Origin of the sequence: Kribbella lupini (assembly GCF_039529595.1) — a bacterium.
Classification (GTDB): Bacteria; Actinomycetota; Actinomycetes; order Propionibacteriales; family Kribbellaceae; genus Kribbella; species Kribbella lupini.
Window position 1 is genome coordinate 1,920,047 of record NZ_BAAANC010000001.1, and the last position, 114,637, is coordinate 2,034,683.

106 protein-coding genes (2 of these 106 cut by a window edge) are annotated in these 114,637 nt (G+C 70.2%); 57 read left to right on the forward strand and 49 right to left on the reverse strand.

Going from position 1 to position 114,637, the window contains the following annotated elements:
* The 6 genes from ABD235_RS08805 to ABD235_RS08830 all read right to left on the reverse strand — a co-directional run.
* Positions 1-264: the beginning of an alkaline phosphatase family protein gene (locus ABD235_RS08805; RefSeq protein ID WP_344171846.1), read on the reverse strand. The gene continues 858 nt to the left of window position 1, outside the view; 264 of the gene's 1,122 nt are visible here — the first part of the coding sequence; it begins with the start codon at positions 262-264; the stop codon falls past the left edge of the window.
* Between the two features lie 5 nt (positions 265-269).
* Positions 270-884: a DUF5998 family protein gene (locus ABD235_RS08810; protein ID WP_344171848.1), complete on the reverse strand. Its 615-nt coding sequence runs from the start codon at positions 882-884 to the stop codon at positions 270-272.
* Between the two features lie 37 nt (positions 885-921).
* Positions 922-2,829: an FtsX-like permease family protein gene (locus ABD235_RS08815; RefSeq protein WP_344171850.1), complete on the reverse strand. Its 1,908-nt coding sequence runs from the start codon at positions 2,827-2,829 to the stop codon at positions 922-924.
* Positions 2,826-3,536 (reverse strand): ABC transporter ATP-binding protein, encoded by a 711-nt coding sequence (locus tag ABD235_RS08820; protein ID WP_344171852.1) that lies wholly within the window; start codon positions 3,534-3,536, stop codon positions 2,826-2,828. The genes ABD235_RS08815 and ABD235_RS08820 overlap by 4 nt, the downstream gene beginning before the upstream one ends.
* A gap of 114 nt (positions 3,537-3,650) precedes the next feature.
* Positions 3,651-4,688, reverse strand: a complete 1,038-nt coding sequence (locus ABD235_RS08825; protein WP_344171854.1) for a P1 family peptidase — start codon at positions 4,686-4,688, stop codon at positions 3,651-3,653.
* 17 nt (positions 4,689-4,705) lie between these two features.
* Positions 4,706-5,245: a TetR/AcrR family transcriptional regulator gene (locus ABD235_RS08830; protein WP_344171856.1), complete on the reverse strand. Its 540-nt coding sequence runs from the start codon at positions 5,243-5,245 to the stop codon at positions 4,706-4,708.
* A 97-nt stretch (positions 5,246-5,342) separates the two neighbouring features.
* Here ABD235_RS08830 and ABD235_RS08835 point away from each other — a divergent pair, with 97 nt between their 5' ends.
* Positions 5,343-6,362, forward strand: a complete 1,020-nt coding sequence (locus tag ABD235_RS08835) for an aldo/keto reductase (RefSeq protein WP_344171858.1) — start codon at positions 5,343-5,345, stop codon at positions 6,360-6,362.
* 38 nt (positions 6,363-6,400) lie between these two features.
* Complete coding sequence (locus ABD235_RS08840) at positions 6,401-6,913, forward strand: DUF2087 domain-containing protein (protein ID WP_344171860.1); 513 nt, start codon at positions 6,401-6,403, stop codon at positions 6,911-6,913.
* Here ABD235_RS08840 and ABD235_RS08845 read toward each other — a convergent pair.
* On the reverse strand, positions 6,895-7,827 hold the full coding sequence (locus ABD235_RS08845) for a phosphotransferase enzyme family protein (RefSeq protein WP_344171862.1): 933 nt from the start codon (positions 7,825-7,827) through the stop codon (positions 6,895-6,897). The genes ABD235_RS08840 and ABD235_RS08845 overlap by 19 nt on opposite strands.
* Positions 7,824-10,574 carry a bifunctional acetate--CoA ligase family protein/GNAT family N-acetyltransferase gene (locus ABD235_RS08850; protein ID WP_344171864.1) on the reverse strand — a complete coding sequence of 917 codons (2,751 nt, stop codon included), beginning with the start codon at positions 10,572-10,574 and terminating at the stop codon, positions 7,824-7,826. Before ABD235_RS08850 ends, ABD235_RS08845 begins: the two co-directional genes overlap by 4 nt.
* Positions 10,575-10,653: 79 nt before the next feature.
* On the opposite strand from ABD235_RS08850, the gene ABD235_RS08855 reads away from it, so the two are divergent.
* Positions 10,654-11,799 carry an ArsB/NhaD family transporter gene (locus ABD235_RS08855; RefSeq protein WP_344171866.1) on the forward strand — a complete coding sequence of 382 codons (1,146 nt, stop codon included), beginning with the start codon at positions 10,654-10,656 and terminating at the stop codon, positions 11,797-11,799.
* Position 11,800: 1 nt separating this feature from the next.
* Here ABD235_RS08855 and ABD235_RS08860 read toward each other — a convergent pair whose 3' ends face one another.
* Positions 11,801-12,382 (reverse strand): CGNR zinc finger domain-containing protein, encoded by a 582-nt coding sequence (locus ABD235_RS08860; RefSeq protein WP_344171868.1) that lies wholly within the window; start codon positions 12,380-12,382, stop codon positions 11,801-11,803.
* Positions 12,383-12,468: 86 nt separating this feature from the next.
* Between ABD235_RS08860 and ABD235_RS08865 the strand changes: the two genes are divergently transcribed.
* The 4 genes from ABD235_RS08865 (at position 12,469) to ABD235_RS08880 (ending at position 16,162) form a co-directional block, all read left to right on the forward strand.
* On the forward strand, positions 12,469-13,233 hold the full coding sequence (locus ABD235_RS08865) for an MBL fold metallo-hydrolase (protein ID WP_344171870.1): 765 nt from the start codon (positions 12,469-12,471) through the stop codon (positions 13,231-13,233).
* Positions 13,234-13,305: 72 nt separating this feature from the next.
* Positions 13,306-15,015 (forward strand): AMP-binding protein, encoded by a 1,710-nt coding sequence (locus ABD235_RS08870; protein WP_344171872.1) that lies wholly within the window; start codon positions 13,306-13,308, stop codon positions 15,013-15,015.
* A 134-nt stretch (positions 15,016-15,149) separates the two neighbouring features.
* Positions 15,150-15,917 (forward strand): ABC transporter permease, encoded by a 768-nt coding sequence (locus ABD235_RS08875; RefSeq protein ID WP_344171874.1) that lies wholly within the window; start codon positions 15,150-15,152, stop codon positions 15,915-15,917.
* Positions 15,914-16,162 carry a DUF2630 family protein gene (locus ABD235_RS08880; RefSeq protein ID WP_344171876.1) on the forward strand — a complete coding sequence of 83 codons (249 nt, stop codon included), beginning with the start codon at positions 15,914-15,916 and terminating at the stop codon, positions 16,160-16,162. Before ABD235_RS08875 ends, ABD235_RS08880 begins: the two co-directional genes overlap by 4 nt.
* A gap of 116 nt (positions 16,163-16,278) precedes the next feature.
* Here the strand turns inward: ABD235_RS08880 and ABD235_RS08885 are convergent, their stop codons facing one another.
* Genes ABD235_RS08885 through ABD235_RS08900 form a run of 4 tightly spaced genes read right to left on the reverse strand, consistent with a single transcriptional unit; the run spans position 16,279 to position 19,085 of the window.
* Positions 16,279-16,701 (reverse strand): TIGR03667 family PPOX class F420-dependent oxidoreductase, encoded by a 423-nt coding sequence (locus tag ABD235_RS08885; protein ID WP_344171878.1) that lies wholly within the window; start codon positions 16,699-16,701, stop codon positions 16,279-16,281.
* Positions 16,702-16,724: 23 nt separating this feature from the next.
* A complete protein-coding gene (locus ABD235_RS08890; protein WP_344171880.1) occupies positions 16,725-17,141 on the reverse strand; it encodes a CoA-binding protein in 417 nt (138 codons plus the stop codon).
* A 28-nt stretch (positions 17,142-17,169) separates the two neighbouring features.
* Complete coding sequence (locus ABD235_RS08895; protein WP_344171882.1) at positions 17,170-17,829, reverse strand: response regulator; 660 nt, start codon at positions 17,827-17,829, stop codon at positions 17,170-17,172.
* Complete coding sequence (locus ABD235_RS08900) at positions 17,811-19,085, reverse strand: sensor histidine kinase (RefSeq protein ID WP_344171884.1); 1,275 nt, start codon at positions 19,083-19,085, stop codon at positions 17,811-17,813. Before ABD235_RS08900 ends, ABD235_RS08895 begins: the two co-directional genes overlap by 19 nt.
* Before the next feature lie 108 nt (positions 19,086-19,193).
* Between ABD235_RS08900 and ABD235_RS08905 the strand changes: the two genes are divergently transcribed.
* The 8 genes from ABD235_RS08905 (at position 19,194) to ABD235_RS08940 (ending at position 29,014) form a co-directional block, all read left to right on the forward strand.
* Entirely contained in the window at positions 19,194-19,985 is a 792-nt protein-coding gene (locus tag ABD235_RS08905; RefSeq protein ID WP_344171886.1) for an ABC transporter ATP-binding protein, read from the forward strand.
* A complete protein-coding gene (locus ABD235_RS08910) occupies positions 19,985-21,952 on the forward strand; it encodes an FtsX-like permease family protein (RefSeq protein ID WP_344171888.1) in 1,968 nt (655 codons plus the stop codon). Before ABD235_RS08905 ends, ABD235_RS08910 begins: the two co-directional genes overlap by 1 nt.
* A gap of 144 nt (positions 21,953-22,096) precedes the next feature.
* Positions 22,097-22,306 carry a hypothetical protein gene (locus ABD235_RS08915; RefSeq protein ID WP_344171890.1) on the forward strand — a complete coding sequence of 70 codons (210 nt, stop codon included), beginning with the start codon at positions 22,097-22,099 and terminating at the stop codon, positions 22,304-22,306.
* A gap of 243 nt (positions 22,307-22,549) precedes the next feature.
* Positions 22,550-25,000 carry a DNA gyrase/topoisomerase IV subunit A gene (locus ABD235_RS08920; protein WP_344171892.1) on the forward strand — a complete coding sequence of 817 codons (2,451 nt, stop codon included), beginning with the start codon at positions 22,550-22,552 and terminating at the stop codon, positions 24,998-25,000.
* 4 nt (positions 25,001-25,004) lie between these two features.
* Positions 25,005-25,709 carry an LppX_LprAFG lipoprotein gene (locus ABD235_RS08925; protein WP_344171894.1) on the forward strand — a complete coding sequence of 235 codons (705 nt, stop codon included), beginning with the start codon at positions 25,005-25,007 and terminating at the stop codon, positions 25,707-25,709.
* A 14-nt stretch (positions 25,710-25,723) separates the two neighbouring features.
* Positions 25,724-27,523, forward strand: a complete 1,800-nt coding sequence (locus tag ABD235_RS08930) for an MFS transporter (RefSeq protein WP_344171896.1) — start codon at positions 25,724-25,726, stop codon at positions 27,521-27,523.
* Positions 27,524-27,569: 46 nt separating this feature from the next.
* A complete protein-coding gene (locus ABD235_RS08935) occupies positions 27,570-28,505 on the forward strand; it encodes a ferredoxin family protein (protein ID WP_344171898.1) in 936 nt (311 codons plus the stop codon).
* The gene (locus ABD235_RS08940; RefSeq protein ID WP_344171900.1) at positions 28,502-29,014 is read left to right on the forward strand and encodes a beta-class carbonic anhydrase; all 513 of its coding nucleotides are present in this window, start codon (positions 28,502-28,504) and stop codon (positions 29,012-29,014) included. The genes ABD235_RS08935 and ABD235_RS08940 overlap by 4 nt, the downstream gene beginning before the upstream one ends.
* Here the strand turns inward: ABD235_RS08940 and ABD235_RS08945 are convergent.
* Complete coding sequence (locus ABD235_RS08945) at positions 29,011-29,772, reverse strand: carbonic anhydrase (RefSeq protein WP_344171902.1); 762 nt, start codon at positions 29,770-29,772, stop codon at positions 29,011-29,013. The two genes, ABD235_RS08940 and ABD235_RS08945, sit on opposite strands and share 4 nt — an antisense overlap.
* 132 nt (positions 29,773-29,904) lie before the next feature.
* Here ABD235_RS08945 and ABD235_RS08950 point away from each other — a divergent pair, with 132 nt between their 5' ends.
* Positions 29,905-31,224, forward strand: a complete 1,320-nt coding sequence (locus ABD235_RS08950; protein ID WP_344171904.1) for a pyroglutamyl-peptidase I — start codon at positions 29,905-29,907, stop codon at positions 31,222-31,224.
* Here ABD235_RS08950 and ABD235_RS08955 read toward each other — a convergent pair.
* Entirely contained in the window at positions 31,217-32,440 is a 1,224-nt protein-coding gene (locus tag ABD235_RS08955) for a GNAT family N-acetyltransferase (RefSeq protein WP_344171906.1), read from the reverse strand. The two genes, ABD235_RS08950 and ABD235_RS08955, sit on opposite strands and share 8 nt — an antisense overlap.
* 121 nt (positions 32,441-32,561) lie before the next feature.
* Positions 32,562-34,646: a DNA gyrase/topoisomerase IV subunit B gene (locus ABD235_RS08960; protein ID WP_344171908.1), complete on the reverse strand. Its 2,085-nt coding sequence runs from the start codon at positions 34,644-34,646 to the stop codon at positions 32,562-32,564.
* Positions 34,647-35,115: 469 nt separating this feature from the next.
* Between ABD235_RS08960 and ABD235_RS08965 the strand changes: the two genes are divergently transcribed.
* On the forward strand, positions 35,116-35,358 hold the full coding sequence (locus ABD235_RS08965) for a DUF7455 domain-containing protein (protein ID WP_344171910.1): 243 nt from the start codon (positions 35,116-35,118) through the stop codon (positions 35,356-35,358).
* Between the two features lie 118 nt (positions 35,359-35,476).
* On the opposite strand, the gene ABD235_RS08970 is transcribed toward ABD235_RS08965, so the two are convergent.
* Complete coding sequence (locus ABD235_RS08970; RefSeq protein ID WP_344171912.1) at positions 35,477-36,952, reverse strand: aminotransferase-like domain-containing protein; 1,476 nt, start codon at positions 36,950-36,952, stop codon at positions 35,477-35,479.
* 82 nt (positions 36,953-37,034) lie between these two features.
* Between ABD235_RS08970 and ABD235_RS08975 the strand changes: the two genes are divergently transcribed.
* On the forward strand, positions 37,035-37,670 hold the full coding sequence (locus ABD235_RS08975; RefSeq protein WP_344173695.1) for a LysE family translocator: 636 nt from the start codon (positions 37,035-37,037) through the stop codon (positions 37,668-37,670).
* Here ABD235_RS08975 and ABD235_RS08980 read toward each other — a convergent pair.
* The gene (locus ABD235_RS08980; RefSeq protein WP_344171914.1) at positions 37,667-39,658 is read right to left on the reverse strand and encodes an amylo-alpha-1,6-glucosidase; all 1,992 of its coding nucleotides are present in this window, start codon (positions 39,656-39,658) and stop codon (positions 37,667-37,669) included. The genes ABD235_RS08975 and ABD235_RS08980 overlap by 4 nt on opposite strands.
* Positions 39,659-39,700: 42 nt before the next feature.
* Here ABD235_RS08980 and ABD235_RS08985 point away from each other — a divergent pair, with 42 nt between their 5' ends.
* From ABD235_RS08985 to ABD235_RS09000, 4 genes are all read left to right on the forward strand, one after another.
* On the forward strand, positions 39,701-40,186 hold the full coding sequence (locus tag ABD235_RS08985) for a DUF456 domain-containing protein (RefSeq protein ID WP_344171916.1): 486 nt from the start codon (positions 39,701-39,703) through the stop codon (positions 40,184-40,186).
* Positions 40,187-40,297: 111 nt separating this feature from the next.
* Positions 40,298-40,846, forward strand: coding sequence for a hypothetical protein (locus ABD235_RS08990; protein WP_344171918.1), 549 nt, complete (start codon positions 40,298-40,300; stop codon positions 40,844-40,846).
* Positions 40,847-40,952: 106 nt separating this feature from the next.
* A complete protein-coding gene (locus ABD235_RS08995; RefSeq protein WP_344171920.1) occupies positions 40,953-41,654 on the forward strand; it encodes a response regulator transcription factor in 702 nt (233 codons plus the stop codon).
* Positions 41,654-43,264 carry a sensor histidine kinase gene (locus ABD235_RS09000; RefSeq protein ID WP_344171922.1) on the forward strand — a complete coding sequence of 537 codons (1,611 nt, stop codon included), beginning with the start codon at positions 41,654-41,656 and terminating at the stop codon, positions 43,262-43,264. Before ABD235_RS08995 ends, ABD235_RS09000 begins: the two co-directional genes overlap by 1 nt.
* Before the next feature lie 30 nt (positions 43,265-43,294).
* Here ABD235_RS09000 and ABD235_RS09005 read toward each other — a convergent pair whose 3' ends face one another.
* The 3 genes from ABD235_RS09005 to ABD235_RS09015 all read right to left on the reverse strand — a co-directional run bounded on the left by ABD235_RS09005 (position 43,295) and on the right by ABD235_RS09015 (position 47,670).
* On the reverse strand, positions 43,295-43,942 hold the full coding sequence (locus ABD235_RS09005; RefSeq protein WP_344171924.1) for an SAM-dependent methyltransferase: 648 nt from the start codon (positions 43,940-43,942) through the stop codon (positions 43,295-43,297).
* Between the two features lie 200 nt (positions 43,943-44,142).
* Positions 44,143-45,477, reverse strand: a complete 1,335-nt coding sequence (locus ABD235_RS09010; protein ID WP_344171926.1) for an MFS transporter — start codon at positions 45,475-45,477, stop codon at positions 44,143-44,145.
* Between the two features lie 105 nt (positions 45,478-45,582).
* The gene (locus ABD235_RS09015) at positions 45,583-47,670 is read right to left on the reverse strand and encodes a S9 family peptidase (protein WP_344171928.1); all 2,088 of its coding nucleotides are present in this window, start codon (positions 47,668-47,670) and stop codon (positions 45,583-45,585) included.
* 207 nt (positions 47,671-47,877) lie between these two features.
* Here ABD235_RS09015 and ABD235_RS09020 point away from each other — a divergent pair, with 207 nt between their 5' ends.
* Together ABD235_RS09020 and ABD235_RS09025 are read left to right on the forward strand one after the other, a co-directional pair.
* Entirely contained in the window at positions 47,878-48,609 is a 732-nt protein-coding gene (locus ABD235_RS09020; RefSeq protein ID WP_344171930.1) for a TetR/AcrR family transcriptional regulator, read from the forward strand.
* A gap of 22 nt (positions 48,610-48,631) precedes the next feature.
* Positions 48,632-49,120, forward strand: coding sequence for a hypothetical protein (locus tag ABD235_RS09025; RefSeq protein WP_344171932.1), 489 nt, complete (start codon positions 48,632-48,634; stop codon positions 49,118-49,120).
* A gap of 52 nt (positions 49,121-49,172) precedes the next feature.
* Here the strand turns inward: ABD235_RS09025 and ABD235_RS09030 are convergent, their stop codons facing one another.
* From ABD235_RS09030 to ABD235_RS09060, 7 genes are all read right to left on the reverse strand, one after another.
* Complete coding sequence (locus ABD235_RS09030) at positions 49,173-49,850, reverse strand: YidC/Oxa1 family membrane protein insertase (protein ID WP_344171934.1); 678 nt, start codon at positions 49,848-49,850, stop codon at positions 49,173-49,175.
* Between the two features lie 52 nt (positions 49,851-49,902).
* A complete protein-coding gene (locus ABD235_RS09035) occupies positions 49,903-50,157 on the reverse strand; it encodes a DUF6412 domain-containing protein (RefSeq protein WP_344171936.1) in 255 nt (84 codons plus the stop codon).
* On the reverse strand, positions 50,157-51,482 hold the full coding sequence (locus ABD235_RS09040) for an RNA polymerase sigma factor (RefSeq protein ID WP_344171938.1): 1,326 nt from the start codon (positions 51,480-51,482) through the stop codon (positions 50,157-50,159). The genes ABD235_RS09035 and ABD235_RS09040 overlap by 1 nt, the downstream gene beginning before the upstream one ends.
* Before the next feature lie 270 nt (positions 51,483-51,752).
* Positions 51,753-52,373, reverse strand: a complete 621-nt coding sequence (locus tag ABD235_RS09045) for an HhH-GPD-type base excision DNA repair protein (RefSeq protein WP_344171940.1) — start codon at positions 52,371-52,373, stop codon at positions 51,753-51,755.
* Between the two features lies 1 nt (position 52,374).
* Positions 52,375-52,803: a universal stress protein gene (locus tag ABD235_RS09050; protein WP_344171941.1), complete on the reverse strand. Its 429-nt coding sequence runs from the start codon at positions 52,801-52,803 to the stop codon at positions 52,375-52,377.
* Between the two features lie 340 nt (positions 52,804-53,143).
* Positions 53,144-54,622, reverse strand: coding sequence for a glutamate-cysteine ligase family protein (locus ABD235_RS09055; protein WP_344171943.1), 1,479 nt, complete (start codon positions 54,620-54,622; stop codon positions 53,144-53,146).
* A gap of 119 nt (positions 54,623-54,741) precedes the next feature.
* Positions 54,742-55,512 (reverse strand): MBL fold metallo-hydrolase, encoded by a 771-nt coding sequence (locus ABD235_RS09060; RefSeq protein ID WP_344171945.1) that lies wholly within the window; start codon positions 55,510-55,512, stop codon positions 54,742-54,744.
* Between the two features lie 56 nt (positions 55,513-55,568).
* Between ABD235_RS09060 and ABD235_RS09065 the strand changes: the two genes are divergently transcribed.
* A complete protein-coding gene (locus ABD235_RS09065; RefSeq protein WP_344171947.1) occupies positions 55,569-56,915 on the forward strand; it encodes a DNA polymerase IV in 1,347 nt (448 codons plus the stop codon).
* On the opposite strand, the gene ddaH is transcribed toward ABD235_RS09065, so the two are convergent.
* Complete coding sequence (ddaH, locus tag ABD235_RS09070; protein WP_344171949.1) at positions 56,895-57,662, reverse strand: dimethylargininase; 768 nt, start codon at positions 57,660-57,662, stop codon at positions 56,895-56,897. The genes ABD235_RS09065 and ddaH overlap by 21 nt on opposite strands.
* Positions 57,663-57,774: 112 nt before the next feature.
* Between ddaH and ABD235_RS09075 the strand changes: the two genes are divergently transcribed.
* Positions 57,775-58,305 (forward strand): hemerythrin domain-containing protein, encoded by a 531-nt coding sequence (locus ABD235_RS09075; RefSeq protein ID WP_344171951.1) that lies wholly within the window; start codon positions 57,775-57,777, stop codon positions 58,303-58,305.
* 159 nt (positions 58,306-58,464) lie between these two features.
* Entirely contained in the window at positions 58,465-59,709 is a 1,245-nt protein-coding gene (locus tag ABD235_RS09080) for an MFS transporter (protein ID WP_344171953.1), read from the forward strand.
* On the opposite strand, the gene ABD235_RS09085 is transcribed toward ABD235_RS09080, so the two are convergent.
* The 5 genes from ABD235_RS09085 to ABD235_RS09105 are packed head-to-tail and all read right to left on the reverse strand — an operon-like array spanning position 59,710 to position 63,740.
* On the reverse strand, positions 59,710-60,441 hold the full coding sequence (locus tag ABD235_RS09085; protein ID WP_344171955.1) for an MBL fold metallo-hydrolase: 732 nt from the start codon (positions 60,439-60,441) through the stop codon (positions 59,710-59,712).
* Entirely contained in the window at positions 60,438-60,830 is a 393-nt protein-coding gene (locus ABD235_RS09090) for a YccF domain-containing protein (protein WP_344171956.1), read from the reverse strand. Before ABD235_RS09090 ends, ABD235_RS09085 begins: the two co-directional genes overlap by 4 nt.
* The gene (locus ABD235_RS09095; RefSeq protein ID WP_344171959.1) at positions 60,827-61,690 is read right to left on the reverse strand and encodes an alpha/beta fold hydrolase; all 864 of its coding nucleotides are present in this window, start codon (positions 61,688-61,690) and stop codon (positions 60,827-60,829) included. Before ABD235_RS09095 ends, ABD235_RS09090 begins: the two co-directional genes overlap by 4 nt.
* A 2-nt stretch (positions 61,691-61,692) precedes the next feature.
* Entirely contained in the window at positions 61,693-62,853 is a 1,161-nt protein-coding gene (locus tag ABD235_RS09100) for a saccharopine dehydrogenase family protein (RefSeq protein ID WP_344171961.1), read from the reverse strand.
* Positions 62,850-63,740: an SDR family oxidoreductase gene (locus ABD235_RS09105; RefSeq protein ID WP_344171963.1), complete on the reverse strand. Its 891-nt coding sequence runs from the start codon at positions 63,738-63,740 to the stop codon at positions 62,850-62,852. Before ABD235_RS09105 ends, ABD235_RS09100 begins: the two co-directional genes overlap by 4 nt.
* Before the next feature lie 83 nt (positions 63,741-63,823).
* Here ABD235_RS09105 and ABD235_RS09110 point away from each other — a divergent pair, with 83 nt between their 5' ends.
* From ABD235_RS09110 to ABD235_RS09125, 4 genes are all read left to right on the forward strand, one after another.
* The gene (locus tag ABD235_RS09110; RefSeq protein WP_344171965.1) at positions 63,824-64,423 is read left to right on the forward strand and encodes a TetR/AcrR family transcriptional regulator; all 600 of its coding nucleotides are present in this window, start codon (positions 63,824-63,826) and stop codon (positions 64,421-64,423) included.
* A gap of 42 nt (positions 64,424-64,465) precedes the next feature.
* Positions 64,466-65,269 (forward strand): exodeoxyribonuclease III, encoded by an 804-nt coding sequence (xth, locus tag ABD235_RS09115; protein WP_344171967.1) that lies wholly within the window; start codon positions 64,466-64,468, stop codon positions 65,267-65,269.
* A 24-nt stretch (positions 65,270-65,293) separates the two neighbouring features.
* A complete protein-coding gene (locus ABD235_RS09120) occupies positions 65,294-67,369 on the forward strand; it encodes a S9 family peptidase (protein WP_344171969.1) in 2,076 nt (691 codons plus the stop codon).
* 282 nt (positions 67,370-67,651) lie between these two features.
* Entirely contained in the window at positions 67,652-68,611 is a 960-nt protein-coding gene (locus tag ABD235_RS09125) for a sigma-70 family RNA polymerase sigma factor (RefSeq protein WP_184795009.1), read from the forward strand.
* A 78-nt stretch (positions 68,612-68,689) separates the two neighbouring features.
* Here ABD235_RS09125 and ABD235_RS09130 read toward each other — a convergent pair whose 3' ends face one another.
* A complete protein-coding gene (locus tag ABD235_RS09130) occupies positions 68,690-69,391 on the reverse strand; it encodes an HAD family hydrolase (RefSeq protein WP_344171972.1) in 702 nt (233 codons plus the stop codon).
* A 43-nt stretch (positions 69,392-69,434) separates the two neighbouring features.
* Positions 69,435-70,571, reverse strand: coding sequence for a CPBP family intramembrane glutamic endopeptidase (locus ABD235_RS09135; RefSeq protein WP_344171974.1), 1,137 nt, complete (start codon positions 70,569-70,571; stop codon positions 69,435-69,437).
* 85 nt (positions 70,572-70,656) lie between these two features.
* Here ABD235_RS09135 and ABD235_RS09140 point away from each other — a divergent pair, with 85 nt between their 5' ends.
* The 7 genes from ABD235_RS09140 (at position 70,657) to ABD235_RS09170 (ending at position 78,933) form a co-directional block, all read left to right on the forward strand.
* On the forward strand, positions 70,657-71,979 hold the full coding sequence (locus tag ABD235_RS09140; protein WP_344171976.1) for an MFS transporter: 1,323 nt from the start codon (positions 70,657-70,659) through the stop codon (positions 71,977-71,979).
* Entirely contained in the window at positions 71,976-73,406 is a 1,431-nt protein-coding gene (locus tag ABD235_RS09145; protein ID WP_344171978.1) for a pyridoxal phosphate-dependent decarboxylase family protein, read from the forward strand. Before ABD235_RS09140 ends, ABD235_RS09145 begins: the two co-directional genes overlap by 4 nt.
* A gap of 88 nt (positions 73,407-73,494) precedes the next feature.
* Positions 73,495-74,463, forward strand: coding sequence for a Dyp-type peroxidase (locus ABD235_RS09150; protein WP_344171980.1), 969 nt, complete (start codon positions 73,495-73,497; stop codon positions 74,461-74,463).
* 177 nt (positions 74,464-74,640) lie between these two features.
* Positions 74,641-76,176 (forward strand): ATP-dependent DNA ligase, encoded by a 1,536-nt coding sequence (locus ABD235_RS09155; protein WP_344171982.1) that lies wholly within the window; start codon positions 74,641-74,643, stop codon positions 76,174-76,176.
* Positions 76,173-76,880, forward strand: coding sequence for a class I SAM-dependent methyltransferase (locus ABD235_RS09160; RefSeq protein ID WP_344171984.1), 708 nt, complete (start codon positions 76,173-76,175; stop codon positions 76,878-76,880). Before ABD235_RS09155 ends, ABD235_RS09160 begins: the two co-directional genes overlap by 4 nt.
* A 582-nt stretch (positions 76,881-77,462) precedes the next feature.
* Positions 77,463-77,963 carry a GNAT family N-acetyltransferase gene (locus ABD235_RS09165; RefSeq protein WP_344171986.1) on the forward strand — a complete coding sequence of 167 codons (501 nt, stop codon included), beginning with the start codon at positions 77,463-77,465 and terminating at the stop codon, positions 77,961-77,963.
* Positions 77,964-78,036: 73 nt separating this feature from the next.
* Positions 78,037-78,933, forward strand: a complete 897-nt coding sequence (locus tag ABD235_RS09170) for a helix-turn-helix domain-containing protein (protein WP_344171988.1) — start codon at positions 78,037-78,039, stop codon at positions 78,931-78,933.
* A gap of 328 nt (positions 78,934-79,261) precedes the next feature.
* Here the strand turns inward: ABD235_RS09170 and ABD235_RS09175 are convergent, their stop codons facing one another.
* On the reverse strand, positions 79,262-79,819 hold the full coding sequence (locus tag ABD235_RS09175) for a TetR/AcrR family transcriptional regulator (protein WP_344171990.1): 558 nt from the start codon (positions 79,817-79,819) through the stop codon (positions 79,262-79,264).
* Between the two features lie 88 nt (positions 79,820-79,907).
* Between ABD235_RS09175 and ABD235_RS09180 the strand changes: the two genes are divergently transcribed.
* Positions 79,908-80,810, forward strand: a complete 903-nt coding sequence (locus ABD235_RS09180) for an SDR family oxidoreductase (RefSeq protein WP_344171992.1) — start codon at positions 79,908-79,910, stop codon at positions 80,808-80,810.
* Here ABD235_RS09180 and ABD235_RS09185 read toward each other — a convergent pair.
* The 3 genes from ABD235_RS09185 to ABD235_RS09195 all read right to left on the reverse strand — a co-directional run bounded on the left by ABD235_RS09185 (position 80,807) and on the right by ABD235_RS09195 (position 83,300).
* Positions 80,807-81,805 (reverse strand): Gfo/Idh/MocA family protein, encoded by a 999-nt coding sequence (locus ABD235_RS09185; protein WP_344171994.1) that lies wholly within the window; start codon positions 81,803-81,805, stop codon positions 80,807-80,809. The genes ABD235_RS09180 and ABD235_RS09185 overlap by 4 nt on opposite strands.
* 3 nt (positions 81,806-81,808) lie before the next feature.
* Entirely contained in the window at positions 81,809-82,822 is a 1,014-nt protein-coding gene (locus ABD235_RS09190; protein WP_344171996.1) for a Gfo/Idh/MocA family protein, read from the reverse strand.
* A 148-nt stretch (positions 82,823-82,970) separates the two neighbouring features.
* On the reverse strand, positions 82,971-83,300 hold the full coding sequence (locus ABD235_RS09195; RefSeq protein ID WP_344171998.1) for a YciI family protein: 330 nt from the start codon (positions 83,298-83,300) through the stop codon (positions 82,971-82,973).
* A 218-nt stretch (positions 83,301-83,518) separates the two neighbouring features.
* Between ABD235_RS09195 and ABD235_RS09200 the strand changes: the two genes are divergently transcribed.
* Entirely contained in the window at positions 83,519-84,070 is a 552-nt protein-coding gene (locus ABD235_RS09200; protein ID WP_344172000.1) for a hypothetical protein, read from the forward strand.
* A 60-nt stretch (positions 84,071-84,130) separates the two neighbouring features.
* Here ABD235_RS09200 and ABD235_RS09205 read toward each other — a convergent pair whose 3' ends face one another.
* Positions 84,131-84,316, reverse strand: coding sequence for a hypothetical protein (locus ABD235_RS09205; protein ID WP_344172002.1), 186 nt, complete (start codon positions 84,314-84,316; stop codon positions 84,131-84,133).
* A gap of 442 nt (positions 84,317-84,758) precedes the next feature.
* Between ABD235_RS09205 and ABD235_RS09210 the strand changes: the two genes are divergently transcribed.
* The 9 genes from ABD235_RS09210 (at position 84,759) to ABD235_RS09250 (ending at position 97,950) form a co-directional block, all read left to right on the forward strand.
* Complete coding sequence (locus tag ABD235_RS09210; protein ID WP_344172004.1) at positions 84,759-87,146, forward strand: DEAD/DEAH box helicase; 2,388 nt, start codon at positions 84,759-84,761, stop codon at positions 87,144-87,146.
* 485 nt (positions 87,147-87,631) lie between these two features.
* Positions 87,632-88,933 carry a globin domain-containing protein gene (locus ABD235_RS09215; protein ID WP_344172006.1) on the forward strand — a complete coding sequence of 434 codons (1,302 nt, stop codon included), beginning with the start codon at positions 87,632-87,634 and terminating at the stop codon, positions 88,931-88,933.
* Positions 88,881-89,399, forward strand: coding sequence for a DivIVA domain-containing protein (locus ABD235_RS09220; protein ID WP_344172008.1), 519 nt, complete (start codon positions 88,881-88,883; stop codon positions 89,397-89,399). The genes ABD235_RS09215 and ABD235_RS09220 overlap by 53 nt, the downstream gene beginning before the upstream one ends.
* A gap of 36 nt (positions 89,400-89,435) precedes the next feature.
* Positions 89,436-90,902: a nitric oxide synthase oxygenase gene (locus tag ABD235_RS09225; protein ID WP_344172010.1), complete on the forward strand. Its 1,467-nt coding sequence runs from the start codon at positions 89,436-89,438 to the stop codon at positions 90,900-90,902.
* A gap of 198 nt (positions 90,903-91,100) precedes the next feature.
* Positions 91,101-92,303 carry an epoxide hydrolase family protein gene (locus ABD235_RS09230; protein WP_344172012.1) on the forward strand — a complete coding sequence of 401 codons (1,203 nt, stop codon included), beginning with the start codon at positions 91,101-91,103 and terminating at the stop codon, positions 92,301-92,303.
* Positions 92,304-92,382: 79 nt separating this feature from the next.
* Positions 92,383-93,678: an epoxide hydrolase family protein gene (locus ABD235_RS09235; RefSeq protein WP_344172014.1), complete on the forward strand. Its 1,296-nt coding sequence runs from the start codon at positions 92,383-92,385 to the stop codon at positions 93,676-93,678.
* 111 nt (positions 93,679-93,789) lie between these two features.
* Positions 93,790-96,522: an AAA family ATPase gene (locus ABD235_RS09240; protein WP_344172016.1), complete on the forward strand. Its 2,733-nt coding sequence runs from the start codon at positions 93,790-93,792 to the stop codon at positions 96,520-96,522.
* A gap of 89 nt (positions 96,523-96,611) precedes the next feature.
* On the forward strand, positions 96,612-97,007 hold the full coding sequence (locus ABD235_RS09245) for a RidA family protein (protein WP_344172018.1): 396 nt from the start codon (positions 96,612-96,614) through the stop codon (positions 97,005-97,007).
* Between the two features lie 91 nt (positions 97,008-97,098).
* On the forward strand, positions 97,099-97,950 hold the full coding sequence (locus tag ABD235_RS09250; protein ID WP_344172020.1) for an NAD-dependent epimerase/dehydratase family protein: 852 nt from the start codon (positions 97,099-97,101) through the stop codon (positions 97,948-97,950).
* A 32-nt stretch (positions 97,951-97,982) separates the two neighbouring features.
* Here the strand turns inward: ABD235_RS09250 and ABD235_RS09255 are convergent, their stop codons facing one another.
* Positions 97,983-99,311: an acyl-CoA dehydrogenase family protein gene (locus ABD235_RS09255; protein WP_344172022.1), complete on the reverse strand. Its 1,329-nt coding sequence runs from the start codon at positions 99,309-99,311 to the stop codon at positions 97,983-97,985.
* A gap of 181 nt (positions 99,312-99,492) precedes the next feature.
* Here ABD235_RS09255 and ABD235_RS09260 point away from each other — a divergent pair, with 181 nt between their 5' ends.
* From ABD235_RS09260 to ABD235_RS09275, 4 genes are read left to right on the forward strand one after another with little or no spacing between them, the layout of a single operon-like run.
* Positions 99,493-100,302 carry a TetR/AcrR family transcriptional regulator gene (locus tag ABD235_RS09260; RefSeq protein WP_344172024.1) on the forward strand — a complete coding sequence of 270 codons (810 nt, stop codon included), beginning with the start codon at positions 99,493-99,495 and terminating at the stop codon, positions 100,300-100,302.
* Entirely contained in the window at positions 100,299-101,576 is a 1,278-nt protein-coding gene (locus ABD235_RS09265; RefSeq protein ID WP_344172026.1) for an acetyl-CoA C-acetyltransferase, read from the forward strand. Before ABD235_RS09260 ends, ABD235_RS09265 begins: the two co-directional genes overlap by 4 nt.
* A gap of 12 nt (positions 101,577-101,588) precedes the next feature.
* Positions 101,589-102,935 (forward strand): 3-oxoacyl-ACP reductase, encoded by a 1,347-nt coding sequence (locus ABD235_RS09270; protein WP_344172028.1) that lies wholly within the window; start codon positions 101,589-101,591, stop codon positions 102,933-102,935.
* 1 nt (position 102,936) lies between these two features.
* A complete protein-coding gene (locus tag ABD235_RS09275; protein WP_344172030.1) occupies positions 102,937-103,794 on the forward strand; it encodes a MaoC/PaaZ C-terminal domain-containing protein in 858 nt (285 codons plus the stop codon).
* Between the two features lie 2 nt (positions 103,795-103,796).
* On the opposite strand, the gene ABD235_RS09280 is transcribed toward ABD235_RS09275, so the two are convergent.
* The 4 genes from ABD235_RS09280 to ABD235_RS09295 are packed head-to-tail and all read right to left on the reverse strand — an operon-like array spanning position 103,797 to position 107,758.
* Positions 103,797-104,567: an energy-coupling factor ABC transporter ATP-binding protein gene (locus tag ABD235_RS09280; RefSeq protein WP_344172032.1), complete on the reverse strand. Its 771-nt coding sequence runs from the start codon at positions 104,565-104,567 to the stop codon at positions 103,797-103,799.
* Positions 104,564-105,322: a cobalt ECF transporter T component CbiQ gene (gene cbiQ, locus ABD235_RS09285; protein WP_344172034.1), complete on the reverse strand. Its 759-nt coding sequence runs from the start codon at positions 105,320-105,322 to the stop codon at positions 104,564-104,566. Before cbiQ ends, ABD235_RS09280 begins: the two co-directional genes overlap by 4 nt.
* A complete protein-coding gene (locus ABD235_RS09290) occupies positions 105,319-106,356 on the reverse strand; it encodes an energy-coupling factor ABC transporter permease (RefSeq protein ID WP_344172036.1) in 1,038 nt (345 codons plus the stop codon). Before ABD235_RS09290 ends, cbiQ begins: the two co-directional genes overlap by 4 nt.
* 46 nt (positions 106,357-106,402) lie before the next feature.
* The gene (locus ABD235_RS09295; RefSeq protein ID WP_344172038.1) at positions 106,403-107,758 is read right to left on the reverse strand and encodes a dihydrolipoyl dehydrogenase family protein; all 1,356 of its coding nucleotides are present in this window, start codon (positions 107,756-107,758) and stop codon (positions 106,403-106,405) included.
* 178 nt (positions 107,759-107,936) lie between these two features.
* Here ABD235_RS09295 and ABD235_RS09300 point away from each other — a divergent pair, with 178 nt between their 5' ends.
* From ABD235_RS09300 to ABD235_RS09310, 3 genes are all read left to right on the forward strand, one after another.
* A complete protein-coding gene (locus tag ABD235_RS09300) occupies positions 107,937-108,740 on the forward strand; it encodes a metallophosphoesterase (RefSeq protein ID WP_344172040.1) in 804 nt (267 codons plus the stop codon).
* Positions 108,737-109,141 (forward strand): tRNA (N6-threonylcarbamoyladenosine(37)-N6)-methyltransferase TrmO, encoded by a 405-nt coding sequence (gene tsaA / locus ABD235_RS09305; RefSeq protein WP_344172042.1) that lies wholly within the window; start codon positions 108,737-108,739, stop codon positions 109,139-109,141. The genes ABD235_RS09300 and tsaA overlap by 4 nt, the downstream gene beginning before the upstream one ends.
* Positions 109,142-109,231: 90 nt before the next feature.
* Positions 109,232-109,507, forward strand: a complete 276-nt coding sequence (locus tag ABD235_RS09310; RefSeq protein WP_344172044.1) for a YggT family protein — start codon at positions 109,232-109,234, stop codon at positions 109,505-109,507.
* On the opposite strand, the gene ABD235_RS09315 is transcribed toward ABD235_RS09310, so the two are convergent.
* Positions 109,497-109,949 carry a group II truncated hemoglobin gene (locus ABD235_RS09315; RefSeq protein ID WP_344172046.1) on the reverse strand — a complete coding sequence of 151 codons (453 nt, stop codon included), beginning with the start codon at positions 109,947-109,949 and terminating at the stop codon, positions 109,497-109,499. The two genes, ABD235_RS09310 and ABD235_RS09315, sit on opposite strands and share 11 nt — an antisense overlap.
* 64 nt (positions 109,950-110,013) lie before the next feature.
* Entirely contained in the window at positions 110,014-111,411 is a 1,398-nt protein-coding gene (lpdA, locus tag ABD235_RS09320) for a dihydrolipoyl dehydrogenase (RefSeq protein WP_344172048.1), read from the reverse strand.
* A 168-nt stretch (positions 111,412-111,579) separates the two neighbouring features.
* Here lpdA and ABD235_RS09325 point away from each other — a divergent pair, with 168 nt between their 5' ends.
* Positions 111,580-113,706: a peptidoglycan DD-metalloendopeptidase family protein gene (locus tag ABD235_RS09325; RefSeq protein ID WP_344172050.1), complete on the forward strand. Its 2,127-nt coding sequence runs from the start codon at positions 111,580-111,582 to the stop codon at positions 113,704-113,706.
* A gap of 3 nt (positions 113,707-113,709) precedes the next feature.
* On the opposite strand, the gene ABD235_RS09330 is transcribed toward ABD235_RS09325, so the two are convergent.
* A protein-coding gene (locus ABD235_RS09330; protein ID WP_344172052.1) for an MFS transporter crosses the window boundary here: on the reverse strand, positions 113,710-114,637 show its 3' portion. The gene runs 494 nt beyond the window's last position; the window shows 928 of its 1,422 coding nt (coding positions 495-1,422); its start codon lies off the right edge, out of view; it ends in the stop codon at positions 113,710-113,712.

Below are 114,637 nucleotides of genomic sequence, written 5' to 3' on the forward strand. Positions count from 1 at the left end.
GGTCAGGCTCGCCGCGGTCGTCGACGGTACGCCGGCCGTCAGCGCGCGAGCGGTCAGCGAGCTCAGGTACGGCGCTTGCTCGGGATGGCGGCGTAGCAGGTTCCAGCCGAGGCCGTCGAGCAGCAGTACGGCGTACCGGCTTGCCTCGGGCAGGCCGAGCTGGTTCTGCTCGCCCGGCACCGAGAGCGCGCCCGCGACCGAGGGCAGGACGTCGGCGAGCGACCCGCCGCCGTACGCGGGCAGTGTCGGCGTCGGGCCGGGCACGGCAACTACCGCGTCGTCGCGAAGGACAGCGCCGCGGCGAAGTCGAGAACCTGCTGGATCCCGGCCGGGCCGTCAGCGGCCGCGCTGATCCGCAGCGAGATGTCGTCGGCGGCAACGGAACCGGTGTAGCCGTGGTCGGCCTCGCAGTTCGGGTCGGCGCAGACGGCCGGCTCGAGGTCGATCCGGTTCACCATGCCCCAGCCGATGGTCAGCACGACCTCGCCGCCGGCCGAGGCCGGGTCGGCCTTGCCCGAGGCGTAGGCCGACGGGTTCGGGACGACGCGGTTCACGACGACGGCGTTCACCCGGTTGAGCGGGATCGCCTCGGTCGAGGTGGACGCGTACGGCGCCCGGATCAGGTCGTCGGCGGCGTGCTCGTCGGTGTGCCCGACGATCAGCCGGGTCGGGGTGAGCGCCAGGATCGTGATGTGCCGGCGGACCTCGTCGCGGTCGAAGGTCGGTTCGTGCTGCAGGACGAAGGCGCGGATCGGTTCGTTCGCGACGGCGATCGCGAGCGAGTCCGTCACCACGTCGGGGTAGTAGCCGCACCGGTCGATCGCCTCGCGCAGAGCGGCAGAGGCGTCCGTGAGCTCCGGGACCGGCGCATTCAGGTCACGCATGCCCTCATCCTTGCATGCGCCGGTCCCAGGACTTCGGTTAACCCACGCTGGCCTTGCGCAGCACCGGTGCGCCGGCCGCTCCGGCGACCGCGACCAGGATCAGTCCGACCGCGACCTGACCGAACAGCAGCAGGACTCCCCAGTTGCCCTGGGTGATCACCTGCCCGCCGCTGAGCAGCAGACCACAGACCGCTCCGAAACCGACCACCGGCAGTCCCACTCCGATCACCGGTACGACGGCCGCCAGGCGGGAGGATCGCTCGATCACCTGCAGGGGCACGCCCGATCGGCGCAGTGCCTTGGCCGGGCCGGCCTGGTCCAGCGCCGTACCGACTGCTCCGGCCGCGGTCGAGGCGGCGCCGGTGACGAACACCAGCCCGAGCAGCAGGGCGACTCCGAGCCGCATGTCCAGGAAGAGCCCGGCCTGGTGCTGGTCCCTCTCGGCGTCGGTCAACGGCACCCTGCCGGGGACGAGGTCGTAGAGCACGGTCCGGACGCCTTCGCGGTCGTTGCTGGCGACGACGATCTCGACGGTCTGGTCGTCGGTCGTGACCTGGCCCTTGAGGCCCGCGCTCGCGAGCCTGTTCTTGGCGTCCTGAGCGACCTGGGCTGTGGTGGCCTGGGTCGTGTAGAACTCGAACGCGGTGTCCTTGCCGTCGCCGTTGATGCCGTACGGCATGAACAGCGCCAGGAAGCCGGTGACGAACCCGCTGAGCACGAGCGCGGCGACCGGGCGGAACGCGGCCTTCGGGTCGTCGACGAGCCGGCGGCCGGCGAGCAGCGCGACCGGGCCTTTCGCCGTACGGGCCAGGATCCGGCCGATGATCTGGACGGCGAACGGACCGACGACCCGGACCGCGAGCGCGCCGAAGCCGACGCCGATCACGAGCGGGAGCAGCGCGCCACCGGTGCCGATCACGCCGAGGATGATCGGGCCGACGACCAGCAGCGCGAGCCGGAACGGCGTGATGCCCTTGCGGGTCTGGCCGCGGACGACGCCGAGCGGCGTGATGCTGACGCGGCCGAGGCCGATCAGCGCGCTCAGCACCGAGAGCAGCGGCACGACGACCAGGACGAGCAGCACGAGCCACCAGCTGACGGTGAGGTCCTGGACGTACCAGCGACCGCCGCCGATCGGGATCCGCGCGATGAGCGGGCTGAGGAGCGTGTAGCCGATCAGGCCGGCGACGGCGCCGAAGAAGCCGAGGACGGCTTGCTCGACCGCGCTGAGCAGGAGGACCTGACTGCGCGTCGCGCCGGCGAGGCGCAGGGCGGCGAGGCGGTGTTCGCGCCGCTTGGCGGCGACACCGGCGGCCTGGCCGACGAGGCTGAGCACCGGGAACAGGACCAGAGCGATGCCGAAGGCAACGAGTGCGAGCAGGGTCGCGATCCGCTCGTCGGTCGACGTACCGTGCCAGGTCTCGAGGTAGTTCGGATGGTTGTTCGCTTGGAGGCCGGGCGCGTCGGGTGCGAGGCCGCGGATCGCGACGAGCTCGTCCGGGGACGACAGACCGGCGCTGGAGATCGTGCCGGTCGGTCGGGCCGTCTGGTAGCGCTTGGCGAGGTCGGGGCCCCACAGCTTGGCCAGCGCGGGCGAGACGAACACCTCGCCCGGCTTCGGCGCGTGCGGGAGGCCGGGCGGCGGCTGCAGCCCGGCGTTGCGCTGATCGTTGACGACGGCAACGTCGAGGCGCTGGAACGGCTTGCCGTCGACCATGTCGTCGACGTCCTTGGTCACGCCGACCGCCGTACCGGCGTCGCCCTCGTCGCTGACCCGCCAGCCGATCCGGTCGTTGCGCTCGGTCAGCCCGAGCGTGCCGGCGATCAGGAACGTGATCAGCAGTGCGACGACCGCGGTCGCGCCGAACGCGGCGAGGTTCGCGGCCCGGCCGCCTGGCCCGGGTCTGCGCACGAACCGCAGCCCGAGCGAGGTCATCGGATTCATCGGTCGCTCACCCGGCCGTCGACGATCCGTACGACGCGGTGGCACCGCGCGGCCACCGCGTCGTCGTGCGTCACCACGACCACCGCCGCGCCGCGATGCGTCGCCGCGCCCACGAGCAGGTCGATCACCTGCGCACCGGTCGCCGCGTCGAGCGCCCCCGTCGGCTCGTCCGCGAACACCGCCTGCGGCTCGCCGACCAACGCCCGCGCGATCGCCACCCGCTGCGCCTGGCCGCCCGACAACTCCCCCGGCCGTCTGGTGGCCTCGTTCGCCAGCCCCACCTGGGCCAGCATCCCGCGCGCTCGCGTCACCGCTTCTCTCCTGGACACCCCGTCCACCATCAACGGCAACGCGACGTTCTCGTCCGCGGGCAGCTCGGCCAGCAACTGGTCGTCCTGGAACACGAATCCGAGCCGCCGGCGCCGCAGTACGGTCCGCTGAGCGTCACTCAACTGATCCACCCGCTCGCCGCCCAGCCACACCTCCCCCTGGTCCGGCGTCAGGATCCCCGCCAGGACGTGCAGCAAGGTCGTCTTGCCGTTCCCGCTAGGGCCCATCACCGCCAGCGCCTCCCCCGGCCTGACCGCGACATCCACCCCCGCGAGTCCCACCACGTCTCCGTAGTACTTCACCAACCCCCGCCCAGCCAACGCCGGCTGCTGGTTCTGGTAGGGCACCTGCATCATCTGAGGACCGGTCTGAGTCATACCCCAAACCCTGTCGGGTTCGGACGTCGGTTTCGTCGGCCTGAAGACCTGTCCTCAGATCGCCTTTAGGTCGTCCAACCGACCACCGACGTAGTCCCCAGGTCGTACGCCGCCCTAGCCGTTCGTGAAGGCCGAGGGGTAGGTGTCTCGGTAGCTGGGGAGCCGGCCGCCCGGGGTGTCGGCCGTTTGGGCGGCCAGTACGCCGTGGACGACGGCTCGGGTGAGGCAGCGGGCGCCGGCGGCGAAGACTGTTTCGAGCTGGAGCAGGGCTGTGGGGTCGGTGACGCTCAGACGTGTGGCGTCTTTGGCGGCGGTGGAGACGCCGAAGATGGAGTCGCCGTCGACGAGGGTGTGGACGGGATCGATGGCTCGGGCGAGGCCGTCGTGGGCGATCATCGCGAGACGCTTGGCGGCTGCTTTGTCGAGGGGTGCGTCGGTGGCGATGACGGCGATCACCGTGTTCATGCCCGGAATGGGGCCGGCAGGCGGTGCGGGTGGGGGTTCGGTGGGGGTGTTCAGTACGCCGAGCTCTTCAGCCAACGCGAACGGTTCGCCGTACAGGCGGCCGGTGGGGCTGACGGCTGAGCCGGCGGCGTTGACGATGGCGAGGGCGGCGACCGTGGTGCCGTCGGCCAGGCGGACGCTGGCGGTGCCGGTGCCGCCCTTGAGACCTCCGACGCGGGCTCCGGCGCCGGCGCCGTGGTTGCCTTGGGCAACTGGACCGTCGGTCGCGGCGCTGATGGCGTCTCGCCCCCAGTCGGCGGTCGGGCGGGCGGTGAAGCCGCCGCCTCGGCCGAGGTCGAAGACGACGGCGGTGGGGACGATGGGGACCACGTCGCGCTCTCCCGCACCGACTCGGACGCCTTCGCCGCGTTCCTCCAGCCACGCCATCACGCCGGCGGCGGTGTCGAGGCCGTAGGCGCTGCCGCCGGACAGGACGATCGCGTTGACGCCGGGGTTGGAGTTCACCGGGTCGAGCAGGTCGGTCTCGCGGGTGCCGGGCGCGCCGCCACGCACGTCGACGCCGGCGACCGCCGTACCGGGGAAGTAGACGACCGTCGTACCGGTCAGGTACGGCGGGTCGGTGCGTTCGACCTGGCCGACCAGTACGCCGGGGACGTCGGTGAGCGCGTTGTGGGGACCTGGCTGCATGGGGTCTGTCTTAGCACTTACGGCTTCAGCAGGCCGTCGAGGGCTGTCTGGAGGATCGGGTCGACGTAGTCCGCGGGTGCGTGGATCGTGGCGATGGCGACGACCATGTCGAAGATCTGCTCGAGGGTGAGGTCGTTGCGGACCTCGCCCGACTTCAGGGCTGCCTCAAGCAGCGGCCGGCCGGCCGCCAGACCGGCTGTGCGACCTTCGTGCATCACGGACTCGTCGGTGCCGAGCTGGGTCAGCAGTTCGGTGGCGACGGCGCGCTTGGCGGTGATGAACGCGGCGAACTGCAGCAGCCAGGTCCGCAGGGCGGCGCCGGGCGTCTCCCCTGTCGCGCGCTCGGCGGCTTCGCACAGCGCGGTGACCTCGTCGGCGTACACAGCCTCCAGCAGTTCGCGGCGGCCGGGGAAGTTGCGGTAGAGCGTCGCCATCCCGACGTCCGCGCGGCGGGAGATCTCGGCCATCGACGTCTCACCCCCCTCGCTGAACGCCTGGCGCGCGGCGGCGAGGATCTTGTCGCGGTTGCGCTGGGCGTCGGCGCGCTTGGTCGGCACGGGTCCTCCTTGTAAGTGGATAGCCTGTCCGCTACTGTCTAAGTGGACAGCCTCTCCGGTCATGGTCCGGAGCCTACCTCAACGTCAAGGACCCCACATGGACTACCGCCCACTCGGCAAGACCGGCATCACCGTCAGCGAGCTCTGCCTCGGCGCGATGATGTTCGGCGGCGCCGGCAACCCCGACCACGACGCCTCGATCCGGATCATCCACCGCGCGCTCGACGCCGGGATCAACTTCGTCGACACCGCCGACATCTACTCGGCCGGCGAGTCGGAGGAGATCGTCGGCAAGGCGCTCGCCGGCCGCCGCGACAACGTCGTGCTCGCGACCAAGGTCGGGCTGCCGTTCGACGACGACCCGAACCATCGCGGCGCCTCCCGGCGCTGGATCGTCGAGTCGGTCGAGCGGTCGCTGCGGCGGCTCGGGACCGACTGGATCGACCTGTACCAGATCCACCGCCTCGACCCGACGACCGACATCGACGAGACCCTCGGCGCGCTCTCGGACCTGATGGCGCAGGGCAAGATCCGCGCGTTCGGCGCCTCGACCGTGCCGGCGTCGGAGATCGTCGAGGCGCAGTGGACCGCGGAGCGCCGCGGCCGGGAGCGTTTCCGCACCGAGCAGCCGCCGTACTCGGTGCTCGCCCGGGCGATCGAGTACGACGTACTGCCGACCTGCCTGCGGCACGGCATGGGTGTGCTCACGTACAGCCCGCTCGCGATGGGCTGGCTGTCGGGCCGCTACCGGATCGACGCGGAGGCGCCCGCGTCGGGGCGCGCCGGGCGTTTCCCCGCGCGGTTCGACCTGAGCCTGGAGGTCAACCAGCGCAAGCTCGCGGCCGCGGACGCCCTCGCCCAGCTCGCCGAGGAGGCCGGGATGACGCTGATCGAGCTCGCGATCGCCTTCGTGATCCGCCATCCGGCGGTCACCTCCGCGATCATCGGCCCGCGCACGATGGAGCACCTCGAGTCGCAACTGCCGGCCGCCGGCATCACGCTCTCCACCGAGGTCCTCGACCGCATCGACGAGATCGTCCCGCCGGGCGTCACGCTGAACTCCGAGGACAACATGTCGTTCACCCCGGCACTGAGCGCGGCGATGCGCCGCCGCTGAGCGGAAATCCGGTTGCCGCCGTCATTAGCGTGGATGGCATGAACGCCGATCAGCTGTGTGGATTGCTGGCCGAACCGTCCCGCCTGCGGGTGTACTCCGCGGTCGTGCTCGGGGCGGGAAGTCCTGAGCAGGTTGCGGAGCGGACCGGCCTCGGGGCCGGGGTGGTGGCCAAGGCCCTGCAACGGCTCGGCAAGAGCGAGCTGATCGTTGCAGAGGGCAACGGTCTGCGCGCCGACGAGGGCGCGTTCAAGGACGCCGTACGGACGAGCCGGCCGGAGCGGGAGCCGCTCTCGGCCGACCCGGACCGCGACAACGTGCTGCGCGCGTTCATCCGCGACGGCAAGCTGACGCACTTCCCGACCGTCCCGGCGAAGTTCCAGATCGTGCTGGAGTACCTGGCCGACTCGTTCGAACCGAACCGGCAGTACGCCGAACGCGAAGTCAACGAAATCCTGCACCGCTGGCACGCCGACTACGCGACGCTCCGCCGCCAACTGGTCGACTACCGCTACCTGAACCGAGCAGACAGCATCTACACCCGCGCGAACTGAACCGCACGTTCCAGCACGCCGACCCCCGGCACCGACCGGATCAGGCCGCCGAGCTGCCTAGCGGCGAACGCGCGGTGCTCGTCGGCGAGCTCCGGATCGAGCGCGGCGCTGGTCTGCCCGTGCAGGTAGTTCAACATGATCGCCAGCCCGGTCGCGAAACCGTCCGGGCCGGTCAGCTCGCCGGGCCCTCCGGCTCTCCGGTACGCCGAGACGATGCGTCGTACGGCGTACTCGTCGGTGAGGTGATTGATCAGCAGGAAGCCAAGCTCCTGCGCCGGCGGCAACGGCCCGACGTTGTCCCAGTCCACGAGATACGGGCCGCCGGCACCGATCAGCACGTTGGCCGGCGTCAGGTCGCGGTGGCACAGGACGAGATCGTCCGGGCTCGTCGAGTTCACCACCCCGGTGAGCTCGACGAGCCGCGGCACCGACTCGGTCAGCTCCGGGGCTCGCGCTGCCAGCGCCGGCCAGTCGACGTCGACGCGGTGGTACCAGGCGTTCGTCTCCATCGGTCCGTCGGTCCACGCGACGCGGTGGATCGCGGCCATCTGCTCGGCCAGCCAGACCATCGCGTCGAGGTCGTCGCGAGGCGGCACGACGCCGTCGACCCACTCGTACAGGCGCCAACCGTCGACGACGTACGAGCCGGAAGGCGTCGTCAGCGGTTCGGGGCTGCGAACGCCGCAGGCCGCCTGGAAGTCGACCTCCCGCCGGACCAGGTCCTCCTCGGGTTGCCGCCAGAAAGCCTCCTTGGCGGCGTACACGCCGGTACGTGTCTCGAGCCGCCAGACCGCGCCCATCGCACCGCGGGCCACCCGCGTGAAAGCAGTAACCTCGCCCAGCCCGAACGCGGGAGCCAGCCTCGCCGCGGTCGGGAGACCGGCGCTCCGCCCGGCCGATTCCGTGTCCGTCACGTCAGGCGGCGGGCCGGCATGTCCTGGCGGGGCTTTTCGTTGGGGGCGATCCGGATCGACGTGTCCAGGACCGTCGCGCCGGTCGCGGCGACCAGGACGGAGCGCAGGTCCAGGCGGACGACCTCCTCCAGCTCCAGCGTCAACCGCGAGACCCGGTGCAACAAGTTCTCGATGGCTGCGATGTCGACCGGGTCCGAGCCGCGATAGCCGTAGAGCAGCGGGGCCGCGCGGACCTCACGGACCATCTCGGCCGCGTCGGCCGTCGTCAGCGGCGGCATGCGGTACGAGCGGTCGCCGAGCAGGTCTGTCGCCACGCCCGACAAGCCGAAGGAGACGACCGGGCCGAAGGCAACGTCTTCCTGCGCGGAGATGACCACGGGCACACCAGGCGGCGCCATCTTCTGTACGACGAACTGCGCGCGCCCAGGGTCCGAGGCGACCCCGAAGGTCCGTGTCATCTCGGCCCACGCCTCGCGCATGTCGTCCTCGTCGTGGATGTGCCGCCAGATGTCGGCCAGGTCCGGGCGCATCCGCCACTGCTCGGCGGTCGCCTTGAGGATCACCTCGAACCCGAGCTCCGCGGCCCGCGCGACCGCCTCGTCGGCCGACAGCACCGGGAACGCCTGCAGCACGCTGATGTCGTAGAAGCTCAGCAGCCGCTGCCGGTCCGCGTCGTCCAGGTCCGCGCCGGACGGGTGCCGCTGCAGGAACTCCGCGACGAAGTCCTCCGCGCCGGCCGAGTCGACGTTCGGCAGCGACGGGATCTGGTCGTCCGCGCGCCGCCGCCACTCGGCGTACTGGGTGGCCTTCGCGAGCGCGCCCACGGCGTACTGCGGCGACAGGAACGACGGGATCGAGCCGCGCGCCGCTCCCCCGTGCTCGTCGGAAACCCGTAGCTGCTCAGGCACGCTGCGCGAGGCGAGGAACGTGGACAGCACCGGCTTGTCCGAGCCCGCGGCCGCGGCGGCGAGCACCTGCGCGACCTCGGCGACGTTCGACTGCACCGGCGGCGTGAAGATCACCACGACCGAGTGCACCTCGTCGTCAGCGATGACCGAAGTCAACGCCTCGCAGAAGTCGTCAGCCGTAGCATCCGCACTCAAGGTGTGCGGCTCCCCCGCCACCTCCAGCCCGCAGCCGGCCATCGTGTCCAACGCCAGCAACGTCAACGCATCCGAGTTGCTGACGATCGCAACCCGTCGCCCCTTCGGCAACGGCTGATGCGCGACCAGCTGAGCCACGTCGAACAGCTCACCCGTCGTGTCGACCCCGATCAGCCCACTCTGCCGGAACAGCGAGTCGACCGTTGCCGCCGGCAAATGGCTGCGCCGTACGGTGTGTCCCAGCGGAACACCCTGCGTCGCCCGCCCGGACTTCAGCGCGATCACCGGCTTGCGCCGCGCCAGCCGCCGCGCGACCCGGCTGAACTTGCGCGGATTGCCCAGCGACTCCAGGTACAGCAGCACCACCTCGGTCGACTCGTCCGAGTACCAGTACTGCATCAGATCGTTGCCCGAGACATCGGCCCGGTTCCCGGCCGACACGAAGCTCGACAGCCCCAGCCCGCGCCCGACCATGTCCGCCAGGATCGACACGCCCAGAGCGCCCGACTGGCAGAAGAACGCGACGCGCCCGCGGCTCGGCATCAGCGGCGACAGCGTCGCGTTCAGCGACACCCCCGGCGCCGTGTTGATCACACCCAGCGCGTTCGGCCCGATCACGCGCATCCCGTACGAGCGCGCCAGCCCGACCAGCCGCCGCTGCCGACGCCGGCCCTCCGCGCCTACTTCAGCGAACCCACTGGAGACCACCACGAGCCCCCGGACACCCTTCGCGGCACAGTCCAGCACCACGTCGACGACCGCCTCGGCCGGAACCGCGACCACCGCCAGGTCGACCGTGTCGTCGACGTCGCGGATCGTCGGGTACGCCGTGACGCCGTCGATCGCCTCGGCCTTGGTGTCGGTGTTCACGGCGTACAGCCGCCCGGGGAAGCCGCCGTCGCGCAGGTTGCGCAGCAGCGCGTTCCCGATCGTGCCCTCGCGTCGCGACGCGCCGATCACCGCGACGCTGCTGGGCGTCAGCAGCCGCGCGATCGACAGCGCCTCGGACCGCTGCTCCCGGGCCTGCATCACCCCGAACGACGTGTCGGTCGGCGCGATGTCGAACTCGACCATGATCACGCCGTCCTCGAACTCCCGGGCGACCGTGTAGCCGGCCTCGGTGAAGACGGTGATCATCTTGCGGTTGTCCGGCAGCACCTCGGCGACGAACCGGGTGATGCCGTTCTCCCGAGCCGCCTGCGCGAGGTGCTCCAGGAACAGTTGCCCGAGCCCACGACCCTGGTGCGCGTCCTCGATCAGGAAGGCGACCTCGGCGGTCCGTCGGCCGGTCCGCTCGTAGCGGCCGACCCCGATCATCGCGTCCGCGACGGTGACGATCAGCGCCAGCCGGTCGTGGTAGTCGACCTGGGTGAACCGCGCCACGTCCCGGTCCGACAGTTGCGGGTACGGCGCGAAGAACCGGTAGTACTTCGACTGCTCCGACACCCGCGCGTAGAACTCGACCAACAGGTCCGCGTCGTCCGGCGTGATCGGCCGCAGGTGCGCGGTGGCGCCGTCGCGCAGTACGACGTCCGCCTCGAGCTCGGCCGGGTACCCGTCGGGCCGCCCGGACAGCGGCCGTCCCGCCAGCGGCAGCCCGGCCAGGGTCTGCCCGGCGGTGTCAGGCTCCTCCGGCGGTGTCACCCGATCAGCCTACTCACCGGACCGGTGCGGGGACGACGCCATTCCGATCCACGGAAGGCCGCCACATAGGGTTCAGCCCATGTGGTGGCTGAGCGCGCTCGGCGGACTGAGCGTGCTGGTCTCAGGTCTGCTTGGGCTGGACGACGCGGTAGGGGTGCTGGAGCGCATCGCCTCCGTCCTGGTGTTTCTGGTCGCTGTGACGGTCATCGCGGGCCTGGCGGACTCCGCCAAGGTGTTCGAGGTCGCAGCCCGAGAGGCGGCTCACCTGGCGCGCGGCAAGACCTGGCGGCTGTGGCTGCTGGTCGTCGTACTCGCCACTGCGCTCACCGTCGTCCTGTCGCTCGACACGTGCGCGGTCCTGCTGACTCCGGTCGTGCTGGCGATGGCCCGGCAGCTGGAGATCCCACCGAAGCTGTTCGCCTTCACCACCGTCTGGCTGGCCGGTACGGCGTCCCTGCTGCTGCCGGTGTCCAATCTCACCAACCTGCTGGCCCTGCACCGCCTCGACCAGCTCGGTCTGGGACTGTCCGACTACCTCGGACTGAGCTGGCGGCCGGCTGTGGCCGCTGTGCTCATCACAGTGGCTGTGCTGGCGGCCCTGTTCCACCGCGACCTGCGCCGCGAGTACGCCGTACCGGCAACTCCCGCTGTCGACGACAAGGTCCTCTTCTGGAGCTCCGCCGGGGTCTGCCTCGCGCTGGGGCCGGCGTTCGTGTCCGGTGTCGACGTGGCGATCCCGGCGAGCATCGGTGCTGTGGTGCTGGCGGTGCTGTTCGCCGGACGACGCCGGGCCGCGCTCAAGTGGTCACTGGTCCCCTGGCGACTCGTCGTGACGGTCGTCGGGCTGTTTTTGGTCGTGGGCGCGCTCACGGCGCACGGACTCGAGCAGCTGCTGGGCGACATCGCCGGCACGGTTTCGAGCGGTGTCGGCTCCGACCTCAGGCTCACCGGTACGGCGGCCGCCGGGGCGAACCTGTTCGACAACCTCCCGGCCTACCTGGCGATGGAGCCGGTCGCCGCCGCGGAGGGACACCGGATGATGCTCCTGCTGATCGGTGTGAACTGCGGCTGCCTGCTGACCCTGTGGGGCTCGTTGGCGACGCTGCTGTGGCGCGACCGCTGCGTAGCGGCCGGCGTGCACATCTCCTGGTGGTCGTTCCTGTGGCGCGGCCTGGTGCTGACCCCGCTCGTCCTCGTCGGCACAGTCCTCGCCCTGCAGTTGTAGATCAGGCAGTACGCCGGGCGTACGCCCGCGCCGCGCGCACCCGGTCGCCACAGCGCGTCGAGCACCACTGACGGCGTCCGTGGCGCAGCAGGTAGCGGTTGCAGGGTGGCGAGTCGCAGGCCGCCAGCCGCTCGGCGTCCGGTCCGGCGAGCAGATCGGCGGCGTCGGCGGCGATGGTCGCGAGAGCGCGGTCGAGCAGCTCGTTCGGGGCGCACGCCGCCTCGCGGTACGGCCCGGACTTCTCGTCCCACAGCAGCAAGGGGGCCGTCGGCACCCTTCGCAGGGCGTCGTTCACGGCAGTCAGGGCCGAGGGCAGCACCGGGATGCCCTCGACGCGGGCCGCGAACAACGCTCGGACGTGCTCGCGCAGCGAGCGCAGCTGCGTCGCGCACATCTCTCGCAGGTTGGCGCCGTCGGGCGCGAGGTCGTGCGCGGTCAGCCAGCGGTTCGTCGCCTCCGGCGTGCCGAGCAGGTCCACGAAGTTGCCGTTCGCCAGCGCGTAGCCGCTGTTGGCGAAATCGAGCGCGAGGTACTGCTCGGCGCCAGGCGCGGGCGTCAGGACGGACTCGGCGGTCGGACTCATGACTCTCATGGTACGGCTTGCCATCATCCGTGAGAAAGTCGTACCGTTCTCACGGATAACCAATCACTGATCCGTGAGGAAGAATCATGAGCACCGAGCACTTCGAGGTCCGCGCCCTGGGCGGCCCGACCGCCGTCTTCGAGTACGGCGGACTGCGGTTCCTCACCGACCCGACGTTCGACGAGCCGCGCGACTACGACCGCGGCGGGCGGGTCCTGAGCAAGACCGCACCCTCCGCGGGGCGCCCGGCCGACCTCGGCCGCGTCGACGTCGTCCTGCTCTCCCACGACGAGCACCCCGACAACCTCGACCTCTCCGGCCGCGCGCTGCTCGCCGACGTACCGCTGACCCTCACCACCACTGGTGGCGCCGAGCGGCTGGGCCAGAACGCCAAAGGACTCGCCAACTGGGAGGCGATCCAGCTGAACGACGGCGCGATCACGGTCACCGGCGTCCCGGCGATCCACGGGCCCGGGACCCGCGAGGAGGTCGAGCCGTTCACCGGCCAGGTCGTCGGCTTCGTGCTGACCGGCGAAGGCCTGCCGACCGTCTACGTCAGCGGCGACAACGCCTCGCTGGTGGCCGTGCAGGAGATCGCCGACAAGTTCGCTCCGATCGACACAGCCATCCTGTTCGCCGGTGCTCCTCGCATCCCTGCCGTGTTCGACGGCGCGGCTCTGGTGCTCGACAGCACCCAGGCCGCCGAGGCGGCCCGCCTCCTCGACGCCACCCGGGTGGTGCCGGTCCACTACAACAGCTGGGCCCACTTCACCGAGGGCCGCGACGAACTCGTCGCCGCCTTCACCGCCGCCGGACTGGCCGACCGCCTGGACCTCGGCCTCCCGCGGTAACCGTCGTACCGGTGACGGGACTCACCGCGCGGGTGGATTGCCGTCGGCACCGGGGTCCGGAAGAGTGCGGGCATGAGCGAGGAACAGAGCACCTCGGACAACACCCGGGCCTTTCGTGACGCGCGCGACTTCCTGATCGCGCACCGGGAGGACTACGACACGGCGTACCGGGACTTCAGCTGGCCGGCCTTCGACCGGTTCAACTGGGCGCGGGACTGGTTCGACGCGCTCGCGGTCGAGCAGCCCGAGGTGGCCGCGCTGACCATCGTCGAGGAGGACGGCGAGGTCAACTCGCTGACGTACGCCGAGATGGCCGAGCGGTCGCGGCAGGTGGCCGGATGGCTCACCGAGCACGGGCTGCAGCCGGGTGACCGGGTGCTGATCGTGCTCGGCAACACCGTGCCGCTGTGGGAGGTCATGCTCGGCTGCGTCCGCGCCGGCGCGGTGATGATCCCGGCAACGACCCTGCTCACCGACGCCGACCTGGCCGACCGGATCACGCGCGGCGGCGTACGGGCTGTGGTCACGGCCAGCGCGGACGCGACCCGGTACGACGGTGTCGCCGACCACTGCCTGCGCGTCGCCATCGGCGAGCCCGTCGACGGCTGGCTCGACTACGAGGAGACCCGGCAGTACGACGGGCCGATGCCCGAGGTCGACACCGCGGCCGACGACTCGCTGCTGCTCTACTTCACCTCCGGCACGACCAGCGAGCCGAAGCTGGTCGAGCACACCCAGGTCAGCTACCCCGTCGGCCACCTGTCGACCATGTACTGGATCGGTCTGCAGCCCGGCGACGTGCACCTCAACGTGTCGTCGCCCGGCTGGGCCAAGCACTCCTGGAGCAACGTGTTCGCGCCGTGGAACGCGGGCGCGACCGTCTTCCTCTACAACTACGTGCGCTTCGACGCCGAGAAGATGCTGCAGGTCCTGCAGACGTACGGCGTGACGACGTTCTGCGCCCCGCCGACGGTCTGGCGGATGCTGATCCAGGCCGACCTGTCAGCGGTCGAGGTGGCGATCCGGGAGTGCATCTCGGCCGGCGAGCCGCTGAACCCGGAGGTGATCGAGCAGGTCCGCAACGCCTGGGGCATCACCATCCGCGACGGGTACGGCCAGACCGAAACGACCGCGCAGATCGGCAACCCGCCGGGGCAGCCGGTCAAGCTCGGCTCGATGGGCCGGCCGCTGCCCGGGTACTCGATCGCGCTGGTCGACCCGAGCACGGACGCGATCGGCGACGACGGCGAGATCTGCATCGAGCTCGCTCCCCCGCCGGTACCGCTGATGCGCGGCTACCGCGACGCCAAGGCGCTCACCGACGAGGTGATGCGCGGCGGGTTCTACCACACCGGCGACGTCGCGAGCCGCGACGAGGACGGGTACATCACGTACGTCGGGCGCTCGGACGACGTGTTCAAGGCCAGCGACTACCGGATCTCGCCGTTCGAGCTCGAGTCGGTCCTGATCGAGCACCCGGCCGTCGCCGAGGCCGCCGTCGTGCCATCGCCGGACCCGGTCCGGCTCGCGGTGCCGAAGGCGTACGTCGTACTGGCCGCCGGGCGGGAGCCGTCCCGCGAGCTGGCGGCGGAGATCCTGCAGTTCTGCCGCGAGCACCTGGCGCCGTACAAACGCATCCGCCGGATCGAGTTCGCCGAACTGCCGAAGACGATCTCCGGCAAGATCCGCCGCGTCGAGCTCCGCACGGACGAGGCGGAAAAGGTCGCCACCGGCAACCCCACCGAACACGCCTACGACGAGTCCGACTTCAAGGAAGGCTGAGCGGGGCGCCAACCTGAGCCAGGGACAGCTGCCGACCCTCTCCTACTCTTTCCGGCCGGTGCAACCTCAACCCACGCCAAGCTCACCGGCCGCATTGCCGCCGACCTCGCCGTAGAAAGTGGTGAAATAGCCGGATGTCCACCGACACCGGCCTGGGAGTTGCCGCCTTCGTCGTTCTGCCGTTGCTGGTGGCAATCGCAGTCACAGCCTCCCGGTTCGTGCAGCTGCGGCACGACAAGGGCATCGTCACCGCGGCGATCCGCGCCGTCCTCCAGCTCGCGCTGGTCGGCGCGGTGGTCGGGTTCGCGCTGCAGACGATCTGGGGTGCGCTCCTGTTCGTGGGCGTGATGCTGACCGTCGCGACGATCACGAGCACCCGAAGGATCCGTTCGACCGTACGCGTCCCCGGTCAGTTCGCGTTCTGCGCGTTCGCGATCGGCGGCAGCGCGTGCGTCGTACTGCTGCTGCTCATCCTCCCCGGCGTCGTCCCGCGCAACCCGGAGACGATCCTCCCGATGGGCGGCATCATCATCGGCGGCGCGATGAACGCGACCACGCTCGCCGGCCGCCGGCTGCTGCACGAGTACGGCGCGCGCTTCGGCGAGTACGAGGCCGGGCTGTCGATCGGCCTGATGCCGGCGGACGCGTTCAAGCTCGTCGCGGGGCCTACCGCGGGCGACGCGCTGCTGCCCGCGCTCGACCAGACCCGCACGGTCGGCCTCGTCACGCTGCCCGGCGCCTTCGTCGGCATGGTGCTCGGCGGGGCGTCTCCGACCGCCGCGGCGGCGCTCCAGCTCGTGGTCCTGCTCGGCCTGATCGCGGCCGAGGCGCTCGCCATCCTGGTCACCACGGAGCTCCTTGCCCGCGCCCCGCTGCCGGACGGGCGTACCGTTTCCTCATGACCGACGACAACAGCATCCTCCACCGCATCAACGGCCTGGTCGCCGAGGAGCACGACCTGCGCACCAAGCACGCCGCCGGCCAGGTCGACGACGCCGACGAGAAGGCCCGCCTGCGCGCCCTCGAGGTCGAGCTCGACCAGTGCTGGGACCTCCTGCGCCAACGCCGCGCCAAGCGCGAGTACGGCGACAACCCCGACGAGGCGCAAGCCCGCTCCGCCGACACCGTCGAGGGCTACCTCAACTAGAACACCAGCAGCGGGGGTAGGTCACCCACGCCCCGCCCCCGCTGCTCAGGCTTCCAACTGCCCTCCGGCCGGTGCAAGCTCAGCCACAGACGACGTGCTCGTCCGCATTGCAGGCCTCAGAAGCCCCGCAGTTTGTCCGGGGTGATCCGGATCAGCACCGAGTAGTCCGCGTGGAAATCCGCCGGCGTCATGCTCAAGCTCTCCAGCCCCTCGGCGTACTTGGCGTCGTACACCGTCTTCTCCTCCTCCGTCGGACCCGACGGATCGACGACAGCAGACCCCGAGAGCACACCCACGTCACCGCCGGTGAACGTAGCGTTGAAGTGGACGGACACCCGCGGCCGCGCCTCGATGTTGTGCAGTTTCGCCTTCGCGGGCTGCGAGAACACCAGCAGCTCCCGCCCGTTCCAGTGGAACCACACCGGGTTCGGCGCCGGTGTGCCGGACTTGCCGACGGTGGTCAGCCAGAGCACCTGCTCGTCGGCCAACTGCTTCGCGATCCGCGCGCCGAACGCCGTGGACGTGTCGATCGTGAACATGTGAACCCCTCAGAACGGAACGGTCAGTTCGGGCCCAGGCGTCCCCACTCGATCGCCGGGCAGCGGTTCATCACCATCGTCAGTCCCGCGGCCGTCGTCCGGGTGTAGGCGTCCGGGTCCTCCACATCCAGCTGGAACCAGACCGCCCGCGCGTTGATTCCCACCGCCTCGTCCGCGATCGCCCCCGCCAGCTCCGACCGCACGAACACGTCCACGCAGTCCACCGGGAAGGGAATGTCGGCCAGCGACGCGTACCCCTGCTCCCCGTGCACCGTCTCCGCCGACGGATGCACCGGCACGATCCGCTTCCCGTGCTGCTGCAGGAATCGCGCCACGCCGTACGCCGCCCGGCTGCTGTTGTTCGACAGTCCCACCACGGCCCACGTCTGGCAGTCGGCCAGGATCTTCCGGATATCGCTCTCGTCAGCCCAGTTCGCCATGCAGCAATCTTCCCTCGGCCGGCAAACCTCAAGCCTGCCGACGCAGATAAGTCAGTACGGCGGACACCCGCCGATCCAGCCCGTCCTCCAGCTGCAGCTTCGCGAAGATGTTCCCGACGTGCTTCCGCACCGCCGCCTCGCTGACCACCAGCTCCGCGGCGATCGACGCGTTGACCCGGCCCTCCGCCATCAGCGCGAGCACCTCCAGCTCGCGCGGCGTCAGCGCCGCCAGCGGCCCGTCGTCCCGCCGCCGCGCCAGCAGCTGACGCACGACCTCCGGATCGACCACCGTCCCGCCCTCAGCGACCCGGTCGAGCGACGCCAGGAACTCCGTCACGTGCCCGACCCGGTCCTTCAGCAGATACCCGATCCCGCCAGTCGTTGTCTCCAGCAACGACGACAGGTACGCGTCGGCGACGTACTGCGACAGCACCAGAATCCCGATCGACGGCAGCTCCGCCCGGATCGCCGCGGCCGCCCGCAGCCCCTCGTCGCTGTGCCCGGGCGGCATCCGCACGTCGGTGATCACGACATCCGGCGGAGACTTCCGTACGACGGCCAGCAGCGCGTCCCCGTCCCCCACGGCGTCGCGAACCTCGTGCCCGGCGCGGTCGAGAATGCTGGCCAGCCCCTCGCGCAGCAGCATCGAGTCCTCGGCGAGCACGATGCTCAGTCGTCGAGCCGGCACGGGCACTCCATCCGTAGTCGAGTAGGCCCACCCGGTGGGCTGGACAGGTCGAGTGTGCCGCCCAGCGCGTCCAGCCGGGTCACCAGTCCGGTCAGACCGGTCCCCTGCGCCGGGTCGGCGCCGCCCTGACCGTCATCGGTCACCGTCACGACCAGGCGGTCGCGGTTGACCCAGGCCTGCACGTGGCAGTTCGTCGCGTTCGCGTGCTTGGCGACGTTGCCCAGCGTCTCGCTGACGAAGAAGTACGCCGCCGCCTCGATCGGCGCCGGCAGCCGGTCCGGCAGCGACACCTGCACCGACACCGGCAGCGGCATCCGGTCAGCCACCTCCCGTACGGCGGCCTCAAGCCCCAGGTCGACGAGCACCCGCGGGTGGATGCCCCGCACGGCCTCCCGCAGGTCTGCCAGCGCAGCCTCGGCCTCGCCGTGCGCCTTGACGACCAGCCGCTTGCTCTCACCATCCGGCAGGTCCAGCTCCGCCAGGCCGAGCGTCATGGTGAGCCCGACGAGGCGCTGCTGCACACCGTCGTGCAGGTGCCGCTCGATCCGGGCCCGCTCGGTCTCGAACGCGTCGACCAGGTCCAGCCGGGACCTGCGCAGCTCGGCGACGTTGCGGCGCAGTTCGTCCTCCCGCGGCCCCAGCAGCGACTTGGCCAGCGATGCCTCGGCCGCAGCCAGTACGCCGATCAGGTACGACGAGACGACGTAGAAGCACGGCCCGAAGGTGAAGAGGAACAGGACCCCCTCACCGGTCGTGTCCAGGATCCACGGGCCCATGCCCATCTCGTCGTCGGTCGCGATCATCGGCGCCATCAGCGTGATCACCAGCGTCACCGCGCTCAGCCCGGCGAAGGCGGCGCTGAACAACCAGACGAAGGTGCCGAGCAGTACGCCGTACCCGAGCGACCGCAGCGACGCCTGCTCGCGCCGGCGGAACTTGAGCCGCTCGCGCCGGGTCATGTTGGGCGGCATCTTCGCGTGCGGGCTCGCGATCCCGCCGGGCAGCACCAGCCGCGCCCGCCACCGCTCGACGTTCCCGATGACGACGCCGTACAGGGGGAAGAGGGTGAGCAGCAGCACCCCGATCACGATCGGGCTCAGCACCGCACTCACCGCGACCGAGACCAGCAGCACCGCGATCGTCAGCAGACCGACCGGCACCGAGCTGAGCAGGTAGGCATAGCTCCGCCACGGCCACGACGACACGAGATACCTCGGCATCGTCAGCGCCGCCCAAGCCGACCCCGGTTGCTGCACACCGCAACCCTAGGTCCCCGCAAGGCCGCCGCACGGTAGCTCACGCGCTACCTCAGGAGTACCTCCCAAGCCAGCGCGCCGAGCCCTGCCGGACGGTTCGCTAGAACCATGACCAGCAGCCTGCGCCAGCACCCAGATCCCGCCACCGCTCAGCAGCCGCCTGGGCCCCGGGCGATCCCTCCCGCTCTGCTGCTCGACGGGATCACCAAGACGTACAAGTCCAAGGCCGGAGCCGTCGACGCCCTGCGCGGTGTCACCTACCACTTCCAGCGCGGCTCCTACACCGCCGTGATGGGCCCCTCCGGCTCCGGCAAGTCGACCCTGCTGCAGTGCGCGGCGGGCCTCGACAAGCCCACCACCGGCGCGGTGGTGCTCAACGGCATCCCGCTGAACGGGCTCAACGAGGTGGCGCTGACCAAGCTCCGCCGCGAGCAGATGGGCTTCGTGTTCCAGGCCTACAACCTGCTCCCCTCGCTCACGGTCCACGACAACGTCGCCCTCCCGCTCCGCCTCACCGGCAAGCGCCCCCGGCGTACCGACGTCGACGACGTCCTCCGTCAGGTGGGCCTGGCGGACAAGGCCAAGCGCCGCCCCGCCGAGCTCTCCGGCGGCCAGCAGCAGCGCGTCGCGATCGCCCGCGCGCTGATCACCCAGCCGGCCGTGTTCTTCGCCGACGAACCGACCGGCGCGCTCGACAGCAGCACCAGCCGCCAGGTCCTCGAACTGTTGCGCACAGCAACCGATCGCAGCGGCCAGACCGTCGTCATGGTCACCCACGACCCGGTCGCCGCCGCGTACGCCGACCGCGTGCTGTTCCTGTCCGACGGCGTCGTCGCGGGGTCGCTCGACCGCGGCACCCCGCAGCAGATCGCCGCCGCGATGAGCGACCTGGAGCGCTGATGTTCTTCCTCAGCCGGCAGACCGTCCGCCGGCACCGCTCCCTGTACGCCGGTTCGTTCGTCGCGCTCGCCGTCGGCGTCTTCCTGCTCGGCCTCGCCGCCACGGCCACCGCCGCCACCATCGCGTACGACGCGCCGCCCGGAACGACCATCGCCGTCCACCTGCCCGGCGGCGACGGCACCGCCCCGCAGACCGTGCACGTCAACCCGACGGGTGAGGACGTGTCCGGCCTGCAGGTCGTGCTCAGCATGGTCGGGACGATCAGCGGGTTCATCACGATCTTCGTCATCGCGAGCACGTTCGCGTTCGCGGTGGCGTCCCGCCGCCGCGAGATCGGACTGCTCCGCCTGGTCGGCGCGACGCCGAAGCAGATCCGCCGGATGATCCTCGGCGAGGCGCTGGTCGTCGCGGTCGCCGCCTCCGTCACCGGCGCCGTCCTGGCGCAACTGGCGACGCCATTGCTGCTCGCGAAGGCGTCGTACACCGAACTCGCGCCGGTCAAGCTCGAACCGGCCAGCCCGTGGGTCGCCCTGGCGATCGCGATGGGGATCGGGATCGTCGTCGCGATGCTCGGCGCCCGGTCGGCCGCGCGGCGCGCGGGGCGGATCGGCGCGGTCGACGCGTTGCGGGAGGCCGCGCTGGAGCCGCCGCGGATCGGTCCCGTGCGCGTGGTGTTCGGCGTACTGGTCCTGGCCGGTTCGATCGTGCTGCTGGCCCTGATTCGGCCGGGCACGGGTGAGGGAGTGATCCCGCTGGCGATGTTCACGCCGATGCTGCTCGTGGTCGCGCTCACGCTGCTCGCGCCGCTGGTCGTCCCGACGGTCGGCCGCCTGCTGGCGGTCCCGCTCGTCGCCTGGACGAACGTCTCCGGCCGGCTCGCCAAGAGCAACGTCGTCGCGGCACCCCGGCGTACGGCGTCCTTGGCGGCGCCGATCCTGGCCATCTCCGCGATCGCGGGCTCGATGGTGCTCACCCTGAGCTTCGCCGCGGACGCGTCCACCGCGAGCATCCGGGACACCCTGGTCGCGCCGATCGTCGTCACCAGTCCGGACAATCCCACGCAGCAGATCCTCGAGACCCCCGGCGTGGCTGCCGCCGACGCGGCGATCCCTCTCACCGTGATCCGCACGGACGCCGACTCCGCCGAAATGGAGAGCGTCGAGGGCATCGACACCACGATCGCGCCGCGGGCGCGCCGCCTGGAAGCGCTCTCCGGCGATCTCGCAGGCCTCGGCGGCGCCAACACCGTTGCCATCAGCAAGGAACTGGCCGGGTACGAGGGCTACAAGCTCGGCTCCGACATCCCGGTCACCTACCTCGACGGCACCTCCGGCCACCTGAAGGTCGTCGCGATCGTCCGTACGGCGGCCGAGGTCAACGCCTCGATGCTCGTGTCGCGGGAGTTCGCCCAAGCGCACACCCCGAAGGCCCAGCCGGATCGGTGGTTCGTCCTGCCCGAGCCGGGCGTCGACACCAACCAGCTGATCGTCACGCTCAACACCATCCCCGGAGCGCACGCCGTACCGGCTGCCACCTGGGAAGCCGAACAGAGCCAGGGGGTCCGCGACGGCAACCAGCTCGGCCTGGTGCTGCTGCTCGGCCCCGCCGCGCTCTACAGCGCGATCGCGATCGTCAACACGCTCCTGATGGGCAGCCTCCAGCGCGGCCGCGAGTTCGTCACCTCGCGCCTGCTCGGCGCGACGCCCGCGCAGATCCGCCGAATGGTCCTGTGGGAGTCCACGCTGGTCGGCGCGGTCGCCCTCACCCTGGGCACCGTCATCACGGTCACGGTCGGCGCTCTCATCCGCCACGCGATGAGCGAGGGCCTCACCGACGTCCCGACCACGGTCCCCTGGGGCACCCTGCTCGGCATCGGCGCGATCTGCCTCATCCTCACCGCCGGCTCGGCGCTGGCCCCGACCGCCTTCATCCTCCGCAACTCCCACCCCTCGGCCGCGACCGAGTAACACCCGGCGACCGCCGGCACAAACCCTTCGAACCTCACGACAACCACCCGCCACCGGCCCCCGGCGTACCGACGATCGAAGCACCGGTCCGAGCCGATGGATCCCCCACCCGCTCCGCAGACCGGCCGAACAGGAAGGACCACCATGCGCACCCGCATCATCGCCGGCGCCCTGCTGACCGCAGGACTGCTCGCCACCCCGGCCACCGCCCTGGCCGACTCCGTCCGGATCACCAGCGACGCCCCGGACTCGGTCCGCATCACCGACGACTCGGTTCGCATCACGGACGACTCCGTCCGGATCACCGCCGACTCGGTGCGGATCACGTCCACCCCGGACGACAAGATCTGGTGATCACCGGCAGCAACGGCTGATCGCTTGTTCACCACCGGCACCGGTGGTGAACAAGCCGTCACCACCGCGCCGCCCGGAGCAGATCGGGCCGGGCGGCGCGGCTTGTCCGTGGGGCGTCGTAGGGTTGGCGCGATTGGGCCGGGTCGCTGCCGTGGATCGCGGGGGTGACCGGGGACAATGGCGCTGCCGCCAGCCCGCCGCGGCGCGTAACAGCCGGCACCACCGAGGAGTACACAGACCCGCATGGCACGCCGTACCAGCACCACCGCCGAACCCGAGGACTTCGAGGAGCGCATCCTCGACGTCGACGTCTCCGACGAGATGCGCACCAGCTTCCTGGAGTACGCCTACTCGGTGATCTACTCCCGGGCGCTGCCGGACGCCCGGGACGGCCTCAAGCCGGTGCAGCGGCGGATCCTGTTCTCGATGGCGGAGAACAACATCCGCCCCGACCGCGGCCACGTGAAGAGCGCCCGCGTCGTCGGTGAAGTGATGGGTAAGTACCACCCGCACGGCGACGGCGCGATCTACGACGCGCTGGTCCGCACCGCGCAGCCCTGGTCGATGCGGGTCCCGCTGATCGACGGCCACGGAAACTTCGGCTCCCTCGACGACGGCCCCGCCGCCATGCGGTACACCGAGTGCCGGATGGCGCCGCCCTCGCTGGCGATGACCGACGGCCTGGACGAGAACGTCGTCGACTTCAAGCCGAACTACGACGGCCGCGAGGAAGAGCCGTCGGTGCTCCCGGCCGCCTTCCCGAACCTGCTGGTCAACGGCGCCACCGGGATCGCGGTCGGCATGGCGACGAACATGGCCCCGCACAACCTGATCGAGGTCGTGCAGGCGCTGCGGCACCTGATCAAGACGCCGACCGCCGACCTCGACGACCTGATGCGCTTCATCCCCGGCCCGGACCTGCCGACCGGCGGCAAGATCGTCGGCCTGGAAGGCATCAAGGACGCCTATGCGGCGGGCCGCGGCAGCTTCAAGATGCGAGCCACCGCCCGGATCGAGAACGTCACCCCGCGACGCAAGGGCATCGTGGTCACCGAGCTGCCGTACACGGTCGGCCCGGAGAAGGTGATCGAGAAGATCAAGACGCTGGTCCAGGCCAAGAAGCTGCAGGGCATCGCCGACGTCAAGGACCTGACCGACCGCAGCCACGGCACTCAGCTGGTGATCGAGGTCAAGAACGGGTTCGTCCCCGAGGCCGTGCTGGAGCAGCTCTACAAGCTGACCCCGCTCGAGGACTCCTTCTCGATCAACGCGGTCTGCCTGGTCGACGGCCAGCCGCGCACGCTGGGCCTGAAGGAGCTGCTCGAGGTCTACCTGGAGCACCGCTCCGACGTGACCCGGCGGCGCAGCGAGTTCCGCAAGAAGAAGGCGGAGGACCGCCTGCACATCGTCGACGGTCTGCTGGTCGCGATCCTCGACATCGACGAGGTCATCCAGATCATCCGGACCAGCGACGACGCGGCCGCCGCGCGGACCCGGCTGATGGACATCTACGACCTGTCCGAGGTGCAGACCAACTACATCCTGGACATGCCGCTGCGCCGGCTGACCAAGTTCTCCAAGCTCGAGCTGGACACCGAGAAGGCCGAGCTCGAGGCGACGATCGAGAAGCTGACCGCCATCCTCGAGAACGAGCCGCTGCTGAAGAAGATCGTCGGCGACGAGCTCGCCGACATCGCGAAGACCTACGGCACCCCGCGCCGTACGGTGCTGCTGGAGTCGTCCGGCGCGGCCAAGACCGCCGCCGTCCCGCTCGAGGTCACCGACGACCCGTGCTGGGTGCTGATGAGCTCGACCGGTCTGCTCGCGCGGACCAACGGGGTCGAGCCGTTCGGCGAGGGCGACGGCCGGGCCAAGCACGACGCGATCGTCTCCGCGATCAAGAGCACCGCCCGCGGCCAGTACGGTCTGGTCACCAGCGCCGGCCGGCTGATCCGGCTGGAGTCGCTCGACCTCCCGGCCGTCCCGACCACGGCCAGCGCTCCGAACCTGCAGGGTGGCGCGCCGATCCCCGAGTTCGTCGAGCTCGAGCCCGGCGAGCGCGCGCTCGCGCTGACCACGATGGACCCCGACTCCGTCGGCCTGGCCGTCGGTACGGCGACCGGCGTGGTCAAGCGGATCGTCCCCGACCACCTGAGCAACCGCGACTCGTGGGAGGTCATCCGGCTCGCCGACGGCGACGAGGTCGTCGGCGCGGTCGAGCTGACCACCGGCGAGGAGGAGCTCTGCTTCATCGCCAGCGACGCGCAACTGCTGCACTTCAGCGCCTCGGCGGTGCGTCCGCAAGGCCGTACGGCGGGAGGCATGGCGGGCATCCGCCTGTCGGCCGGCGCCAAGGTCGTGTACTTCGGCGCCGTCGACCCCAACCGCGAGTCGCACGTCGTCACGATCGCCGGCTCCTCGTCGGCGCTGCCCGGGACCGAGGTCGGCGCCGTCAAGGTGACGCCGTTCAGCGAGTACCCGGCCAAGGGCCGCGCGACCGGTGGTGTCCGTTGCCAGCGCCTGCTCAAGGGCGAGGACGGGCTGCTGTTCGGCTTCGTCGGTACGGCGCCGGTCAAGGCCAGCGCGACCAGCGGAGCGCCGGTGGACCTGCCGCCGATCGACCCGCGGCGCGACGGTTCCGGCGTACCGGTGGCGCAGCCGATCGCTGCCTGCGCCCCGGACCTGGCAGGCTGACCCCATGAAGAGACTGGTCGCGGTCGGTGCGGTCCTCGTGCTCGCGCTGACCGGCTGCAGTGACAAGAAGGACGGGGGCGGCGACGGCAAGACCGGCGACGACCCGGTGGCGCTGCTGACCGAGGTCAAGAAGACGATCGACGAAGCGGCCAGCGTGCACGTCGTACTGACCGGGCGGGACCTGCCCGACACGGCGCAGACGCTGGCCAACGGCGACGGGGTCGCGACGCACGCGCCGGCGTTCAAGGGCAAGCTGACCGTGCGCGCGGCCGGTTCGCCGATCGACGCCGAGGTGGTCGCGGTCGGCGGCAAGGTCTACGCCAAGCTGCCGTTCACCCCGAAGTTCATCGAGCTGCCGCCGTCGCAGCTGGCCGGGCTCGGCGCGCCCGACCCGGCGATCCTGCTCGACCCGAACAAGGGCGTCACCGCGGTGCTCCCGACGCTGAAGAACCCGGCCGTCAAGGGTGAGACCCGCGACGGTTCGAAGGTGCTCACCGAGATCACCGGCGCGGTTCAGGGCAAGACGCTGCAGGGCATCTTCCCGAAGGCACCGGCCGACCAGGACTTCCCGAGCAGCTTCAAGATCGACAAGGACACCAAGCAGTTGGTGTCCGCCACGATCACCGGCCCGTTCTACGACGGCGCTACCAGCAGCTACGACCTCACCCTCGACCGGTACGGCGAAACGGTGGAGATCACCAAGCCGTGACAGAGGTCGCGGCGGTGGGAAGTGCTCGAACCAGACTGACTCTTGCCTCCATAGCTGTCGCCTTCGCGGCAGCTGACACCTATGTGGTCGTCCTTGCCCTCCCGGACATGATGTCCGGGGTCGGTCTGTCCGCGGACCAGCTCCAGCGTGCCGCGCCGATCATCTCCGGCTTCCTCCTCGGCTACATCGCGGTCCTGCCGCTGATCGGCCGGATCACCGACGTCGTCGGCCGGACACCGGTCCTGGTCGGCGCGCTCCTGCTGTTCGCCGTCGGCTCGCTGATCACCGCCGCGGCGTACGACCTCTCGCTCGTCGTCACCGGGCGCTTCCTGCAAGGCATCGGCGGTGGCGGCCTCGTTCCCGCGACCCTCGCGCTCGTCGCCGACCTCTGGCCACCCGCCAAGCGCGGGCTCCCGCTCGGTGTGGTCGGCGCGGTCCAGGAGCTCGGCTCGGTCCTCGGCCCACTGCTCGGCGCCGCCGTGCTGGCCGTCGCCGACTGGCGCTACATCTTCTGGCTCAACCTCGTCGTCGCGGTCGTGCTCGCTGTCCTCCTCCGCGGTCGCCAACGCCCACCGATTTCTTCCGCGGTCGGTCTCCTCGCCTGCGTCGCACTCGGCCTGACTCTCACCGCACCCGAGCGACTGGCGACGGGCATCACGCTCGGGCTTCCGTTCATCCCGTTCACCGGTGACTCCCGGCTGCTCACCCCGATCGGCGTCATCACCGCGATCCTCCTGATCGCCTGGCTGGCGCTGCTCCTGCACAAGACGAACCTGCGCGCGCTGGCCCAGATCGACCTCGTCGGCGCCCTTCTGCTCGCCCTCGCCCTGGCCGGCGTCGTACTGGCCTTCGCCACAGCCGATCCCGAACGCGAGGTCCTCTCCCCCGCCGGCCCCTGGCTCCTCGTCGCGGCAGCCGTCTTCGCGATCGCTTTCGCCGCCTGGCAACGCCACCTAGGGACACCCGGGCCGGCAGATGTCGCCTTCAGCCCCGAAACTGGCCCCGCCTCAGCGAGCACCGAGTCCACGCCGGGTGCCCTCCCGACGAGTGGTGAGCCCGGCCGCGACGTCGCGTCCACCGCCGACCGGCTCACACCGCCGCGGCGGGTTGCGATCATTCCGGCCGGACTCCTCCAGCACCCAGCCGCCTGGGGTTCGCTCCTGGTCAGCTTTCTCGTCGGCGCCGCGCTGATCGCGGCCCTCGTCGACATCCCCGTCTTCGCCCGTACGACGCAAGGCGGCGGCCAGCTCGCCGCCGCCCTCGTCCTGCTGCGCTTCCTGATCGCGCTCCCGCTCGGCGCGGTCGCCGGCGGCTGGCTCACCCGGCGCTACGGCCTGGGCCTGATCACCGCCGCCGGACTCGCCCTGGCCGGGCTGATGTTCGTCCTGATGGCCTTCTGGGGGCGCGACGCGCTCGACACCGTGCCCGCGACGCTCGTGCTGCTCGGTTGCGGGTTCGGCTTCGGACTCGCGCTGTCGCCGGTCAACACGGCCATGCTCGGCGCGACCCCGCAGGACAGCCACGGCCTGGTCAGCGCGCTGGTCGTCGTCGCCCGGATGGTCGGCATGCTCGTCGGCGTCTCGGCCCTGACCGCGATCGGACTGCGCCGGTACTACGCGCTCGCCGAGGACATCCCCTCCCCGAACGAGCTGTGCCCGGGCAGCCCCGGCACCTGCCGCCCGTTCGTCGACGCGCTGCGCGAGGCGGCGATCGCCCAGGTGCACACCATCTTCGCCGGGGCCGCGGTCTGCGCGTTCGCGGCCGCCGTACTGGCTGTCGTGCTGCTCGGGCGGCGCCGCGTTGTCCACGGGTGACGACCGTCATGGGGAACCCGGCGCGGCTCGCGTAACGTTGGGGGCTGTGAGTGCACCCTTACCCGGCCGGCCCGAGCTGTGCTCGACGTTCTGCCGGGACCTGAACGAGCCGATGCCCGGCACGGCCGTTGTGGCCGCCGGGTGGGTCGTCGTCGAACAGCCCGGCCCGTGGGGTGCCAAGGTCGCCACGCAGAGTCACCTGGACCCCGAGTTCGGGGCGCGGATCGACAAGTCGTGCAAGAAGGCGAACTTGCGGTTCGGCACGATCCGCCGGCCGGGCAAGCACGCCGACGCCGTACCGCTCCCGCACCAGGTGTACGTCGCCAGCACGGCGCCTGGCCGGTGCTGGCTGCTCGGCGGTCGCGTCGACGATCCGTTGGCGCTTGATGCGCTCGATCTGGACGCTGTTGCCCGCGGCGATGCCGACGCCGTACGGGCGTCGCTGCCCGAACTGTCGCCGATAGCTGAGCCCGTGTTGCTGGTCTGCACGAACGGCAAGCGCGACGAGTGCTGCGCGGTGCTGGGCCGGCCGCTGGTGGCCGGGCTGGCCGCACGGGTACCGGGCCGGGTGTGGGAGTCGTCGCACCTGAGTGGACACCGATTTTCCCCGACGGCGGCCGTGCTGCCGGCGGGGACGTTGCACGGCCAACTGACCGTGGAGTCCGCGGTCGCCGTGCTCGACGCCGCGGACCGCGGTGAAACCGTTGTGGAAACGCTGCGCGGACGGTCCACCTGGACCAAGCGCGGCCAAGTCGCCGAGATCGCCGTCCGCAGCCTCACTGGCGAGGTTGTCCTGGACGCGCTCGGCGTCGTCGCGGAAGAGCTGGACACCGTCACCGTCGCCCACACCGACGGCCGGACCTGGCAGGTCCAGGTGACCAGCGAACCCGCCGACCCTCCCCGCCCGGAATCCTGTGGAAAGGAGCCTTTCGCCATGTCGATCCTGCGTGCCGGCACCGTAGTTCCGGGTGGTACCCGATGAGCGCCGAGGGGCCGGTCCCCGGCTTCGAGGACCTGCTCGCGGCCAACGCCGACTATGCCAAGAACTTCTCGTACGGCGGCTTCGACGGCATCGCACACGCCGGCGTCGGCGTCGTCACCTGCATGGACTCCCGCATCCCGCCGCTGGAACTGCTCGGCCTCAAGCCCGGCGACGCCAAGGTCCTGCGCAGCGCCGGCGGCCGCGTCACCGAACTGACGATGACCGGCCTCGTCCTCGGCGTCCACCTGCTCGGCGTCCGCCGCATCATGGTCATCCCGCACACCCGCTGCGCGATGGCGTCGATGACCGAGGACCAGATGCGCGAGAAGGTCGAGAAGGCCTCCGGCCTCCCCGCGGCCTACCTCACCCTCAACGTCATCCCCGACCAGCTCGAGGCGCTCCGCCACGACGTAGCCGCCGTCCGCGAGCACCCCCTGATCGGCGAAGACGTCCTGGTCGGCGGCTTCATGTACGACGTCGACACCGGCCTCCTGACCCAGATCGTCTAGATCACGACGACCTTGCCGGTGTCCAGTGCGTAGTAGGCGCCGACCAGCTTCACCTTGCCGGACTTCTCCAGTGGGCCGAGGACCGGGGACTTCCGCAGTTCGGTGAGGACGTGCTGGACGTTGGCCTGGACGGCGTTCTCCAACCTGTCCCCCGGCTTTCCGGCGACCTGCCGGACGGCCGGGGACAGCGTGTCGACCAGATAGCCGATCTCGCCCGCGTGGTTGCCGGTGCGATGGCTGTCCACTGCCTTGATCGTCGCGTCGATCGCGCCGCAGCGCTGATGCCCGAGCACCATCAGCAGCGGCGTCTTCAACTCCGCGACCCCGAACTCCAGGCTCCCGGTCACCGAGTGGTCCAGCGCCTCGCCAGCACTCCGTACGACGACCAGATCACCGAGCCCCCGGTCGAAGACCAGCTCGATCGGGACCCGCGAGTCCACACACCCGATCACCGTCGCGAACGGCTGCTGACCCTTGCTCACGGCAACTCTCCGGTCCAGCCCCTCGTCGATCGCTTCGGTGCGGTTGGCAACAAACCGCGCGTTCCCCTCCAACAACCGCCGCAGCGCCTGATCACCAGTGGTGACAGGCGGTTCGACCGCGGCCGGCTGAGTCGACGGGCCGGTCGCGCCAGCGGCCGACGGCGTACCAGTGTCCTGGCATGAGCTCAGCACGACCACCCCCAATCCGGCGCCAACAGTGGCTCCGAACGCGTTGGACAGGAAGCGGCGACGAGATGGCGGAGGCGGATTGCTCACAGGGGTTCTCCTCACGGGCGGCGGAGCTGGGCGACCCCGCCTTCCGAAAGTAACGCATTGCATACTGTCTGCAATACCCACGACAGCCCACGAAGTCCGGCCGGTGCCGCCAGAACCTGATAGGAACTCCTTATGAGACTCCGCCCAAGCTCTCTTTCCCGATCCCTGGTGGTCGGCGCCCTGGCGCTCAGCACCGTCCTGACCGCGACGCCCGCACCTCCCGCGATCGCGGTCGCCCGGCCCAGCCAGCCGCTCGACCAGCACGCCTCCTGCTTCGACGCCGCCGTCACCGGCACGGTCGAGGAGCAGCGCCTCGACAACGGCGTCGCCAACGGCCCGTCGGTCCCCGCGCAGATCCTGGCCCGCTCGGGCTTCGACAAGCAGGTGAAGCTCTTCAGCCACCTCCTCTGCGCCGCCCCCAACAAGCTGGCCGCCCGCCTCGTCGTCCGCGCCCAGGCCGAAGCACTCTGGCGTACGGCGACGCACCGCGCCCAGCACGCGCAGACCGCGCCGGCTCTCCCCGCCACCGACGACCGCGGCCTCTACTGGGCCCGCATCTCGATGGCCCTCGCGCTGCGCCAGTGGCAGCCGTCGTTCGGACTCAGTACGGCGGACCGCGCCGAGCTGATCCGCAGCCTGGAGTACGCGTCCCGCGGCATCACGAGCACCCGGTTCTCCCCCGGCGTGCGGAAGATCCTGGTGACCGGGTTCGACCCGTTCACGCTCGACGCGGACATCCGGATCGGCAACCCGTCCGGCGCGAACGCGCTCTCCCTGGACGGGCAGCGCTGGCGCGTCGGCAGTACGACGTACGAGATCCAGACCGTCGTGTTCCCGGTCCGCTACACCGACTTCGACCAGAACATGGTCGAAGACGCGCTCGCCCCGCACTACCGCCGCGGACCGCAGCACGCGGACCTGGTGATGACCGCGAGCCAGGGCCGGGTCGGCATCTTCGACCTCGAGGTCTTCAACGGCCGCCGCCGTTCGGTCAGCTCGATCGGCGACAACAACAATCTCTGGGGCGGCGGCACGATCAACGCGCCCGTCGTCTCACCGAGCATGCCTGCCGGCCCCGAGTGGCTGACCACCAGCCTCCCGACCGCCCGGATGGCGCAGGCCGACGTCACGCCGTTCCGCACCCGGGTCAACACCTCGGTCCTCGAGATCCCCGCCGGCCAGACCCTCCCGGTCCGCCAGCCCCTCGGCCCGACCCCCGGCTCGATCGCGTCCGAAGGCGCCGGCGGCGGCTACTTGTCGAACGAGGTCGCCTACCGCAACACCCTCCAGCGCGACCTCCTCGACCCCCTGATGCCGGCCGGCCACCTGCACGTCCCGGTCCTCCAGTTCGACCTCGCCAACACGACCGAGATCACCGACCCGACGTACGAAGCCAACCGCGACGCCATCGTCCGCGGCGCCCACGCCGTACTGCGCCGGGCCCTCAGCTGAGGATCACGTCGAAGGCGGCCATCACCGAGTCCAGGTGGTGGTCGGCCTTCGGGCCGTCGTGGTGGTGGCCGACCTGGATCGTGCGCATCCCGGCGTTGATGCCGCCGAGGATGTCGTACGCCGGGTGGTCGCCGACCATCCAGCCGCCTTCGAGGCGGGCGCCGGTCTGCTCGGCGGCGAGCGCGAAGATGCGACGGTCGGGCTTGCGTACGCCGGCGCTCTCCGAGATGCACGCGTAGTCGACCGCCGCGCCGATGCCGGTGTGGTCGAGCTTCAGCTGCTGCTGGACGACCGTACCGTTGGTGATGACAGCAACCCGCCAGCCGGCTGCGCGTAGCCGAGCAATCCCGTCGAGCACCTCCGGCTCGACCGACGTGAACAGCGGATGCTCCCGGTCGTACTCTTCGACCAACTCCCGCACAGAACGCTCGACCCCGAAGGCCTTCACCCCAGCGAAGAGCTCTTCACGCGGCTTGAACCCACCCTCGTCCTCCGCCAGCAACCAGCTCAGCGCGTCCGCGCCCAGCCCTTCCTTCTCCACCCACCATTCAGCCCACGCCCGAAACGCGCCGTTGCGGTCGATCAAGGTGTTGTCCAGATCGAACGCCACCAACCGGGGCTGCCGCTCCCGCGCCTCGCCGGTCGACGCGTCAGCGTGAGACTGCCGCTTCACCCAGTCCGCCCGGCGGACCTCGTACTCGACCTCGCCGTACTCAGCCCCCGGCTCCTCGTGCGACGACGAGAACGCCCTGGCAAAGGTCATCCCCAGCGACACCATCGTCGCCCGCGACCCGACGTTCACCGTCAGTGTCTGCGCGAAGATCCGCTCCAGCCCCACCTCGTCGAACCCGTACCGCAGCAGCTCCCGCGACCCCTCACTCGCATACCCGCGCCCCCACCGCCCCCGCAGCAGCCGGTACCCGAGCTCAGCCTCCCCCTCCACCTCCGGCTGATCCGGCCCGTACGGCGGCCGCAAGATCCACCACCCCACGAACCCGTCCTCGTCGAACCCCACCCAGAACCCCAACCCCGGATTCCTCCGAGCATCCTCGAGCCGCCTCCCGTGCGCCGCCACGACTTCCTCCCGAGGCCGCGCCCGCCCACCCAGGTACCGCATCACCTCAGGATCGGAATCCAGCAGCACCTCGAACTCCAGATGCTCATCCCCCAACGGCACCAGCTCCAGCCGCCCCGTCCGCAAACCCGGTTGCTCCATCCCCCGATCCTCGCACCCACCCCACACCAACCTCAGCCCAATTACCCGCCCACGCTCTTTCGCCCTGAACAGCAGCGACCCCCGCAGCCTTCTCAGGTTGCGGGGGTCGGCGTACTGCGGCTCAGGCGTCGATGCGGGTCTCGTCCAGCTCGTACGCGCCCTGCACGATGAACTCCTTGCGCGGCGCCACGTCGTTGCCCATCAGCAAATCGAAGACGTTCGCGGCGGCTTCGCCGTCGTCGACGGTGATGCGGCGGAGGGTGCGGTGGCGGGGGTCCATGGTGGTTTCGGCCAGCTGGTCGGCGTCCATCTCACCGAGACCCTTGTAGCGCTGCGGGGGCTCTTTCCAGCGGACGCCCTTCTTCATCAGTTCGGCCGACTTCCGCTGGTACTCGGCGTCGCTGTAGGTGTACAGGTACTTGTCCTGCCCCTTCTTCGGGTTGGTCAACTCGAAGCGGTGCAGCGGCGGTACGGCGGTGTAGACGCGGCCGGCGTCGACCAGCGGGCGCATGTAGCGGAAGAACAGCGTGGCGAGCAGGCAGCGGATGTGGGCGCCGTCGGAGTCGGCGTCGGCCATGAAGATGATCTTGCCGTAGCGCGCCTGCTCCAGGTCGAACGTGCGGCCGGAGCCGGCGCCGACGACCTGGATGATCGACGCGCACTCGGCGTTCTTCAGCATGTCGCCGACCGACGCCTTCTGCACGTTCAGGATCTTGCCCCGGATCGGCAGCAGCGCCTGGAACTCCGAGCTGCGGGCGAGCTTCGCCGTACCGAGCGCCGAGTCACCCTCGACGATGAACAGCTCGGAGCGGTCCACGTCGTTGCTGCGGCAGTCGGCCAGCTTCGCGGGCAGCGCCGACGACTCCAGCGCGGTCTTGCGGCGCTGCAGCTCGCGGTGCTGGCGGGCCGCCACGCGCGTGCGGGACGCGGCGACGACCTTCTCCAGTACGGCGCGCGCCTGGGCCTTCGCCGTGCCCTTGGTCGAGGTGAGGAACGTCTCCAGCTCGGTCTGGACCACCTTCGCGACGATCCGCGACGCGGCCGGCGTACCGAGCACCTCCTTGGTCTGGCCGTCGAACTGCGGCTCGGCCAGCCGGACCGTGACCACGGAGGTGAGTCCCTCGAGCACGTCGTCCTTGATGATCTCCTCGCCGCTCTTCAGCAGCCGCGTCCCGGTCAGGACGCCGGTGAACGCCTTCGACAGCGCCCGCTCGAAGCCGGCCACGTGCGTGCCGCCCTTGGGCGTGGAGACGATGTTCACGAACGAGCGGACCTCGGTCTCGTACCCGTCGCCCCAGCGGACCGCGATGTCGACGTCCAGGTCGCGCTCGACGTCGGTCGGGGTCATGTGCCCGGCGTCGTCGAGCATCGGCACGGTCTCGGTGAAGTGGCCGGTCCCGGTCAGCCGGACGACCTCGGTGACCGGCTGGTCGGTGGCCAGGAACTCGCAGAACTCCGAGATCCCGCCGTCGTGCTTGAACGACTCCTCGGTCGGCTCGTCACCGCGCTCGTCGCGGATCACCAGCTCCAGGCCGGGGACCAGGAACGACGTCTGCCGCGCCCGGGTGACCAGCTCGTCGTAGTTGAACGTCGCGTCCTTGGTGAAGACCTGACGGTCGGCCCAGTACCGGATCCGGGTCCCGGTGACACCCTTCTTCGCGCGGCCGGCCTTGCGCAGACCGACCGCCGGGGTGAAGGGCGCCGAAGCGCCGTCGCCGTCGAACTCGCCGGCCACCCCGCGCCGGAACGACGTGGTCCAGACCGTGCCACCACGGTCCACCTCGACGTCCAGGCGCGCGGACAGCGCGTTCACGACCGAGGCGCCGACGCCGTGCAGACCACCGGAGGCGTTGTACGAGCCGCCGCCGAACTTGCCGCCGGCGTGCAGCTTGGTGAAGACCACCTCGACGCCGCTCAGCTTGGTCTTCGGCTCGATGTCGACCGGGATGCCGCGGGCCTTGTCGCGCACCTCGACCGAACCGTCCTGGTGCAGGATCACGTCGATCCGGTCGCCGTGACCGGCCAGGGCCTCGTCGACGGCGTTGTCGATGATCTCCCACAGGCAGTGCATCAGGCCGCGGCTGTCGGTCGAGCCGATGTACATGCCCGGGCGCTTCCGGACCGCCTCCAGCCCCTCGAGCACGAGCAGGTTGCGGGCGTTGTACGTCGGGTCGAGCTCGGTACTGCGAGGCGTCGGGGCGGCCACAGGGCTCCTTCACTGGTTCACAAGCAGACATCCGTACGACGACTCGGCCGCCGTACGAGTGACAGCCTACGAGGCCCCACCCCCAAAACCCGGCAGGAGGTGGCCGTGGCCGATTTGGGTTGCCCGGCATCATGGCGGGGTACCGATCCAGCACAACGTGAGCAACAACAGCATCGACAGGGAATCCAGCCAGAACAGTTGTTTCGGAAGATATCGATCCGGACTCGATCACTGGGAAATTCCGACACTCCGGATGTGAACGCGCAGTGAGCATCCCGTGGCGCACAGTGAAAGAGGACACGCCCGACACCCGCCGGAAACAACAGATCGACCGAATCCGAAACGATTCCCCGTCAATATGCGTCATAAGGGAACAGGTGGTTCGTCTCACATTCGGACACGCTGCACCTACCGGGAAGCGATCCGCATGTCAGGATGTTGCTATCTGGTGAGTACGGAACTAGATGAGATGAGGCCTCAAGTGACTACAGCACTCGCCCCGAGTTCGACCCTGTCGGCTGCGGACCGTTGTGACCGCTGCGGCGCGCAGGCCTACGTCCGTGTCACCCTGACCAGCGGTGGGGAGCTTCTGTTCTGCGCCCACCACGGCCGGGAGCACTCGGAGAAGCTGCGCGACATCGCTATCACCATCCACGACGAGACCGGTCGGCTGGACGCCACCCCGGTCGCGGCCGTGGAAGAGGAGCGGTAACCCCAGGCCTCGTAGGCGCCAACGACGGCGCAGACCCCCAACGAACTTAGCGATGGCGGTCACCCGGACAGGGTGGCCGCCATCAGTCCTGTTCGGCGACGGTCGGCTGTTGCCTTGGTCACACCATCGGTACGCCGGGCTCCGGCCCGTGCCGGCGGAACTCCTGCCAAGCGCCCGCCAGCCGATTCACTGCGTCGATCAGCACTTCCGGCGCGTACGCGAACGGCAGCCGCAGATAGTTGTCGTGGTCACCGGTCGGATCCATCGCGTGCCCCGCAACGACCTCGACGCCGTGCCGCAGCGCGATCTGCGCGAACACCCGCGCGTCCGTGTCCGGCAAGCGCACCCACAACGCCGATCCCCCGGCCGGCTCCTCCCACTCCCACTCGGGCAGCCGATCGCGCAGCAGTTCGCCGATGTGCGCGCGGCGTCCGGTGGCCAGCCGCGCCCGTTCGGCCGTCACCTCAGCGAGTCGCGGCAACAATCGCGCCGTGAGGGCCTGGTCGATCACCGGACTGCCGAGATCGGCCAGCGCCTTGTGGCGCGCGAGCCGGTCGGCCAACGGCCGCGGCGCACGGATCCAGCCGATGCGTAATCCGCCCCAGACCGCTTTCGACACCGACCCGATCGTGAGCACTTCCGCATGACCTGGCGCGAACGCGGCCAGCGGCGGAGGAATTTCCGGTCCGGCCGGATCGCCGGCGGAATAGGCGTTGTCCTCGACCACCACCACGCCGTACCTCCCGGCGATTTCCGCGACCTGGCGACGGCGGGCCGGTGACATCAGCCGGCCGGTCGGATTGTGGAACGTCGGCATCACGAACAGCATCGCCGGCTGGTGCTTCTTGAGCGCGGCCGGCAGCAGGTCGGGGCGGATCCCGGCATCGTCCAGCGGTACGCCGACCACGCGGCCGCCCGCTGCGCCGAACAGGTCGAAACAGCCGGGCCAGCTCGGCTGCTCGATCACGACCGCGGCGCCGGTCCGCAGGTACATCTGCGTGACCAGCGCGATCGCCTGGTGCGCGCCGCTGGTGACGACGATCTCGTCCGGGCTGGTCGGCAGGCCGGACTGCTCGAAGTGCTCGGCGATCCGTTCCCGCAGCGGCTCGATGCCGCGGGGGTGGTAGCCGACGTCCTGCAGCAGCGTGGGCAGGTCGGTGCGGGCCAGGTCCTCTACCTCGGCGGCGAGGTCGGGGATGCCGGGATCGACGGCGTACGTCATCGAGATCACGTCACCCGGGCCGACCGTGATCCGGTGGAACAGCGACTCGCCGTACCCGAGCGGCATCCGTTTGTCGGCGGTCGACCGGCCACGGCTCGCGGACCGGGCGACCGTCGTACCGCTGCCGCGCCGGCTCTCGACGAGTCCGCGGGCGCGCAACTCGTCGTACGCCGCGACGACCGTGCTGCGGCTGACCGCGAGCGCCTCGGCGAGCCGGCGCTCGGCCGGCAGCTTGGCGCCGACCGGGAGCTCGGTCGAGCCCATCAGCGCGGCCAGCGCGTCAGCCAGGCGGCGGTACAGGCCGCCGGTGCGGCCGGTCAGCCGGCGCCCGATCAGGTCGGCCAGGACGGCGGGATCTCCGGAACGGTCCACTTCTCCTCGGATTGGCTCGGGTGGACTGGGCGTCGAGCCGACAGGCTAGTCGCGGAAGCAGTCCAGTTGAAGAGTGAGGACGATGATGGGGATCGGGCAGCTGCTCGGGTTCGCCGGCGCGACAGTGGTGCTGGTCGGGATGCCGGGGCCGAACAACATCTACATCTCGCTGCGCAGCCTGACCCAGGGCCGGCGGGCGGGCGTGGTGTCGGCGTTCGCGATCGAGACTGGGTCGGTGGTCTACATCCTGGTCACCGCGCTCGGGCTGGTCGCCGTACTGGACGCTTCGCCGGAGCTGTTCACGGTGATCTCGCTGGCGGGTGCGGCGTACTTGGCGTACCTCGGGGTGAAGACACTGCGGTCCTCGGGGAGCTCGTCCGGCCTCGGGTCGCTGCGGGCAGAACCGCTGGGGCGGGTCTTTCGCGCGGGCGTGCTGGTCAACCTGCTGAACCCGAAGGCGGCGTTGTTCTTCCTTGCCTTCCTCCCCCAGTTCACGACACGCGACGCCGGTCCCGGCCAGGTGCGGACGGAGATGCTGCTGCTCGGTCTGGCCGTCCTCGTGATCGGGCTGGCGCTCGACCTCGGTTACGCCGTCGGGGCGGACGCGATCGGCCGGCGCTTCCGCTCGCCCCGCAGCACCACGATCCAGCGCTACCTGGCGGGCGGAAGCTACCTCGCCGTCTCCGTCGTCGCGGCCCTGACCGCACTGAACCTCTAGCTCAAGGTGAGACTTCCATGTGTGTACTCGACAGTGAGAGTTCGCTCGCCAACTCGCACGCCGTGAAGGCGCAAGGACTGCCAAGGGAAGTCGCTTGCGGGTGTGATGTCGAGCGTGCCGGCCGGGACGTTGGGCTCGATACCCAGCGCCGCCACGATCACCGCAACCGCCGAAGCTGCAGCCCAGGCCTGCGGCCGGCAGGACAGCGGGTACGGCGTGGGGCTGCTTTCCTCGGCCGCCCCCGCTCCCCCGTACAACTCAGGTAGCCGATAGCCGAACGACTCGGCCGCCGTCAGCAGACCGCGCGTGTACGTCGTCGCGACAGCAGAGCGACCGGCGGCGTACAGGCCCTGGACGGCCATCGCGGTGTCGTGCGGCCAGACGCTGCCGGTGTGGTAGCCGAGCGGGTTGAAGCCGGTCATCTCGGTCGTCAACGTGCGGAGCCCGAAGCCGGAGTCCAGCTGCTGGTCGCCGAGCAGGGCGGCGACAGTTGCTTCCTCGTCAGCGTCGAGCAGGCCGGTGCCAAGCAGGTGGCCCATGTTGGACGCCGGACCGGCGACCGGGCGCTTGGCGCCGTCGAGCGCGATCGCCGGATAGCCGTCGACCCAGAACTTCTCCCGGAACCTGGTCTTCAGCTCGGCCGCCCAAGCCCGCCACTCGTCGGCACCACTCATGTCACCCGCGAAAGCCTCCAGCAGCTCGGCACCCGCAATCGCCGCGGCGTACGCGTACCCCTGGACCTCGCACAGCGCGATCGGCGCGCCGGCGATCGTGCCGTCAGGCCACTGGACCGAATCGCTGGAGTCCTTCCACCCCTGGTTGGCCAAGCCGTGCCCGGACTCGTCGATGTACTCGAAGAACCCGTCGCCGTCAGGATCGGCGTACTCGCGCATCCAGGCGAGCGCGCGCTGCAGGTTCGGCAGCAGCCCGCGCACCTCGTCGGCGGGCATGCCCCAGCGCCACGCCTTGTGCAGGGTGGTGATCCAGAGCTGGGTCGCGTCGTGCGTTCCGTAGTACGCCGCCGGCAGGACCAGGCCGGCGCCGTGGTCGGCGACCTCGGCCCGCAGTTCGTGCGGGATCTTGCCGGGCTGCTCGGCCGCGTCGGGGTCCACCTTGGTGCCCTGCCGCGCCGCCAGCGCGCGCAAGGTGCCCGCGGCAAGCTCCGGGTCGACCGGGATCAGCATGCTCGAGGAGATCAAGGAGTCGCGCCCGAAGAGTGTCAGGTACCAGGGCGGTCCGGCGCCGAGGTAGCGGTCGCTCTCGGCCCCGAGCTGGAGCGCGGCAAGGTCGTCCAGGGAGCGGCGGAGCCAGCGTTCCACCCGGGTGTCCGAGCAGGAGAGCGCGATCTCGTCGTACGCCGGACGCTGGGACGGCGGCTTGATCTCGAAGCCGGTCGCCGCCGGGAACTCGGCGCTGAGCCGGAGCGTGATCGTCGACTCGTCACCGGGCTTGAGTTGCAGCTGCCACTGCAACGCGTCACCGCTGAGAACGGGCTCGAGATCGGCGAGAGCGCTCACCCGCGTTCCGGCCTTCTCCCAGGACAACCCGCCGGCATCGACCACGGCGGTCAGCGCGGGAAGGTCAGCGGCAGCCTCGCTCCGTACCTCGGCGGTCCCGGCGAGATCGGTGCCGAGAGCAACCTTCAACGTGCAGTCGACGGTCTGGTGCGCGTTGTTGATCAGTGTCAGACGCTCCGTCAGACCATCACCACCGACCGTCCGCGTCCGCCGCAACCGCACCGTCGGATCGTGCCCGGCGTCGCCCAGCCCCTCGACGACAGCGCTGAAGACGGTCACCCCACCACCGGGCTCGTCGACGTGCACCGCGAGCGGTTCCTTCCCGTCGACGGTCACCACCATCCGGGACAGGACCCGGCGGTCGCGGGCGTAGACGCCTTCGGCGCCGGTGCCGGTGAGTTGGCCGGAACGCGGCGAGAGCACCACCCAGGGTGCGGCGAGTGTGGTGACGAGTTCGTGGAGTGCAGCCATGCGTCCACACTAAGCCGAGCGTTTTACGGCACAGTGGTGGGCGTGAACTCCGTTGCGACGTTCCTGGTCGGCGTGGCGATCTTCGTCGGCATCATCGGCATCGTGGTCCCGGTGCTGCCCGGGGCGCTGCTCAGCCTCGCCGCGATCCTGATCTGGGCGCTGGAGGAGCAGAGCCCAACAGGCTGGCTCGTGCTGGCCGCGGCCGTGGTCCTGATCGGTGCCAGCCAGGTGGTCAAGTACATCGTCCCGGAGCGCCGGCTCCGCGAGTCCGGCGTCCCACGACGGTCGATGTTCGTCGGCGTGCTGCTCGGGATCGTCGGGTTCTTCGTGATCCCGGTGGTCGGCATGTTCGTCGGGTTCCCGCTCGGCGTGTACCTGTCCGAGCGGCAGCGCCTCGGCACCCACCCGTCCGCGTGGACCTCGACCAAGCACGCGCTGCGCGCGACCGGTCTGTCGATCCTGATCGAGTTCGTCGGTACGGCGCTCGCCGCGGCCGTCTGGCTGGTCGCCGTCCTGTTCCTGGTCTGACTGCCAGGGTTTTGCCAGGCAGGCGGCAGGCTCGTCTCAGGTCGGCGTCGCAGGCTGGGACGACCAGTACCAGGTGAGGGCCTGGTACGTCGTACCGGGAGGCAGTTGCAGATGGCGTCGTTCGAGAAACTCTCCGACAAACCGTGGCGGATCGTCGGCACCGTCGCGGCGGTGGTCGTCACCACGGCCGCCGGTGGAGTCGCCTGGGCCACCACCAACGCCGACCCGTCCCCGTCTCCGTCGACCAACCCGTCGGCCTCGCCCTCGGCACCCGCCGACCCGGCCAAGCCGGGCGGTCCCGGCGGGTTGGGCCGGCACGGCGAGTTCGGGCTCGGGATGGGCGCGTTGCACGGCGAGTTCGTGGTGGAGAAGGACGGCGGCGGCTACCAGACCGTCGCCACCCAGCGCGGTGAGGTCACCGCGGTCAGCAAGGACAAGCTCACGGTCAAGAGCGCCGACGGCTACAGCCGCGAGTACACGCTGACCGAGGACACCTTGGTGAACGCGGCCCGCGACGGCATCGACGACGTGAAGACCGGCAACCAGGTCACCGTGTCGGCGGTCGTCGCGAACAACGTCGCCACCGCCACGACGGTCAACGACGGGACCACCCGTGACGCGGCCCGCGACAAGTGGGGCTTCAAGCGCGGTCCCCGCTGACCCGTCCCGCGGCTCCCCGGCGACACGCCGGGGAGCCAGGCGGACTCACAGCCGATTGCCAGGAAGCTTCCAGCCTCCGCACGGGTGCCGGGGGCAGACTGAACCCATGAGCCCGCATCTTCTGGTGGTCGACGACGAGCCCAACATCGTCGAGCTGCTGTCGGCGAGTCTGCGGTTCGCCGGGTACGACGTGACCACGGCGACCCACGGCGCCGAGGCGCTGAAGAAGGCCCGCGAGGTGGAGCCCGACCTCGTCGTACTCGACGTGATGATGCCCGGGCTCGACGGCTTCGAGGTGGTCCGGCGGCTGCGCGGCGAGGACCGGCACGTCCCGGTCCTCTTCCTCACCGCCCGGGACGCGGTCGAGGACAAGGTGCTCGGCCTGCACACCGGTGGCGACGACTACGTGACCAAGCCGTTCAGCCTCGACGAGCTGGTCGCGCGGGTGCGCGCTCTCCTGCGCAGGTCCGGGCACCGCGAGCAGGCCGCGACCGAGCCCGCGATCCTCAAGTACGCCGACCTCGAGCTCAACGAGGACAGCTACGAGGTGTTCAAGGCGGGCGAGGCGGTGCAGCTGTCGCTGACCGAGTTCAAGCTGCTGCGGTGCCTGCTGGAGAACGCCGAGCGGGTGATGTCGAAGGGCCAGATCCTCTCCGCCGTCTGGAACTACGACTTCGCCGGTGACGCCGGCGTGGTCGAGTCGTACATGTCGTACCTGCGCCGCAAGGTCGACACCGGCGACCAGAAGCTCCTGCACACCGTCCGCGGCGTAGGCTACGTCCTCCGTACGCCGAGAGTCCCGAACTGATGGTCGGCCTGACCGCCTGGCGTGGCCACCGGCGCCTGACCGAGCGCTACCCGCTGCGCGTCACGATCGTCCTGGTCCTGCTCACGCTGGTCACCGCGGCGCTGCTGGCGTCGGGGCTGGTCGCGACCACGATCATGCGCGGCTACCTGATCGACCGTGTCGACACGCAGCTGGCCGACGCCTCACGTCAGATCGTCAACCGGCCCGCGCCGCGGCCGTTCGAGGGACGTCTCGGGCCGCCCCGACTGCCGAGCGCGTTCGTCGTCCAGGAGTTTCTCCCCGACGGGACCGAGACCAAGGACGGCCCGATCCGCGAGCCGCTGCGCGAGGGCGAGGGACAGCCCGCCCTGCCGACGCTCACCCTGGCCCAGGTCGTTGCCAAGGGCAATCACGCGTTCAACACCGAGGCGAAGACCGGTGGTGAGACCTGGCGGGTGCTGGCCGTGCCGCTGAAGTCGGGCGACGGCTACCTGATGATCGGCCAGAGCCTCAGCGACATGGACCACACGATCGAGCAGCTCGTCGGCGTGCAGATCGCGGCCGGCGTCATCCTGCTCGTGCTGCTCGCGGGCGTCGGCACGTACGTCGTACGGCGAAGTTTGCGCGGGCTCGAGGACGTCGAGCACACCGCGGTCGCGATCGCCGGCGGCGACCTCAGCCGGCGCGTTCCGCAGCGCGATCCGAGGACCGAGGTCGGGCGGTTGTCGCTCGCGCTGAACCAGATGCTCGGGCAGATCGAGACCGCCTTCGCGCAGCGCACGGCCAGCGAGTTCGCGGCCCGGCGCTCGGAGGAGTCCGCACGTCGCTCGGCCGAGCTCGCCCGACAGTCGGAAGAGACCGCCCGTCGGTCCGAGGAGGCCGCGAAGCAGTCGGAGGAGATCGCGCGCCAGTCGGAGGAGGACGCCCGGCGCTCCGAGGAGCACGCGCGGCAGTCCGAGGACCGGATGCGGCGGTTCGTCGCGGACGCGAGTCACGAGCTGCGGACGCCACTGACGTCGATCCGCGGGTTCGCCGAGCTGACCCGGCAGCGCGGCGGCGCGATGGAGCCGGCCACGATGAAGCGGATCGAGGACGAGGCGAAGCGGATGGGTCTGCTCGTCGACGACCTGCTGCTGCTCGCCCGGCTCGACCAGCAGCGGCCGCTGCAGTACCAGGCCGTCGACCTGCTTACGCTCGCGGGCGACGCCGTGCACGACGTCGAAGCGGTGCAGCCGGAACGCGCGATCAGCCTGCGCATCCTCCCGAACTCCGGCGCCCCGGTGGTCCAGGGCGACGAAGCACGGCTGCGACAGGTCCTCGGCAACCTGGTGAGCAACGCGCTGCACCACACGCCGATCGAGGCGCCGGTCACGGTCTCGGTCGGAACGCGCGACGGGCGCGCCGTACTGGAGGTCGCCGACACCGGGCAGGGCCTGAGCGACGAGCAGAAGGCGCGAGTGTTCGAGCGCTTCTACCGCGCGGACTCGGCGCGGACAAGAGTCACCGGCGGCTCCGGCCTCGGGCTCTCCATCGTCGCCGCCCTCGTCGCCGCGCACCGAGGCGAGGTCACGGTGACCGACACGCCAGGTGGCGGCGCGACGTTCACCGTCACCCTTCCGCTGATCGACTAGGGCGCGGGTGCCCGTCCGCCAGGAACACTCTCAGCGGCGGCGGACCTTGACCGTGCTGTCGCGCCGGGTGATCGGTACGCCGTCGCGCATCACCTGCGCGCGGTCGTGCACCTCGCTGACCAGGATGTCCCACTCGCCGTCGGCCAGCGCCAGGCTCTCGACCACCTCGTCGGGCGTCGGGAAGTGGACGTCGGGGTGCGGGTTGTGCGCCTCGTGCTCGCCCTGCTTGTCATGGGAGGGGAATCCCATGTGCCCTTCGATCAGCAGCACTCCCCCACGCGCGACCGCGCCGGCGGCGCTGCGCAGGATCGCGTCGCGGTCCAGCTCGGTCTTGGAGTGCAGGAACTGCGCCGACACCAGGTCGAACTCGCCATCGGGGAAGGACTTGCCCAGCTCGTGGCGCTGCCACTCGATCCTGTCGGCGACACCGGCGTCCTTCGCGTGCTCGACCGCTCGGTCCAGCGCCACCGACGAGATGTCGACGGCCGTGACCGTCCAGCCCTGCTGCGCCAGCCAGATCGCGTCGGCGCCCTCGCCGCAGCCAAGGTCGAGCGCCCGGCCGGGCTTCAGGTCGGAGACTTCGGTGACCAGTACGGCGTTCGGCTTGCCGCTCCAGATCTGGTCGCGCTCGGCGTAGAAGGTGTTCCACCACTCGTCGGGGAGTTGTTCAGTCGTCATGGTCCCGATCGTCCACGGGCTTCGCCGCTTGGGCAAACAATCTTGCCGGATCGGCAAACGCTGCGCCCGCGGCCGGCTCGGGAACCGGGACCTTGAACACCAACTCGGGACCTCGGACACGCTATTTCCTGTCCGCGGTCCCGGGTGGGTGTTCAAGGTCCCGGGCCGCGCCGCCGGGATCGGGGGCCCGGCGGCGCGGCTCAGGCGTCCTGCGGGCGCCGCGTGGCGAGCGCCGGGAGCGGTTCGGCCTTGCCGACGACGAAGGCGTAGGTGAGCGCGCCAACCACGGCGACGCCGGCCGCGACCGCGAACGAGGGCCCGTACGAGCCGTCGTTCAGGTCGAGCAGCAGGCCGAACAGGAACGGGCTGATGATGCCCGCGATGTTCGAGGCGAAGTTCTGGATGCCGCCGATCGACGCGACGTGCCGCGAGCTCGGCGCGACGTCGCCGGGCAGCGACCAGATCCCGGTGGCCGCGATCGCCAGGCTCGCGTACGAGATCGCCAGGAACAGCAGCGCGACGTACACCGAGGACGCCGGCGCCGCGAACACGATCGCCGCGCCGCCCAGCAGCCCGCCGACCATCACCGTCTTGCGGACCCGGGTCACGTCGGCGCCGCGCCGGATCACGCGGTCCGCGACCAGGCCGGCGATCCAGGCGCCGACGATCGCGGTGATCCCGGGCAGCGTGCCGAGCGTGCCCAGTTCGGCCAGGTCGAGACCCCGGGCGTCCTTCAGGTACGACGGGAACCAGGTCAGGAAGAAGTAGATGACGAAGTTCAGGCAGAAGAAGCCGAGCATCATGCCGCGCACGGTCCGGTAGCGGAACAGGTCCCGCCAGCGCACCTCGGCGGCGTCCTGGTCGTCGTTCTCGTCCAGCCGCGCGCCGTGCGTCGCGATGTACTCGCGCTCCTCGGCGTTCGCGTGCTTGTGCTCCATCGGATCGCGGTAGTACCAGTACCAGGCGGCGGCCCAGAGCAGCCCGACCACACCCAGTACGACGAACGAGAAGTGCCAGCTCACCAGCGCGATCAGCGCCGTCACCACCGGCAGCGCGATCACCGTACCGACCCGCGACCCGGAGTCGATGACCGCGGTGGAGAACGCTCTCTCGTGCTTCGGGAACCAGCGTGACGACGCCTTGGTCGCGCTCGGGTACGCCGGCGCCTCGCCCGCGCCGAGCGCGAACCGGAACAGGAACAGCGACCAGAACCCGCGGGCCAGCGGTGTGAGCGCGGTGATCACGGACCACCAGACGGCCGCGAAGGTGAAGGCCTTGCGGGAACCGACCTTGTCGGCGAACCAGCCGGCCGCGAGCATCATCCCGTCGTACGCCCAGAAGAAGGCGCCGAGGATGAGTCCCTTCTCGGCGTTGCTCAGGTCGAGCGCCAGGTCGTCCTCGATGAACGGCAGCGCGACGCTGAGGTTGGCCCGGTCGAGGTAGTTCAGCGAGAGCCCGACGAACGCGAGCGCGAGGATCAGGTACCGGGTGCGGCTGGCTCCGGGCGGCGCCTTCACCACTGGGGCGGTGGTCACTTTCTGCCTCCGATCGATGGCGGATCGTCGGCACGGTACCCACTGTCCCGGATTTGTCACGACATGCGTGCCACGGACCGGAACGGCCCGTGGCACGCATGTCGATCACCCGAGCATCTTGGCGATCACTTCCAGGTCGACGGGCGTCGCCTTCAGCCGGTAGTCCGGCGGAGTGATCCCGGCCACGTGCTGCAGCAGGTGGTTCCAGCGCCGCCGGACGACGTGGTGCTCGTACCCCAGCAGCACGTGCTCGCCGCGCGGCACGATCAGCAGGTCGAAGTCCTTGTCCGCGGCAATCAACCGCTCGACGAACCGGAGCGTGTGGTGCGGCTGCACGTTGTCGTCCAGCCCGCCGTGCACGAGCAGCAGCCGACCCTCGATCCGCTCGGCCAGGTCGAGCTCGGAGACCTCCGCGTAGTCCTGCTCGCCGGCCGGACCGGCGTACGTCTCGCCCCACTGCTGCAGGTAGACGCGGTTGTCGAGGTTGCCCGACTCGGCGACGCCGGCCTTGAAGAAGTCCGGGAACTCGCCCATCGCGCGCACCGTCGCGAACGCACCGCCCGACATCCCGTACACGCCGACCCGGTCGAGATCCATCCACGGCCTCGTCCCGGCCAGCTGCTTGATCGCCGCGACGTGGTCGACGATGCCCGCGGTGTGCAGACTCCGGTACGACGCGTCGTGGAACTGCTTGCTCCGGCCCGGCGTACCGCGCCCTTCGACGGCCACGACGACGAACCCGAGCGCGGCGAACGCCTCGGCGTCCGGACCGAAGTGCCCGGGATCGAAGCCGGGCATCGTCCGGTTGACGTGCGGTCCGGGGTACGGACTGTTGAGGACCGGGTAGCTCGCGGCCGGGTCGAAGTCGTGCGGCTTGTGAATCAGCCCGAAGACCTCGGTGACACCGTCCGCCGCGAGCGCGCGGAACTCCTCGGGCGGCTGCCATCCCGTCGCGAGCAGGCGGGAGACGTCGGCCCGCTCCAGCTCGAGCAACAGCTCACCCGTCCAGGAACGGACCGTGCTCACCGGCGGTTGCCCGACGGTCGACGCCGTGTCGACGAAGTACTCACCGTTCGGCGCGACCGAGACGTCGTGGTGCAGCTCGTCGTCGGTAACCCGAGCGAAGCCGGTGCCGTCCAGGTTCACTCGGCAGACGGTCTGGCGATAGGGGCTGTCAGCAACCATTCCCGCAGCGAGGAAGTGGACGACACGCTCGGCCTCGTCGACGTGCAGGATCCGCCGTACGTTCCACTCCCCCGACGTCACCTGGCCGAGCAGCTCGCCGGTGCGCAGGTCGTACCGGTAGAGGTGCGGCCGGCCGTCGCGCTGCGAGTACCAGAACAGCTCGTTGCCGACGGTCCGGGTGACCGCGGCCTCCTGCCCGTACTGGTTCGGCTCGAGCCGGGTGTCGCCGGTCTCGGTCAGTACCTCCGCGACCTCGCCGGTCATCGGGTCCAGCCGCTTCAGCGTCAGGCTGCGCTGGTCGCGGGGCTGCTCGAGGAAGTAGACGGCGTCGTCGGACCACCAGGCCCACTTGAGCGTGATCGGCGAGAGGACGCCGACCAGCTGTGGCTCGCCCTGGGCTCGCACCGCCGAACCATCAGCGATGTCCAGTACGACGTACCGCTGCTCCGGCAGATGCTCGTCGTCCGGGAACGCGTAGCGCTGGGTGAGCAACTCCGGCGCACCGTCGCCGTCGGGCAGGACGTCGATCAGGTGGGTCTCGCGGACCTTGCGGCGGTCCAGCTGGTGGGTCAGGACGCGGGTCGAGTCCGGCGACCACGCCACGGCCGGCGGCAGGTGCGGCACGCCGAGCTTGCCGAGCAGCACATCGACGGAGAACGCGTTCGTGCCGTAGTCGTTGTCGGTCTCGCCGTCGGTGGTCAACGGTCGTTCGGTGCCGTCGGCCACGGTCCGCAGCCACAGGTCGGGGCCGCGGCGGATCACCTCGTGCTTGCCGTCGGGCGACGCGACGGCGAGGAAGTCGCCGGTACCGGGCTGGGCGGGCAGCGAGTCGATCTCCGTCCGGGTGCGGGCGATCGGGTCGACGGCGTACAGCTTGTCCTCGCCGTCGCGGGTGACCTGGTAGGCGAATCCGTCATCGGTCCAGTGCGGGGTGATCGTGTCGGCGTCGATCAGCTTCGGGCGGTTGTTCCGCAGAAGCGCTTCGGCGGCGTGCAGGTCGAGCTTCATGGTGACGAGCCTTTCGGGCGAGTGGTCAGTGGCTGACGGCTGCGTTCTCGGGCTGCTCGGCAGTCATCGGGAGCCCTTCGGCAGAGTTGAATTGAACGGTGTTCAAGTTGCCTGCACAGTGTGCAATTACAATTGAACGGTGGTCAAGTCCTGCACGCTGTTCAATTCGTGGCGTACGATGGCGTCGACCTACAGCGGAGGTGGAGGGTGGCGGAGGAGCTCGAGTCGGTCTGGACCCGGCCGAAGCGCGGGCGGCGGCGCGAGCAGTCGGCGCTGACCCCGGAGCAGATCGTCGCCGCGGCGATCAAGCTGCTGGACGCCGACGGGCTGGACGCGCTGAGCATGCGCAAGCTCGGCGCCGAGCTCGGCGCGGTCGCCACCGCCGTCTACTGGCACGTCGCGAACAAGGAAGAGCTGCTCGAACTGGTCGTCGACCACGTGTACGGCGAGCTCGAGGTCCCGGAGATCACCGAGGCCGCGCAGTGGCGGCCGGCGGCGATCGCGAGCGCGACGAGCATGCGAGGGATCATCCAGCGCCATCCCTGGCTGGCCGCGACGCTGGCCGACGTCGGCATCACGTACGTCGGACCGAACCTGATGGCGGTCTCCGACCGGATGGTGGCGCTGTACGAGACCGCCGGCTTCGAGCTGATCGAGGCCGACCAGGCCTCCAAGACCGTGCTCGGCTTCGTCCTCGGACTGGCCTCGAACGAGGCCGCCACCCTGACCAAGCTGGCCCGCACCGGCACCACCGTCGAGGAATGGATCGCCAAGGCCTGGCCGGCCGCCCGGCGTGCCGCCGAGAACCACCCCCGGATGAAGGCCCTGTACGCCGCGTACGCCGAGCGCGACCGGGGCGCCGACGCCGACGCCGTCTTCACCTACGGTCTGGAGCGAATCCTCGACGGCCTGGAGGCCCGGCTCGCCCAGCTGACCTGATCCAGCGGCTATCGTCACGCCCGTGGCAGAACCTGGTGACCGCACTCCGGAGCAGGACGACGCCGCGCGCATCGCGGACACCCGCCGCGCGATGGAGCTCGGTCTGCCACCGGCCCGCGGTACGACCGCGCCCGGGCACGGGCGCGGTGCCGACGAGAGTCAGCGGTACGACGGCGTCCGCAGCCTCGACGACCACCGCGATCTCCAAGCGGGGCCCGCGGGCGTTGCCGGCGCTGGTGGAGGTGGCGCTGGTGGTGGCGCGGCCGCCGCGGGAGCGGCTCCGAGCGCGGCCGCCGCCGGGCCGCCGTCGGAAATAGTCGTCAAGAAGGCCAAGGAAATGGTCGAGAAGGTCCAGGCCGCCGTCGACGCCCACACCGTCGAGGAGATCTGGAAGACCTCGCAGCCGTCGCCCCAAGGCGCCGCCCCCGAACACCACCACCGGCCCGGCCAAGGACGGCCGCCCAACCAGCGGACCGACCGCGGCCCCGGCAACCGCGGCCCGAGCCGCTGAGCGCGGAACACTGCCGGGCTCACGACCTCCGCGGCCCGGCAGCTCGCCCAGATCACCGCAGCAGGATCGCCCGCTCGACCACCGTCCACGTCGTCGTGGTGAGCAGGTACAGCCCCGCGGCCAGCGGGATGAATGCTGCCGTGACCAACGTCCCGAACGGCAGCACCCTCGCCAGGTTCCGGCTCAGTGGCGTCGCCGTCTCGTCCAGCCGCGCCAGCTGACGGCGGGCCGAGAAGAACGCGACGACGGCGAGCAGCACCGCCAGTCCGACGTACGCCGGTGTGGTCGCGAACACCGGCCAGTGCACGCCGATCGGGGCGCCGAACAACGTTCCGGCGAGCAGGTCGTTCGGCTCGCCGCCGACGACCGCGCGCGTGAACAGGCTGTAGAGCACCCAGAAGAACGGCAGCTGCGCGACCATCGGCAAGCACCCGGCGAGCAACGTCGTGCCGGAATCGGCCTGCAGCTTCGCGATCTCCCGCTGGGCCCGCTCGGGGTTCTTCGCGTGCTTCTTGGTGATCGCCTGGATCTGCGGCATCAGCACCGCACGGGACTTCTCACCGCGGACCGCCCGCAGGCTGAGCGGCAGCAGCAACAACCGGACGGCGACCGTGCAGGCCACGATCGCCAGCGCCGCGGCGTACGGACCGCCGATCGGTTCGAGCACATCGGCGATCCAGGAGACGAGGTGGTACGCGCCGCTGACCGGCGCATCGAGAAACGAGGGCATGACTGAGCTCCACAAGAACAAGGGGATTCGGACCGGTCGCGAGGAAGTGCGACTACAGCCCGGGAGCTCTGGGACGTGGCCGGCCGGCCACGTCGGGGTCACGCAGCGGGACGTACGACGTCCGCGCCGACTGCTCGCGCAGCGTCAGCGCGACCAGCGGCGTCACCACCGGCGTACGGCGAGAGGTCCGGTCGGCCAGCAGCAGCGTGAACAGCAAGGCCGCCGCCGTGAACACGGCGGCGGCCAGAGTTGCCGCGTCGAGCGCAGGGATCACCAGCGACAGCGCGCCGGCGATCACCTGGTGCATCAGTCGAGGTAGTCGCGCAGGACCTGGGACCGCGACGGGTGCCGCAGCTTCGACATCGTCTTGGACTCGATCTGCCGGATCCGCTCGCGCGTGACGCCGTAGACCTTGCCGATCTCGTCCAGCGTCTTCGGCTGGCCGTCGGTCAGACCGAAGCGCATCGAGACCACACCGGCCTCGCGCTCGGACAGCGTGTCCAGCACCGCGTGCAGCTGCTCCTGCAGCAGCGTGAACGAGACCGCCTCGGCCGGGACGATCGCCTCGGAGTCCTCGATCAGGTCGCCGAACTCCGAGTCGCCGTCCTCACCGAGCGGAGTGTGCAGGGAGATCGGCTCGCGGCCGTACTTCTGCACCTCGATGACCTTCTCCGGGGTCATGTCGAGCTCCTTGGCGAGCTCTTCCGGAGTGGGTTCGCGGCCGAGGTCCTGCAGCATCTGCCGCTGGACGCGGGCCAGCTTGTTGATGACCTCGACCATGTGCACCGGGATGCGGATGGTGCGGGCCTGGTCGGCCATCGCGCGGGTGATCGCCTGCCGGATCCACCAGGTGGCGTACGTCGAGAACTTGTAGCCCTTGGTGTAGTCGAACTTCTCGACCGCGCGGATCAGACCGAGGTTGCCCTCCTGGATCAGGTCCAGGAACAGCATGCCGCGGCCGGTGTAGCGCTTGGCCAGCGAGACGACGAGTCGCAGGTTGGCCTCGAGGAGGTGGTTCTTGGCGCGCCGGCCGTCCTCCGAGATCCACTCGTACTCGTCCTTGACCTTCTCCTTGAGCTTGGTCTCGGCGTCGCTGATCTGCTCCTCGGCGAACAGGCCGGCCTCGATCCGCTTGGCGAGCTCGACCTCCTGCTCGGCGTTCAGCAGGGGGACCTTGCCGATCTGCTTCAGGTAGTCCTTGACCGGGTCGGCGGTCGCGCCGGCCACCATCACCTGCTGCTCGGGCTCGTCGGTCTCGTCGGCCTCGGAGACGATGAAGCCCTGGTCCTCGGTGAGCTCCTTCTCCAGCGGCTTCACCGCGTCGGCGGAGAAGTCGGACTCGTCGACCTCGTCCAGCGCGCGCGGCTTCCCGGTCTTCGGGTCGATCGCCAGACCCGCCTCGGACACGGCCTTCTTCGCCGGCGCCTTCTTCGCGGCGGCCTTCTTCGCGGGGATACCGTCCTCCTTGGATGCAGCAGCCTTCTTGGCCGCGGGCACGGCCTTCTTCACGGTGGCCTTCTTGGCAGCAGGGTCAGGCACTCTGGCGCTGGTCCTCGGGGCCGTGCTCCGGGCAGTGGCGGCCACAGCCCGGGCTGACTCGGCGGGGAGATTCTCGGACGAGCTGGACGACACGAATTACCTCTCGTCTGACGCAGGGTTTTCTGTACGGCGGTGCTGGTGGAACTGGTGGTACACGAATTGTGCGCTGCGCACCGGCTTCTGTGCTCGTCTGCGATCGTGTTCGCTGGTCAGCAGTTAATCACCGGGGTGCCCGTCAGGCGGCAGCAACACTACATTGTAATCCGCCGGGCAACCCGAACCCACGCGCGACCCCCGTCCCGGCGTGGCACGGCCGGTGCCCGCACGCCCCCGCGGGCCGGCACCGGACCTGTTCCGAGCGCTTCAGCTGTTCCTGGTCTGCCGCAACGGGCGGGCCACCACGCGTTGCTGGGTGACCTGCTGGGCGGCCTTGAACTGACGGACCTTCACCAGGGAGGCCACGTCGATCACGTCCGCCACCGACTTGTACGCGCCGTCCTCGCCGTACGGCTCGGACGCCTCGCGCCAGCCCCGGGGGCGGACCTTGAGCTGCTTGCCGAGCAGCGCGACGAAGATCTTCGCCTTCTGCGCGCCGAAGCCGGGCAGTGCCGACAGCCTGGCCAGCAGGTCGTCGCCGGACTTCACGTCGGCCCACACGCCGGAGGCGTTACCGCCGTACTCCTCGTCCAGGTGCTTGGCCAGCGTCTGGATCCGGGCGGCCATCGCGGTCGGGAACCGGTGCACCGCGGGCGGGCCGGCCACCACCTCGACGAAACCGTCCGGGTCGTAGGCCGCGACCGTGCACGGGTCGAACGACCCTTCCATCCGCTTGGCGATCAGGACCGGGCCGGCGAAGGCCCGCTCCATCGGGATCTGCTGGTCGAGCAGCATCCCGACCATCAGCGCGAAAGGGTCCCTGCTCAGCATCTCGTCGGCGTCGGGCTGCTGCGCCAGGCACAGTTTCTTGCTGCGTGTCGAAGTCACCTCAGTCCTCCTCCCCTTCAGACAACTCAGCCTCGGCCTTGACCGCGAGCACCGGACACGGAGCGTCCAGCAGCACCCGCTGGGCGTTGCTCCCGAGGATGAGCTTGCCGACCGGCGACCGGCGCCGCAGGCCGATCACGATGAACTCCGCGTGCACCTGCTCGGCGACGGCCACCAGGTCCTCCGCCGGGTCGAGTCCACGCACCAGTTGCCGTACCTCGTACGGCACCCCGGTCGAGTCGAGCTGCTCCCGTACCTCCGTCAACGCGGCCTCACTGGCCGCCGCCTCGTCGCTGTCGAAGCTGCGTCCGCCACGGTGGGAGTTCACCACCACCAGCTTGGCGTCGCGGAGCGTCGCCTCCTCCGCCGCCCTTCGAAGAGCTGCACGCCCTTCGGCCTTCGGCACATAACCCACGACGATGGTCGTCATCGACTTGCCTCACCTCCGGGTGTCTGTCGACCCGTTCCGAACGATACTGCCCTGAACCGCTACCGGCATCTGTGGAAAAGCACCATCTGTGTCGCGACCGTGACCGTTAGGCAGTTGTGTCCGCAACGAGACCGTGTCGTCCCGGGCAGGCAGTTCGGTTGGAACCTGCATACCCGCCGCCGTGGCTTCTAACCCTCCCCCACGCCGGCTTGGCCGACACCCTTGCAGGGTCCGGGGCCGACGCGCCAGTCCGATGCCGTTGCCCTCGGCAAGCGGGCCGGCCCGGTGTCCTACGTTGTCTACGGGCGGGGGCGTTTCTTCACAGTGTGGGCTAACCGGTTCAGTCGACCGGCCACTCGTGCACCGGGGTGTTGTCGTGCATGTGGTCGCGGTAGCGGCGCAGCATTCCTCGCAGAGCGTCACGCCGATCGTGGGACCCCTTGGTGTACAGGCGGTGGAACTCGTCGGCCTGCCACGACGCGCCGTTGCGGTGGGTGAGGCACCGCTGCTCGATGATGCCCAGCAACCGGTCCCGTACGTCGGGCGCAACGCCCCACGCGTCCAGGCCTTGCGATGCCAACGGCAACAGCCGCCGCAGCACCAGCTCGGTCGCGCGCGCCGTCCCGACGCCCGGCCAGAACACCTCCGCGTCGATGCCCTGCCGGGCCGCCTCGTGGAAGTTCTCCTCGGCCGCGCTGAACGACATCTGCGACCAGATCGGCCGTTCGTCGTCGGCCAGCGCACGGACCAGCCCGAAGTAGAAGGCGCCGTTGGCCATCGTGTCGACGACGGTCGGGCCGGCCGGGAGCACCCGGTTCTCGACCCGCAGGTGCGGCTTGTCCCGGACAACGTCGTACACGGGACGGTTCCAGCGGTAGATCGTCCCGTTGTGCAGGCGCAGCTCCGAAAGAGCTGGGGCGTCACCACGGTCCAGGACGGCGATCGGATCCTCGTCCGACGTCACCGGCAGCAGCGCCGGGTAGTACCGCGAGTTCTCCTCGAACAGGTCGAAGATCGAGGTGATCCATCGTTCACCGAACCACACCCGGGGCCGGACGCCCTGGGTCTTCAGCTCGTGGGTACGCGTGTCGGCGGCCTGCTCGAACAGGGCGATCCGCGTCTCGCGCATCAGCTCCTTGCCGAACAGGAACGGCGAGTTCGCCCCGACCGCCAGCTGCACGCCGGAGATCGCCTGGGCGGCGTTCCAGTACTTCGGGAACGCCTCAGGCGTCACCTGCAGGTGGAACTGCGTCGACGTACAGGCGGCTTCGGGCACGATGCTGTCGGCGGTGACCGAGAGCCGTTCGACGCCGTCGATCGAGATCTGCACGTCCTCGCCGCGGGCCTGGAAGATCTGGTCGTTCAGCAACGCGTACCGCGGGTTGGTGCTGAGCGCCTCGCGGTGGATGTGCTCGGTCATCAGCGTCGGCAGGATGCCGACCACGACCATCGACGAGCCGGTCCGCTGCGCCTTCTCCTCGGCCGCGTTCAGGCTGGCCCGGATCGAGGCCTCCATCGTGTCCAGCCCGTCGCCGTCGATCTGGCCGGGCGGCACGTTGATCTCGATGTTGAACTGGCCGAGCTCGGTCTGGAACGCGTCGTCCTCGATCGCGCTCAGCACCTCGGCGTTCTTGAACGCCGGGTCGCACTGCTCGTCGACCAGGTTCAGCTCGATCTCGATCCCGGTCATCGGCCGTTCGGCGTCGAACCGTGCCTCGCGCAGCATCCGTGCGAAGGCGTCCAGGTTGCGATGGACCTGGTTGCGGAACGCCGTGCGGTCCGCCCGGGTGAACTCGACCCGGTCGACTTCCTCGCCCATCTGGCCTCCCCTGTTCCGGTACTGCCGTGGGTACGGCGTACTTCTCAGTACCTGGCGACAGTCTGCCTGAACCACGCCGCAGATGTGACCTGGATCGCGTCGCCGATCACCTGGTGGTCCTAGCGCGGGAACACGACGAAGTGGTCGTGGACCAGCCGGCCGGGCTCCGGGCCCGCCGCGGCCAGTGCTTCGTCGAGCTCGGTCAGGGTCTCCGGGGCGAGCTCCAACCGGTGCTCGTCGGCATGCACGTCGGCGCCCATCGGGTAGTCCTCCCCCGGCCGGTCCGTCATCTCGATGTGCGCACCGAGCACCCACTCCACGGGATTGCCCGCGGCAACGAACTCGGCCAGCCGCCGGATGCTGCTCCGGTACGACGGCCAGTCGGGCACGTACAAGCGGCCGGGGTACAACGAGTCCCCGGTCAGCAGCAGGCGCGTCTCCCGGTCGTAGACCGCGAGGTCGCTGCCCTCGTGCCCCGGGATCGGGATCACGTCGAGAACGCGCTCTCCCAGGTCGAGGCTGACGATCTCGCCCGGCCAGGACGTGATCCCGAAGAACGCGGCGACCTCCTCCACCGACCGGCCCACCACCCGGTCGAACTGGCCGTCCCCGCCGACGTGATCGCCGTGTCCGTGGGTGTGAGCGACCACGAGCTCGACGTCCCGCCCGGCCAACAGCTCGTCGACCACCACGCGGAGATCCGCGTGCCCGGTCCCGGTGTCCAGCAGGAGAGCGCGCTCCGACCCGATCAGCAGGTAGACGAACGGCCCCTCGAAGTTGGTCCGCAACGCCTGCCGGACGATCGCCGTCCGCTCGTCGTACCAGTGCACCTGATGATCGGGTCCACCGGCCGCCGTACCGTCGTCCCACTGCTCAGGAAAGCTGGCCATGCCCGGCAGAGTAGACCGGCGCCGGGACTGTCGGTGGCACCAGACAGACTGGTGGCGTGCGTGCCGATCCGTCGATCCTGCATGTCGACCTGGACGCGTTCTTCGCGGCGGTCGAGCAGCGGGACAAGCCCTCCCTGCGCGGCAAACCCGTCGTCGTGGGCGGGATCGGCCTGCGCGGGGTCGTGTCGACCGCGTCGTACGAGGCGCGCAAGTACGGCGTCCGGTCGGCGATGTCGACGGCCGAGGCGCGGTCGCGCTGCCCGCACGCGGCGTACCTGTGGCCGCGGTTCGAGGTGTACCGCGCGACCAGCCAGGCGGTGATGGCGCAGATGCGTGCGCTGTCCCCACTGGTCGAGCCGCTGTCGCTCGACGAGGCGTTCGTCGACCTGTCCGCGGCCGGGCTGCACGATCTGACCGTCGACGACGTCGAGGCGATCGCCTCCGACCTCAAGGACGCGATCAAGGAGGCCAGCGGCGGACTGACCGCCTCGGTCGGCGCCGGTACGTCGAAGCTGATCGCGAAGATCGCCAGCGACCTCGACAAGCCCGACGGCGTGGTCGTCGTACCGCCCGGGACGGAGGCCGAGTTCCTCGCGCCGATGCAGGTGACCGTGATCCCCGGCGTCGGTCCGGCGACCGCGCAACGCCTCAGCATGGCCGGTGTCCGCACCGTCGCGGACCTGCAGCTGCTCGACGAGGACGAGCTGATCCGCCAGGTCGGTTCGGCGCACGGCACGAGCCTGCACCGGCTCGCCGTCGCCGCCGACGACCGGCCGGTGGTGAGCGACCGCGAGACCAAGTCGGTCAGCATCGAGGACACCTTCGAGACCGACATCATCGACCGCTCCCTGCTGACCGCGATCAGCGAGCGGATGGCGCACCGCGTCGCCGAGCGTCTTCGCAAGGCCCAGCTCTCCGGCCGGACCGTCACGGTGAAGACGCGGATGCACGACTTCACCACCCACACCCGCTCGTCCACCCTGCCCGGCCCGACCGACGACCCGCGCGTGGTCGCCCGCGTCGCCCGCCGCCTGCTCGACGACAGCGACATCTCGGGTGGCATCCGCCTGCTCGGCGTCGGCGTCTCGTCCCTGGCCGACTGGATCCAGGACGACCTGTTCACCGAGTCCGAGGCCGACGAAGCCGCCGAGGCCGCGATCGACATCTCCGACGTGCCGGTCCGCCCGCGCGAACGCCAGGCCGGCTACCAGCCCGGCCAGGACGTCACCCATCCGACGTACGGCGACGGCTGGGTCTGGGGCGCCGGCCGTGGCCGGGTCACCGTTCGCTTCGAGACCCGCGAGACCCGCGGCCCGATCCGCACCTTCACGATGGACGACCCGGAGCTGACCCGCATCGAGCACCGGCCGGCCGACGAGGAGTCAGCCGCGGAGGCGAACTGACAGGCAGGTGACGCAGCCTTCGAGCTTCTCGAACTCGGTGATGTCCACGGGGACCGGCGTGTAGCCCAGCTCGGAGAACAGCGCCGCAGAGCGTGGTGCGGACGCGGCCATCAGGAGCCGGCGGTCGTCGAGCAGTACGACGTGGGAGCCGGCTTCCTCGGGGACGGCGCGGAAGCTCGGGAACGCGGACGGGTCGTCGACGAGGGGCTCGTAGCCGATGACCGTTCCGTCGGGGAGGGCTGTGACCGCCGACTTGAGGTGGAGGACCTTGCGGACCGGTACGGGGACCACCTGGGCGCCGAGCGGTTCGAGGTGGGCGCGGAGCTGCTCGAAGCCGGACTGGTTGGTGCGGCCGCCCTGCCCGACGTACACGGTGGCGCCGACCTTGAGGATGTCGCCGCCGTCGAAGGTGCCGGGGGCATCGATGTGGGCCAGGCGGTAGCCCTGGGCCTGGACCGCTTCGGCAGCGGCCGCGGCCTCGGGACGGCGCTCGGTCGCGCCGGCCCGCGCGATCACCGCGAGGTCGCCGTACACGACCATCGTGTCCTCGACGAACACGCCGTCCGGGCAGTCGTCGGCCGGCGGGACCTCGACGGTCGTCCAGCCGGCGACGGTCAGCGCGTCGACGTACTGCTGCCACTGCCGTACGGCGAGGTCGGCGTCGACCGGCACCCGCTCCAGATGGGTCAGCAGTCCCTCGGCGAGACGCGGGCTGGGGCGGCGGACGAGCGCGCGGGTGATGGCCATGACCGGAGCGTAACCGGCGCTCCCGATGGCGTCGTGTGCATGCTGTTGCCCGCGGCGGGTACCAGCACGTCGATCCCGGTGTGTCTGCCGGGCACTGACTTGGAGGGTTCGAATGCCGAAGATTCTGCAGCACGCCGGTGGTGACGTGGTCGAGGTGATCCTGGCCGACCACCGCTGGTTCGAGGAGGCGCTGCGCGAGCTGCGGGACGTCGAGAGCGACCGGGCCGCCGTGCTCGCCGACCTCGCCACCGTCCTGATCGCGCACGCGGAGGCCGAGGAGTCCAAGGTCTACCCCCAGCTGCGGAAGAAGGACGCGATCGACGCCGAGGAGGTCGAGCACTCCGAGCACGAGCACGACGAGGGCAACGAGGCGCTGCTCGAGCTGATGGAGGTCGAGGACACCGCGTCGGAGGAGTTCAGCGAGAAGACGCACGAACTGTCCGAGGCGCTGTCCCACCACCTCGACGAGGAGGAGCGCGACGTGCTCAACCCGGCCCGCACCGACGTGTCGCAGGAAGTGCGCGACGACCTCGGCGCGCAGTTCGCGGCCGAGCGGGCCCGGCTGATCGAGTCCGGCGCGGGCTCGATCGAGAACGTCCGCAAGCTCGTTGCCGCCGCCAAGAAGAAGCAGAAGTCTTCCTGATCCGCCCCACCGTCCCCGCGACCAAGAGCACGGGTCAGTCGCCAGAATCGGCGTGAGCGCGACTGACCCGTGCCCCAGGTCCCGGGGACGCTCTGCTGCCCGGCCCGCCTCGTTGCCCCGCCGACCTTCCCGCGGGCGGGGCGACGATAGGGTCCCGCCATGAAGCGCCGGTGGCCGTTGCTCGGGTACCCGGACTTCCTCCGGTTCTGGGCGGCCGACGCCATCTCGATGGCCGGCACGTCGATCACCACCGTCGCCCTGCCTGCGATCGCGATCTTCACCCTCGGCGCGTCCGACAGCGAGGTCGGCGTCATCAGCGCCGCCCGGTGGTTCCCGTACCTCCTGCTCGGTCTCCTGGCCGGTGTCTTCGTCGATCGGCACCGACGCCGGCCGATCCTGGTCACCGCCGACCTCGCCCGCGGCGCCGTTCTCGCGCTGATCCCGCTCTTCGCCGCACTCGACGTGCTCTCGATGCCGTTGCTGGTCGCGGTCGTTCTCGTCTTCGGCGCGCTCTCGCTGGGGTACGACGCCGCGCACCAGTCGTTCCCCCCGGTCCTCGTACCGACCGCGTTGCTCACCCCGGCCTGGGCGCGCCTGGAGCAGACCAACGCCGTCGCCACCACCGGCGGCCCGGCGGTGGCCGGTTTCCTCGTCCAGCTGATCGGCGCACCACTGGCGATCCTCCTGGACGCGCTCTCCTACCTCATCTCCGGCCTGCTCCTGCTCACCGTCCGGCCACTCGTCCCGGAAGTTGCCCTTAGCAAGGATGTCCCACGGGACCTGCGCCAGGAAATCCGCGACGGCCTCGCGTGGGTCTACCGCAACCGCACCACCAGCCCACTGGCGGTGACCACCCACGTGTGGTTCGTGTTCCAGGGAATCATCAGTACGGCGTACACAGTCTTCGCGTACCGGACTCTCGGACTGAGCGTCGCCGCCGTCGGCGTGACGCTGGCTATCGGAGGCGTCGGCTCGGTGATCGGCGCGACGGCTTCGGGATGGTTCGGGCGGCGGATGGGCGTCGGGCCGGCGATCATCCTAGGCCGTTGGATGACCCCGGCCGGCTACCTGCTGATCCCGCTGGCCGGCGACAACGCTCTCGGCTTCGTCCTGCTGTGCGTGAGCCAGTTCGTCTTCGGGCTGTCGATCGGCATCGACAGCCCGATCGAGATGGGCTACCGCCAGTCCGTCACACCGTCCGGTCTGCTCGGCCGGATGCACGCGACTCTGCGCTCGGTCAACCGGGCTTCCCTCACCGTCGGCCTGGTGCTCGGCGGTGTCCTCGCCGAACACCTCGGCCACCGCGAAGCCCTCTGGATCGGCGTCGGCGGCATGGTCCTGCAGGCCGTGCTCCTGCACCGCTCGGCCTTCCGGCACGCCAGGCTGACCGACGCGCTGACCTGATCAGCCGAGGTCGAGCACGAGGCTTTCCTCCGCGGCGATCACTTCGCCGGCGAAGGTCTCTCGCGCGTGGGCCAGGGAGAGAGCGCGATCCGATCCGGGCCAGAAATGCGTCAGCAGCAACCTCTGGGCACCCGCCGCCGCGGTCCCGGCCTCCCGCGCCGTCATCAGGAACCGCGGCCCTTCGGCCGGCGGCTCCTGATGGGTCGCGTCGCAGATGAAGAGGTCCGCGCCGTCAGCCAGCTTCGCCAGCTCGGGTGACGGCCCGGTGTCTCCTGTGTAGGAAACAGTCAGTCCCGGCGCGCTGAGCCGTACGCCGAAGTTGGTCTTGTAGTGCGGCAGGAGAACGGTCTCCAGCCGGAACGGCCCGATCTCCTCCGCTGACTCCAGATCGCGTACGGCGAAGATCGTCGCCGGATCGGGGTTGGGCTCCAGCGCCCGCAGTACGGCGAGCACGCCCGGCGGGCAGTACAGCGGGATCGGCGCAGCGCCCGGCGCCTGGTAGTGCCGGACCCGGGCCAGCGCACTCACGTCGACGCAGTGGTCGGGATGCTCGTGCGTCACCACCACCGCGTCGACCTCGCCGTCCGGGCAGTGCTCGAGCAGCCGCGGCAACGCCGCGTACCCGAGATCCAGCACGACCTTGAACCCGTCGTACTCGAGCAGGAACCCGGCGCAGGCCCGGCCCGCTTCGGGCCACGCGCCGCAGGACCCGAGCACGGTCAGCGTTCTCATCGCGCGCCGAAGGCCTCGTCGGTCGAGACGATGTCCTTGCCCAGCGGCAGCAGCGAGATCGGGATCAGCTTGAAGTTCGCCAGGCCGAGCGGGATCCCGATGATGCTGACGCACAGCGCGATCCCGGTCACCAGGTGACCCAGCGCCAGCCACCAGCCGGCCAGGACCACCCAGATGATGTTGCCGAGCACCGAGCCGGCGCCCGCGCCGCGGCGGTCGACCACGGTCCGGCCGAACGGCCACAGGGCGAACCCGGCGATCCGGAACGACGCGATGCCGAACGGGATGGTGACGATCAGGATGCAGCAGATCAGGCCGGCGACCGCGTAGCCGACCGCCAGCCAGAATCCGGCCAGCACCAGCCAGATCAGGTTCAGGAGCGTTCTCATACCTGCCAGCCTGCCACCCGCCGGGTGTGCTCGAGGGTCAAACGGGTGACGAGTCCGGGATCGTTCCGGGGCAACCAGTGCCCTCCCCTGACCACCTGGACGCTGAGATTCGGGGCCCAGCGGGCGACGTCGGTCTGCAGCGGCGTCGTCACGAACGCGTCGCCGTCCGGCGACACCGCGAGCACCGGTACGTCGGTACGCCGCGGGCGCGGCCGCAGCAGCCGCGGGAGCACGTTCGCGCGGTAGAGCTGCAGGCCGTTCACGTAGTCCGGGAGCGTGCGCTCTCCGTCCGCGGGCGCGCTTCCCCCGGCGCTCGCCTCGAGTTTGGCGAAGGCCCGGTGCGCCCAGCCCTTGCGCCAGCCGAGCTCGGGCACCCAGGGCAGCTGGAAGTAGAAGATGTACCAGGAGTGCACCAGCTGCGAGACCTTCTCCCGCAGCGGCCGGCGATCACGGAAGAAGTACCCCGCGTGATCCAGCGACGGCCCCGAGATCGACACGAACGACTCGATCCGCCCGCGCAGCCGCTCGCTGGTGACGAAGTGCCAGGACTGGATCGAGCCCCAGTCGTGCGCGAGCAGCCGCACCGGCTGGTCGCCGGCCACCGCGTCGAGCACGGCGGTGAAGTCCTCCTCGAGCCGGTCCAGCCGGTACGCCGAACGCCCGCGCGGGTGGTCGGAGTTTCCCGCGCCGCGGACGTCGTAGGTGACGACGTGGAACTGCTCGGCGAGACGCTCGGCGACGGACTCCCAGAGCCGCGCGTTGTCCGGGTACCCGTGCACGCAGACGAGCGGCGGCGCCGACGGGTCGCCGTACTCGTAGAGCGCGATCTGCGTTCCGTCGGCCGATCTCACCCGCCGCACGCTCAGTACTCCTCGGTCGAGATCACCCGGAAGCTGATGCCGGCGGCAACCAATCGCGCGCGCAGCATCGGACCCATCGCCGAGGCGGTCGTCACCTGGCCCGAGGTCTTCGGCAGCTCGTCGCGCGCCAGCGAGAGCGCGCACTCACCGAGCATCTTCGCGGTCTCGTCGTACCCGGGATCACCACCGGCGACCTCGGTCACGACGCGCTTGCCACCGCCCGACCCGACGAACCGCGCCGTGAACCACGACTTCGCCCGCTGCTCCGGCGACGGCCCGTCGCCGGCCTTGATCCGGTTGATCAACGCCTTCCGAGCCGGCGGCACCTGCGCGGCCGCGACCAGCAGCCCCATCCCGACGATGCCACCGGCAACCATCGGCAGGCGCTTCACGGCCGCGTAGTGCGAGTAGGTGAAGTCCGGCCCGTACGCATCGAGCAGCACCGCCGAGTGCCGGACGATCTGCGGGTCGATCGTCGGCAGCGGGACGGCCCAGAAGCCCTGCAGGCGATGGATCCGGCCGGGCGACACCTTCACCGAGCGGCCGGTCGGGCGCTCCTCGGCACGACGCCGCGCACGGTGGGCATCGAGGTGCTGCTTGCCGCGGGAGAACGCGGTGATCGCGGTTTCCCAGGTCCCGCCCGACGGCTTGCCGCCGGCTCGAATCATGCCGTCCACCTTGATCGGCACGCGCCGCGGCAGCTGCTCGACGGTGTACTGCACGCCGAGGTCGTACGGGATCGAGTCGAAGCCGCAGCAGTGGATCAGCCGCGCGCCGGTCTCGACCGCCTTGGCGTGGTGCGCGACGTACATCTTGTCGACGAACTCCGGCTCGCCGGTCAGGTCGAGGTAGTCGGTCCCTGCCGCGGCGCAGGCGGCGACCAGCGGTTCGCCGTACCGGACGTACGGGCCGACGGTCGTGACGACGATGCGGGTCGACCCGGCCACCGTTCTCAGCGACTCCGGGTCCTCGACGTCGGCGTGGAGCAGGTCGAGCTCGGGAGCCTTCAGGTCGGAGCGGAGCTTTTCCAGCTTCGCCTGGTTCCGTCCGGCGAGTGCGAGCTTCAGGCCGGGCGGCGCGTTCTCCACCAGGTACGCCGCGGTGAGCGCTCCCGTGAACCCGGTCGCACCGAGCAGCACGACGTCGTACCGGCGTTCACTCATCCGCGAGCACCCTTCGCCTTGGCCGTGTCGGCGAGACCACCGGCGCCGGACGCGCGGGACGAGACGTCGGCGCCGCGGGCCTCGATGTCGGCCAGCGCGGCACGGTCGGCCTTCGCGACCGACATCCGGCTGCCGAGCTCGACGACGTGCGGGATCAGCGCGCGGAAGATCTTCAGGGGGCCGATCCAGCCGGGCACGTGCACGACGCGAGAGCGCTTCCTGATGCCCGCGGTGAACTTCTCGACGGCCAGCTCCAACGGGTAGACGCGGCTGGCGAGCGGGATCCCGGTCCGGACCTTGCCGAACACCGGGTGGTCGTCGACGCCGCGCACCATGTCGGTGTCGACGAAGGTCATGTGCGCGACACCGACCCGTACGCCGAGATGCCGCAGCTCGGCGCGCAGGCTGTTGCCCATCGCCTCGACCCCGGCCTTGGCCGTGTTGTACGACGCGAGACCCGGAATGTGCACGACCGCCGCGAGTGAGGACACGAGCAGGAGGTACCCCTTGCTCGCGATCAGATGCGGCAACGTCAGGTGAACGGTCCGCCAGACGCCGTACAGGTCGACGTCGAGCACGCGCTCCCAGACCGCCGGGTCCATGCTCCGGGTGAAGCCGGGCGCCGCGATCCCGGCGTTGGCGACGACGACGTCGATCCGGCCGTACCGCTCGACGACACCCTCGACCGCGGTCCGCAGCGACTCCAGGTCGGTGACGTCGGCCTCCCACCAGCCGGCCTCGGGGCCGCAGTCCTCGGCGACCTGCTTCAGCTCGTCGGGCTCCAGCCCGACCAGGGCCAAGGTGTCGCCCTCGCTCGCCAGCCGGCGGGCGACCGCCGCACCGATCCCCCGGGACGCGCCTGTGATGAGTACGACCTTGCCGGCCATCGCGGACCTCCGTCTGTTGACGTCTGTTGAGTCGACACTCAACAGTAAGTGCTTGTTGAGCTGATACTCAATAGACTGTCCGTATGACCCAAGCCTCAGAGCACCGCGCGCCCCGGTTGCGGCCGGACGAACGGCGGGCGCAGATCCTCGACGCCGCGCGCCGGGTGCTCGAGGCCGATCCGCACGGCGACCTCAGCGTCGAGCGCGTCGCTGCCGAGGCCCACGTCTCTCCCGCCCTGCTGTTCCACTACTTCGGCTCGAAGAAGAAGTTCCAGTACGCCGTGATCGAGGAGGCCGCGTCCGAGCTGATGCTGCGGACCGCCCCCGACCTCTCCCTTCCACCCGACCAGCAGCTCAGCTCCGGCATCCGCGCGTTCGTCCGCGCGGTCCTCGAGGCGCCGCAGCTGTACCGCGCGACCCTGCTCATGTCGGCCGCCGGCGACCCCGCCGTCCGGGCGCTGCACTCCGAATTGCGTCAGGTCTTCAGCCGTTGGGTGATCGACGCCCTGGCCCAGCAGGGCGTCGAGACGACCCCGAAGGTCGAGTTGGCGTGCTTGGGCTGGCAGGGCTACGTCGAGCAGATCCTGCTGACCTGGATCGACCACCCGACCGTCACGGAGGACGAGCTCGAGGACCTCTGCGAGCGATCGCTGGCTGCCGTTCTCACCACCGTCCGACGGTGAGGCGGTACGGCGTACCGCTCGGTCGCCGCTAGGGTTGCGGGCGTGCTGAAGGTTGCCACGGTGAATGTGAACGGGGTTCGGGCGGCGTACCGGCGGGGCATGGCTCCGTGGCTGGAGCAGACCGATCCGGATCTCCTGCTGATGCAGGAGGTTCGCGCGACCGACGAGGTCCTGCGCGACCACCTCGGCGGCGACTGGCACCTCGCGCACGCCGAGCCCGCGATCGCCGGCAGCAAGGGCCGCGCGGGCGTCGCGATCGCGAGCCGCCGGCCGATCAAGCTGGAGCGGACCGAGATCGGCCCGGAGCGGTTCGACGGGTCCGGCCGGTGGGTCGAGGCCGACGTCGTCCTGGACGACGGGTCGACGCTGACGGCGGTCAGCACGTACGTGTTCACCGGCGAGTTCGAGACGCCGCCGCGGCAGGAGGAGAAGTACGCCTTCCTCGACGCGATCACCGCCCGGCTCACCGAGCTGCGCGCCGACGGCCGGCACGTGCTGATGTGCGGCGACCTGAACATCGCGCACCGGGAGGCCGACCTGAAGGCCTGGAAGGCGAACCGCAAGAAGAGCGGCTTCCTGCCCGAGGAACGCGCCTGGATGGATCGTTTGTTCGAGGCCGGCTGGGTCGACCTCGGCCGGCGGTTCGGCGGCGACGGGCCCGGTCCGTACTCGTGGTGGTCCTGGCGCGGCAAGGCGTTCGACAACGACGCCGGCTGGCGGATCGACTACCAGATCGCCTCGCCCGCCCTGGCCGACGCGGCCACCGGCTGCGCGATCCACCGCGCCCCGACGTACGCCGAGCGCTGGAGCGACCACGCGCCCGTGGTGGCGACCTACAGCCTTTGACACGGGCGCGGGTAGTCTCCCCACATGCCTGAGTTGACTCCCCCTGTCGCCGCCAAGAAGCCGATCGAACGCACCCACCACGGCGACGTGTTCGTCGACGACTACGAGTGGTTGCGGGACAAGTCGAACGACGAGGTGCTGGACCACCTGCGCGCCGAGAACGCCTACACCGAGGCCCGCACCGCGCACCTGGAATCGTTGCGTGAGGCAATCTTCGGTGAGATCTCCGAGCGCACCCTGCAGACCGACCTGAGCGTGCCCGCGCGGCACGGCGGCTACTGGTACTACACCCGCACGGTCGAGGGGAAGCAGTACGCGATCAGCTGCCGCGTGCTCGCCGACGGCGACCAGCCGCCGGCCACCGACGGCGAGATCCCCGGCGAGGAGGTCATGCTCGACGGCAACGTGCTGGCCGGCGACTCGGAGTTCTTCTCCCTCGGCACCGTCGACGTCTCCCCCGACGGCAACCTGCTGGCGTACTCGGTCGACCTCAAGGGCGACGAGCGGTTCACGCTGCGGATCAAGGACCTGCGCACCGGCGAGCTGCTGCCCGACGAGCTGCCCGAGGTGCACTACGGCTCGGCCTGGTCGGCCGACGGCTCGACGATCTTCTACACGAAGGTCGACGACGCGTGGCGGCCGTTCCAGGTCTGGCGGCACACGCTCGGCACCTCCGGCGACGACGTCCTGGTCAAGGAGGAGGCCGACGAGCGGTACTGGATCGGCGTCGACCTGACCCGCAACGAGCAGGCCATCCAGATCGCCCTCGGCAGCAAGCTGACCAGCGAGGTCTGGCTGCTCGACGCGCAGGACCCGACCGGCGAGCCGGTCGTCGTGCGGCCGCGGGTCGAGGGCGTCGAGTACGACGTCGAGCACGCCGGCGACCAGCTGCTGATCACGCACAACGCCGACGCCGAGAACTTCTCGCTGGCCACCGCGCCGCTGGACAAGCCGGGCGAGTGGACGACGCTGATCGAGGGTGACGAGTCGAGCCGGCTGCTCGGCGTCGACGCGTTCGCGCAGCACGTGATCCTCTACCGGCGGCGGGACGCGCTGACCGAGCTGGCGGTCATGCGGCGGGAAGGCGCGACCTTCGGCGCTCCGGACGTGCTCACCTTCGACGAGCCGATCTACACCGTCAGCCCGGGCCGCAACGACGAGTGGGACGACACCCGGTACCGGTTCGGCTACACGTCCCTGGTCACGCCGGGCTCGACGTACGACGTGGACGTGGCGACCGGCGAGCGCCGGCTGCTCAAGCAGCAGCCCGTGCTGGGCGGCGTCGACCTGAGCGCGTACACGCAGTACCGGGAGTGGGCGACCGCTTCCGACGGGACGCAGGTCCCGATCTCGATCGTCGCTCGCAAGGACGTCGCCAAGGACGGCAACGCACCGGTCGTGCTCTACGGCTACGGCTCGTACGAGTCCTCGATGGATCCTTGGTTCTCGATCCCGCGGCTGTCGCTGCTGGACCGCGGCGTGGTGTTCGCGATCGCGCACGTCCGCGGCGGCGGCGAGCTCGGGCGGCACTGGTACGACAACGGCAAGACGCTGACCAAGCGGAACACGTTCACCGACTTCATCGCCGTCGCGGAGCACCTGGCCAAGGACGGCTGGACCCGGCCGGAGCGGATCGTCGCGCAGGGCGGCAGCGCCGGCGGCCTGCTGATGGGCGCGGTCGCGAACCTCGCGCCGCAGGCGTTCGGCGGGATCGTCGCGGAGGTGCCGTTCGTCGACGCGCTGACCACGATCCTCGACCCGTCGCTGCCGCTGACCGTGATCGAGTGGGAGGAGTGGGGCAACCCGCTCGAGGACGCCGAGGTCTACGAGTACATGAAGTCGTACTCGCCGTACGAGAACGTGACGGCCCAGCAGTACCCGCGGATCCTCGCGATCACCAGCCTCAACGACACCCGCGTCTTCTTCGTGGAGCCGGCCAAGTGGGTCGCCAAGCTGCGCGAGACCGCCGCCGGTGACGTCGACGTGCTGCTGAAGACCGAGATGGAAGCCGGCCACGGCGGCCGCAGCGGCCGGTACGACGCATGGCGCGAAGTCGCCTTCACGTTGGCCTGGGAGCTCGACACCCTCGGCCTGGCCTGAACCCTTTAAGACGCACGCGCCCGGCCCCCGGTTGTCCTGTTTTCGCAGGAATCCGGCGGGTACCGGGCGCGTTGCTACGGGTGGCAACGAACAACGATGTGTGCTGTGACACATTCAGCTCGCTTTTTCAGCAGTTCCTGGCGGTTCGGTGCGCGAAAAGGGGTTCCTGAGGGCGTGGGTGCCGGGAACTCTCAGGGAACGTTCAGGCTGTTTACACACTCGTCGTGGAATCTTGAACCTCACTCGAGCGTTGCTCTCCATGTAACGACGAAGGGAGTTTCGGTGGCTCGCATGGCTCGTGTCCGGTCAATGGACGAAGGTATCGACGGCAAGGACAGCGTCGGTCTCTACCTGGAAGAGATCGCGCGCACTCCGCTGCTGACGGCAGAAGAGGAAGTCGAGCTCGCTGAGACGGTCGAGGCAGGTCTCCTCGCGGAGCAACTGCTGGCCGAGGGGCGGGTTGGACGCAAGAAGGGCGGCGCGCCGAAGTACGCGACGCAGGAGGAGCTGGAGTGGCTGGCCGCGGAAGGCCAGAAGGCCCAGCAGCGGTTCGTGACCGCGAACCTGCGGCTCGTGGTCTCGATCGCCCGCCGGTACGGACGTTCCCAGATGCCGCTGCTGGACCTGGTCCAGGAGGGCAACACGGGACTGATCCGCGCGGTGGAGAAGTTCGACTACCGCAAGGGCTTCAAGTTCTCGACGTACGCGACCTGGTGGGTTCGCCAGGCGATCACGCGCGGTATCGCGCAGCAGGCCCGCGTGGTCCGGCTGCCGGTGCACGTGGTCGAGCAGCTGAACCAGATCGGCTCGGCCCGGCGGACGCTGGAGCGCAAGCTCGGACGTGAGCCGGAGATCGACGAGATCGCGGCGGAGCTGGACCTGGATCCGGAACGGGTCACGGAGCTGATCCGGATCGGCCGGGACCACATCAGCCTGGACAACCCGATCGACGACGAGGGCGAGACCTCGCTGGGCGACCTGATCGCGGCCGAGACCGCGCCGGGCCCCGACCAGCTGGTCGCGGACGCCTCCGACCGGTCCGGACTGTTCAGCCTGGTCGACCAGCTGGACCCGCGGTCGGCCGACGTGATCCGTCGCCGCTACGGCCTGCACGACGGCCGCCAGGCCAAGCTGGCCGACATCGGCGCGGTGCACGGCATCTCGGCGGAGCGGGTCCGGCAGATCGAGCGCGAGGCACTGGGGCGCCTGCGCCTGATGGCCGACCCGACGCTGGCCGCCTAGGTCTGAGCCGCCCAGGCAGCCGTAGCCAACCAAACCCCCATCAGGACCCCCGGGCCGTTCCAGGCCCGGGGGTCCTGGCTATCTCCAGGAGTCCAGTACGCCGGGGAGCTCGGACAGCCGCTGGATGGTGGCGTCCGGCGCCCCCTCGGTGTGGCCCACCTGGTGGCTCGGGATGTTGCTGTGCGGGATGTGCACGGCCTTCATGCCGACGTTCTGGGCGCCCCAGACGTCGTCGAACAGCCGGTCGCCGACGAACACGCAGCTCTTCGGGTCGCCGGCGCCCGCGGCCCGCATCGCGGCCAGGAACGTCTCCGGGTGCGGCTTGGTCCACGGCACCTCGCTGGTGTAGACGGCGCCGTCGATCAGCTCCAGGACGGCGTCGCGGGCGAAGATCTCCTCGTGCCGCTGCCGCGACCAGATCGTGTTCGACAGGACGCCGATCCGGTAGCCGCGGTGCCGCAGCTCCTTCAGCATCCCGATCGCGTCGGGGTCGAGCTCGGTGTGCGGGTGCCACTGCCGCTCGTACTCCGCCAGCGCGGCCGGCGTCATCACCACGTCGGCGGCCAGGCAGACGTCCTCGAGCGTCGTACTGACGTGCTCGTCGCGCGACCGCAGCCAGGCCGCGTCCTCCGCGGCGACCAGCTTCGCCGCCAGCTCGTCGGCGCGCGCCTCGTCGATCAGTTCCGCCACCGAGCGCCAGACGGCGTACAGGTCGATGTCGTGCCAGGTGGCCAGGGTGCCGCCCCAGTCGAACAGGACGGTGTCGATGTTGTTCGTCACGGCCGACAGGCTGCCAGATCGCACCGACAATCTCCGCTGGTTTTCACACGCTGACCGTCGCGACCTTCCGTCGCTTGGCCAGCCACACCACGCTCGCGGCGTACAGGGCCAGTGACGGGACGTCGCTCAGCAGCAGCGTCCAGGGAGCACCGCCCTGGTCGGCCCAGCTGTCCAGCTGACCCGTTGCCGCAGGCAACATGAACGCGAACAGGTTGTTCAGCGCGTGCAGCCCGATCGCAGCCTCGAGCCCGCCGGTCCGCACGGTCAGCCAGCCGACCGTCATCGCGAACAGGAAGATGTCGGCCATCGCCCAGCCGGTGTAGCCGTGCGCGGAGACGAACAGCGCGCTGCTGATGACGAGCGCCGGCCACGGCGTACGGAGTGCTCGCCAGATCACCCGGGTGACAGGGTTGCGCGCGTCGCTGCTCGGCGCGTAGGCGCCGATGGCCTGGACCAGCCAGCCGCGGAACACGAACTCCTCGGCACCGGACTGGAACGGTACGAGGAACAGGATCAGCAGTGCCGGGCCGATGAACGCGGCGAACCCGACCCAGGTGCCGTCATCCGCGGGCGCCGTGTCGGCGTTCGGGAAGAGGGCATCGGCGGCCAGGCTGAGGCCGTAGGACAGGGCGATGTAGCCCAGGGCCGGCAGACACGCGAGGAAGAGCCACTTCCAGCGGACCTTGTTGAGAACCGACGCGACGCTCCACGGCGGGCGGCGCTGGATCGCCCAGGCAGTGAAGACGACGGCAGGGGTGAGGATCGCGAGCATGACGAGGGTGCTGGCGAGGTTCTCGAGATCGTTGGAGAAGAGGCTGTCGCCCTCGCCGTCGGGGAAGTCGCCGGTGATCGCGCCGTGCACGATCGACCAGACCAGGAAGACGGCGATCGTCGCGAAGAAGGCGAACGCGGCGAGCGTCAGGGTGCCGACGAGAGGTCGCCACCACTTGTGATGAGCGTTCCGGGCGAGTTGATGGAAGGGCGTGCCGGGTGGCGCGGGGAGCTGGCGCGGCTCGGGTGGGCGCATGGTGTAGGGCACGGCGCCGTAGGGCCGGTTGTAGGGCGGTGGGCCGTACGGCGGTGGCTGCTGCGGTGGGTACTGCTGCGGCGGGTACTGCTGCGGTGGGTATTGCTGGCCGTACGGCGGTTGGTTGTCCGGTGGTCCTCCCTGCGACGCCATGGCGTGACTCTATGAGATCGGCTCAAGTCCTGTCCCTGTGGACGAAGCTCGACACGCAAGCGCGTTCTTTTGGCATGCTTCGGCCATGTCAGTTGAGCAGGCGCGACGCGTGCGGGTCGGCTACGCCCTCGGCTCGGTCGCGACCGGATCGTTCGGCACGGTGCCGGGTCTGCTGCTGCTCCCCTACCTGACCGACACGCTCGGCATCGCCGCCGGTGCGGCCGGCGCGATCGTGCTGCTGCCGAAGGCGCTCGACGTCCTGCTCAATCCGGTGGCCGGCCGGATCAGCGACCATCACCAGTCGCCGCTCGGTCCGCGACGCCCGTTCCTGCTGCGCGGCGGCCTCGGGCTGGCGATCTGTTTCGCGCTGCTGTTCGCCGCGCCCGACCTCGGCTCGAAGACGCTGAACGCGGCCTGGGTGCTGATCGCGTTCCTCGCCTGCGCGACGTCGTACGCGTTCTTCCAGGTGCCGTACGTCGCGATGCCGGCCGAGATCACCGACGACTACGCCGAACGCACCCGCCTGATGTCGTGGCGGGTCGCCTTCCTGACGCTGGCGATCCTGGTCAGCGGCGGCGCCTCGCCCGCGATCCGCGACGCCATCGGCGGCCGCGACGGGTACCGGGTGATGGGCCTGACCGTCGCCGTCCTGCTCGCCCTCGGCACGATCGGCGCGTACGTCGGGACGCGGCGCGCCCCGATCGGCCGCCCGCAGCAGACCACCGGCACGCTGCGCGACCAGCTCCGGCTCGTCGCGCGGGTGCCCGACTTCCGCTGGCTCCTGATCACGCTGATGCTGCAGGCGCTGGCGATCGGCTCGATGCTCGCCGGGATCGACTACCTCGCGCGGTACGTGCTGCGCGATCCCGGCGCTGCGACGATCGGGTTCGTCTGCGTGGTCGGGCCGGCGTTGCTCGTCAGTCCGTTGTGGCTGGCCTTCGGTCAGCGCTTCGGCAAGCGGACCGGGTTCCTGGCCGCGTCCGGTGTACTGGGGGTGGGTGCGCTGGCGTTGTCGACCGCGCAGCACGTGCCGACGTGGTTCGTGTACGTCGCGATCGGCATCGTCGGGATCGGGTTCACGGGTGCGCAGGTGTTCCCGCTGGCGATGCTGCCCGACGTGGCAGCGGTCGACTCCGCGCGCAGCGGCGTACGGCGGGCGGGGGTCTTCACCGGCGTCTGGACGGCCGGCGAGACGCTCGGGTTGGCGCTTGGTCCCGGGCTCTACGCGGTGGTGCTGGCGCTCGGCGGCTACGTGTCCTCGACCGACCGGTCCGCTGTTCAGCCGGGGTCTGCGCTGACTGCGATCGTGCTCGGGTTGTCGCTGGTGCCGGCTGTGCTGATCGCCCTGAGTTTCATCTCGTTGACCCGCTACCGGCTGACCGCCGACGAAGTCCTGGAGGCCAGATGACCGACGTTCTCGCCCGGCTGCGCGCGTTGCAGGAAGGCGACCTGCCGACCCACGGCGGCAGCACGCTCGCCTACGTCTACGACTCCGGCCTGGCCGAGGCCGACGAGATCGGCCGCGCGGCTTTGGCCCAGTACGGCGCGACGAACGGACTCGATCCCACGGTCTTTCCGAGCCTGCGCACGCTGGAGAACGACCTGGTCGGCTGGGCCGCTCGCCTGCTGAACGGTCCGACCGCCGTCGGCACGGTGACCTCAGGCGGCACCGAGTCCGTGCTGCTGGCAGTCCAAGCCGCCCGCGACGGCGGCCGCGCGGCCGCGCCTCGCTCCGTGGCCTCCCCCAATATGGTCATCCCCGCCACCGCGCACGCCGCGTTCCACAAGGCCGCGCACTACTTCGGTGTCCGCGCGATCGTCGTCGACGTCGATCCGGTGACCTTCACCCCCGACCCCGCGGACATGGCCGCAGCCATCGACGACAACACGGTCCTGGTCGTCGCGAGCGCCCCGTCGTACGCGCACGGCGTCGTCGACCCCGTGCGCGAGATCGCGGCCGTGGCCGCCGACCGCGGCATCCGCTGCCACGTCGACGCCTGCATCGGCGGCTGGATCCTCCCGTACCTGCGGAGGGACGGCGTCGCCGTACCGGACTTCGGCTTCGCGGTCCCCGGCGTCACCAGCATCTCGGTAGACCTCCACAAGTACGCCTACACCCCCAAAGGCGCCTCGATCCTGCTGCACCGGGACGCCGCCTTCCGGCGCGCGCAGTTCTTCGCCAGCGCCGCCTGGCCCGGTTACACCATGCTCAACTCGACGATGCAGTCAACGAAGTCCGGCGCTCCGCTGGCCGCCGCCTGGGCCGTCATCCACCACATCGGCGACGAGGGCTACCAACGCCTGGCCCGCGTCGCGTACGACGCCACCCAGGACCTGGCCAAGCGCGCGGACGACATCGACGGCCTCACCCTCCTCACCACCCCAGCCACAACCCTCGTCGCGCTCCGCACCAATGCCCGAGCCGATGTTTTCACCCTGGCCGACGAGATGGCCACCCGCGGCTGGTTCGTCCAACCCCAACTCAGCTTCCGCGACCAGCCCCCGTCGCTCCACCTCACCGTCAGCGCCGCCACCGCCCAACGCCTGGACGCCCTGACCGAGGCCCTGACCACAGCAACCCAAGCCGCCCAAGCCTCCGGCCCGGTCCAGGTCTCCCCCGACCTGGCGGCCGCGGCCACCGCCCTGGACCCGTCAACCCTCGACGAGGCGGCCTTCGACGGCCTCCTCACCATCGCCGGCCTGGGCGACACGGCCGCGACCGGCACCCTCCCCACCCGAATGGCCCCCGTCAACGCCCTCCTCGATGTAGCCCCTCCCGCCCTCCGCGAGGCTCTCCTTATCGCTTTCCTGGACCGTCTGATGCGCCCGGCCTGACGACTTTCCGCCGACCCCGATGCGTCAGCTCCGGCCACCTCTCCTGCATGCTGACGCCTGTACGCCGTACGAGCTGAAGGAGCCCTCAATGGTGACCGACCCGACCCCCGGTCCGACTGCCTCGACGCGGGCGCTGCCGCAGTCGGTGCTGATGCCGCTGACCGGTTCGGCGATCTTCCTCGTGGTCCGGATCGAGCCCGGCGGCGAGGAGACGGCGCGCGACCTGCTGGAGCGCGTCAGCGGGCTGACCCGCTCGGTCGGCTTCCGCGTACCGGCAGGCAACCTGTCCTGCGTGACGAGCATCGGCTCCGACGCCTGGGACCGCCTCTTCAGCGGGCCGAAGCCGCGCGCGCTGCACCCGTTCATCGAGCTCGACGGCGGCAAGCACAAAGCGGTGTCGACGCCGGGCGACCTGCTCTTCCACATCCGCGCCGCGCACCTCGACCAGTGCTTCGAGCTGGCCCAGCAGATCATGAAGGTCCTGGACGGCGCGGCGACGGTCGTCGACGAGGTGCACGGCTTCAAGTACTTCGAGATGCGCGACCTGCTCGGCTTCGTCGACGGCACGGAGAACCCGAACGGCCGCGACGCCGAGGACGCCGTCGTCGTCGGCCCCGAGGACCCGGACTTCGCGGGCGGCAGCTACGTGATCGTCCAGAAGTACTTGCATGACATGAAGGCCTGGAACGCGCTGACCGTCGAGCAGCAGGAGCTCGTGATCGGCCGCACCAAGCTCGAGGACATCGAGCTCGACGACGACGCCAAACCGTCCAACGCGCACATCGCCCTCAACGTGATCGAGGACGAGGACGGCAACGAACTGAAGATCCTTCGCGACAACATGCCGTTCGGCTCGATCGGCGAGCAGGAGTTCGGCACGTACTTCATCGGCTACGCCAAGGACCCCGCCGTCACCGAACTCATGCTCCGCCGCATGTTCCTCGGCGAACCGGCCGGCAACTACGACCGCATCCTCGACTTCTCCACCGCGGTCACGGGCACCCTGTTCTTCACCCCTTCCGCCGACTTCCTGGACAACCTCCCCAAGCTCCCCTGACCGGCGCGATCGGAGTGTGCGCTGCCCGTGCGGGGCGCGGGGGCCAATTCACCTGAGGCCTCCATCTCTTTCCGGCCGACGCGACATCAGCGACCGACCGCGCGCCCGGCCGCATGACCACCCGGCTGTACCTCCGAACTCCCAGGATCTGTCGGTGGTTTGAGTAAGACTGGGTGCATGTTGCTCGCCGACGTGGTTGCCACTTCCAGCGCTCTCAGCGGGACCCGGTCGCGCCTGGCGAAGGCCGGTTTCATCGCGGAGCTGCTGGCCGCCGTCAACGACCCGGTGGAGACCGAGGTCGTCGTCACCTACCTGTCCGGCGAGCTGCGCCAGCGGCGTACGGGCGTCGGCTGGCGCACGCTCGTCGAGGTCCCCGAGCCGGCAGCAGAGCCCTCGCTGACCGTCGAAGAGGTCGACCGTGCCTTCGCCGAGCTGTCCGAGATCTCCGGCGCCGGTTCACAAGCACGCAAACGAGCAGCAGTCGACGCGGTGTTCGCCAGGGCCACCGAAGCCGAGCAGCAGTTCCTCAGACTCCTGGTCGCCGGCGAGCTGAGACAAGGCGCGCTCGACGGCGTGATGGCCGACGCCGTCGCCAAGGCGACCGGCATCCCCCTCGACAAGATCCGTACCGCGACGATGCTCCGAGGCGCCGCCGCGCCGGTGGCGGTCGCCGTACTGACCGAAGGGGAGGCAGGTCTCGCCCAGTTCGGCCTCGAAGTGGGCCGCGGCGTCCAGCCCATGCTCGCCCAGTCGGCGACCACCGTCGCCGAGGCGATGACCAAGACCGGCTCCCCCGCGGCGCTCGAGTGGAAGCTCGACGGCATCCGCATCCAGGTCCACCGCAACGGCTCCGACGTCGTCGTCTACACCCGCACGCTCGACGACATCACCAGCCGTGTCCCCGAGGTCGTCACCGCGGTCCTCGAGCTCAAGGCCGACCAGGTCGTCCTCGACGGCGAGCTCATCGCCCTCCGCCCGGACGGCCGCCCCGAAGCGTTCCAGGTCACCGGCTCCCGTACGGCGACGCGCGCGGCGACCGGTCCCGAGACCGTGCCGCTCACGCCGTACTTCTTCGACATCCTGCACCTCGACGGGCAGGACCTGCTCGGCCTCGGCGGCGCCGAGCGGCACGACTGGCTCAGCAAGCTCGTGCCCGAGCACCGGCGGATCCCCCGCGTCGTCACCGACGACGCCGAGGCCGGCCAGGCGTTCTTCGCCGACGCGGTGAAGCGCGGCCACGAAGGCGTGATGGTGAAGTCCCTCTCGGTCCCGTACGAGGCCGGGCGCCGCGGATCGGGCTGGGTGAAGGTGAAGCAGACCCACACCCTCGACCTGGTCGTGCTCGCCGCCGAGTGGGGCCACGGCCGGCGGACCGGCTGGCTGTCGAACCTGCATCTGGGCGCCCGCGACGAGAAGACCGGCGAGTTCGTGATGATGGGCAAGACGTTCAAGGGCCTGACCGACGAACTGCTGCGCTGGCAGACCGAACGGTTCCAGGAGATCGAGGTCAGCCGCGACAACTACACGGTGTACCTGCGCCCGGAGATCGTCGTCGAGATCGCCTTCGACGGCGTCCAGACCTCACCGCGCTACCCCGCCGGCATGGCGCTGCGCTTCGCCCGGGTCCTGCGCTACCGCGACGACAAGACCCCGTCCGAGGCAGACACTGTCCAGACCCTGCAAGCCATCCACCAACCAGACGAGGCCCCATGACAGACCAGCACGCCGCCGACCTCGATCCGGCAAACCAGGATCCTGACGTTGCCTCGCGCCACTTGGCCCACAAGGCGCTGGAGGCGAACGACCCGACCGGCTGGTTCGAGGAGCTGTACTCCGCCGCCGCGGACGGTCGGGCAGTCGTGCCTTGGGATCGTGGCATGGCGCACCCGTTGCTCGCCGACTGGATCTCCACTGCCCAGCCCGACGGCACCGGCAAGCGCGCACTGATCGTCGGCGCAGGCACCGGCTGGGACGCCGAACTGATCGCGGACCTGGGCTACGACACCATCGCCTTCGACATCTCCCCCACCGCGGTCGAAGCCGCGCAGCAGGCGCACCCCGGTTCCAAGGCGCACTACCAGGTCGCCGACCTGCTGAACCCACCCGCCGACTGGCACCGCGCGTTCGACCTGGTCATCGAGATCTTCACCGTCCAGGCGCTCCCGATCGCCCTCCAGCCCACCGCCACCCGCCAGGTCGCCGAACAGGTCCGCGCCGGCGGCACCCTGATCGTCATCGCCGCCGCCCGCGAGGACAACGTCCCCGACGATGCCGTCGAAGGCCCACCCTGGCCCCTCACCCGCGCCGCCATCGACGCCTTCGCCAAGGACGACCTCCGCCTCATCCAACTCGACCAAGCCCCCAGCCCCTCCGACCCCACCCACTACCGCTGGCGAGCCGAATACCTCCGCGACTAGCCGAGCCACGCAGAAGCGTCGGCCGACGCCGTACGCCGACCTGCGCCTCGCCCTCCCAACCGCCGACACCGTCCGCCAACCCGCGCCTCGCCCACCCGACCGTCGACGTCGCACGCCGCGCCCGCCCGACCGCCGACGCCTACACCGATCTGCTCGCCTACGGCCTCTGCGCCTTGCCCCACCTCCGCCTCTGGCCTCCGGCCTCTGCCCTCTGGCCTCTGCCCTCTGGCCTCGGCCCCTCTGGCCTCGGCCCCTCTGGCCTCGGGCCTCGGGCCTCGGGCCTCGGGCCAAGCGTCCGTTCCTCGCTCTCGTCCCTCGGCCGCTGCTCCCTCTCGCCAAGCGTCCGAACAAGTGCGATGTGTCCGACGAAGGGTGCGCTATAGGCCTCACTTCTTCGGACGCATGAAGGTTCTTCGGACGCTAGGGCGAAGAACAGCAGCGGGGTGGGCTTTGGAGGGCTGACATGGTCGCGAGGCAGGTTCGGGCCGGCTGAACTGGTCCTGGGGTGAGACTGCTAAATCGCGCGACTCGCTCCGGCTTCGCGACGTACGCTCGCCGGGTTGCCGAGCCGCGGGGAGCACCATGACGTTCACCATCCGACCGCTGACTCCCTCAGATCCCGCGGCGATCTTCGCGGCGTTCAACGCCGCGGGCTGGGAGAAGCCCCTCAGCACGTTCACGACCTACCTCGCAGACGAAGAAGCCGGTCGCCGGAGCACGCTCGTCGCCGTGCAGGGTGAACACATCGCCGGCTACGTGACCGTCAACTGGTGTTCGCCGTACGAGCCGTTCGGCGGGATGCCGGAGATCCAGGATTTCAACGTGCTTCCGGCGTACCGGCGCCGTGGGATCGGCGGCAGGCTGATGGACGCCGCCGAGGCGTTGGTCGCCGAGCGGTCGGACGTGGTCGGGATCGGCGTCGGGCTCTACGCCGACTACGGCACCGCGCAGCGCATGTACGTCCGCCGCGGCTACCTGCCTGACGGCCGCGGTGTCATCTACGACCATCGTCAGGTGCCGCCCGGCGAACTGGTGCGGCTCGACGACGATGCCGTTCTCATGTTCACGAAATCACTCCCCTGACCTCATTCGTCCCACCAGTCACAGATTACCAGGCGACTCGAACATCTGTTCGATCTTCCTGTAAACTGGCAGCATGGCCGGGCGGAACGAGCCGGGGCCGACGGCCCTGCGCATCATGCTGGGCGCGCACCTGCGACGACTGCGGGAGCGCGCCGGAGTGAGTCGTGCCGACGCCGGTTGGGCGATCCGGGGTTCGGAGTCGAAGATCAGCCGGCTCGAGCTCGGCCGGGTCGGCTTCAAGGAACGCGACGTCCTCGACCTGCTCACGCTGTACGACGTACGCGACGAGCCCGAGCGCGACCGCCTCGTCCAGCTCGCCCGCGACGCGAACAACCCGGGCTGGTGGCACCAGTACGGCGACGTGACGCCGGACTGGTTCGACGCCTATCTCGGGCTGGAGGCGGCGGCGGAGCTGATCCGCACGTACGAGATCCAGTTCGTTCCGGGCCTGCTGCAGATCCCGGAGTACACGCGGGCCGTCGCGCAGCTGACCACGACCGCCGACCGGTCCGAGGATGAGATCGAGCAGCTCGTCGCGCTCCGCCGGACCCGGCAAGTGATGTTCGACCGTGAGCCGCCGCTCAAGTTCTGGGCGATCGTCGAGGAGTCCGCGCTCCTGCGTCCGATCGGCGGACCCGAGGTCCTGCGCGCGCAACTCAACGCACTTCTCGAGGCGATCAAGCGCCCGAACATCACGCTCCAGATCATCCCGACCTCGAGCGCCGGCCACGCCGCGTCCGGCGGAGCGTTCAGCGTGCTGCGCTTCCCGAAGCCCGACCTGCCCGACGTGGTCTACCTGGAGCACCTGACCAGCGCGCTCTACCTGGACAAGCGCGACGACGTCGACGCGTACACCACCATCCTCGACACGCTCGCCGCGACGATCCCGTCGCCACAGGAAACACCAGCCCTGCTGAAAGGCCTGCTCCGCAAGATCCGCCGCCCACCCAAGCAGCCCAGCGGGACCTGACTGCACCCCGGCAGAGCAACAGGTCGAGGTGATCGATGGGGTCGCGCGCAGACATCGGGACATGGGGAAGACGCGAAGGGCCGGCGTGTGAGCTCGGCAGGCGGTGGTGACGAGGGTGGAGCCGGGTCGAGGTGGTAGCCGAGGGCGCGGTGTAGCCGGGTCGAGGTGGTAGCCGAGCGCGAGGTGTAGCCGGGGCGAGGTGGTGGCCGAGGGCGCGGTGACCTCGTGACAGCACAGCGCCGACCAGCTCGCCGCGTGCGACCCGAGCGTCGGCGGGCGGCGTGTTCCTGTTCGGCAGTCCTCGACGGCGAGGGCGGTGGCGGCCGATCTAGCTCGTCAGCTCGCTCAGCTCCCCCAGCGTTTCCCGGATGACAACCACCAGATCAGCCTCCGCGCCCTCCACCCATCGCTCGAACGCCACGCGAAACACCGTGATCCCCGTCTCCGCCGCCAGCACCGCCCGGCCCGGCGCAACCCCCCGCTCCTGCAGTGCCGCCCTGAACGCCTCAACCAGCGACGCCATCTTGATGAACTCCCGCTCCCGCAACTCCGGCGTCGCCGCGACCACCGCGTACCGCTGCCGCGCGAAGTCCCGCCTTCCGACGAACGCCTCCCCCGCCGCCAGCACCCCCGCGGCCACCGCCTCCATCGGGCCGGCTTCCGCCGGCGCGGCGATCACCGCGTCCGCGATCACCCGCTCGAGCTCCTCCGACCCCGCGAACAAGACCTCCCGCTTGTCCGCGAAGTACCGGAAGAACGTCCGCGCGGTCACCCCGGCCCGGTCGGCGATCTGCGCGACCGTCGTGCCGTCGTACCCCTGCTCGGCGTACAGCGCCATCGCCGCTTCGCGCAGCCGTCCCGCCGCACCCGGCTCCCAACGCACCATGCGGTCGATCCTATGCGATGTCATCGTGTGACATCAAAGGTGTAGCCTCAGTGATGTCACACGATGACATCACCGAAAGGATCCATCGATGCGCGTCTTCATCACCGGAGCGACCGGCCACCTCGGCTCAGCCGTGGTCCCCGAACTCCTCCAGCACGACCACGAGGTCGTCGGCCTGGCCCGCTCCGACGACTCCGCCGACCGCCTCATCCAGTGGGGCGCCGACGCTGTCCGCGGCGACCTCGACGACCTCGACACGCTGAGGGAAGCCGCCGAAGCGGCCGACGGCGTAATCCACCTCGCCTTCCGCCACGACGCCATGGTGGTCGGCGACATGACCGGCGCCGCCGAGTCCGACCTCGCCGCCGTCACGACGATCGCCGACGCCCTCAAAGGCACCGGCAAACCACTGGTCGGTACGTCGGGCACCGGCCTGATCGCCTCTGCGGCGGTCGGCCGTCCCGGCACCGAGGACGACACCCTGCCCGGCGGGTACCGCATCGACGCCGAGAACTACGTCATCGACCTGGCCGGCCAGGGCATCCGCTCGTCGGTCGTCCGGCTGCCGATCGTCCACGGCCCGCTCGACACCGGTTTCCTCGTGTCGCTGGTCGAGTTCGCCCGCCGCAACGGCTTCTCGGCGTACCTCGGCGACGGTACGAATCGCTGGCCCTCGGTCCACACCGACGACGCGGCCCGCCTCTACCGCCTCGCCCTCGAGAACGCCCCGGCCGGCACGCGCCTGCACGCCGTTCACGACGAAGGCGTCGAATTGCGTCAGATCGCCGAGGCGATCGGCCGCGGCCTCGACCTGCCGGCCCGCTCGATCACGGCGGACCAGGCACCCGAGTACCTCGGGTACCTGGCCCACTTCGCCGCGATCGACAGTCCCACCAGCGCGACCCGCACCCGCGAGCTGCTCGACTGGCAACCAACCGGGACAGGTCTTCTCGAAGACCTTGCCCTAGGCCACTACTTCACGCAGGACTAAGCGCCCAGTACGGGGGCGATCGTCTTCGTCCGAGCGCCCTCGTACGCCGCCAGCAGGATCCCGAGGACCGCGATCCCTTCCTCCTCCGTGTGCAGCGGACGTGTCTTGCCGAGCAGCGAGTCGGCGAAGTGCCCGATCTCGGCGACGAACCCGTCGACCGGTTCGAGCTCGATCGTCTCGACCTCACCGGCCCGCCGCCGGATGGTCAGCGTGTTCCCGTCGCTGTGCAACGCACCCTCCGACCCGACGACCGAGAACCGCTCGGTCACCGCGGCCGGCTGATACGCCCAACTCGTCACCAGTTGCCCGACGACGCCGTTGTCGAACCGCACCAGCACCTGCGCGGAGTCCTCGCCCTCCATGAACTTCAGCCGGTGCGTCGACAGCATCGCCGTCGCCTCGACCGGCTTGCCGCCCGCCAGGTGCAGCAGCAGGTACGTCGGGTGGTAGCCGGTGTCGATCAGGTCACCTCCACCGCTCGTCGCGGCGCTCGCGCGCCAACCCATCGTCGACGGGTCGAAGTCGTTGTAGAAGCTGTCGGTCGTGCGGACCTCGTACACCGTGCCGATCGTTCCGGCCTCCAGCAACTCCTTGGCCTTGGCAACAGCCGGCAGGAACAGCTGGTTGTGCGCGCACATCAACGTCACGCCCGCCGCCGAAACCGCCGCCCGAACATCAGCGGCCTCAGCGGCCGTAAGGCACAGCGGCTTCTCGCACAGAATGTGCTTGCCCGCCTCGGCGGCGGCGACGATCGCGTCCCGGTGCAGATGATGCGGCAGGCAGATGTCGACCGCGTCCAGCTCCTCGACCTCGAGCATCTGCCGGTAGTCCGCGTACGGCGTAGCGCCCAGCTCCTCGGCCCGCGCCGCCGCGGCCTTCTCGGAGACGTCGGCCACCGCGGTGATCCCGATCCGCGCGGCGTGCTCGCGATAGCCCCGGATGTGCGCGCCCGCGATCCCACCGGCGCCGATCAGTCCAACCTTGATCTCTGGCATGTGTCAGCTCCTCGGTACGGCGTACTGGACGACCTGGCCCTGCTCCGCGGCTTCGTTGGCCGCGACAACCATCCGGGTCAGCTCGACCGCGCGCGCGATGTTGTCGTCGGCCCGGGTGCCGTCGTTGATGTGATCGACCCACTGCCCGAACGGGTCCTTGCTGTGCTCGGGCACAGGTAGTTGCCGCCCCTCCCCGAACGCCGGCCCGAAGACGCGCAACGCGTTGCCGTCCTCGGTGTACGTCAGACTGCCGGTGGTCCCGAAGATCTCGATGGTGAAGGGATTCCGGCTCGCGAACCCGGCCTCGATCACGCCGATCTTCTGGTCGCCGTACCCGACGGTTACGACCGCGTTGTCCTCCAGCCCGAGCCCGGCGACCGACCGGTAGACGGCGCTGACGGTCTCCGGCTCGGATCCCAGGAACAGCTGCGTCAGGTAGACGGGGTGGCACCCGAGGTCGGTGAGCGCTCCACCGATCGCGGTCTTCGGTTCGAAGAAGCGCTCAGGCAACCAACCGCCCTTGCCGCCGTCGGACACCGCGCCGTCGTGCGACAGCCGCACCCGGCCGTACGTGATCGTGCCCAGGTCACCGCTGTCGATCACCTCGCGGATCGCCTGGGTGTAGCCGTGCGCGAGCCGGGGCAGCGAGACGACGAGCTTCACGCCGTTCGTGTCCGCCGCGGCGACGATCTCCTCGGCCTCGGCCACGGTCGGCGCCAGCACCTTCTCGGTGAAGATGTGCTTCCCGGCGTTCGCGACCTTGACCATCAGGTCACGGTGCACGTCGGTCGACGTGGTCACGGTGACGCCGTCGAGGTCGTCGCGAGCCAGCAACGCGTCCAGGTCGTCGGTGTACGGTACGCCGAACTTCTCGGCGCCGGCCCGGCCGAGCTCCGGGTCGTCGTCCCACACCGCGACCAGCTCGGTCCCCGGATGCTCCTGCGCTTGCCTCGAGTAGTCCCCCGCATGCACGTGCCAGAATCCCAGGGCCGCGATCTTGAGCGGTTTCGACACCATCTTCTCCTCGCACCAGGTCGATCAGTGGAAAACGATCTCCGACCTACCTAACCAAGGCCCGGACCCCGGCGCGGGCCCTACCGGCGGTTCGTCTCACGATCCGGCCCGGAAATCTGGAAACGATTCCGTACGGCGTCCGCGAACCCGCTCAGTACTCCACGATCGGCCGGACCTCCACCGCGCCGTACCGCGCGGTCGGGATCATCGCCGCCCACCCCTCGGCCGCCTCGGCGTCCGCGACGTCGACGAGGTAGTAGCCCGCGAGCACCGGCGTACCGGTCGCTCCGCCGTTCTCGCTCGACGTCTTCCCGTCGCGCACCCGGACGGTCCGGGCCCGCGAGACCGAGTGGAACCCCGCCTCGTGCACGAACACCCCAGCCTTGCGGACCGCGCCGTCGAAGGCCAGCCAGTCGAGCAGTTCCTCCTTCGTCGGGCCGGCGACGGCGGGGTCGTAGTAGTACAGCAACGCGAACTGCATGAGGGTCCTTCCGGCTGCGGCGACTGGCAGGTGTCAGTCAACCGGACGACACCTGGTGGACCACAACCCCTTGACAGCTCGTGGTCGCTTGACAACGATGTGTCACGTCACCGCCCATGACAAGGTTGTCAGCGCCGCCTGCCAGGCCGACGACCCGCTCCGCTCCCGGTGTGCTCATGGGCGAATTCCGTGCAAGTGAGGACCGGAAGGAAACACCCATGAGGAATCTCCAGCGCGTGACGGTGCTGTTCGCGGCAGTGGCGGCCACCGTGCTCGGCTCAGTTCCCGCGGCTTCGGCGTACGACCTGCCCGAGGCCGCACCCACCACTCACACCATGACCGCGGCCGCCGACGACGAGCACGGCACCGACGCCCACGGCGTCCAACTGGTCCCCGGCAAGGCGGCGCCGGCGCCGGCCAAGATCCTCGGATGGGACGTCCCGAGCGCCCGCTCGTACACGATCACCGCCTCCTGCTCCCAGTACGCCGGCGCGATCCGTCAGGGCGCAGCCGCCTGGAACGGCCTGACCGAAGGCGGCGGCACCCCGGTCTCCTGTCAAGACGGCTACATCACCGACTGCGGCGCCGGCACGGTCATCGGCTGCAACTACGGCGCCGGCCAGCGCATCACCCTCGTCGCCAGCGCCGTCGGCGACGTCGCCCTGCTCGCGGCCCACGAGTTCGGCCACGACTGGTACGGCCACTCCGGCACCGGCTGCGCCAACTGGAACAGCCCCGCCGACGTCATGAAGACCAGTATCTGCGGCTGATCACCCCCGAACCTGCGGCATCCGTCGGGCGCAGGGTCCCGACGGATGCCGCAGCCGCACTCACTCGGGCTGCTCGAAGTACCCCTCCTTACGACGCGTGCCCTGAGCATCGTCCTCGCCCGGCTCGACCTTCCCGCCGCTGCTCGGCCGGGAGGCCTCGGTGCCGTCCGGCCGCCCTTCGCCCGGCGCGGTCATCGTCGGCTCGGCGTCCTGGTCGTACTGGTCGTCGTCACTGTGCTGAGTCATGCCGCTCCGGTACCCCGCCCCACGTGCCGAACCCGATGTTGCAGCCACCGCCCGCTCCCCGTTACAGGTTGTCCACAACCATCCACAGATTGTGCATCGAGCCTTGCGGCGCCTGTGGACAGAGCGCCGGATCGGGTCCGATGACCGGCTCGGCAGATAACCTCCCTATACCGGTGACACACACCGGGGGCGGGGAACTACTATTGAGCGCGTGGGCTTGACGCCCCCGCACCGCTGATCCCGCCGCGACCACTTCGCCCGGGGCTGGAACTCACGGCCGTCTACCCGTCGTCCCGCACGACAGCCAGTTCCGCCGGAGGGTCACTCGGCCGCTCGACGAGTCGTTGAACCGTGCTCGCACGCCGGTTCACCGGGCCGTCGACGGCGTACGGCGGTGCTCTTGTGCCGCGGCACCGTGCCGTGGTGGCTCTGAGGAGGATTCTTGGCCAACCGAGGTCGTCGCCAGACCGGAACCGACGCGCAGCGCGGCGGTTCGTCCGGCGCGTCGCGTGGTGGTTCGACGAGCGGTTCGTCCCGGGGCGGCTCGGCCGCACCCGCGCGCGAAGGGACCGGCGTGTCGAACAGCGCCTCCCGCGGCGGATCGGGTGGCCGAGCGGGATCCGGCGGCACCGCGCGCGGCGGGTCAGCCGGCGGATCGCGGGGCGGTTCGGCCCGTGGCGGGTCCGGCGGCGCCGGACGCGGCGGATCGGGCGGCGCCTCGCGCGGCGGATCCGGCGGTACGCCGCGCGGCGGGTCGCGGCGCAAGCGCCGTACCGACGACGCCGACGGACTGATCCCGGTCCTCGCGCGCGCCGTACGGGAGGTCGAAGCCGCCGTCGAGCGCGGCGCGATCGCGCCGTCGATCCGGACGAAGTTCCAGGTCATCGGCCTGCTGGTCCGCCAGGAGCGGGCGCAGGTCAACAGCGACGCCACGGCCACCGACGCCTACCGCGCCGAGCAGCTGCGCCGGCTCGACGGGGTCGCGACGATCCTGGCCAAGACCGCCGCGCGCGAGCCCTCGCTGCTCGCACTGCTCGCCGAGGACGCGGTGATGTCCGAGGCGGCCGTCGTGCTGCAGCGCGAGATGCTGCTCGCCGCCGGCCTCGAAGCGCCTGCGGAAAAGCCGAAGCCGGTCGAGCAGCCCACCGAGGCCGCCCCGCCGCCGCGTCAGGTCGTGCCGCAGTCGGTCGTCTCACGCCAGCTCGCGAACCCGTTCCTCGCCCCCGACTTCTCGGCCGCGCCGCAGAAGGAGGCCAAGCCGCGCCGCCTGGCGGGCTGGGAGCTGATCGGTCCGCTGCTGCGGTCCTTCGAGCAGGCCGGCGCCTCGGCCAGCATGTCGCTGCCCGACCCGGCGTCGCTCCAGGCGGCGCGTGGCCGCGAGCTGATGCCGCACCAGGCGCAGCTGATCGCCGCCGCCGCCAACGGGCACCGGACCTTCCTGCTCGCGGACGAGCCCGGTCTGGGCAAGACCGCGCAGGCGCTGCTCGCCGCTCAGGCGGCCAACGCGTACCCGCTGCTCGTCGTCGTACCGAACGTCGTCAAGACCAACTGGGCCCGCGAGGCCGACCTGTGGACGCCGAAGCGCAAGGCGACCGTGATCCAGGGCGACGGCGACTCGATCGACGGCTTCGCCGACATCGTCGTGGTGAACTACGAGGTCCTCGATCGGCACGTCGGCTGGCTGGTCGACTTCGGCTTCCGCGGCATGGTCGTCGACGAGGCGCACTTCATCAAGAACAAGAAGTCGCACCGCTCCCGCAACGTGCTGCACCTGTCCGAGCGGATCCGCTCCCGGACGGCGCGGCCGTTGCTGATGGCCCTGACCGGTACGCCGCTGATCAACGACATCGAGGACTTCACCGCGATCTGGCAGTACCTGGGCTGGATCGACGATCGCTCTCCTGGCGCCGTACTGATGGAGAAGCTCGAGGAGACCGACCTGACGCCGGCGGACCCCGCCTTCTACCCGGCGGCCCGGTCCAGCGTGATCGACATGGGCATCGTTCGCCGTCGCAAGGTCGACGTCGCGGCCGACATCCCCGCGCGCCGGATCGCCAACCTGCCGGTCGAACTGGACGGTTCGGTCGGGCGTTCGATCCGCGAGGCCGAGCGCGAGCTGGCCGAGCGGCTCGTCGCGCGGTACCGGCTTGCCCTGGAGACCCGGAGCTCCGGTGTCGTTGTCGACGGCATCGACCACGCGCTGGTCCACCAGGTCGCCGAGTGGGAACGCACCGAGATGGCGACGGCGAAGACCGGCGAGAACGTGTTCACGCTGGTCCGGCGGATCGGCAAGGCGAAGGCCGGCCTGGCCGCCGACTACGCCGCCCAGCTGGCGCACAACGTCGGCAAGGTCGTGTACTTCGCCCGCCACATCGAGGCGATGGACACCGCCGAGGAGCTGTTCGCCGACCGGGGCATCAAGTACGCCTCGATCCGCGGCGACCAGTCCCCCACTGCCCGGCAGAAGAACATCGACGCGTTCGTCAACGATCCCGAGGTCGCGATCGTCGTCTGCTCGCTGCTGACCGCCGGCGTCGGCCTGAACCTCCAGGTCGCGTCGAACGTCGTCCTGGCCGAGCTGTCCTGGACCAACGCCGAGCAGACCCAGGCGATCGACCGCGTCCACCGGATCGGCCAGCAGGAGCCGGTCACGGCCTGGCGCGTCATCGCGGCCCAGACCATCGACACCCGCATCGCGGACCTGATCGACTCGAAGGCCGGCCTGGCCGCGGTCGCCCTGGACGGCGCCGACGCCGACGAGCTCGCCACCACCGACATCCAGGTCGAGGCCCTGGCCACCCTGCTGACCAACGCACTGGAATCCGCGTAGCCCTTTACCAAAGCCACTGACCTCGCGTCAATGGCTGCAGCCGCCGACGACCACAGGTATTGTTCCGGTCGTCGGCGGTGCTATTTGTGGCCATTCCGGGACAGACCGGTAATGCATTGCCGGTGTAGACCACTTGTGCTCCACCGTGTATACACAGCGGTAAATCGGCGTCTGACCTGCGCGAACGCATTTCGTTGCCCCTGGCCCCTTTTGTGCCGCGCCCGGAGTGCAGGAAACCGTCCAAATATCAAGGACCTGAGCGATTCCAGGATTTCGAGACTTTTGAGTCCTGTCAGCGGTTTAGCCCGCCGGACCGGGGGTAGATCGGGAAAGTCGATGGACTCGGGAACTGGAATTGGGAGGGAACCCTTGTCAACGCAAGCCCTGCCGGCACGCGCCGCCGGCAACCGGGAGCACGTGCGTCCCAGGAGCGAAACGTTCGCTTTTCTCGAAGAACTCCCGAATCGAGACAGATAGCGATTCCGATGGATGCACAGGCTCTGCAACGCAGTTGGGACCAGGTCACCGAGCACGGCGAACAGGTCCCGTTGTACTTCTACTCGCACCTGTTCGTGTCGTACCCCGAGGTGCGGTCGATGTTCCCGCTGTCGATGGCGAACCAGCGCGACAAGTTCGTCGGCGCGCTGGGCCGGATCGTCAGCCACGCCGACCAGCTCGAGCAGGACGAGGCCTTCCTCCAGCACCTGGGCCGCGACCACCGCAAGTACGCCGTCCTCGCGGAGCACTACAACGCGGTCGGCGCCTCGCTGTGTGCCACGCTGGCGCACTTCCTCGGGCCGGACTGGGACGAGGACCTCGCCGCGCACTGGACGGCGGCGTACCAGGTGGTCGCCCGGATCATGGTCGAGTCGGCGGAGTCGGCGTCGGAGTCCACCCCGGACTGGTGGGACGCCGACGTGATCTCGGCCGAACGGCGGACCATGGATCTCACCCTGCTGACGGTCCGGCCCCGGCGCCCCTACCAGTACCGTCCGGGCCAGTCGGTCTCGATGGAGATTCCGCAACGCCCGCGCCAGTGGCGGTACTTCAGCCCGGCCAACGCCCCGCGCGCGGACGGCTCGATCGATCTGCACGTCCAGCAGATCGACGGCGGTCAGGTGAGCCCGACCGTCGTACGGTCCCTGAAGGCCGGCGACGCCGTGAAGCTGGGTGCGCCCGTCGGTGAGCGGCTGACGCTGCGCGACACCGGGGCGCGGGAGCTGCTGCTGGTCGCGGGCGGGACCGGGCTCGCTCCCCTGCTGGCCGTCCTCGAGCAGATCGACGGCGAGTGGCACCGCTCGGGCAACGGGCCGCTGGTCCACCTGCTGCACGGCGTACGGATGCCTTGGCACCTCTACGACCGGCCGCGGCTGCGGCAGCTCGCCGAGACGCGGTCGTGGTTCGAGTACACCGAAGTCGTGTCCGACGACCCGTCGTACCCGGGCACGCGCGGGAAGGTCGGCACGGTCGCTGCCCGCCAGCTGCTGCACGGGCGGACGGCGATGGTGTGCGGCGGCCCGCAGATGGTCGCGCACACGCTCGAGCGGCTGGCCGCCGCCGGCATGCAGCCCGAGCACATCAAGTACGAGCACTTCTACTACGCGGCCGCGGACGACCACACCGTCGGGCCACCGCTACCACGGCAGGAGACACCCAGTGAGGACCAGCAAACACCGTCACGGCTCCCCACATCAGACGCCTCGGTCGATCCGGGACGAAACCTTCCCGAAGCGGATGCTTGGCCTCGACGCGGGCGCGGTCTACGCGTACCTCGATCGACTCGCTGACCAGATGCAGGCCCTGGAACGCGAGCTCACCGCGAGCCGGTCCCAGAACGAGCGTCTCCAGGCCGACCTGCAGCGTGTGCAGGTCGAGCTCGACAAGTACGAGGAAGCCGGCAACCGCGTCAACGAGCAGGTCGTGCAGATGTTCAGCCAGGCCCAGCTCGTGGTCGAGGACATGGTGAACGACGTCAGCCGGGACGCGCGCGAGCGCATCGGCCAGGCGCGCGAGCACGAGCGCCGGATCGTCGCGGAGGCCATGGACACGGCCGGGCAGCAGGTGCGCTCGTACGCCCAGACCGCCCAGGCGCAGATGCAGTCGATCGTGAGCTCGTTCGCCACCGAGGTCGAGCACCTCGGCGCCGGGGCGACCCCGCCCCCGCCGGTCGAGCCGACCCCCGGTTCGTTCTTCGACGACACGGACCCGCACACCCGTTTTCGCAACGGGCGCGGTCCGGGGACTCCAGGCTAGGACCGGGCCGTGAGACCCGCACAGCACCGCCCCTTTGTGGTTCTCCTTCTGATCGGTCTCACCGCTTTCCTGGGTGGGACCAACTTCTTCGCCACCGTCGTACTGAGCTTGGTGCTGCTGTTCATCGCCGTCCTGATGTGCATGCCTCAGCTCGTCGGCGGTGAACAGCTCCTCACGATCGGCGACCGTCCGTGGCGCAAGGCGCCGCGCGGTGGCCGCCGGGCTTCGCCGGGGCCCGGCAGGGTTCAGGCCAGGCCGCCGAGTCATCCCGTACGCCGGCCGGATGCCGACTCGGCTTCACCTCCTGCTTCACCTCAGTGTCCGGTCCATGGTGCGGCTGCTGAGTCGGCGTCCGCCCCCGCTCCGCACTTCCCGGACACCGACGCGGTGCGTGCCGCGGCCGAGGAGTTCCTCGAACTCTTCGCCTCCGAGAACCCTCGAGCCGACCGGATCGGCCCGCGCATCGCCGCGGTGATGCGCGAGATCGACCTCACCGGCACCTACTGGCACACCCCCGAGGAGCTGGCCTTCGGCGCGCGCGTCGCCTGGCGCAACAACGCCCGCTGCATCGGCCGCTTGTACTGGCGCAGCCTCCAGGTCCGTGACCTGCGCACCGTCGGCGACGCCGCCTCCGTCGCCGCCCACTGCTTCGACCATCTCCGCGCCGCCCACAACGGCGGCAAGATCCGCCCGATGATCAGCATCTTCGCCCCCGAGACTCCGGGAAAGCCCGCCCCACGGATCTGGAACGAACAACTCATCCGGTACGCCGGCTACGACCAACCCGACGGCCGTGTCCTCGGCGACCCCCGCTACCGTCCCTTCACCGCCGAACTGGTCCGCCGCGGCTGGCAACCGCCGGCAGTCCCCGGAGCCTTCGACGTACTCCCCCTCGTCGTGGAAACCGTTGACGAAGGCCCCCAAATGTTCCAGCTCCCCACCCACTCGATCCACGAGGTCCCCCTCGAACACCCCGAGCTCCCCTGGTTCGCCGACCTGAACCTGCGCTGGCACGCCGTACCGGTCATCAGCAACAACCGCCTCGACATCGGCGGCATCTCCTACCCCGCCGCGCCCTTCAACGGCTGGTACATGGGCACCGAGATCGGCGCCCGCAACCTGGGCGACGACGACCGCTACGCCCTGGTCCCCGAAGTAGCCCAACGCCTAGGCCTCAACACCGCCGACGAGTCCACCCTCTGGCGAGACCGAGCCTTGGTCGAGCTGAACCGCGCCGTCCTCCACTCCTTCAAGTCCAAAGGCGTCAGCATCACCGACCACCACACCGAGTCCCGCCGCTTCCTCGTCCACCTGGAACGAGAAGAACGAGCCGGCCGCCGCTGCCCCGCCGACTGGACCTGGATCGTCCCGCCCATGTCCGGCTCCCAAACCCCCGTCTTCCACCGCCTGTACGACGCCGCGGACCAGGTCCCCAACTTCTTCACCGACCCCGAAACCACCTCCCGAGGCCTCCACGGCAGCCCCCCGGCCTTCCGCCTCTAGGACGTCACCGGGGTGCGGGGGGACGAACCCCAGCGTGTCCACCAGGGTCTTTCACGGGCGCGGTTCCGCACGCGCCGCCGCCAGGCTGGTACCCGTCCAGGAGCCGGGTTTTGGTGTTAGGTCGTTGGTGAGGATCTACCTCTGTCGCCCGGACCGGGACGTCTTGTGCCGGATTCCGAGTGAGAGGCAGTGCGTGACATGACCACGCTCGAACAGCAAGTGGGCCGTGCGATCAGACCGTTCACCGTCCGTTTCCGCGACGCGGCGCTTGCCGATCTGCGCCGCCGTCTGAGGGCGACGCGCTGGCCGAGCCGGGAGCTCGTCGGCGATCGCTCGCAGGGGGTGCAGCTCGCCACGATGCGGGCGCTGGGCAAGTACTGGACGAGGGACTACGACCTACGGCGCGTGCAGTCCCGCCTGAACGCGCTGCCCCAGTTCACCACCGAGATCGACGGCGTGGACATCCACTTCGTCCACGTCAGGTCCAAGCACCCGGACGCGCTGCCGCTGGTCATGACGCACGGCTGGCCGGGATCGATCATCGAGATGATCGACTCCGTCGGCCCCCTGACCGACCCGACGGCGTACGGCGGCACCCCGGCGGACGCGTTCCATCTCGTGCTGCCGTCGCTGCCCGGCTACGGCTTCTCGGCCGAGCCGGCCGAGGTCGGATGGGACCTGGTCCGCACCGCCCGTGCCTGGGCGGAGCTGATGGACCGGCTCGGCTACGACCGCTACGTGGCGCAGGGCGGTGACGTCGGCGCCGGCGTCACCGACGCGATCGGACGGCTGGGCCCGCAGGGGCTGGTCGGCATCCACACCAACCTGCTGGTGCCGGCGCTCAACGACCCCACCTCGCTGCCGGACGACACCGAGGAGGAACGCGCGGCGCTGGCCGCCATCAAGGTCTTCCAGACCAGCGGGAACGGGTACTTCGTGGAGATGGCCACGCGGCCGGAGACGATCGGGTACGCGCTGCTGGACTCACCGGCCGCCCTCGCCGCCTGGATGATCGACCACGACACCGACGCCTACTACAAGATCGCCGGCGCCTTCGTCGACGGCAAGCCCTCGGGCAACCTCACCCGGGACCACATCCTCGACAACGTCACGGCGTACTGGCTGACCGGTACCGGAGCGTCGACGGCCCGGTCGTACTGGGAAGCGTACGGGCCGGACGCGCCGGCCGCCGGGCGCCCACCGCTTCCGGACCCACGGGTTCCGGTCGGGTTCAGCACGTTCCCCGGCGAGATCTGGCGGACACCCCGCAGCTGGGCCGAGAAGGCCTACCCCACGCTCAACTACTTCGGGGTCGCGGCGCGCGGCGGCCACTTCGCGGCCTGGGAAGAGCCGGAACTGTTCGCGGCGCAGGTGCGAGCCGCGTTCCGTCCACTGCGCTAGCCGCGGGCCGCGAGCGTCGCGCAGCGGCTCCAATCACCGCCAGTACGTCCAAATCTTCGAATCCCTGAGGTGGAGAACCATGACTTCGTCCGCGTCCCAACCCACTCGACGGCACGTGCTGCAGGGCGGCCTCGCGGCCGGCCTGACCGTCGCCGCGTCCGCCGCGCTCGGCCAGGCCCCGGCGAGCGCGGCCCCGTCCACCGGCCCGACCGGAATTCGCCCGTTCCGGGTCGCGATCGGACGCGATCAGGTGGCCGACCTGCGCCGCCGCATCGCCGCGACCCGCTGGCCGTCCCGAGAGCTCGTCGCCGACCGCTCGCAAGGCGTACAGCTGGCCACCGCTCAGGCCCTCGCGCGGTACTGGGCGAGCCGTTACGACTGGCGGCGGTTCGAGGCGAAACTCAACGCGCTACCCCAGTTCACGACGCAGATCGACGGCGTCGACGTGCACTTCATCCACGTCCGCTCGCGGCACCGCAACGCACTGCCGTTGGTCATGACCCACGGCTGGCCCGGCTCGATCGTCGAGCTGCTCGAGACCGTCGGTCCCCTCACGAACCCGACCGCGTACGGCGGCGCCGCGGCGGACGCCTTCCACCTCGTGCTGCCGTCGATCCCCGGCTACGGCTTCTCCGGCAAACCGACCGAGCTCGGCTGGGACAGCACCCGGACGGCGCGCGCCTGGGCGGAACTCATGCGGCGCCTCGGCTACACCCGTTACGTCGCCCAGGGCGGCGACGTCGGTGCCGCCGTCACGGACAACCTCGGCCGCCTGGCACCGGCGGGACTCCTCGGCATCCACCTGAACCTGCTGGTCCCGGCGTTGGCCGGCACCGACAAGCTGCCGAAGAACACCGACGAGGAAAAGGCCGCGGCCGCCGCACTCCAGGTCTTTTCGACGAGCGGCCGGGGATACATCGTCGAGCAGTCGACGCGGCCACAAACGATCGGCTACGCGCTGCTGGACTCCCCGGTCGCCCTGGCGGGCTGGATGCTCGACCACGACACCGACAGCTACCTCAAGATCTCCCGCGCCTTCCTCGGGGGCCGACCGTCGGGCAACCTCACCCGCGAGCACATCCTCGACAACGTCTCGCTCTACTGGCTGACCGGCACCGGCGAGTCCGCCGCCCGCATCTACTGGGAAAGAACACAGACCGCCGCGTCGGGCCAGACCCTTCCGCCAGTGTCTGTCCCGGTCGCGTTCAGCGCCTTCCCGGGTGAGATCTTCCAGGCGCCGCGCAGCTGGGCCGAGACCAGCTATCCGACCCTCAGCTACTACAACCAGCCCGCGCGGGGCGGACACTTCGCCGCCTGGGAGGAGCCGGAGTCCTTCACTCGGGAAGTTCGTGCCGCCTTCCGATCACTTCGCTGACGAACCCCCCTGCGACAGGGCCCGTCCCAGGTCTGCACGACACCCCGGGCTGGCCGGGCAAGGGCCCTCCAGCGATGATTCACATCGTTGGTACGGCGAAGGGGAGCTCAGATGCAGCAGCAGCCGCTGGTCGACCGGGAAACCGAGCGGGCCGCTCTCGACAGCATGGTCGCGGCGGTGCGCGACGGCGAGAGCCGGGTCCTGGTCGTCCAGGGCGCTCCGGGCGTCGGCAAGTCCGCACTGATGGGGTACGCCGAGCAGACGGCCACCGGGATCCGGGTGCTGCGCGCGGGCGGAATCGAGTCCGAGATGGAGCTGGCGTTCGCCGCACTGCACCAGCTCTGCCTGCCGCTGCTCGACCGGATGGCAGTCGTTCCCGGGCCGCGGCGCGAGGCCCTGGAGACGGTGTTCCGCCTGCGAACGGGCACCCCACCCGACCCCTTCCTCGTCGGGCTGGCCGTGCTCGACCTGCTCTCGGACGCCTCCGAGGGGCAGCCGCTGCTCTGCCTGATCGACGACGCGCAGTGGCTCGACCAGGCGTCGGCACAGGTCCTGGGGTTTGTCGCGCGCCGGCTGCTCGCCGAGTCGATCGGCATGCTGTTCGGCGCACGGGAACCCAGTCCGGAACTGCGCGGGCTGCCGACGCTGGAGGTCACCGGCCTGCGCGAGGCCGACGCGCACACCCTGCTGAACTCGCTCACCCACGCCCGGCTCGACCAGCGCATCCGCGACCAGATCGTGGCGGAGACCAACGGCAACCCGCTCGCGCTGATCGAGTTGCCCCGCGGTCTGACTCCCACTCAGATGGCCGGTGGCCTCGGTCTGCTCAACGCCGACATGGTGCCGGGCCGGATCGAGGAGAGCTTCGTCGGCCGGATGCAGGACCTGCCCGAACCCGCCCGTCTGCTGTTGCTGGTCGCCGCGGCCGAACCGGCCGGCGACACGGATGTCGTGCTCCGCGCGGCCGGCCAGCTCGGCATCGACCTGGCAGCGGCGGCCGGCACCGACGGGCTGATGACGATCGGCGAGCGGGTGACGTTCCGGCACCCGCTGGTGCGGTCCGGTGTCTACCGGGCAGCCGGGGCTGCGCAGCGCCGTACGGTCCATCGGGCGCTGGCGGAGGTCACCGACCCGCGAGTGGCCTCGGATCAGCGCGCCTGGCACCTTGCGGCCGCGGCCTCCGGCCCGGACGAGACCGTCGCCGTCGAGCTCGAGCGCTCCGCCGGTCGCGCGCAGGCGCGCGGCGGAGTGGCAGCCGCCGCCGCGTTCCTGCAACGGGCAGTCGCGCTGACCAGGGACCCTGCACGGCGCGTTGATCGGATGCTGGCGGCCGCCGAGGCGAGCCTGGACGCCGGTGCGGTCGAGGACGTACGCCGCCTGCTGGGGGCGCTGCCCGGAGGACTCGACGCGCACCAGAGCGGCCGCGCCGCCGTACTGGAAGGTCAGCTGGCGTTCGCCTCAGGCGCCGGCGTCGCGGCGATCCCGCTGTTGGTGAACGCCGCCACCCGATTCGCCGACACGCACCCGCAACTGGCGCGGGAGACGTTGCTGAACGCATGGGGCATGGCGAGCGTCATCTCGGACCGGGAGAGCTTCGTGGCCGTCGCCCGAGCCGTGCACAGCGTGCCGGCAAGCGGCGAGCGGGGCGCGCTCGATCTCGTTCTCGACGGGGTCGCGCTGCTGGTGACCGCGGGCTGGGCGGACGCGGCGGGGACCTTGCGCGAAGCCGCGAAGTTGATCGGCGACCTGCCGGCCTCCGCGGTGGTGCGCTGGGGATGGCAGTCCACGGTCGTGTTCGGAGCCATCTGGGATCTCGAAGCGCTGCAGGCCGTCTGCACCCAGCAGGTTCGCCTCGTGAGGGAGGCCGGCGCCCTGCAGGTGCTGCCGAACAACCTCACCGGCCTTGCGTACGCGCTGACCTGGGCCGGCGAGTTCGAGCAGGCGGCGGCCGCGATCGCGGAGGGCGAGCTCGTCGCAGCGGCAACCGGCAATCCGCTTCCGCCGTTCAACAGCCTGCACCTGCTCTCGCTGCAGGGCCGCGAACGGGAGACCACCGAACTGATCACGGCCGCTCTGGAGACGGCCGCGGCCACCGGCTTCGGCGCCGCCCTGACGACCGCGCACTGGGCCGGCTCGGTGCTCTACAACGGGCTGGGCCGCTACGCGGAGGCGATGAGCTCGGCACTTGCGGCCGAGCAGACCTGGGAGCCGGTCGGCACGGCGTGGGTGTTACCGGAGCTCATCGAGGCGGCCTGTCGCACCGGTGAGGTCCAGGTCGCCCGTGACGCCCTGGACCGGCTCATCGAGGCCACCCAACCGTTCGACGCCGACTTCCCAGCCGGCCTGGAAGCGCGGAACCGCGCCCTGCTCGCCCATGACGACGATGCCGAGGCTCTCTACCAGGAAGCGATTGAGCGGCTGGGCAGGACCCGGATGCGTCCCGACCACGCACGAGCCCATCTCTTGTACGGCGAATGGCTGCGCCGCCGAGGACAACGGGTCGAGGCCCGCCGGCAACTGCGGACCGCGTACGACCTCTTCGTGGCGATCGGCATGGAGGCGTTTGCCGACCGCGCCCGCCGAGAGCTGCTGGCAACCGGCGAAACGGTCCGCAAACGGACCGCCGAGATCACCTCCGACAAGGTGCTGACCGCACAGGAGCGGCAGATCGCGTTGCTGGTCCGCGACGGCCTGTCGAACCCCGAGGTCGGCCAGCGCCTGTTCATCAGCCCCCGCACCGTCGAATGGCACCTCCGCAAGATCTTCACCAAGCTCTCCATCGACTCCCGCCGCCAACTCCGCGACGTGCTCTCCCACGCCGACGACAACATCGTGACGACGTAGTACGCGCGATCCCGGCGTACTCGCGGGCCTGTGCTCTGCCGCGGCGGCGCTACGCTGCCCGAACTGCACGAGACCAGGAGGGGCCAGCCATGCCACGGACCATCATCTCGACTCCGAACGCGCCGAGTTCACCGCTCTACAGCCAGGGGGTCAAGGCCGGACCACAACTGTTTCTCTCAGGCATCGTCGGCATCGACCCAACCACCGGCACCCTCGCCGGCGAGACGATCCAAGCCCAAACCAGGCAGGCGCTAACGAACTGCCAGGCCATCCTCCAGGCCGGCGAAGCCACCCTGGACGACGTAGTCGAGGTCGGCATCCTCCTCACCAACCCCACCGACTTCACCGCCCTGAACGACGAGTACGCCCGCTGGTTCCCGACCAACCCACCCACCCGCTACGTCGCCAAACTAGGCGTCGACCTCCCCGGCCTCCTGGTCTCAATCCGCATGACCGCCTTCGTCACTCCGCCGGCCTTTCGTTGAAGCCGCAACGGCGAGCAGCCTGCCTTTACGCTCGGCGTCCAACCGCTGAACCACCTTCTCGACGGCCGGTTGGTTCTGCGAGGATCGGTGCGTGGCACGAGTAGCGGTGACCGGAAGCAGCGGGAAGTTGGGGCGCGCGGTGGTTGATCACCTCGCCGAGCACGGCTGGGAGGTGATTGCCCTCGACCAGGCTCCGCCGGCGCGGGCCGACGTCAGGTCGACGAGGCTCGACCTCACCGATTTCGGTCAGACGTACGAGGCGATCGCCGGCATCGACGACCGCCATGACGGCGTCGACGCGGTGGTGCACCTGGCCGCGATTCCCGCGCCGGGTCTGCGCCCGAACGCGGCGACGTTCCAGAACAACATCACGGCGACGTACAACGTCTTCTCGGCCGCGTTGCGGGCCGGCGTCCGTAACCTGGTGTGGGCCTCGAGCGAGACCGTGCTCGGCCTGCCCTTCGACGAGTTCCCGCCGTACGTGCCGGTCGACGAGGACTATCCGCCGCGTCCGGGCAGCACCTACTCCCTGGTGAAGACGCTCGAAGAGGAGATGGCCCGGCAGCTGTGCCGGTGGCACCCCGACCTCAAGCTGATCGGGCTGCGCTTCTCGAACGTGATGTACCCGGAGGACTACGCCCGCTTCCCCTCGTTCGACACCGACGCACAAGCCCGCAAGTGGAACCTCTGGGGCTACATCGACGCCCGCGACGGCGCCCAGGCGGTCCGCAAGGCACTCGAGTACGACGTCACCGGCACCGACGTATTCATCGTCGCCAACGCGGACACCGTCATGTCCCGCCCCAACGAGGAACTGCTCGCCGAGGTCTTCCCGGGGGTACCGGTGAAGCGCCCGTTCGGCCCCAACGAAACCCTCCTGTCCATCGACAAGGCCCGCCGCCTCCTCGGCTACGAACCGCAGCACTCCTGGCGCACCAGCTAGCGCACCGTCATCGTTTCTGACCTACGCAACCGTCAGCGGATCCGCATGCCCGAGATTGCGCGGGAGATGACGAGGCGCTGGATCTCCGACGTGCCCTCGAAGATGGTGTAGATCTTGGCGTCTCGGTGCATGCGTTCTACCGGGTACTCGCGGGTGTAGCCGTTGCCGCCGAGGATTTGGATGGCTTCTTCGGTGACCTTGACGGCGACCTCGCCGGCTTTGAGTTTGGCCATGGAGCCTTCGCCGTGGCGGTAGTCGGGGGTTTCGCCTCGCATCAGAGCTGAGGACATGTTGGCGGCTCGCCAGACCAACAACCTTGCGGCGTCGATTTCCAGGGCCATGTCGGCGAGTTTGAAGGCGATGCCCTGGTTGTCGATGATCGGGCGGCCGAACTGTTCGCGGCCCTTGGCGTAGTCGAGGGCGAACTCGTAGGCCGCGCGGGCGATGCCGATGGCCTGGGCGCCGACGATGTGGCGGGTCATTTCGAAGGTGGCCATGGAGGCGTTGCGGGCCGGGCCTGAAGAGTCGCGGGGTTCGCGGGCCTTGGCGAGGCGGGCGTCGAGTTTTTCCTTGCCGCCCAGGACGTTCGCGGCGGGGATACGGACGTTGTCGAAGAAGACGTCGGCGGTGTGGGAGGCGCGGAGGCCGTGCTTCTTCAGCTTCGTGCCCTGCTCGAGGCCGGATACCTCGGACTTCGGTACGACGAAAGCGGCCTGACCCTTGGTGCCCAAGGAAGGGTCGACCGTGGCGACGACCACGTGGATGTCGGCGATGCCGCCGTTGGTGGCCCAGGCCTTCTGGCCGTTGATGACCCACTCATCCGTCTTCTCGTCGTACGTCGCGCGGGTGCGGATCGCGGAGACGTCCGAGCCGGCGCCGGGTTCGGAGGAGCAGAAGGCGGCGACCTGGACGTCGTCGGGGGTGCCGTAGCAGCGTGGGAGCCACTGGCTCCACTGCTCGGGGGTGCCGTTGGAGAAGATCGCGGACGATGCGAGGCCGGTGCCGACCAGCGACATGCCGATGCCGGCGTCACCCCAGAACAGTTCTTCCTGGACCAGCGGCATCAGGAGGCCGGACGGGTCGATGAAGAGGTTGATGCTCGCCTCGAGGCCGTACAGGCCGATCTTCGCGGCCTCCTGGATCACTGGCCACGGCGTCTCCTCGCGCTCGTCCCACTCGGACGCGGCGGGGCGGATCACGTCGGCGGCGAAGGTGTGCGCCCAGTCGCGGAGCTCGCGCTGGTCGTCGTTGATCGCCAGCGAGAAGCTGCTCCAGCCCGGCTTGGCCCGCTCGGCGCCGAGCTCGCCGGCCAGGGACATCACGTCCGCGGAGACAGTCGGCTTGGGGTCGGTCATGGTCATCGAGTCCTCCGAGGAGCGCGCAGGGGAAGCGCGAGACAGGGGTCCGGGCACCGGCAACAGCACAGCGGTTCAGGCGGTACGGCGTACGGCCGAAGCCGCGCCGAACCATCGGAAGCCGATGTTACCCACGAGTGTAACCGTCGTTTGCACCAGGGGGCACCCCTGCGACTAAGATCGGTACATGAGCTCCGCGTTGCTCGCGATCGGACGCCGCCGGACCACGGCGGAGCGTCGTCGTGACCGGGAGCGGGACATCATCCGCTGCACCCGCGAGCTGTTCGACGAGCGCGGCTCGATCGACGCGCAGATCGACGACATCGCCAAGCGCGTCGGCATCAACAAGGCGCTGATCTACCGGCACTTCGCCGGCAAGGAAGAGCTCTTCGCGCTCACGCTGATCGACTACCTGGGTGAGCTCGACGCGCGGCTCGAGGCCGTCGACAGCGTTCGCCGTACGCCGATGAACCGGCTCAAGGCGCTCAGCGAGGTGTTCGTCGACTTCTGCCTGCAGTACCCGGCGTTCGCGGACTGCGCGATGAGCCTGCTGCGGCGGACCGGCGACGAACTGTTCGGCGAGATCACCGAGCCGGTGATGGTGAAGCTCGGTACGGCGATGGGCAGCGCCCTGCAGCGCATCTCCACCATCCTGAAGGCCGGCCAACGCACGGGCGTGTTCGACGAGGTCGACACCGACTACCTGGCCAACCATCTGTACACGCAGACCCTCGGCTCGCTGCACATGGCGCGGATGGGCCTGATCGTGTCCGCCGCGCAGCCGGGGCACCCGGTGGTGCACCAGGCCGACATCGCGACCGTCCGCGAGACGGCGATCACCGCCACGCTCGCCACGGCAGTCGGACGCCAGGCCCTCGGCCCCACCGGCAAGGCCACCAAAACCATCAAGACCACCAGCAAGACCACCAAGACTTCCGCCAAGCCCTCCACGGCTTCCGCCGGCCGCACTTCCAGCAGTACAGGAGAATCCCCGTGACCGAACCCCGCAAGGTTGCCGTTGTCGCAGGCAACCGGATCCCGTTCGCCCGCCAGGACAAGAACTACCGGCACGCGTCGAACTCGGACATGCTCACCGCCGCGCTGAACGGCCTGGTCGACCGGACCGGCCTCGGCGGCGCGGAGCTCGGCGAGGTGGTCGCCGGCGCGGTCCTCAAGCACGCCCGCGACTGGAACATGGTGCGCGAGGTCGTGCTCGGCTCGAAGCTCGCCGCCACCACCCCGGCGTACGACCTGCAGCAGGCCTGCGGGACCGGGCTCGAGGCGGCGATCCTGGTCGGCAACAAGATCGCCCTCGGCCAGATCGACGCCGGGATCGCGGGCGGTGTCGACACCGCGTCCGATGCGCCGATCGGGGTCAACGACAAGCTGCGCACGATCCTGCTCGATCTCAACCGGGCCAAGACCCCGCAGGACCGGCTCAAGGTGCTGGCCCGGGTCCGCCCGAAGGACATCGTCCCGGAGATCCCGCGCAACGCCGAGCCGCGCACCCGCAAGTCGATGGGCGAGCACGCCGCGCTGACCGCGCTCGAATGGGGTGTCACCCGCGAGGCTCAGGACGAGCTCGCGTACCGCTCGCACATCAACCTGGCCGCGTCGTACGACCGTGGTTTCCACGACGACCTGATCACGCCGTACCTGGGCCTGGACAAGGACCAGAACCTGCGCCCCGACACGACGCCGGAGAAGCTGGCCAAGCTCAAGACCGTGTACGGCAAGGGCGAGACCGCGACGATGACCGCGGGCAACTCGACCCCGCTGACCGACGGCGCGTCGACGGTGCTGCTGTCGACCGACGAGTGGGCCGCCGAGCACGGCCTGCGCCCGCTCGCGTACCTGACCCACGCGCAGACCGCCGCGGTCGACTACGTGAAGGGCGCCGAGGGCCTGCTGATGGCCCCGGCGTACGCCGTACCGAAGATGCTCGCGCGGGCGGGCCTGACCCTGCAGGACTTCGACTACTACGAGATCCACGAGGCGTTCGCGTCCCAGGTGCTGGCGACGCTGAAGGCCTGGGAGGACCCGATCTTCTGCAAGGAACGGCTCGGCCTGGACGCACCGCTCGGCGAGATCGACCGCGCCAAGCTGAACGTCAACGGCAGCTCGCTGGCCGCCGGTCACCCGTTCGCCGCGACCGGCGGGCGGATCGTGGCCGCGCTGGCCAAGCAGCTGGACGAGAACGGCGGCGGCCGCGGGCTGATCTCGATCTGCGCCGCCGGTGGCCAGGGTGTCGTCGCCATCCTCGAGAAGTAGGAGCCTGAAGAGATGACGGATCGCTACCAGACCTTCACGCGGACGCCGCTCGGCCAGGCCCTGGTGAAGAACCTCGGCCTGCCCGACCCGACCCCGCTCCCCCGCTGGCGTGACGGCGCGCCGGTGATCGACGGGCCGGTCGTGTTCGGTTCGATCGGCGAGACCGACACCGGCAAGGCCATTCAAGCGCTGCTCCGCGACATCGGCGCCAGCTTCAGTACGGCGGCCGAAGGGGTCGCGTCGAGCGAGCTGCGGCCGAAGGCGCTGGTCTTCGACGCGACCGGCGCGGCCAGTACGGCGGAGCTCAGCTCGCTGCAGCGCTTCTTCTCCCCGCTGATCCGCCAGCTCGGCGCGGCCGGCCGCGTGATCGTCGTCGGCCGGACGCCGGAGCTCGCCGCGTCACCCGAGCAGCAGATCGCGCAGCGCGCGCTCGAGGGCTTCACGCGGTCGCTCGGCAAGGAGGTCAAGCGCGGCGCCACGGTCAACCTCGTGTACGTCGCGCCCGACGCGCACGACCAGCTCGAGTCGACGCTGCGGTTCTTCCTGTCGCCCAAGTCGGCGTACGTCGACGGTCAGGTCGCCCGGATCGGCACCGGGCCGCTGGTCACGACCGACCCAAGCCAGCCGCTCGCCGGCAAGGTCGCGCTGGTGACCGGCGCCGCGCGAGGGATTGGTGCCGCGATCGCTGACACCCTGGCCCGCGACGGCGCGACCGTGATCGGCGTCGACGTACCGCAGAACGCGAACGACCTGCGCAAGGTGATCTCCAAGGTCGGCGGCAGCGAGCTGCTGCTCGACGTGACCGCGATCGACGCGCCGCAACGGATCGCGGCACACGCGCAGGAGCACCACGGCGGGCTCGACATCGTCGTCCACAACGCCGGCATCACCCGGGACAAGCGCCTCGCGAACATGCGCACCGATACCTGGGAGGCCGTGCTCGACGTCAACCTGCGCGCGCCCGAGCGGATCACCGCGCACCTGCTCGAGTCCGGCGCGCTGCGCGACGGCGGCTCGGTGATCGGCGTGTCCTCGATCGCGGGCATCGCCGGGAACAACGGGCAGACCAACTACGCGACATCCAAGGCCGGCGTGATCGGGCTCGTCCAGGCCTACGCGCCGAAGCTGGCCGAGCGGCAGATCCGGATCAACGCGGTCGCGCCCGGGTTCATCGAGACCGAGATGACCGCGCGGGTGCCGTTCGCGATCCGCGAGGTCGGCCGGCGGATCAACTCGTTGCAGCAGGGCGGGCAGCCGGTGGACGTCGCGGAGACGATCGCCTGGTTCGCCGACCCGGCGTCGGCCGGCGTGACCGGGAACGTCGTCCGGGTGTGTGGTCAGAGCATGTTGGGAGCCTGAGGTGCCGACCCGCCGGTACGACGACTCGCCCGGCCTGGGGTCGCTGTACGCGCGGACCGTGAAGGCCACGCTGCGCAAGGCCGAGTACGAGCCCGACGTGGACGGGCTGACGCTCGAGCTGCCGGAGGTGGTGGTCGATCAGGACCACCTGGCGTCGTACCGGGAAGTGACCGGGTTCGCGGCCGGGCCGCTGCTGCCGGTGACCTACCCGCACGTGCTGGCGTTTCCGCTGCATCTGGACCTGATGTCGGATCCGTCGTTCCCGTACAAGCCGATGGGGATCGTGCACCTGTCGAACACGATCACCCAGCACCGGCCGATCCCGCTGCACGCCGATCTGGCGATCACCGTGCACAGCGGGCCGGAGCGGCCGCACCCGAAGGGGACCGTGTTCGACGTCCTGAGCGAGGTGCGGGTCTTCGGTGAGCTGGTGTGGACGGACTCGACGACGCTGCTGAGCCGGTCCTCGGGTGACGCGTCCGCGCACGCGGAGCTGCTGACGGATCCTGAGGTGGACGGGGTCGCCTGGTGGGACCTGCGCGGGAATCTCGGACGCCGGTACGCCGCCGCCTCCGGCGACCGCAACCCGATCCACCTGTTCAAGCTGTCGGCGCAGGCCTTCGGCTTCCCGCGACAGATCGCGCACGGGATGTGGGCGAAGGCGGCCGCGCTGGCATCGATCGAGCGCGCAGTCGGACTGCCGGACGCGTTCGAGGTCCGAGTCGACTTCCGCAAGCCGTTGCTGCTGCCGTCCCGGGTGCAGTTCGGCTACACGCGCGAAGGCTCGGTGACCGATTTCGCCCTGTACGACGAGAAGCACGAACTGACCCACCTGATCGGCCAACTCACCGAACGCTGAACTCAGCTTTCCGGACCCGGGACCGACAGCGGGTCGAAGCCGTACGGGAGTTCCAAGCGGTGGGCCGACATCAGCGTCGGGTCGGCGAGGAGGTCTCGGGTCTTGCCGTCGGCGACGATGCGGCCGGCGTCCATCAGGAGGCTGCGTTCGCAGAGCTGGAGGGCGTACGGGAGGTCATGGGTGATCATCAGCAGCGTGACATCCAGCGACGACAGGATGTCGGCCAGCTCGCGGCGGCTGGCCGGGTCCAGGTTGCTGGAGGGTTCGTCGAGGACCAGGACCTCGGGGCGCATCGCCAGGACCGTGGCGACGGCGACTCGGCGGCGTTGACCGTACGAGAGGTGGTGCGGAGCCACGTCGGCGTGGTCCTGCATTCCTACCTGGACGAGGGCTTCGTGGACCCTGGCGTCGAGGTCGGCGCCGCGCAGGCCCAGGTTGGCGGGGCCGAAGGCGACGTCGTCGCGAACCGTCGGCATGAAAAGCTGGTCGTCAGGATCCTGGAAGACGAGGCCGACCTTCCGGCGTACCTCGGGCAAGTGCTCGCGGTGCAGGTCGCTGCCGCCGATCTGGATGCGGCCGCTGCCGGTGCCACCCGCGACCGAGCCGAGGATGCCGTTCAGGTGCAGGACGAGCGTTGTCTTGCCGGCGCCGTTCGGCCCGAGCAGTGCGACCCGCTCGCCGCGTTCGACGGTGAAGTCGACGCCGAACAGCGCCTGCCGGCCGTCCGGGTAGGCGAACACCAGACGCTCGACGTGGATCGAAGGACCGCTCACAAGCCGACCACCCTAGCCGCCACCGCGACGGCGATCGCCGCCAGGGACACCGTGAGGCCGGTCAGCCACTGCCCACGATCGGCACCGCCCACCGACAGCAACGGCAGCCGCCCGGTGTAGCCACGCGACTGCATCGCCAGGTGAACGCGCTCCCCGCGTTCGAAGCTGCGGACGAACAGCGCGCCCACTCCCCCGGCCACAGCGCGAAGATGCCCTGCCCGCCCACCGGCGTACCCGCGCGACTCCCGGGCGATCCGCATCCGCTGCAGATCGTCCGACACCACACTCAGGTACCGAACCATGAACGACAGGATCGCCACCAACGTCGACGGCAGCCGCAGCCGCTCGAGCCCGGCCAGCAGATCCCGCGGCCCGGTCGACGCCGACAGCACGATCGCGGCGACGACGCCGAGCGTCCCCTTCGCCAGTACGTTCCACGCCCCGAGCACCCCGGACGACGACAGTGACACCCCTAGTACGTCGACCTGCGGCCCGGTCGCCACGAACGGCAGCAGCAGCGCGAACACGATGAACGGCGTCTCCACCGCCAGCCGCCGCAAGACCGTTGCGGCAGGCAACCGAGCCAGCGCGACGCAGCCGACGATCAGTACGCCGTACAGCCCGAACGCCCAGAACACCCCCGCCGGCGTCGACACCACCGCCAGCACGAACAGCAGCAGCGCGACGATCTTCACCTGCGCCGGCAACCGGTGCACCAGGCTCCCGGTCGGCACCAGCAGGCCGTCTCCGCTCACGACACGGTCGTGTCGGCGTTGGCGCGCGCGGACCGCAGCGACGCGACCTTCGCGATCAGCAACCCGACGGCGATCGTCACCAGTACGCCGATGATGCCGGCCAGCGCGCCGGACACGTGACTGTTCCCGATCCCGCTCACGCCGTAGTCGGCCAGCGGACTCCCCGCCACCGCCGAATCCCGAGCCGCGCTCTCGAACCCGAGCTTCGCCCCCACGAACTCCAGCCCGTCCGGATGCGCACTCGCGAACAAGCTGACCACCCCGGCCACGACCAGCGTCACCGCGACCCCGACGCCCAGCGATCGCCCGGCCGGCCGCGCGGCGATCGGACGGTCCGGCGATACCGTCGACGAGTTGCCGTCCGCGTCCACCAGCACGAGATCGGCCTGCAGGTGCCGCGCGGCGTAGACAAGATCCGGTCGCGTGGCGACGACAGCGCTCAGCACGGCTCCGGTGATCACCGCCTCGCCGATCCCGACGAGAACGTGCCAGCCGACCATCGCGGTCGCCAGCTTGGCGATCGGGATGTCGACCGCACCGCCCACGGCGTACAGGCCGGTGAAGCAGAGCGCGGCGACCGGCACCGACACCAGCGCGCCGACGGTGGTCGCCGGTACGACGCTGCCGACCCGGCGAGGCAGCACCTGGAGCAGCGCGCGGGTGACGAAGTACCCGACGAGGACCGTGACCAGCCCCATCAGCGTGATGTTGGTCCCGAGCGCGGTCAGCCCGCCGTCGGCGAACAGCAGTCCCTGCACGAGCAGCACCGTCGACATCACCAGCATCGCCGTCCACGGCCCGACCAGCGCCGCCGCGAGCGCGCCGCCGAGCAGGTGACCGCTCGTCCCCGCGCCGACCGGGAAGTTCACCATCTGGACAGCGAACACGAAGGCCGCGGTCAGACCGGCCAGCGCCGGCCCGGTCTCGCGGATCTCGCGGTTGGCGCGGTGCAGGCTGATGCCGACGGCACCGGCCGCGATCAGTCCGGTCGCGATCGAGGTCGGTGCGTCGAAGAATCCGTCGGGGACATGCATGCCCCCATTCTTGATCCAGTTGCGACCGGATCGCAACAAGGAGCGGTCAGAGGTCCTTCAGCGCCTCGCCGTACGCACGGTGGAAGGTCGGGTAGGCGAGGATCATCTGCTGCAGCTCCTTCACCGGTACGGCGGCGTGCACGGCGACCGCGAGCCCGCTCAGCACCTCACCCCCGACCGGTCCGGCGCTGGTCGCGCCCACCAGCACACCGCGCGACGCGTCCATCACGACCTTGATGAACCCCTCGTTGCCCGCCTTGTGGATCCAGCCGCGGGTCGAGTACGGGATCTGGGTGATGCCGGTCCGGACGTCGAGACCCTGGTCGCGGGCCTGCTGCTCGGTCAGCCCGACCGCGCCGATCTCCGGGTCGGTGAAGGTCACTCGGGGCATCGCGTGGTAGCTCGCCCGCGGGGCGTCGTCGGCGCCGAGGATGTCGAGCACCGCGACGTTGGCCTGGTACATCGCGTTGTGCGTGAACACGCCGACCCCGGTGACGTCGCCGACCGCCCAGACGTTGCTCGCGGCCCGCACGTGCTCGTCGACGGCAACGAACCGCGCCGACGGGTCGATGCCGACCGCGTCCAGTCCGAGCCCGCGGATGTCGGTCCGCCGTCCGGTTGCCACCAGCAACTTCTCGCCGGTGACCTCGGAGCCGTCGCCCAGCCGGACGGTGAATCCGTCGTCGTACGACACCGCCTCGGCCCGGACGCCGACCCGGAAGGTGATCCCGTCCCGCTCGAGCATCTCCTGGGCCAGCGCGCTCGACTCCGGCTCCTCCAGCGCCAGCACCCGGTCGAGCGCCTCGACCACGGTCACCTCGACGCCGAACCGCGCGAACACCTGCGCGAGCTCCAGCCCGATCGCGCCCCCGCCGAGCACGACGATCGTCGCCGGCAGCGTGTCCGCCTCGATCGCCTCGTGGTTGGTCCAGAACGGCGTACCGGCCAGGCCCTCGATCGGCGGTACCACCGGCACCGTGCCGGTCGCGATCACGATGCCCTTCGACGCCTCGAACGTCCGGTCACCGGCCTGCACGGTGCCCGGCGCGACGACCGAAGCGCGCTCCCGCAGGAACGTGACGCCCTTGCCCACCAGCCGGTCGACCGCGACCTGGTCGTTCCAGTTGTCGGTGGCCTCCTCGCGGATCCGTCGCGCCACCGGCGCCCAGTCCGGCTCGACCGTGGCCCGGCCGGCCATCCCGTCGACCCGCCGCGTCTCGGCGATCAGGTTCGAGGCCCGGATCATCATCTTGCTCGGGATGCAGCCCCAGTACGGGCACTCGCCGCCGACCAGCCGCGGGTCCACCCCGACCACGTTCAGCCCGGCCTGGGCCAGTCGCCCGGCCGTCTCCTCGCCACCCACACCGAGCCCGATCACGACCACGTCCACCTGTTCAGCCATGCGCCCAAATCTCGCAGAAGCACGCGTCCCGGCCAAGCGCCCGAGCCGGTGGCAGGCCGAAGCCGCAAACAGTCACCACAGCGTCAGCAACCGTTCACCCGCCCTCCGTGACTTCCCGGGCTGACTCGGCACCGGCCGGCAGGGATAACCTGCTGGCCTACTACCCGAGGAGGCCGTCGTGACCGTGATCGCCCATCTGAGTGATCCCCACCTGGACGGGACGACCGAGGCGCGCGACCGCCTGCGCCGCGTCACGTCGTACCTGCTGGCCTTCAGCCGGCCGGTCGACGTCGTCCTGGTCACCGGCGATCTCGCCGACCACGGCACCGAGTACGACGAGGTCGCCGCCGAACTCGCCGCGTTCGGCGACGTCCCGGTCCTCGTCCTGCCCGGCAACCACGACGTCCGTCCCGAGTTCCGCACCGGCCTGACCGCGTACGTCGAACCGGCGTTGACCGACGCGGGCTCGGCCGGCGCTCCCAGTGCCTCCGGCCAGCTGAGCGCCGAGGACCCCGTCCACCAGGTCCGCGACGTCGCCGGCGCACGCTTCGTGCTGCTCGACACCACCGTCCCTGGCGAGGACCACGGCCTGCTCAGCGCCGACTCCCTCGACTGGCTCGACGCCGCACTCGCCGAGCCGTACGACGGCCCGGTCTTCATCGCCTTCCACCACCCGCCGGTGGGTCTGCAGCACCCGACGATGGACCAGTGGCTGCTGCGCGAACCGGGCCAGTTCGCCGCCGTCCTCCGCCGCCACCCTGTCACCGCGCTGCTCGCCGGTCACCTGCACAATGGCATCAGTACGACGTACGCCGGACTGCCGCTCTTACTTGCCCCCGGCATCAGATCCAGCGTGCCGCTCACCTTCGAGCCTCCGTCGCCCAGCGGCACCCTCGTCGACCTGACCTCGCCACCCGGCCTCGCGCTGCACGTCCATCATCCCGGCATCCCGCTGCTCACCAAGTTCGTGCAGCTGACATGAGCGAGCTGCGGCCGATCGGCCGGGTCCAGTCCTCGCTCACCGACTCCGCCGACGCACCCCGCCAGGGCGACGAAGGCGCTCCCGACGCCTGGCTGGTCATCGACCCGGCGTACGGCGACGCCATGAGCGATCTGAGAACCGGCGACGAGATCCTGTTGATCACCTGGCTCGACCGCGCCGACCGCAACGCCCTCCAGGTCCACCCCCGCGGCGACCTGACCCGCCCACCCACCGGCGTCTTCAGCACCCGCTCCCCCGACCGCCCGAACCCCCTCGGCCTGCACCGCGTCACGATCCTCGCCATCGAGCCCCTGATGGTCCAAGTCAACAACCTCGAAGCCCTCGACGGCACGCCCCTGCTCGACATCAAGCCGGTCCTCGGTGACGTCGAAGGGCGCTGACCCTGAAAGTCCGCTAAGAAGGCGGCGGCAAGGACATCATCGGGACCACTCCTGCGTTGATACTGGCAACACGTCTGACGGAGGAAACCCATGAGCCTGATCGGAACCCTGTTGGGGTACGCCCTGACCCTGTTCATCCTGGTGCTGATCGTGCGCATGGTGCTCGACTGGACCGCGCAGGTCGCCACCGGTCCGTCGCGGACCGGCCGGGCCCGCGAGTTGACTCACGCCTGGACCGAGCCGGTGATCGCGCCCGTACGGCGCAAGCTCCCGCCGCTGCGCGCGGGCGGAATCGGCATCGACCTGGCGTTCACCCTGGTCTTCGTCGCCGCGCTGATCCTCCGGTCGGTCGCCTTCAGTCTGTGACGAGCCCGTCCCACGACCAGCGCGGGATCGACAGCCCGGCCGGAACGTCCGAGGCCGAGCCCGTGTACTGCGTCATCGAGACCGTCGTCGCCCAGGCGAAGTAGTCGTAGAGGACCGACCTGAGCCGATCGTTTTCGGTCAGGCCGATGTCCGTCAACGCCTGGTCGAAGCACGCGATCGCGCGCCGGTCCATCTCCTCGTGCGGCCCGTTCCCGCTGTGCATCCGGACGACGGAGCTCTCGGTGCCGTACGCGTCGGTGTACGCGGCCGGTCCGCCGAGCGCCTCGATCCAGTAGGCGGCCAGTCGTTCGGTGTGCTCGGGATGGAACCCGTGGCTGAACGCGTGACTGACCACCTCGTCGGCCAGCACCCGCTCGTGCCAGGCGTGCGCCAGTCGTCGTAACCCGTCGTCCCCGCCCACAGCGTCGTACACACTCTGCATCTCCCGAGCGTGCCACAACGCAAGGACCCCCGGCAGTACGCCGGGGGTCCTCATCACAACAGGATCAGAAGTTGATCATGTGCCCTTCGAGGCCGTGGAAGGCCTCCTGCAGCGCCTCGCTCAGCGTCGGGTGGGCGTGCACGTTGCGGGCCAGCTCGGTGGTGGTCAGGTCCCACTTCTGGGCCAGGGTCAGCTCGGGCAGCAGCTCGGTGACCTCGGGGCCGATCAGGTGGGCGCCGAGCAGTTCGCCGTACTTGGCGTCGCTGATCACCTTGACGAAGCCGGTCGGGTCGGCCAGGCCGTGGGCCTTGCCGTTGGCGGTAAAGGGGAACTTCGCGACCTTGACGTCGAAGCCCTCCAGCCGCGCCTGCTCCTCGGTCCAGCCGAAGCTGGCGATCTGCGGCTGGCAGAACGTCGCCCGCGGGATCATCACGTGGTCGAGCTCCATCGTCTCGACACCCGCGATCGTCTCGGCCGCGATCACGCCCTGCGCCTCGGCCGCGTGCGCCAGCATCAGCTTCGCGTTGACGTCGCCGATGGCGAAGATGTTCTCGACGTTGGTGCGCATGAACCCGTCGGCCTTGATCGCGCCGCGCTCGGTCAGCTCGACGCCGATCTTGTCCAGGCCGTAGCCGTCGACGCGCGGCTGGAAGCCGATCGCCTGCATCACCTTGTCGGCCTCCAGCACCTGCTGGTTGCCGTCCTTGCCGGTGACGGTGACCTTCACCTTCTCGCCGGAGTCGTCGATCGAGTCGACCCGGGTGCCGGTGAGCACGTCGACGCCGAGCTTCTTGTACGCCTTGGCGAGCTCCTTGGAGACCTCGATGTCCTCCAGCGGGACCATCCGGTCGAGGAACTCGACGATGGTCACCTTCACGCCGTAGTTGGCCAGCACGTAGGCGAACTCGACACCGATCGCGCCGGCGCCGGCGATCACGATGCTGCCCGGCAGCTCCTCGGTGAGGATCTGCTCCTCGTAGGTGACGACCCGGTCGCTCAGCTGGGTGCCCGGGAGCAGCTTGGTGGTGGCGCCGGTGGCGATGATGCAGTGGTCGAAGGTGACGGTCTCGGAGCTGCCGTCGTTCAGCGAGACGTCGAGGGTGTTGGGGTCGACGAACGAGCCCCAGCCGTCGTACTCCTTGATGTCGTTCTTCTTCATCAGGAAGTGCACGCCCTTGACGCGGCCGTCGGCCACCTTGCGGCTGCGCTGCACCGCGGTCGGGAAGTCGAAGGTCACCTCGCCGCTGATGCCGAAGGTCTTCGCCTCCTTGGTGAAGATGTGCGCCAGCTCGGCGTTGCGCAGCAGCGCCTTGGACGGGATGCAGCCCACGTTCAGGCAGACACCGCCCCAGTACTTCTTCTCGATGATGGCGGTCTTGAGCCCGAGCTGGGCGGCGCGGATCGCCGCGACGTACCCACCCGGGCCGGCGCCGAGGACAACAACGTCAAAGTGCGAGGCCATACCGTCAACTTTAGTGCCTCGCACCAGCCGGTCCCGCCGTGGGCCCCGGTGGCGGTGGTCACGATCGGTGAGGCGGGGTACCGCCTGGGCCGGGTCACGCCTAGGCTGAGGGCGCACGGGGGCCGTCGTACCTCTCGTGCGCGTGAGGCGACGGTCGATGGGGGCTGGATGGACAAGAGGCGTGGGTTGCGGTTCGCCGCGCTCGGCACGCTGCTGGCCGTCTTCGCCGTACCCGCCTACTCCGCGTACGCCGACGACCCGACTCCCCCGCCGCCGGCGTCGGTGACCGACGTCAACCGGTCCCTGGAGCAGCTCCGGGCCGAGGCCGCCGCCGTCCAGGCCGAGGTCGCCAAGGCGACGATCGCCTACACGAACGCGCTCAAGGCCGCCCAGACCACCGAAGCCGCCGCGAAACGCGCCGAGGTGTACGCCGCCGCCAAGCGGGCCAGCTCCGAGGTCGAGCGCCGCAAGCTCGGCCTGCTCACCGCCCAGGCCTACCAACTCGGCATCCCGACCGTGATCGGCACCGAGTCGATGCTCTGGTCGCTGGCCCCGATCGCGGAGAACCTCCAGGAGATCGCCGACCGGCAGGCCGCGATCAAGCAGCTCGGCAGCACCCAGGTCGCCCAGTACAACGCGGCCAGCGCCGCCGAGAACGCGGCCGGTACGGCGGACAACGACGCCAAGAACAAGCGCAAGGCCGCCGACGAGGCCTCCGCCAAGGCCCAGCAGCTCAGCAAGGAGCTGCAGCAGAAGGCCGCGAACGCCTCCATGACCATGGAGGGCCAGCTCGCCGACCTGGCGGGCGCGACCCAGCTGGCCGACCAGCTCCAGGTCAGCCGCAACCAGCAGGCCAAGTCGCGCTGGCAGACCTATCTGGCCGAGCTGACCGCCGTCGGGCTGAAGCCGCCCGCGGCCGCCACCCTCCGGAACCCGGCCAAACTCCCGGCCGGGATGAAGCCGCTGACGGCCGCCGGGAAGGCCGTGGCCGGCGCCGCGTCGTTCACCGCCGCCGGCCGGACGGTCAAGGTCCTCCCGGCCGAGACGATCCGGGCGGTCAACCAGGCGTTCGCACTGCTCGGCAAGCCGTACGGAGTCTCCGGCACCGGCCCGGCCAAGTACGGCTGCCTCGGCGCCGCGCGGGCCAGCTGGGCGCCGTACGCGAGTCTGCCGAGTCCGATCGGCAACGTCTACCGCGACTACCAGACCGTCCCCGCCGCCGCGACGCAGCCGGGCGACGTCCTGGTGATGGGCAGCCGGTCGGTCGGGCTCTACCACATCGGCATCGCGCTCGGTGACGGCGAGATGATCGCCGCCGACGAGGCCAAGGGCTCGGTCGTCGTCACGACCGTTCCGGAAAGCCTGTTCTCCGCACTCCGGCCGACGCTCGGCAAGCCGGCCAAGGTGCAGACCGCCCCGGCGACGACCTCGCAGGCCGGCGGCTTCCGCTGCGGCAACACGCCGACGTCGTACGACGTCGGGACCGGCGCCTGGACCTGGCCGCTGGCCGACGGCACGTACGAGATCGGTACGCCGTTCGGCCAGTCGGGTGCGTTGTGGGCCAGCGGGATCCACACCGGGCAGGACTTCCCGGCCGCGATCGGTACGCCGGTCCGCGCGGTGACCGCCGGCACGGTCCGCGTCGAACACCCGGCCTGGGCGGGGAACCTGGTCCGCATCGACCACGGGAACGGCCTGGAGACGCTCTACGCGCACCTGAGCTCGATCGACGTCCCGGACGGCACGCACGTCCAGGCCGGTCAGCGGATCGGTGCCGTGGGCACCGAAGGGAACTCGACCGGCGCGCACCTGCACTTCGAGGTCCGCCTCGGCGGCGACGCCGTCAACCCGATGCCGTTCCTGGCCACCGGCGGGACGAGCCTGGGCTGGGGTGGCTACAGCAACGGCATGATCCCCGCGAACAAGCTGTGCAACATCACCAGCGGCCACTCCCTGCGCTGCGACGCCGCCACGGCGTACCTGGGCCTGGCCTCGGCGTACCAGAAGCGCTTCGGCAAGGCGCTGTGCATCACCGACTCGTACCGCTCGTACAGCTCCCAGGTCTCCCTGTACGGCCGCAAGCCGTCCCTGGCCGCCCTCCCCGGTACGTCGAACCACGGCTGGGGCCTGGCCGTCGACCTGTGCGGCGGCATCGACCGCTTCGGCACCGCGCAGCACCAGTGGATGCTGCAGAACGCTCCCCGCTTCGGCTGGATCCACCCCGACTGGGCCAAGCAGGGCGGCAACCGCCAAGAACCCTGGCACTGGGAGTACGGCAACTCCACCAGCGCTTAGGGGTCAGTCCCGCGGCTCGATCCGGGTGCTGTTGACGGCTGCGAGGAGCAGCAGGACGGCGGCAGCGGCGAGGCTGGTCCGCAGGCCGGTGAGGAACGAGTCCGGGTTGGCGATGAGGGCGCCGAAGACCGCGATCGCAACGGCTCCGCCGACCTGGCGGAAGGTGTTGAACACGGCGCTGGCGGTTCCGGCGCGTTCGGCGGGGACGCCCTCGAGAACGACCCCGGTGATCGAGGGCATGGCCAGCGAGCCGCCGGCGCCGATCGGGACGACGGACAGCGCGGTGATCACCGGCGACGCCAGCGGTGCGGTGAGCAACAGCGCCAACAGCCCGGCGGTCATCGACAGCAGACCGGCCACCACCGGTACGCGCGCTCCGAACCTGTTGGTGACCGGGCCGCTGGCCAGGTTCCCGGCGATCGCGAAGAAGGCCGAGGGAAGGAACACCAGTCCGGCGTCGAGCGGGGACAGGCCGAGGTGCTGCTGGAGGAACAGGCTGACGACGAACACGTTGCCGTAGTTCCCGACCATGAAGGCGAACCCGACCGGCAGGGCCAGCCGGAAGCCGCGAGCGTGGAACAACGACAGCGGCATCATCGGGTGCCGGCCCCGCGCTTGGACGAGCACGAAGGCGGCGAGGGCGGCCACGGCCGTTCCGAGGGCGACGACCACGGCCGGGTGCGTGAAGCCGCGGTGGCCACCCTCGATCAGGCCGTAGACCAGGGTGGCCAGGCCGACGACGGCGAGGAACTGGCCTGCCCAGTCGAAAGGGGACGGCCTGGTGGGTGAGCCCGCCACCACGGCCAGGAACGCGATCATGCCGGCGCACACGGGCAGGTTGATCGTGAAGACCCAGCGCCAGTCGAGGGTGGTGAGAAGTCCCCCGAGGGGTTGCCCGACCAGTCCGGCGACGGCGCCGCCGACCGCCCAG

Coding starts and splice junctions, on each gene's coding strand:
- ABD235_RS09140 (WP_344171976.1), top strand. CDS start 70,657: ATGTCAGTTGAGCAGGCGCGACGCGTGCGGGTCGGCTACGCCCTCGGC.
- ddaH (WP_344171949.1), bottom strand. CDS start 57,662: ATGGCCATCACCCGCGCGCTCGTCCGCCGCCCCAGCCCGCGTCTCGCC.
- ABD235_RS09015 (WP_344171928.1), bottom strand. CDS start 47,670: ATGAAGCTCGACCTGCACGCCGCCGAAGCGCTTCTGCGGAACAACCGC.
- ABD235_RS09080 (WP_344171953.1), top strand. CDS start 58,465: ATGAAGCGCCGGTGGCCGTTGCTCGGGTACCCGGACTTCCTCCGGTTC.
- ABD235_RS08975 (WP_344173695.1), top strand. CDS start 37,035: ATGATGGGGATCGGGCAGCTGCTCGGGTTCGCCGGCGCGACAGTGGTG.
- ABD235_RS09085 (WP_344171955.1), bottom strand. CDS start 60,441: ATGAGAACGCTGACCGTGCTCGGGTCCTGCGGCGCGTGGCCCGAAGCG.
- ABD235_RS09295 (WP_344172038.1), bottom strand. CDS start 107,758: ATGGCTGAACAGGTGGACGTGGTCGTGATCGGGCTCGGTGTGGGTGGC.
- ABD235_RS08875 (WP_344171874.1), top strand. CDS start 15,150: ATGTCCACCGACACCGGCCTGGGAGTTGCCGCCTTCGTCGTTCTGCCG.
- ABD235_RS09240 (WP_344172016.1), top strand. CDS start 93,790: ATGCAGCAGCAGCCGCTGGTCGACCGGGAAACCGAGCGGGCCGCTCTC.
- ABD235_RS08950 (WP_344171904.1), top strand. CDS start 29,905: ATGAGACTCCGCCCAAGCTCTCTTTCCCGATCCCTGGTGGTCGGCGCC.
- ABD235_RS09050 (WP_344171941.1), bottom strand. CDS start 52,803: ATGACGACCATCGTCGTGGGTTATGTGCCGAAGGCCGAAGGGCGTGCA.
- ABD235_RS08915 (WP_344171890.1), top strand. CDS start 22,097: ATGCGCACCCGCATCATCGCCGGCGCCCTGCTGACCGCAGGACTGCTC.
- ABD235_RS08865 (WP_344171870.1), top strand. CDS start 12,469: ATGAGCACCGAGCACTTCGAGGTCCGCGCCCTGGGCGGCCCGACCGCC.
- ABD235_RS09195 (WP_344171998.1), bottom strand. CDS start 83,300: ATGCAGTTCGCGTTGCTGTACTACTACGACCCCGCCGTCGCCGGCCCG.
- ABD235_RS08885 (WP_344171878.1), bottom strand. CDS start 16,701: ATGTTCACGATCGACACGTCCACGGCGTTCGGCGCGCGGATCGCGAAG.
- ABD235_RS08870 (WP_344171872.1), top strand. CDS start 13,306: ATGAGCGAGGAACAGAGCACCTCGGACAACACCCGGGCCTTTCGTGAC.
- ABD235_RS09215 (WP_344172006.1), top strand. CDS start 87,632: ATGGATGCACAGGCTCTGCAACGCAGTTGGGACCAGGTCACCGAGCAC.
- ABD235_RS09100 (WP_344171961.1), bottom strand. CDS start 62,853: ATGAGTGAACGCCGGTACGACGTCGTGCTGCTCGGTGCGACCGGGTTC.
- ABD235_RS09230 (WP_344172012.1), top strand. CDS start 91,101: ATGACCACGCTCGAACAGCAAGTGGGCCGTGCGATCAGACCGTTCACC.
- ABD235_RS08820 (WP_344171852.1), bottom strand. CDS start 3,536: ATGACTCAGACCGGTCCTCAGATGATGCAGGTGCCCTACCAGAACCAG.
- ABD235_RS09160 (WP_344171984.1), top strand. CDS start 76,173: ATGACAGACCAGCACGCCGCCGACCTCGATCCGGCAAACCAGGATCCT.
- ABD235_RS09155 (WP_344171982.1), top strand. CDS start 74,641: ATGTTGCTCGCCGACGTGGTTGCCACTTCCAGCGCTCTCAGCGGGACC.
- ABD235_RS09260 (WP_344172024.1), top strand. CDS start 99,493: ATGAGCTCCGCGTTGCTCGCGATCGGACGCCGCCGGACCACGGCGGAG.
- ABD235_RS08825 (WP_344171854.1), bottom strand. CDS start 4,688: ATGCAGCCAGGTCCCCACAACGCGCTCACCGACGTCCCCGGCGTACTG.
- ABD235_RS08990 (WP_344171918.1), top strand. CDS start 40,298: ATGGCGTCGTTCGAGAAACTCTCCGACAAACCGTGGCGGATCGTCGGC.
- ABD235_RS08810 (WP_344171848.1), bottom strand. CDS start 884: ATGCGTGACCTGAATGCGCCGGTCCCGGAGCTCACGGACGCCTCTGCC.
- ABD235_RS09035 (WP_344171936.1), bottom strand. CDS start 50,157: ATGCACCAGGTGATCGCCGGCGCGCTGTCGCTGGTGATCCCTGCGCTC.
- ABD235_RS09315 (WP_344172046.1), bottom strand. CDS start 109,949: ATGCAGAGTGTGTACGACGCTGTGGGCGGGGACGACGGGTTACGACGA.
- ABD235_RS09235 (WP_344172014.1), top strand. CDS start 92,383: ATGACTTCGTCCGCGTCCCAACCCACTCGACGGCACGTGCTGCAGGGC.
- ABD235_RS09105 (WP_344171963.1), bottom strand. CDS start 63,740: ATGGCCGGCAAGGTCGTACTCATCACAGGCGCGTCCCGGGGGATCGGT.
- ABD235_RS09150 (WP_344171980.1), top strand. CDS start 73,495: ATGGTGACCGACCCGACCCCCGGTCCGACTGCCTCGACGCGGGCGCTG.
- ABD235_RS08815 (WP_344171850.1), bottom strand. CDS start 2,829: ATGAATCCGATGACCTCGCTCGGGCTGCGGTTCGTGCGCAGACCCGGG.
- ABD235_RS09000 (WP_344171922.1), top strand. CDS start 41,654: ATGGTCGGCCTGACCGCCTGGCGTGGCCACCGGCGCCTGACCGAGCGC.
- ABD235_RS08835 (WP_344171858.1), top strand. CDS start 5,343: ATGGACTACCGCCCACTCGGCAAGACCGGCATCACCGTCAGCGAGCTC.
- ABD235_RS09175 (WP_344171990.1), bottom strand. CDS start 79,819: ATGGTGCGTTGGGAGCCGGGTGCGGCGGGACGGCTGCGCGAAGCGGCG.
- ABD235_RS08890 (WP_344171880.1), bottom strand. CDS start 17,141: ATGGCGAACTGGGCTGACGAGAGCGATATCCGGAAGATCCTGGCCGAC.
- ABD235_RS09310 (WP_344172044.1), top strand. CDS start 109,232: ATGAGCCTGATCGGAACCCTGTTGGGGTACGCCCTGACCCTGTTCATC.
- ABD235_RS09245 (WP_344172018.1), top strand. CDS start 96,612: ATGCCACGGACCATCATCTCGACTCCGAACGCGCCGAGTTCACCGCTC.
- ABD235_RS09255 (WP_344172022.1), bottom strand. CDS start 99,311: ATGACCATGACCGACCCCAAGCCGACTGTCTCCGCGGACGTGATGTCC.
- ABD235_RS09190 (WP_344171996.1), bottom strand. CDS start 82,822: ATGGTGTCGAAACCGCTCAAGATCGCGGCCCTGGGATTCTGGCACGTG.
- ABD235_RS08840 (WP_344171860.1), top strand. CDS start 6,401: ATGAACGCCGATCAGCTGTGTGGATTGCTGGCCGAACCGTCCCGCCTG.
- ABD235_RS09270 (WP_344172028.1), top strand. CDS start 101,589: ATGACGGATCGCTACCAGACCTTCACGCGGACGCCGCTCGGCCAGGCC.
- ABD235_RS08965 (WP_344171910.1), top strand. CDS start 35,116: ATGAGGCCTCAAGTGACTACAGCACTCGCCCCGAGTTCGACCCTGTCG.
- ABD235_RS08855 (WP_344171866.1), top strand. CDS start 10,654: ATGTGGTGGCTGAGCGCGCTCGGCGGACTGAGCGTGCTGGTCTCAGGT.
- ABD235_RS09030 (WP_344171934.1), bottom strand. CDS start 49,850: ATGCCCTCGTTTCTCGATGCGCCGGTCAGCGGCGCGTACCACCTCGTC.
- lpdA (WP_344172048.1), bottom strand. CDS start 111,411: ATGGCCTCGCACTTTGACGTTGTTGTCCTCGGCGCCGGCCCGGGTGGG.
- ABD235_RS09185 (WP_344171994.1), bottom strand. CDS start 81,805: ATGCCAGAGATCAAGGTTGGACTGATCGGCGCCGGTGGGATCGCGGGC.
- ABD235_RS09110 (WP_344171965.1), top strand. CDS start 63,824: ATGACCCAAGCCTCAGAGCACCGCGCGCCCCGGTTGCGGCCGGACGAA.
- ABD235_RS09165 (WP_344171986.1), top strand. CDS start 77,463: ATGACGTTCACCATCCGACCGCTGACTCCCTCAGATCCCGCGGCGATC.
- ABD235_RS08880 (WP_344171876.1), top strand. CDS start 15,914: ATGACCGACGACAACAGCATCCTCCACCGCATCAACGGCCTGGTCGCC.
- ABD235_RS09220 (WP_344172008.1), top strand. CDS start 88,881: ATGCTTGGCCTCGACGCGGGCGCGGTCTACGCGTACCTCGATCGACTC.
- ABD235_RS09290 (WP_344172036.1), bottom strand. CDS start 106,356: ATGCATGTCCCCGACGGATTCTTCGACGCACCGACCTCGATCGCGACC.
- ABD235_RS08920 (WP_344171892.1), top strand. CDS start 22,550: ATGGCACGCCGTACCAGCACCACCGCCGAACCCGAGGACTTCGAGGAG.
- ABD235_RS09145 (WP_344171978.1), top strand. CDS start 71,976: ATGACCGACGTTCTCGCCCGGCTGCGCGCGTTGCAGGAAGGCGACCTG.
- tsaA (WP_344172042.1), top strand. CDS start 108,737: ATGAGCGAGCTGCGGCCGATCGGCCGGGTCCAGTCCTCGCTCACCGAC.
- ABD235_RS09060 (WP_344171945.1), bottom strand. CDS start 55,512: ATGGCCAGCTTTCCTGAGCAGTGGGACGACGGTACGGCGGCCGGTGGA.
- ABD235_RS09075 (WP_344171951.1), top strand. CDS start 57,775: ATGCCGAAGATTCTGCAGCACGCCGGTGGTGACGTGGTCGAGGTGATC.
- ABD235_RS08955 (WP_344171906.1), bottom strand. CDS start 32,440: ATGGAGCAACCGGGTTTGCGGACGGGGCGGCTGGAGCTGGTGCCGTTG.
- ABD235_RS09205 (WP_344172002.1), bottom strand. CDS start 84,316: ATGACTCAGCACAGTGACGACGACCAGTACGACCAGGACGCCGAGCCG.
- ABD235_RS09325 (WP_344172050.1), top strand. CDS start 111,580: ATGGACAAGAGGCGTGGGTTGCGGTTCGCCGCGCTCGGCACGCTGCTG.
- ABD235_RS09005 (WP_344171924.1), bottom strand. CDS start 43,942: ATGACGACTGAACAACTCCCCGACGAGTGGTGGAACACCTTCTACGCC.
- ABD235_RS08860 (WP_344171868.1), bottom strand. CDS start 12,382: ATGAGTCCGACCGCCGAGTCCGTCCTGACGCCCGCGCCTGGCGCCGAG.
- ABD235_RS09170 (WP_344171988.1), top strand. CDS start 78,037: ATGGCCGGGCGGAACGAGCCGGGGCCGACGGCCCTGCGCATCATGCTG.
- ABD235_RS08905 (WP_344171886.1), top strand. CDS start 19,194: ATGACCAGCAGCCTGCGCCAGCACCCAGATCCCGCCACCGCTCAGCAG.
- ABD235_RS09120 (WP_344171969.1), top strand. CDS start 65,294: ATGCCTGAGTTGACTCCCCCTGTCGCCGCCAAGAAGCCGATCGAACGC.
- ABD235_RS09180 (WP_344171992.1), top strand. CDS start 79,908: ATGCGCGTCTTCATCACCGGAGCGACCGGCCACCTCGGCTCAGCCGTG.
- ABD235_RS08925 (WP_344171894.1), top strand. CDS start 25,005: ATGAAGAGACTGGTCGCGGTCGGTGCGGTCCTCGTGCTCGCGCTGACC.
- ABD235_RS08910 (WP_344171888.1), top strand. CDS start 19,985: ATGTTCTTCCTCAGCCGGCAGACCGTCCGCCGGCACCGCTCCCTGTAC.
- ABD235_RS09055 (WP_344171943.1), bottom strand. CDS start 54,622: ATGGGCGAGGAAGTCGACCGGGTCGAGTTCACCCGGGCGGACCGCACG.
- ABD235_RS08940 (WP_344171900.1), top strand. CDS start 28,502: ATGAGCGCCGAGGGGCCGGTCCCCGGCTTCGAGGACCTGCTCGCGGCC.
- ABD235_RS09135 (WP_344171974.1), bottom strand. CDS start 70,571: ATGGCGTCGCAGGGAGGACCACCGGACAACCAACCGCCGTACGGCCAG.
- ABD235_RS08995 (WP_344171920.1), top strand. CDS start 40,953: ATGAGCCCGCATCTTCTGGTGGTCGACGACGAGCCCAACATCGTCGAG.
- ABD235_RS08980 (WP_344171914.1), bottom strand. CDS start 39,658: ATGGCTGCACTCCACGAACTCGTCACCACACTCGCCGCACCCTGGGTG.
- ABD235_RS09200 (WP_344172000.1), top strand. CDS start 83,519: ATGAGGAATCTCCAGCGCGTGACGGTGCTGTTCGCGGCAGTGGCGGCC.
- ABD235_RS09090 (WP_344171956.1), bottom strand. CDS start 60,830: ATGAGAACGCTCCTGAACCTGATCTGGCTGGTGCTGGCCGGATTCTGG.